This is a genomic window from Undibacterium sp. WLX3042 (assembly GCF_049544825.1).
Classification (GTDB): domain Bacteria; phylum Pseudomonadota; class Gammaproteobacteria; order Burkholderiales; family Burkholderiaceae_D; genus Undibacterium.
Genome location: NZ_CP186698.1, coordinates 865,072 through 980,414 on the forward strand (window position 1 = coordinate 865,072; position 115,343 = coordinate 980,414).

Below are 115,343 nucleotides of genomic sequence, written 5' to 3' on the forward strand. Positions count from 1 at the left end.
GGTATCGATGCAGACACGCACCTGCACGTCAGCTTTGATATGGATTGTCTCGACCCAGGCATCGCTCCTGGCGTCGGTACTGCAGTGCTGGGAGGCCCGACTTACCGTGAAGCACAACTGTGTATGGAAATGATTGCCGATACCGGTTTGTTGGCTTCACTTGATCTGGTGGAATTAAATCCAGCACTGGATATCCGTAACCAGACAGCCATTCTGGCAGTCGATCTGATCGAGAGTTTGTTTGGTAAGTCTACATTGGTGAGAATGTAGACCCGAATTGGCTCCCTAAACGGATGTTGTAATCAAGATAGTGTGCACAACATCCGTTTATTTTACCGAGGCTTAGACCCAATTTTATCAATCAGTTTTTCTCTTGTTATTCCCGAGTTACCATCCTGATCTTTTTCTCGAATTTCCTTCTCCCGCAATACCTTTTCATTATTTGAAATAACGTAACTTTCCGTCAGCTTCTTCCACGACGCCTGTTTTTCTAAAATAGTATCTGTTACTTTTTTTGCTTCGGTAGAAATATGAGCGTAGGTTTTATCCATCAAATGAACGGCTTTTGTCATTTCCTCGTCCGTCATGATTTCCTCAATATCTTTGGGAATCGCTTTACCCGCAGGTAAAACCAGATTGACGTTGTCAACGAAACGGTTATAACACTCCAGCCATGACTTAACCTCGTTCGTAACTCTCTTAATATCATCGTTTGTTTTAGATACATCCGGTATCGAAGGCTGAACGCAGTTAAAGCGTTCAAACTTAACGTCACCGCCGTCAAACTGGTCTGTGAAATACTGAATTTGTGATTTTTTCAGGTTCCGTTTAGCAATCAGATTTACAAAACCCCGTGCTTTCTGATTACCTTGTGCTGCCGACTTTTTAAACCACTGCTCCGCTTTATTGGTATCGATTGCCATACCATCGCCGTACCAGTAAAGCTCCCCCATCATTTCCTGTGCTTCAGCATTACCATTATCAGCCAGTTTGGAAAACAAGGCGGCCGATGCTTTGTACTCTTTATTTTTATAGAGCTTATACGCATCAGAAAGCTCATCTGCGTAGCTGTTGGCGACAAATGACAGAGCAAAAGCAACAAAAACTAATTTAATCATTTGAGATCCTTTCATCCATGTTCATTGATTTTTTTAATCAGAAAACTATTTTTCTGCTCAGTGGAACTCTCTGGATTTTTTTCAAAAAAAGAGATGGTTTCTGAATAACATTATTAATATTGCATGTCTACAAATTCTTCACTATTTCTGAAAATAAAAAGTAAAAAGATAAAAAAAACCTCTCGTTGTCTCACGAGAGGTTTTAGAAAAAATTAAGAATGACGCTTAATCAACCGCTTTCACCATATCTTCTATAACTTTCTTCGCATCACCAAACACCATCATGGTTTTATCCATGTAGAACAATTCATTATCGAGACCAGCGTAACCGGAAGCCATAGAACGCTTGTTCACGATGATGGTTTTGGCTTTGTAAGCCTCCAGAATTGGCATCCCTGCGATCGGTGATTTAGGATCTTTTGCTGCAGGATTGACGACGTCGTTAGCACCGAGTACCAGCACAACGTCTGCCTGACCAAATTCGCTATTGATATCTTCCATCTCAAACACCTGGTCGTACGGTACTTCCGCTTCTGCCAGCAGCACATTCATGTGTCCAGGCATACGCCCCGCCACAGGATGAATCGCATATTTGACGGTAATGCCTTTGTGTGTCAGTTTTTCCGTCAGCTCTTTCAGCGCATGCTGCGCGCGAGCCACAGCCAGACCATAGCCGGGAACGATAATGACTGTTTCCGCATTACCGAGCAAAAATGCAACGTCATCTGCCGAACCGGACTTCACATTTCGCTGTGCCTGTCCACCGGCGGCTGCTTCAGCGGGCGCGCCACCAAAACCACCAAGAATCACATTGAAGAACGAGCGATTCATTGCCTTACACATAATGTAAGAAAGAATCGCGCCGGACGAGCCAACTAATGAGCCTGCAATAATCAGCATCGAGTTATTGAGTGAAAAACCAATTCCTGCGGCTGCCCAACCTGAGTAACTATTGAGCATGGAAACCACGACCGGCATGTCGGCACCACCGATAGGAATGATGATCAGCACGCCCAATACAAATGCGATCAGTGCCATCAGGACAAACGGTATCCATGCTGGTTCTGTACCAGGCGCAAAGCAGAAGATCAGTCCGAGCCCGACCATCGTGATCGCCAGAATCAGATTCAGAAAGTGTTGCCCTGCAAAACTGACCGGTGCGCCCTGAAACAAGCGGAACTTGTATTTACCTGATAATTTTCCAAATGCAATCACGGAACCTGAGAACGTAATCGCACCAACAAACGTACCGATAAATAACTCAAGTCGATTACCGAAAGGAATCGCAACATTACGTGTCGTGATGTTGAAAATCCATGGTTCTGCAACGACGGCCACAGCAATACATACTGCCGCTAAACCAATCAGTGAGTGCATCGCAGCAACCAGTTCCGGCATCTTGGTCATTTCAACCCGTTTTGCCAATGTTGCACCAATACCACCACCGACAATCACACCCAGCGCGACCAGGCCATAACCAAGTCCACCGCCAGCCGCTTCAGTCTTGAGTTTAAAGATCAGGGCGATGGTCGTCGCAACAGCTACGACCATCCCTATCATGCCGAAAGCGTTACCACGGCGCGCCGTCGATGGATGCGACAAGCCTTTTAACGCCTGAATAAAACAAACAGATGCAATCAGATAGAGCATCGTGACCAGATTCATGCTCATTATTTGCTCTCCTTGCTCGCGTTGGTCGGCGTTGCCTTAGGTTCTTTTTTCTTAAACATTTCCAGCATTCTCTGTGTCACCAGAAATCCGCCGAACACATTCACTGCCGCCAGCGCCACCGCCACAGTTCCCATCACCTGGGCCAGCAAACCTTCAGTCAGTCCTGCCGCCAGCATGGCACCAACGATGATGATGGCAGAAATCGCATTAGTCACGGCCATTAATGGTGTGTGCAATGCGGGAGTAACCGTCCACACCACGTGATAACCGACATAAATTGCCAGTACAAAAATGATGAGGTTGGTTAGGGTATGACTTACTTCCATGATGTCCTCTCTTTAGTATGGATTAAGACATGCAAAAGCAGACGATACTGTCGCGAGGAACAACCAGTCTGAAAATTTTTAAAGATTCAGTCCAGATGCTGCCTCGCCAATATTGCCTCAATACTCTTTCAAACTGGTGATCTGATTTTTTGTATTCACAAACACCACATTCGGTTTGTGATTTCGCGCTTCCTCGTCTGTCATCGGCGCGTATGTACAGATAATCATCAGATCACCCAGTTGCACCTTGCGGGCTGCAGCGCCATTCAGGGAGATTTCGCCACTTCCACGTTTGCCTTTGATGGCATACGTCGAAAAACGCTCACCGTTATTGACGTTATACAGCTCAATCTGTTCGTTCTCGATGATATTCGCAGCGTCGAGCAGATCTTCATCTATCCCACATGAACCTTCGTAGTGGAGATCGCACTGGGTCACAGTTGCGCGATGAATTTTGGCGCGGAGCATATTTCTTTGCATGGTATTTCTACTTTCTATTGCTTGTTACAAAAAACTTAAAATCTGTTTTATTTTCTGAGTACCTCACCGCCAGCACAAACCAGAGTTGCAGCTACGATTTCGTCTTCACGATTAATCGCCAGTCCGGCCTCTTTATCAATAATTAATTTCAGAAAATCGAGTACGTTACGTGCATATAAAGCGGACGCATCGGCTGCAACCAGGGTCGCCAGATTCGGTTCGCCGATAATGTGTACACCATATTTAGTAACTGTTTTGTTCAATTCAGACAAAGGACAATTACCACCTTGCTCCACCGCCATATCCACAATGACCGAACCAGGCTTCATCGCTTTGACTGTTTCCTCCGAAATTAAAACCGGGGCTTTCCGTCCCGGGATCAGCGCTGTCGTGATGATGATGTCAGCTTGTTTCGCTCTTTCGTGAACTAGCGCAGCCTGACGTGCCATCCAGGCAGCAGGCATAGGTCGCGCGTAGCCACCAACGCCCTGAGCGATTTCACGCTCTTCGTCTGTCTCGTAAGGTACATCAATGAATTTTGCACCGAGCGATTCAACCTGCTCTTTCACTGGCGGTCTGACGTCGGATGCCTCAATGACAGCACCAAGGCGTTTGGCCGTCGCAATTGCCTGTAAACCGGCCACACCGACGCCCATGATTAAAACGCGAGCCGCTTTCACCGTTCCGGCCGCGGTCATCAGCATAGGCATAAAACGCGGATAAGTATTTGCAGCCAGCATCACTGCTTTATAACCAGCAATGTTTGCCTGAGAAGACAGCACGTCGAGTGACTGCGCACGGGTAATGCGCGGCGCAGCTTCCAGAGCGAATGCATTCAGACCGTGTGCGGCCATTACTGCAATATTTTCAGTATCGAAAGGATTCAGCATGCCCACTAACGTTGTACCGGACTTGATCAAAGCCCGTTCGTCAGCGTCCGGGGCACGCACTTTCAGCACCAGTTCGGTACCAAATGCGTCTGCAGCAGAACCTATTTGAGCTCCTGCTGCTTGATAAGCTTCATCAGTGATACTCGAGGCCACACCAGCACCAGACTGCACAATCACCTGATGTTTTGCAGCTACGTACTTCTTAATGGTTTCCGGAGTTGCCGCAACACGCGTTTCTCCGGGCCGAGTCTCGGCGGGGATGCCGATTTTCATAGATTTGCTCCCTGACTAAGTAAATGAAATCTTTTTTATGCACATCGCAGAAAAACAAGTGCAAACCTGCTCTCCTGATCTGGCATCGGTCAGTTCAGGAAATCAATAAGGAACTGATCCGGCCAGCTGAATCCGGTAACGGCAGACACCGGGGTCAATCTGAAAAAAGCCATGACTATCTGATGTAAAAAATAACAATGCTTACCAGATACTTACATTTAACAATAGGAAACGATATTACACGTAAAATGTTTTTTAGAACAACCGTTCGTTTTTGTGGTTTTCTACTATTTTCTGTTTGATACAAAGTATGTTATGCACAATGATGCCGTCAATTCCAGACTATTTCAGCTCTCAGCACTGCAGCTTTTAGAAAAAAACCATTGTTCTCCGCCGGACTTCAGTGCACTCCCCACCTGCATGTGCTTAACTCAGTAGCCATAGAACATTTACAACATCCGTACTTCGAGCCTGTAACAGAATGCTGACTGACGACACAAAAGCCCGTGGCAAAGTAAAATGTCGGACTTACTGAGAAAAGCTATGTCAACTATCTGGAAACCATCTGTCACAGTCGCAGCCATCGTCGAGCGTAACAAACGCTTTCTAATGGTGGAAGAAGAAACAAACGAAGGCATTCGCATTAACCAGCCTGCCGGCCACCTGGACCCGCGGGAATCGCTTGAACAGGCGGTAATACGTGAAACGCTGGAAGAAACAGCTCACGACTTCACGCCGACGGCGCTGATCGGAACTTATCTGTCACGCTACGCATCTCCCAAAACCGGGGACGATGTAACTTATCTGCGTTTTGCATTTACCGGTGAAGTCGGGCTGCAACATGATCGCCCACTGGATACCGGCATTCTGCGAACGATGTGGATGAGTTACAACGAAATACTGAATGCAGAACATATTCACCGCAGCCCGCTGGTGTTGCAATGTATTGATGATTATTTGCGAGGGAAGCGTGCGCCGCTGTCCCTCATGTTCACACACCCGAGCGTATTATGAGTAAAAAACGAGTAGTGATAGGTATGTCTGGCGGCGTTGATTCATCTGTATCTGCATGGCTATTAAAAGAACAAGGTTATGAAGTCATCGGCCTTTTTATGAAAAACTGGGAAGATGACGATGACTCAGAATATTGCTCCACCCGTGAAGACTGGATAGATGCGGTCAGCGTTGCTGATGTCGTTGGCGTCGATATTGAGGCAGTCAATTTCGCCAGCGAGTATAAAGATCGCGTGTTTGCTGAATTTTTACGGGAATATCAGGCTGGACGTACACCTAACCCGGATGTGCTGTGTAACGCAGAAATCAAATTCAAAGCATTTCTGGACCATGCCATGAAACTGGGTGCCGACTACATCGCAACGGGTCACTACGCACGTGTGCGGGAGGTCAATGGTGAATTTCAGTTATTAAAAGCGATGGACGCCAGCAAAGATCAAAGTTATTTTTTGCACAGGCTAAATCAAAAGCAACTCGCCAATACTTTATTTCCTTTAGGTGAAATTCATAAAACCGAAGTACGGAAAATTGCCGAGCAATTACAATTACCAAACGCAAAAAAGAAAGACTCGACCGGGATTTGCTTTATCGGCGAACGTCCTTTCCGCGAGTTTCTGAACCGCTATCTATCCTATAAACCGGGTCCAATTAAAACCCCTGAGGAAGAAATAATAGGGCAGCACGTTGGTCTGAGTTTTTATACCTTAGGACAACGTAAAGGCATAGGCATAGGGGGCATCAAATCTCACCAGAATGCTGACGGCAGCAGCGATGCCTGGTATGTCGCAAGAAAAGATGTGGCACAAAATACCTTGTACGCAGTTCAAGGGCACGACCATCCCTGGCTCTTGTCTTCTGACCTCGAAGCAACACAAGTCAGCTGGGTCTCGGGACGCGCTCCTGAGACCGCGGCCTTATCCGCAAAGACGCGCTATCGTCAGCCCGACGTCCGTTGCCGTTTTGACGGGGATCTTGAGCAATTTCATCTACATTTCAATCAGGCACAATGGGCCGTGACACCGGGGCAATCTGCCGTTTTATATGATGGTGATATCTGTCTCGGCGGAGGGATTATTCATTCCGCCAGCGCTGAAAAATGAATTTTTGAGCACAACGGATCAGTGTGAAAAATATGGAAAAGCTGGTTACGACGGAATTAATCTAAATTTTATTTAAAATATTCTTTCCTGAATTAAATAATCGCAATTTTTTGATACGTTTTGTCGCTTTACAATTCAGTTTAATGAAATTACATTTACATTTTTCTTACACTGGAAACGCCAGCAAATCATGAATCATCCTGATACGCAAGTCCTGGGCGGTACCGTCAATGCGCGGATAGGCAAGGTGTATATGAACTTGTCCAAAGCACATAAAAAAGCCGCGGATTATGTACTGTCGAATGTGTTCCGGTCAGCGACGATGTCAATCGACGAGCTTGCGAATGCGGTTGGCATTTCCGTTGCTACTGCCAACCGGTTTGCGCGTGCGCTGGGGTTTGACGGATATCCCCAATTTCGTGCTGAACTTGTATGTGGTTTTGAGGCCATGCTCGCACCGATCGACAATCTGCGTAGCGAAGTTCAACGCCCTGCAACCAGCACGGAAATTATTGCTGGCTCTCTTAACGAAGATCTGGCGAATCTGGAAGCCACACGTCGCGGCCTTGATCCTGCATTGTGTAATCAGGCAGTCAAAATGATTCTCAACGCCGAACGCATTTACATTATTGGTTACGGTGCGAGTGCCTTTCTCGCAGGACTGATGGCGCACAGTCTTGACCCATTTTGCAATACCGTACAATCGACTATCGGTACAGGCGGCCCTTCCACAGTAGCCCGGCAATTGTTCAAATACACTTCGCGTGACCTGGTGATTGGTATTTCTTTTCCACGCTATGCAGAAGATGCTGTGACCATTTTGCGGCAACTGAATGAGAAAAAAGTGCCGGTACTGGCACTCACTGATGCACCCAGCTCACCATTAGCAGCGCTGGCAAATATCACTTTGTATGCACAGACACGGCGTCATTTCTCACCTAACTCTGAAGGCGCAGCACTCTGCCTGATCGAAGCTATCTGCAGCGCCGTAGCCCATCAGGCAAAAGCGCCGGTACATGCCGCATCGGAAATGACAAAGTTTGTGATGCCATGGCTGTATCAGGAATCAAATACAGGTGGTCGCAAATCATCACCGGAACTGAGAGTGATCGACGCTGACCGGCCTGCGTAAAACAGGTTTCAGCAATTCCAGCTTACGCATAAAAAAACCTCAAGGCGATTGTTGCCTTGAGGTTTTTTTATGTTACGTCAAATTAAAACTGAAGTCAGGAACGGATAATGTAATCAAACGCTGCCAGTGAAGCCTTAGCACCTTCACCGACCGCGATCACAATTTGTTTATATGGAACAGTGGTCACGTCACCAGCAGCAAACACGCCGGGCAAGGAAGTTTGTCCACGCGAGTCGATTTCAATTTCGCCATGACGTGATAATGACAAACTGTCTTTCAGCCATTCTGTATTCGGTACCAGTCCTATCTGAACGAAAATACCTTCGAGTTCAACATTTTTTAGCTCACCACTGGTAAGATCTTTGTAGCTCAGCGCATTTACTTTCTGACCATCGCCATGCACTTCTGTCGTTTGTGCCTGGGTAATCACCGTCACGTTTGGCAGGCTACGCAGTTTGCGCTGTAACACTTCATCGGCACGTAAGGTGACACCAAATTCCAGCAATGTAACGTGGCTGACGATACCTGCCAGATCAATAGCAGCCTCAACACCGGAATTACCGCCACCAATCACTGCGACCCGTTTACCTTTAAATAATGGCCCATCGCAGTGAGGGCAATAAGCGACGCCGTGGTTACGGTATTCGCGCTCACCGGGAACATTGATTTCGCGCCAGCGCGCGCCCGTCGCCAGAATCACCGCTTTGGCTTTCAGCGTTGCGCCACTGGCTAACTGAATTTGATTGATGCCATCTTTTTGCGTCAACTTTTCAGCCCGCTGCAAATTCATAATATCGACATCGTAAGTCTTCACGTGCTGTTCCAGTGCTGCCGCAAACTTTGGCCCTTCTGTCTCGGTAACGGAGATGAAATTCTCAATCGACATCGTATCAAGAACCTGTCCGCCAAAGCGTTCAGCCACCACACCAGTACGAATTCCTTTACGGGCCGCATAAATCGCCGCAGCCGCGCCGGCAGGACCACCACCGACGATCAGCACGTCATAAGGTGCTTTGGCGTCCAATTTTTCAGCAGCACGTTGCACAGACCCGGTATCGAGTTTCGCCAGAATCTCTTCAATCGACATACGTCCCTGACCGAATACCTGACCATTCAGATATACGGTGGGCACAGCCATAATCTGACGTTGTTCAACTTCAGCCTGAAACAAAGCGCCATCGATCGTGACCGATTTCACGCGCGGATTTAATACCGCCATCAGATTCAGGGACTGCACAACTTCGGGACAATTCTGGCAAGTCAGAGAAATATAGGTTTCGAAGTGAAAATCGCCATCGAGATTTTTGATCTGCTCAATCACATCGGCATCAACTTTCGGTGGATGTCCACCAGCCTGCAATAAAGCGAGCACAAGAGAAGTAAACTCGTGCCCCATCGGAATACCAGCGAAACGCAGGTTAATGTCGTGCCCTGGTGAAGTAATCGCGAACGATGGTTTGCGCTCAAGATCATCGGTATTTTCAGACAGACTGATTTTGTCAGACAACTCTGCAATTTCACGCAACAAGGTCTGCATTTCCTTCGCCTTCTCGCTGTCATCGAGCGAGGCCTCCAAACGAATCGGGCGCGTCAGTTTTTCAAGATATGCTTTTAATTGCGTTTTGAGAGTCGTGTCTAACATGATGCCTTCTTTCTGATACTGTTGAATTCATCTTCCCGGTAAAAATCACCGGGAAGATGCGAAATACTACTTAGATCTTGCCAACCAGATCCAGGGATGGAGTCAGAGTTTCTGCGCCTGGTGTCCATTTCGCTGGGCAAACTTCACCTGGGTGATTTGCAACGTATTGTGCGGCCTGAACTTTACGCAGCAATTCTTTCGCGTCGCGGCCAATACCGTTGTCGTGTACTTCCATAACTTTGATTTCGCCCGCTGGGTTCACAACGAATGTACCGCGCAGTGCCAGACCTTCTTCTTCGATCAGCACTTCAAAATTGCGGGAAATCGCCAGTGTTGGATCACCCAGCATTGGGTAAGTGATTTTGCCGATAGTGTCAGAAGTGTCGTGCCACGCTTTGTGGGTGAAATGTGTATCTGTAGAAACGCTGTAGATTTCAACGCCCAGTTTTTTGAATTCTTCGTAGTGATCAGCCAGATCGCCTAACTCAGTTGGGCAAACAAAAGTAAAGTCTGCTGGATAAAATACAAAAACAGACCATTTGCCAGCCAGATCTTCGCTGGAAACCGGAACAAATTTGCCATTGTGGTAAGCGGTAGTTTTAAATGGCTTTACAGTAGTATTAATCAGTGACATGGTAATTTCCTTTGTTGTTGAAACAGGTGTTAAGTGATGAGTTCAAATGATAAAACGTTTTTCCATATTTAAATAGCTAATTAATTTTATTGAACTCATTAAGTTTAGCTATTGATTCTAGTATACCGCAATATTCTTAAACAAGTATGTCATGTACCGACATGAGAAAGTCCAAAAATCAAGGCGGCTGATTTTTATCATATACCCGTCCGGGCGAAGAAGGACGTCTCACCCGGGTTGTTGCAATCATCGTGCTTCGCAATCCCGATGGATGTCAGATAAATAACTTCCTGACAAAAGAATAATTGCGATACGAAATCGATAAAGCATTCGATTTCTTATTGTGCAACGTTATAATTCCCGACCACCTCATCACAAGGAATCTCTATCGTGTCAGACCGACTTGCTGTTCTTCCTCAATACCTTTTACCTAAACGGGCTCTGACTGTATTTGCCGGAAAAATTGCGAATGCCAAAGCAGGTAAGCTGACCACCCACCTGATCGAATGGTTTGTGGAGAAATATCAGGTCGATATGAGTGAGGCCGCCAATCCGGATACCGCCAGTTACAACAGCTTTAACGAATTCTTTACGCGCCCATTAAAGAACGGCATCAGACCTTTGGCTGACAGCGATTTGGTTTGTCCTGTCGACGGTGCAATCAGCCAGTTCGGCCCGATAGCCAAAGGACAGATTTTTCAGGCGAAAGGGCACGATTATTCAGCGACTGCCTTGCTTGGCGGCGATAGCAAGGCTGCCGCTCAGTTTCACGATGGCAGTTTCGCGACCATCTATCTGAGCCCACGCGATTATCATCGTATCCACATGCCTTGCGATGGAAAGCTGACCCGCATGATTTATGTGCCGGGTGATTTATTTTCCGTTAATCCAACAACTGCCCGCGGCGTTCCGGGATTGTTTGCGCGAAATGAACGCGTTGTCTGCTTTTTTGAATCTGCTGCAGGTCCATTTGTATTAACCCTCGTCGGGGCGACGATCGTTGGCAGCATGGCCACCGTCTGGCACGGCACTGTGAATCCGCCGCGTAATAAAAATATCGTTGAATGGGACTATAGCAAAGACAACATTGTTCTCAAAAAAGGGGAAGAAATGGGGCGCTTTATGCTGGGGTCAACAGTTGTACTACTTTTCCCTCATAACACGCTGGCATTTAATTCTTCGTGGACTGCAGCAAAGCCTGTACGCATGGGAGAAGCCATGGGAAGTCGTTCGTAAGGCTGATGCTCCTCCACTCACCAGACAAAGCCTGCAATTCGATATTGCAGGCTTTTTTTATTGCGCGAACGCAAGCAATTACATTCAGAGACATCTGCATACTAAAAAAATCTTGCCAATCTCATTTATTTGCATAATAATCTAAATAAGAATTGTTCTCACTTAGATTTATAGGAAAGCAAAATGGCTGAATTTAATACGCAACAGATGTTCGTCTCAGGTACGTCGGCAAAGGCGCAACTTCAGCCTGTCGCTCGCAAAGCAGTCCCTCGCTTAAGCAGCAGGGAGCTGATGCAGTCTTCCCGAGAACTCGAAATTGATCACGAAGGGCGTATTTATCGCCTGCGGATCACACAGTTAAATAAATTGATTCTGACAGCCTAAGCCGTCACTGATTTCACAGGTAGCCAGCCAGTCAGGGTTCAGCCAATCCGATCCGGTTCTCACTGAGGAAAATACCATGTCGATTCACTATGAAATGCATTCTGAGTTATCAACGCCACCAGCAAAAGCATCGACGCCGGAAATATTGGTTTCCGCAGTTCTGCATCTAATGTCGCATTACACCGTGAACTCAGCCAATGCCGAAGGTGAAGCTGCCTGCGTCAAGTTGGCATCCGTGATTGAAAAGCATCTGCAAGCCTTGGCTGAATTACCTGAATTAGCACCGGTGTTGCGAGCAACCTGTCAGCAATTATCGGAACAATGGGCAACATTAGTTGATCGCAATTTATGTCAGCCAAGGAAGTCAAAACGCTTTTCCTGGCTGATGTGAAATGCGTGTAGTTATTAAAGTAAAGAAAAAAGCGAGGGAGCTATGATTGTTTGTGTTTGCAACAATATTTCTGAAAAAAAGATTCATCACGCGGTCGATGCCGGGATGAGCACTATGTCCGATTTGCGTACTCATCTGAATGTAGGTACTTGCTGCGGTAAATGTGCTGGCTGTGCACGACAAGTGCTGCGTGAGTACATCGTCAAAAAAGAATCAAGAGAACATGAAGTACAGTTATTTTTACATAAACTGGGCTTTCAGAATAACGAGATACCAGCATGAATAGACACTTCAACCCGACGTATGGCAACGAAGAAAAAACACTGAGCCGCTCACGCATTTTGTCATTTTCGGCCATCGTCCTTGCGCATCTGGGTCTGGCCTACGCGCTACAACATGGCCTGATTTCTAAAGTAACTCAATTGCTGCCACGTGAAGTGGTCATGGCCCTGATACAGCCGGAAACGCCAGTACCGGAACAAACCAAACCGCAAATTATTCAGAGCAAAAAAACGCTCACTCCGGTCACAACAGAAGTAATTCCGCCTAAAACGCCTATCGTCACTCCGAATAACGTCCCGAGTGAACAGGCGATCGTTGCAGCGGCAACAGAAACCCCGGTTGCCAGTGCAAAAACAGAAGCAGCAAAGCAGGCACCGACCGGGACGCCTTCCCCGACAGCAATCAAGACTGTCAGCGCTGTTGAATATATACGCGCCCCAAAAGCCGAGTATCCGCGCGTATCCAGACGCATGGGTGAAGAAGGCAAAGTAACCTTACGCGTATTGGTCAATGAAAAAGGATATGCTGAAAAGGTCGACATTCAGAAATCATCCGGTTTCCAGCGTCTGGACGAAGCGGCGCGTCATGCATTGATGCAAGCCATCTTCAAGCCCTATCTCGAAGATGGAAAAGCTCTGGCGATGATTGCAACTGCGACTATTAATTTTTCTCTGGACGTATAACCAGATTGCACATTCGTTTTTTATTTCGATAGCGCAGTAACTTGCTATGATAGGAGCACTTCACTCTTCACCACTGTCGAAAGGGTTCATGATGAAAGGCGATGCGAAAGTCATTAAGCTGCTCAATGCGCAACTGACCAATGAATTAAGCGCGATCAACCAGTATTTTTTACATGCACGCATGTACAAACACTGGGGGCTAGAAAAAATTGCGAAAAAAGAGTATGAAGAGTCTATCGGCGAAATGAAACATGCTGACAAGCTGATCGACCGCATACTGATGCTTGGCGGCTTGCCGAATCTTCAGGCGCTGCATAAGCTGATGATAGGTGAAGACACACCTGAGATGCTGGCGTGCGACCTGAAGCTGGAGCAGGCTGCGCAAAAGACCGTGAAAGAAGGCATTGCAATGTCAGAAAGTTGCGCTGACTATGTTTCCCGTGACTTATTTCAAATGATCCTGGAAGACACTGAAGAACATATAGACTGGCTCGAAACGCAGATAGAATTGATCGAAAAAATTGGCGTTCAAAATTATTTGCAGTCGCAACTCTGCAGCGAAGAATAAAAAAAAGGATGATGCTAACTACATCATCCTTTTTTGACTATCGGCTTTAACTTATTGCGGAACTGTATCTTTAAAAGACTGGCGCTCGGATAATTTATCAAACAATTTTGCGAGGTTAGGATATTCATCGCGCCAGGTGATTTCAGGAAAGCGGAAACTGAGCCAGCCCAGTGTGCAGGCAACGCTGATATCAGCCAAAGTTAAGCGATTGCCAGAACAAAAAGGCATCTCTCCCAAGCCGGAAGAAATAGCTTGTAATCCGGCATTCACCTTCCCCATCTGACGATTAATCCAGTCTTCACTTTGCTGTTCTTTAGGGCGCAATGTTTTTTCCAGTCGCACCAGAATCGCAGCATCCAGAATACCGTCTGCGAGGGCTTCCCAGCATTTCACTTCAGCGCGCTCGCGTCCCAGCGAAGGAATCAAGCGCCCAACCGGCGTCAATGTATCCAGATATTCGACGATAACGCGTGAATCAAACATCGCCCCACCATCTTCCATTAACAGGCACGGGACCTTGCCTAAAGGATTAGACTCCTGAATCGTCGTATCTTCAGCCCACACATTTTCTAATAAAAAGGCGTAATCCAATTTTTTTTCCGCCATCACAACGCGGACTTTTCTGACATAAGGACTGGTAGTGGAGCCAATAAGTTTCATAGTTTTTGCATGGTTAATTAAGTCGGGATTATAACGGTTAAGCACATTATTTCCATCCGCCCCGACAAGCGATCTGACTTTACTCAAAGAAGCAATACACGGTTACAAGCAGCTTCACAATGGTAAAATCTCGTAATCAGTGCAAAAATCTTCGATAGTCTGCAATTTATCCCGGGTTTCATTACTCGCCGGCAAATTTCACATAATTTGTAAAATCGTTGTTTTTTGCGTAAGCATTTTCTCTTGACTTCCAAATATACCCTCACCATGTCCCTCTCTTCTCTCTCAGCCCTCTCTCCTCTTGATGGCCGCTATGCAGCCAAAGTCGATGCTCTTCGCGCAACCCTGTCAGAAGCAGGTTTCATGCACCACCGTGTCAAAGTTGAAGTGTCATGGCTGCAGGCTTTATCCGAAGCAGGCTTCGATGAAATTAAACCTTTCTCCGGCGAGGCCAATGCATTGTTGAACAAGCTGGTCGCTGAATTTTCAGAAACCGATGCACAACGCATCAAAGAGATTGAAGCAGTAACGAATCACGACGTCAAAGCAGTTGAATACTGGTTGAAAGAAAAAGTAGCGGGTTCGGCAGAACTGGTAGCTGCAAGCGAATTCATACACTTTGCCTGTACTTCGGAAGACATCAACAATACCTCCCACGGCATGATGCTGAAAACCGCCCGTGACAGCGTGATGGTGCCTGCACTGCAAAAAGTGATTGCCCGCCTGACAGAACTGGCGCACACGAATGCGGACGTGCCTATGTTGTCACGCACACATGGTCAACCTGCCAGCCCGACCACACTCGGCAAAGAAATGGCGAATGTCGTGGCGCGTTTGCAGCGTGCGATCAAACGTATTGAACAAGTTGAAATTCTCGGAAAAATGAATGGCGCAGTCGGTAACTACAATGCACATTTATCTGCGTACCCAGCATACAACTGGGAAAGTTTTTCTAAAAACGTGATCGAACAACGTCTGGGTCTGACTTATAACCCATACACGATACAAATTGAGCCGCATGATTACATGGCTGAAATGTTTGATGCTTTCGCACGTACAAACACCATTTTGCTGGACCTGAACCGTGATATCTGGGGTTACATTTCCGTCGGTTATTTCAAACAAAAAACCAAAGCGGGTGAAATTGGTTCTTCTACGATGCCGCACAAAGTGAACCCTATCGATTTTGAAAATTCCGAAGGCAATCTGGGTCTGGCAAATGCACTGCTGCGTCATCTGTCTGAAAAATTGCCGGTGTCCCGCTGGCAGCGTGATCTGACTGACTCCACTGTATTGCGCAATATCGGTGTCGCTTTCGGTTACACCCTGCTGGCTTACGACAGTTGCCTGCGCGGTCTGAATAAGCTCGAAACCAATCCGGAACGCCTGGCTGCCGATCTGGACGCGACATGGGAAGTGCTGGCAGAACCTGTGCAAACCGTGATGCGCCGTTACGGCATTGAAAACCCATACGAACAGCTCAAAGAACTGACACGCGGCAAAGGAATTTCCAAAGAAGCGTTGCGTGAATTCGTGTTGACACTGGCGATTCCTCAGGACGCCAAAGACTTATTGCTGGCGATGACACCGGCGAACTATATTGGTATCGCGGCTAAATTAGCAAAAGCAATCTAAGCAGCTATCTCCTGCATTAAAAACGGCGCATCAGCTTTCTGATGCGCCGTTTTTTTTCACCGGTACCACCTGCCGGAATTTGGATGATCAGGATTTAGTAGATAGCTTCCTAGATGCCAAACCAACCCCGAAAAGATTCACGTCCGAGTAAGATAAACATCCTGTGACTGCGACAGCCTTATTTTTAAGGTGACTCTGCACACTTTCATTTTTTTTGCTATATTAGTCCTAATGCGAACTAATTTTCAATTTTAAAAGGAATATTCCGATGGCAAACACTGAGCGCTACTCGACAGTTTCAGTGGCACTGCACTGGCTGATCGCTTTGCTGATTATTGCTGCCTTTTCATTGGGCTGGGTAATGACGGATATGAAAATCAGTCCGACAAAACTGCAATACTACTCTTACCATAAATGGATAGGTGTGACGGTACTGGCCTTGGTCGCGTTGCGCCTCCTGAACCGCTTGCTGAGTAAAGCACCCGCCTATCCGGCCCACATGAGCGTCTGGCAACAGAAAGCCGCCAGCTTTACGCATCTGCTGTTGTATGTATTGATGTTTGCAGTGCCGTTGTCGGGTTATTTTTACACTTGTGCTGCTGGTTACCCTGTCGTGTATCTGGGCTTGTTTGAATTACCGAGTGTTATCGCACCGAATCCGGAAATCAAACACAGCCTGAAAGAGTTGCATGAAATACTCACCTACGGCATGGCGGGTCTGGTGTTCATGCACATCGCTGCTGCATTAAAGCACCAATTCATTGATAAAGACGGTCTGCTGCGTCGCATGATGCCAGGCAAATAATTTCTTACAGAAAGTATTTTATGAAACTCTCAACCTTATCCAATAAATTCACCGCTTCCGCACTTGCACTGGCAGTTGCCATTCCTGCGCTGGCTGCCGTAGCGAAGCTCGACAACACCAAAAGTACCGTGGCTATCGTTTTCAAACAAATGAATGTGCCAGTCGATGCAAAATTTAAAAAATTCAGCGCGAACATCGATTACAACGCTGCTAAACCGGAAACGTCGAAAGCGAGTGTCGAAATTGAACTCACCAGCTTTGATCTTGGTGATCCCGAATACAACAAAGAAGTCTTGAAAAAAGAATGGTTTAACGCAGCACAATTTCCGAAAGCCAGCTTCGTTGCCACCACGATGAAAGCCAGTGGCCCCGGCAAGCTCGACGTCAACGGTACGCTCACCATCAAAGGAAAAAGCAGCAACGTCAGTTTTCCACTCAACGTCAAGCAGGATGGAAAGAATCAGATTTTTGACGGCAGCCTGCCGATCAAACGTCTGACATTTAACATCGGCGAAGGGGAGTGGAAAGATACAGGCATGATCGCTGACGAAGTTGTCATCAAGTTTCATGTAGTCACCACGCAGTAAAACAGCAACGCAATTTGTAGTTTGTCAGATAAGACAATCAGCAGTCACACACGTAGTCTATTTTTAATCAGGAGTTATTATGAAATTCAGCAAATTCATCATCGCCGCTTTGGCTGTCAGTGCAGCACCAGCATTCGCGCAAACCTACAACATCGAGCCAAATCACACTTACCCGAGTTTCGAAGCCGATCACATGGGCATCTCAGTATGGCGCGGTAAATTCAACAAAACCAGCGGTAAAGTGGTTCTTGACCGTGCGGCAAAAACAGGAACTGTCGATATCACTATCGATACTTCCTCTGTCGATTTCGGTCACGAAAAAATGAACGAACACGCAAAATCAAAAGACATTTTCAACGTTGCTCAATTCCCGACTGCCACCTACAAAGGCACATCGATCAAATTTGAAGGCGACACACCAGTGGCAGTTGAAGGTAACTTTACATTGCTTGGCGTAACAAAACCGCTGACATTAAAAATCAATAAATTCAAATGTATCCAGCATCCGATGTTCAAGAAAGAAGCATGCGGTGCCGACGCTTCTGCTGAATTCAAACGTACCGACTTTGGTCTGAATTACGGTATGGCCTACGGCTTCGCACCAGAAGTCAAACTGGCAATTCAGGTTGAAGCCATCAAAGCTGACTAAAAAAACCGCACACTGTTTTTTTAAACATTGTGCTGAGCAGCTGAAGAACCAGGCCGATCCTATGATCGGCCTTCTATTTTGAGTGTTGATTTGTGAGTGTTAAATATGGGTAAGCGATTCCTACGCAGCATACGTTTGCTGGCCGAATGTATGCAATTATTTGAGCAGATCTCCACTGCCAAAGTCCGGCAATTCGGTTTGACGCACTCCCAGTTTGACATCATCGCCACGCTGGGAAACACGCAGGGTATGACATGTAAAGAACTCGGCGAAAAAACCCTGATTACCAAAGGCACGCTGACCGGAGTGCTCGACAGGCTGGAGCAGAAAAAACTGATTTCCCGCGAACGGGGCAGCAACGACCGCCGGCAGTTTTTTGTGAAGTTGACCCCGCTTGGGGAAACCGCCTTTGCAGAGGTTTTCCCACATGTCGTCGCGGAAGGCGACAAACATTTTGCCGACTATTCAGAAGCCGATTATCAGGCGTTGGAAGAAGCTCTCGGCAAACTCAAGCATCATTTCAGCGCACAGGGATAAATATATACTCCCCCCAGTATATAAAAAGGCCTAATGTTTCTGGAGACATCAGGCCTTTTTTGTAAAAATGAAGGGGGAGTATCTGTATTTTCTGGTTTTACAGATGATCTCCGACGATAGGGCCCTTACCACTGAAGCGATCCAGCGCCAGATAAATCACAGGCGTAATGAACAGCGTAATCGCCTGTGAAAAAATCAAACCCCCGACCACTGCGAGCCCCAAAGGCTGACGCAGTTCGGCACCAGCCCCCAAGCCCAGCGCGATTGGTAAAGCACCGACCAGCGCTGCCAGCGTCGTCATCATAATCGGACGGAAACGCTGAATACAGGCTTCGCGTATTGCCTCTGCCGGCGTCATGTTCTGATGCCTTTGTGCATCCAGCGCGAAATCGATCATCATGATCGCATTCTTTTTCACGATACCGATCAGTAGCAAAATACCGATAGTCGCAATCAGGGTCAGGTCTTCGCCGAACCATTTCAGTGTCAGCAAAGCGCCCACCGCAGCCGATGGCAAGCCAGCGAGAATCGTAATCGGATGAATGAAGCTTTCATACAGTACGCCGAGCAAAACATAAATCACCAGCAGCGCTGCAACGATCAACACAACTTGTCCGGATTGCGAATTTTTAAACACCGCGGCATCACCGCCATAACTCGTGATGATGGAGGTCGGCAATTTAATCTCTTCCCGGTATTTTTCAATACGGTTGGTTGCCTCACCCAATGCGGTATCGGGTGCCAGATTAAACGAGACCGTCACCGCCTGTAACTGCCCCACGTGATTGATCGAGGTCGGGCCGACCGTACGTTTGACGGTTGCCACACTCGACAACGGTACCAACGCGCCGGTATTACTGCGGACATAAATGCCGTTGATCGCGCTTTCATCTTTTTTGGCATCCGGAGCAACCTCCATAATGACCTGATAGCTATCCACATTCGTGTACATCGTCGATACCTGGCGCTCACCAAAAGCACTGTACAAAGCAGACCGTATGCTATCCATACCGACGCCCAGCGTGTTTGCGCGGTCACGGTCAATTTCCAGTGCTGCCTGCAGACCTTTCAGCTGGGAATCCGTGGTCACATCTTTAAAGCCTGGGTCGTTCCGCAGTTTTTCCTGCAACTTGTTAGCCCAACCATTGAGTTCACCGGCTTCCACACTTTGCAAAATATACTGATACTGACTTTTACTCGGGCGTCCACCGAGCTGCAAGTTTTGTGTTGGCCGCAGGAAGACATTAATACCAGGAACCGCTGCCAGCTTTTTACGCAAACCATCAACCACTTCTTTCATTGGCTTCCGTTGATCGCGTGGTTTAAGATTGATGAACATACGACCGGTATTCTGCGAACCGCTGCCGCCGTTAAACGAGGTTGCCGTCAGCACGTTCGGATCATCACGGATAATCTTCGCGACTTTGTCCTGCAAGGCCACCATCGCCGGGAAGGAAGTGTCTTCCGCAGCTTCGGTGGAAACGTTGATCTGGCCGATATCCTCCTGCGGGAAAAAGCCTTTGGGAATCACATTAAACAGATACGCCGTTGCTGCGAAAGTAGCGAAGGCAATCAGCAGCACGGCCACGCGATGCCGCAAAGCGAGATCAAGGCCGCTGGTATAAGCCCGCAGCGAAGCATTAAAACCACGCTCAAAAGTATTCAGCATTGCGGCGACCAGCGGCGAAGGTGCTTTCAGTTCATGTTCACTTTTCAGGAAACGACTGGCCAGCATCGGCACCAGTGTCAGAGAAACAAAGGCAGAGGCCAGAATCGCCAGGCTGACAATCACCGCGAATTCATGGAACAACTGACCGATGACGCCCGGCATGAAGAAGATAGGAATGAAGACCGCCACCAGCGAAGTCGAGATAGAAATAATCGTAAAGCCGACTTCGCGCGAACCTTTTAATGCAGCCTTGAAAGGCTCCTCGCCGTTTTCAACGTGGCGCATGATGTTTTCCAGCATCACGATCGCGTCATCCACCACCAGACCCACCGCCAGTGTCAGTCCCAGCAAAGACACGTTATCCAGCGTATAGCCAAAACCCCATAACAGGCTGATCGCACCGACTAAAGAAACCGGCAACGACAAAGTAGGAATAATGGTAGCGACCAAGCGGCGCAAGAAGAGGAAAATGACAACGACCACTAAGAAGATCGTCAGCAGCAAAGTCAGGTTCACATCGTGCAAAGCATCGCGGATAGAAATGGAGCGGTCATTCACCAGATTCATTTTGACTGAAGCAGGTAATTGCGCCTGAAAACCGGGCAAGGCAGCTTTGATCGAATCAACCACTTTCACTGTGTTCGCATCCGACTGACGCTGGATCGCTAAAGTGATGGAGCTTTCACCATTGAAATTCGCGGAAGTTTTCACCTGTTCATAGCTGTCTTCAACGACCGCGACATCACGCAGACGAACCACCTGCCCGCCTTTATTGCTGACCACCAGATTGGCAAATTCTGCCGCGCTCTGCAATTGTTTATTAGCCAGCAAAGTCAGAGTTTGCTTATCACCGTCCAGCGTACCGACTGGCGTATTGGCATTCGAAGTTCTGATACTGCTTGCCAGCTCGTCCAGCGTGAGGTTACGTGCGGACAAGGCATCCGGCATCACCCGTATGCGCACGGCATAACGTTTGATACCAAAAATATTCACTTGCGCGACGCCTTCCAGCGTGGACAAACTAGGTGAAATCAGATGCTCAGCGTAACTGGTCAGCTCGGCCAGACTCAGCGAAGGCGAAGTCAGGGCAATAAACAATACCGGCGCATCGGCAGGATTGACCTTGCGATACGACGGAGGTGACGTCATATCAACGGGTAAGGAACGCTGTGCACGTAATAAAGCGGCCTGCACATCGACTGCGGCCGCATCAATATTACGATTCTGATCGAACTCCAGCGTCAGCGATGTATTTCCTATCGTATTGCTGGAACTGATAATCGACAAACCCGGGATGGTGGCGAACTGCTTTTCAAGTGGCAGCGCAACCGAAGTCGCCATCGTTTCCGGGCTGGCGCCGGGAAGATTCGCGTTGACGCTGATCACCGGCGTGTCGTAACTCGGTAAAGCGGCAATCGGAATATAGCGGTAGGCCAGAATACCGGCGATAACGATAGACAGATTCAGCAACACCGTCATCACAGGACGGCGTATAAACAACTCGGATAAATTCATGATGCACTCGCTGCAGAAGCCGATGAGGATGCTGCCGGTTGCTCAGAAGCTTTCGCAGCTGCCGCTGGTTTTTCGCGCTTACCGGATTTGTCGCCTTCTTTCGCATCGTCAGCGCGCTCTTTGACGACCGCTCCGGGACGTAAATTCTGCTTACCTTCCAGCACCACTTTAGCGCCGGCCTCAATACCGGTCACCACCGCATCCGTACCGAAACTTTGTGTCACGACAACAGGTTTCAACTCGGCTTTCGATTCCGCATTCACGACATACACAGACTTGCCACGCGCACCGACAACGACTGCATCCTGCGGCACAACCACCGCATCTTTCAGCGTCTGCACACTCATTTCCAGATTCACATACGCGCCCGGCCACAGTTTCATTTCCTTGTTATCAAACACGGCTTTCACTTTGACGGTACCGGAAGCAGCATCCACGACGTTATCGACGAACTGCAACTTGCCTTTAAATTTGCTGACGCCATCCGGCAAACTCGCCGTGACGTAACTGTCCTGACCTTGCATACTTTGTAGCGCATCAGTCAAATTACGTTGCGGCAGCGGGAAGGTCACTGCAATCGGATTCATCTGCGTAATCGTCACCATTGCTGTCGCTGTTGCGCTGGGCTGAACCAATGACCCCGGGAAAACGCTGATGATACCGGTGCGTCCTGCCGATGGAGCAACAATACGGTTATAGCTCAGCGCGACGCGGGCAGCAGCAACAGCAGCCTTATCAGAAGCAACGACGGCCTGTTGCGCATCAACCAGGGTCTGACTCGAATCGAGCGCACTCTGTGCCACGAATTTTTTCGCCAGTAATTCTTTACTACGAGCCAGTTGCCGCTGATAGTCAGCCAGCGTTGCCAGATCTTTGTCCAGCTGCGCCTGCGCCTTCGCCAAATTGACTTCGTCGGTACGGCTGTCGAGTGTGAAAAGCAGATCACCGGCACGCACAAACTGACCTTCTTTGATATGGACTTTCGTCACGGTACTGGTGATCTGAGGCCGGATATCCACTGTGTTCAAAGCGGAAACGACGCCATTCGCAGCGATACGCACAGGGTAATCGCGCTTTTGTGCGACGATGGTTGAAACGCTGACCGGACGACTCTGCGCATCACTTTTAGGTCCACCGGTTTTCACAACAGCTAAGGGATCAGTTTTAGGGTCAACTTTATTTTTTTGTGACGGAGCGACGAAATAATAGGTTCCGCCCGCGACCGCGGCAACCACCGCAACGATAGTCAAGATTTTCAATTTGCTCATGTTATTTTTATCCTTTTGCAGACGCAGTAAGACTGGCATCTGATCAGAAAGTTCTACGGAATTATTCAAACAGGTTGAGCTGGCTTGGGATTATTTAGCCTGGCAGCAAATAAAAAGATGCCGCATCCACACCCTGTGCTGCTGTTTTGCAGCAACGGCAATACAGAAAAGTTTTTTTCAAAAAAAAATCTGTCTGAGGCAAATCGTAACAAAAAAAAAGCCAGCTAGAGTGCTGGCTTTGATTTTAGATACCTATCGTTACATCATAACGACGAATATCAGCGTTTTTTAAACTACGGCGCCGTCGGTATCGTCTTTTTCCTTGACTGGTTTCACCAGATCTTCGCGTTTGACACCCAACCACATCGCAATGGCAGCAGCAACGAAGACAGAAGAATAAATACCGAAGCAGATACCGATCGTCAGCGCCACGGCAAAATAATGCAAAGTCGGGCCACCAATGAGTAACATGGACAACACCATCATTTGCGTGCATCCATGAGTGATGATGGTACGCGAGATGGTGCTGGTGATCGCATGATTGATCACCTCTGTCACTGACATTTTTCGCTGAGTACGGAAATTTTCACGGATACGATCAAAAATAATCACGGATTCATTCACCGAGTAACCCAGCACTGCCAATACCGCCGCCAGCACGGAGAGGTTAAATTCCCACTGAAAGAACGCAAAGAAGCCGAGAATAATCACCACGTCATGCAAGTTAGCGAGAATCGCTGCGACCGCGAATTTCCATTCAAAGCGTATCGCCAGATAAGCAACCACCCCCAGCACCACGAATAACAACGCCATCAGACCATCATGCGCCAGTTCGTCACCAACCTGCGCACCGACCTGTTCTACGCGTTGTTGTTTCACTTCAGGGTCTTTTGCCTGCAGTGCTTTCATGACCTTATCAGCCTGATCTGCTGCTGTCACGCCTTTTGCCAACGGCAAACGGATCACGACATCCTGCGCCTTACCAAAGGTCTGCACCGGCGCATCAACATAACCGAGGCTTTCAACGGTACGGCGTATGCTGTCAACGTCAGCCGCTTTTGGATAGGTGACTTCCATCACCGTACCGCCGGTAAATTCGACAGAGAAATGCAAGCCTTTGTGCAGCAGGAAAAATACGGCGGCGACAAAAGTCAGTGCAGAGATGACATTGAAAATCAGCGCATGGCGCATGAAAGGAATGTCTTTTTTAATGCGGAATAATTCCATAATGAATTCCTGAATTCTTATCTGGGCAATCGGTTATTTGGCTGCATCATCGGTTGGCTTCCAGATCTGACCGATAGAAAGCGAAGTCAGTTTTTTCTGACGACCGTACCAGAGATTCACCACGCCACGCGACACAAAGACTGACGAGAAAATCGAGGTCAGAATACCGAGGCAGTGAACCACAGCAAACCCGCGGATCGCACCTGAACCGAAAATCAACAAGGCCAGACCCACAATCAGCGTCGTCACGTTGGAATCCAGAATTGTTGCCCAGGCGTGGCCGAAGCCTTCTTCAATCGCCTTTTGCGGTGATCTGCCAGCACGCAACTCTTCGCGGATACGTTCGTTAATCAGCACGTTCGAGTCAATCGCCATACCCAGTGCCAGCGCAATCGCGGCGATACCAGGCAAAGTCAGTGTCGCTTGCAGCAAGGACAACAGCGCGACCAGTAACAACAGATTGACGGACAATGCCAGCACGCTGAAGAAACCGAACAACATGTAGTAGATGACCATAAAGATCGAGATCGCAGCAAAACCGTATAAGGTTGAATTGCGGCCCTGCTTAATGTTTTCCACACCCAGTTGCGGGCCTATCGTACGCTCTTCGATAATTTCCATCGGTGCAGCGAGCGAACCGGCACGCAGCAACAAAGCCAGATCGGCAGAGGCCGCAGCTGTACCCATACCGGTAATCTGGAAGCGTGAACCCAGTTCATCGTTAATGGTCGGAGCAATCAGGACTTCGCCTTTGCCTTTTTCAAACAAGACAATCGCCATACGCTTACCTATACGGCTGCGGGTTGCCTCGCGCATCTTACGGCCACCATCGCCGTTCAGATCGACTCCGACAGCTGGCTGCTGGTTGTGATCAAAACTGGCAGTCGCACCAGTAATGTAATCACCAGTCACCACTGGGTCTTTGGTCAGGATCAGCAACTCGCCACCACGATTGCCTTTGAACATTTCCGAGCCATACGGCACTGGCGTATTCGCATCGACCGGGCCAATCACACTGTCATCTAGCAAGCGCACTTCCAGCGTTGCGGTACGTCCGATAATTTCTTTTGCACGCGCCACATCCTGCACGCCTGGCAACTGTACAACGATGCGATCAGGGCCTTGTTGTTGAATAATCGGCTCTGCGACACCGAGCTCATTCACACGCTTAGACAAAGCGGTAATGTTTTGCTTCACACCTTCGGTCACTACGGCTTGTAAAGCTTCTGGCTTAAGGCTGACAGTGAGATTGAATTCGGTATTATCGGCAATGACAACATCTGTCAGATTCACATCCGTCATTTGCGATGCTAATACGGTCTTCGCTGCAGAGCGGGTTTCAGCATCACGGAACTTCACCGAAATATTATCGCCATCGCGGCTGATGCCAGCATGACGGATATCTTTTTCACGCAATGCGGAACGTACGCTCGATTGCAGCCCCTGCACCCGCTTGGCCAGAACCGCCTTGGTATCGACCTGCATCAGGAAATGCACACCACCGCGCAAATCCAGACCAAGGTACATCGGCAATGCATTCAGACTTTGCAGCCACTTCGGCGTATTCGGTAACAGATTGAAAGCCACTGTATAAGTTGGATCCGTTGCGTCAGGATTCAGTGTTTTTTCGAGTATGTCTTTCGCTTTAAATTGCGTATCGGTATCAGCGAAGCGTGCACGCACAGAGCCCTGCATACCGTTAAAGTCATAGAACACGCCACTGTCTTTCAGACCCGATTGCTGCAAGGCTTGTTCGACACGCGCCTTCATGCTTTCGTCAATTTTGACAGTCGATTTCGCACTGCTGATCTGGACCGCCGGCGACTCACCAAAAAAATTGGGCGCGGTGTACAACACACCGAATACCAGCGCAATCACAATCAACAGATACTTCCAGAGTGGGTAGCGATTCATAATTAAAAAAGAAATGGAAGCTGAAAAGCACAACGCAGCCCGGATATCGATCGGACTGCGTTGCAGGTATTTACTGATTAAATCGCTTTAATGGTGCCTTTAGGCAACAACATCGTGACGGCAACTTTTTGCACAACGATCTCTGTGCCTTCTGCGACTTCTATCGTCACATAGCTTTCACTGACCTTGGTCACTTTGCCGAGTATGCCACCGGAAGTCACTACTTCATCATTCTTTGCCAGCGCATCCATCATTGCTTTTTGTTCTTTCTGGCGCTTCATTTGTGGTCGTATCATCAGGAAATACAAGACGACAAACATTAATACCAGAGGCAGGAAACTCATCAGGCCACCATCAGCACCAGCACCCGCAGATTGCGCATAAGCGTTAGAAATAAACACGTTCAGACTCCGTTAATTGTATAAATATTATCCAGCCAGTGTTGGGCAAGATAATGATAAATAGTGACGATCAACTACTTTTCAAGCAGTAAAGCGCCACATTCTAGCACTGCTCTACATCAAAACTGGCGAAAAAAGCCAGAGACGGACTCAGATACAGACTAAGGCGCAGACTAGATGCCGCGCGCGCGGTCAGCATGAAACTGCTGTACGAACTCAGGAAAACGTTCCTCATCCAGCGCCTGACGGATGTTTTTCATCAGATCGAGATAGTAATGCAGGTTATGTATCGTATTCAGACGTGCGCCCAGAATCTCGCCAGTGCGATGCAGGTGATGCAAATACGCACGAGAGAAGTTTTTGCAGGTATAACATTCACACGTTGCGTCCAGAGGTTCTTTGTCTTCCTTGTAACGCGCGTTTTTGATTTTCACATCGCCGAAGCGGGTGAATATCCAGCCATTGCGCGCATTCCGTGTGGGCATCACGCAGTCAAACATGTCGATACCGTTCGCCACGCCTGCCACCAGATCTTCCGGCGTACCGACGCCCATCAGATAATGCGGCTTGTTTTCCGGCAGTTTGGGGCCGGTGTGCGCAAGGATGCGCATCATGTCTTCTTTTGGTTCACCGACCGACAAGCCACCTATCGCAATACCATCAAAACCCAGCTCATTCAGCCCCGCCAGTGATTCGTCGCGCAAGTGTTCAAACATTCCGCCCTGAACGATGCCAAACAGCGCGTTCGGATTTTCACCCTGTCTGAATTCGTCAATAGAGCGCTTGGCCCAACGCAACGACATGCGCATCGATTTACCGGCTTCTTCAGTCGTCGCCGGTCTGCCGTCAATTTCGTAAGGTGTACATTCGTCAAACTGCATCACGATATCGGAATTCAGCGAGCGCTGAATCTGCATGGAAATTTCCGGCGACAGGAACAAGCGTTCCCCACTGATCGGCGACGAAAATTTCACCCCCTCTTCCGTGATCTTGCGCATCGCTCCGAGCGAAAACACCTGAAAACCGCCGGAATCGGTCAGGATAGGTTTAGTCCATCCCATGAAGTCATGCAAACCACCGAATTTATCCAGCACACTCAAGCCAGGGCGCAGCCACAGATGAAAAGTGTTACCCAGAATAATCTGCGCGTCGATTTCTTTGAGTTCCAGCGGTGACATCGCTTTCACAGAACCGTAAGTACCGACTGGCATGAAAATCGGCGTTTCGATTTCGCCGTGATTCACCTTCACACGTCCACGGCGGGCAGCGGTCGTTTTGTCTTTTTTTATCAGAGTAAATTCAAGCATGATTCTTCCTTGTGCGCTCCGCAAAGCGCACGGTAATGAGTCGTCCTACGTCTTTCTTATCCAGCCTGTTTCCGCTTGGTTTCAGCAATTTTCAGGCCTTCCCGGAGGCATTAGTCAGCAACATCGCGTCGCCGTAACTAAAGAAACGATAACGCTGCGCAATCGCATGGGCGTAAGCGGATTTGATTCTATCGTAACCGGCAAACGCCGATACCAGCATCATCAGCGTCGATTTTGGCAAATGGAAATTCGTGATCAGGCGATCAACCGTTTTAAATACATAACCCGGCGTTATGAATAATTGCGTATCGTCACTGCCAGCTTCGAGCTGACCACTTTGCGATGCAGATTCCAGCGCGCGCATACTGGTAGTGCCGACGGCGATGACTTTGCCCCCCGCCGCTTTCGTCTTGCGTACCGCATCGACAGTCTCTTGCGGTACGGTGTACCACTCGCTGTGCATTACATGTTCATTCAGATTCTCAACCCGCACCGGCTGAAATGTGCCCGCACCGACGTGCAGAGTCACGTACGCCAGCCCTATGCCTTTTTGCTGGCAGCGCTCTAATAAAGCCTGATCAAAATGCAAGCCCGCCGTTGGAGCAGCGACAGCACCGGGCACACGGTTATACACAGTCTGATAGCGCTGCTCATCAAAATCATCAGCATCATGTTCGATATACGGTGGTAAAGGCAGGCGACCGTAAGTTTCGAGCAAAGTAAATATGTCGTCAGGAAAAAACAAAGTGAAAAACTCACCCTGACGTTCACCCACGACGACATCGAATGCATCTGCGAGCCTGATTTTACTGCCCGGTAGCGGCGATTTCGATGCGCGCATCTGCACCAGCACGCTGCGGTTGTCATCCGTATTCGATAACACGCGCTCAACCAGCAATTGCACTTTGCCACCAGTTTCCTTGACGCCAAAAAAACGCGCTTTGAGCACGCGGGTATCATTGAACACCAGTAAATCGCCTGCAGACAGCTGATCGATCACGTCAGAGAAATGGCGATCCACCAGTTGTTCACCATCGACATGCAATAAGCGCGAAGCGGTTCTGTCCGGCAGCGGCATTTGCGCGATTAAAGCATCGGGCAGATCAAAATCAAAATCACTCAAAGAATATTTCATGCGCGGGAAACGAATAGAGATGGAACAAAATGCTGCATACTGTATAAAAACTCAGTAAAATAAGCTAAAGAAGGACATTCCTGCACAACTAAGCCAACAGCAAAACCCACCATTTTACACCCATGGCAGCTGAAGACCCAAACGCAAGTACAGAGACACACGCGCCACCGATCAAAGCAGCCCGTCAATCCGGTAAAAAGCCGTCCTCTAAAGCGGCGGGCAGCACCAGCAAAGCCAGTGAAAAACTCGCCCGGCTGGGCTTGCGCAGAGACATGGACTTCGTCCTGCATCTGCCTATGCGCTATGAGGATGAGACCGCCATTATCCCCATGCATGATGCGGCTTTACGCGGTGGCAACACCGTACAGGTGGAAGGCGTCGTGACCGCATCGGATGTGCAATATCGCCCGCGCCGCCAACTGGTTGTCACCATCAGCGACGATAGCGGGCAAATCGTTTTACGCTTTCTGAATTTTTACGGCAGCCAGCTCAAACAATTAGCAATGGGTGTGCGCGTCAGGGCACGCGGCGAATTGCGGCATGGTTTTTTTGGCGCGGAAATGGTGCACCCCGGCTACAAAATCGTCAATGAAGGCGCGCCCTTACCAACCTCCCTGACCCCGGTTTACCATTCCGGAGAAGGCGTACCGCAGGTACTGTTACGCAAAGCGATTGCGAACGCCATGACCAGAGTCAACTGGCGCGACACCTTATCGCCAGCACGTTTAGCGGCCTTAGGTTTACAGGGATTCGAGGCAAGCGTACGCACATTGCACAATCCGCCGCCGGATATCGATCAGTACAGTTTGATGGAACGGGAACATCCGGCATGGGAACGTATGAAATTCGATGAGCTGCTGGCACAGCAACTCTCGTTAAAACGGGCGCAGATCACACGCCGCAGCAAAGGCGCGAACGCGCTGCCTGTCACAGGCGAACTGAGTAATGCATTTTTACTGAATCTGCCTTTTTCGCTGACCAATGCGCAAGAAAAAGTGCTGGCGGAAATCCGCGCCGATTTACGCGAAACCTTTCCCATGCAGCGTCTGTTACAAGGCGACGTCGGCAGCGGCAAAACCATCGTCGCTGCGTTGGCTGCAACACAAGCGATCGACAATGGCTTTCAGGCGGCCTTAATGGCGCCAACAGAAATTCTGGCAGAACAGCATTTCAGAAAAATCGCTGCATGGCTGGAGCCGCTGGGCGTGAAAACGGCCTGGCTGACCGGCAGCCTCAGGAAAAAAGAAAAAGAAGCGGCCAATGTGCTGATTGCCTCCGGCGAGGCGCAACTGGTGATAGGAACTCACGCACTGATACAAGATAACGTGCAGTTCAAAAAGCTGGGATTAGTGATCGTTGATGAACAGCATCGTTTCGGCGTCAGTCAACGTCTGAATCTGGCGAATAAGGCTGAAGCAGGAAAAATTCCGCATCAGCTGATGATGTCAGCAACACCGATCCCGCGCACACTGGCGATGACCTATTTCGCCGATCTGGAAGTGTCCGTGATTGACGAATTACCACCGGGACGCACGCCCATCGTTACCCGCGTGATAGACCAGAATCGCCGCGATGAAGTGATCGCGCGGGTGCACGCGGCAGCGCTGGAAGGCAAACAGGTGTACTGGGTCTGTCCACTGATCGAAGAATCCGAAACCCTGCAACTGCAAACCGCGACTGACACTCACCTGATGCTCGCGGCTGCGTTGCCGGGAGTGCAGGTCGGACTGGTACATGGCCGACTCAAGCCTGCGGAAAAACAGGCTGTGATGGATGATTTCATCCACAACCGTACGCAGGTGCTGGTGGCGACTACCGTGATTGAAGTCGGGGTCGATGTACCGAATGCGAGCCTGATGGTGATTGAACACGCTGAGCGCTTCGGACTCTCACAACTGCACCAGCTGCGCGGCCGCGTTGGTCGTGGCGCGGCCGCCAGCGTCTGCCTGTTGCTGTATCAGGGGCCGTTGGGTGGCACCGCGAAACAAAGGCTGGCGACCATGCGGGAAAGCAATGATGGTTTTGAAATCGCCCGTAAAGATTTAGAGTTACGCGGTCCCGGCGAATTTCTCGGTGCAAGGCAATCCGGCGAAGCCATGCTACGCTTTGCGAACCTGGAGACAGATCAATGGCTGGTTGAAAAAGCCAGAAATCTGGCTGCTGATTTATTAAAAAATGACCCCGTCACCGTCGCTGCGCACTTAGAGCGCTGGCTGGGGAATAAAGAAGAATTCCTGCGCGTGTAATGAACTCGCAGGTCCCGTCAAACCTTACTCCGCTAATCCCTTTTATGCTTACAATCATCAATGCAGATCTGCACAACGAACAACACGCTCATGATGTGCTGGCCATGCTTAACAGTTACGCGCAAGACCCCATGGGCGGCGGTGAGGCCCTGTCTGACTATTGCCAGAAAAATCTGATCAATGAATTGAAAAACCGCAACGCCGTGCGGGTGGTACTGGCGTATGCCGGTGATCAGGCTGCCGGACTGGCGATTTGCATCGAAGGCTTTTCAACCTTTGCCTGCAAGCCGCTGCTGAACATTCACGATTTTGCTGTCCATCCGGATTTTCGCAGTCAGCATATCGGCGTCAGGATGATGGAACACATCACGCGGCTTGCTGTTGAGCTTGGTTATTGCAAAATCACGCTGGAAGTTCTGGAAGGTAACCTCCCTGCGCGTCAGTTATACCTGAAGCAGGGATTTGCCACTTACGAGCTGGACCCGGCGATGGGTGGCGCCATCATGATGCAGAAAAAACTGAACTGATATCTGCAGCACAGGTACTGATTGCATACAAAAAGACGATGGAAAAGTACCAACCGCAGATCAATCGGATTACTCTGAGGGAATCAGGCAAGTTAAAATCACTACCGGGCAATTTGTCTGTCAGCAACTACGACTATCTGATTAACTAATAAATTAATGGGACAACAAATATGAGTATCGATTTTAAAGGTCGCGTGGCAATCGTCACCGGCGCGGGCGGCGGACTCGGGCGCGAACACGCGCTGGCATTGGCTGCGCGTGGTGCCAAAGTGGTCGTCAACGATCTGGGCAGCGCACGTGATGGCTCCGGAGGTTCATCTGCCGCAGCGTTAGCGGTCGTCGAGGAAATCCGAGCAGCAGGTGGCGAAGCGATTGCAAACGGTGCTTCCGTTACTGATTTTGCCGCGGTACAGGCAATGGTCGATGACACGATGAAACAATGGGGCCGCATTGATATTCTGATTAACAATGCCGGTATTTTGCGTGATAAAAGCTTCGCCAAGATGGAACTCGATGATTTCCGGCTCGTGATGGACGTGCATCTGATGGGTGCCGTTCATTGCTGCAAAGCGGTGTGGCCTATCATGACAGAACAAAAATATGGTCGTATCGTCATGACGACGTCCTCCTCAGGGCTGTATGGCAATTTCGGTCAATCCAATTACGGCGCCGCCAAAATGGCCTTGGTCGGCCTGATGCAGACGCTGGCACTGGAAGGTGCAAAACACAATATCCATGTCAACAGCCTGGCACCGACCGCCGCCACACGCATGACAGAAAGCCTGTTCCCAGCGGAATTCTTAGCGGCACTCAAACCTTCCGATGTCGTTCCTGCAATGCTGGTACTCGCGGCTGAGAGCGCGCCAACCAGAACCATACTGTGTGCCGGCGCTGGCAGCTTTGAAGCGGCGAATATCACGATGACACAAGGTATCTGGGTCGGTCGTGAAGGCGATGCTCCGGAGCAACTGGCTGCCCGTCTGAACGAGGTGCGTCAACGAGACGGTGAAATCGTTCCTGACAGTGGTGCAGCGCAGGGTCATCTGGAACTGACCAAAGCGATGAGTCACGCGCAGAAAAAATAAACACCTGACCGTAAAATCACATAACTGTCTTCATCCCGAGACTCGTATTATCACTGGATGAAGATGATACTCTGGGGGAGTATAAGTAATTTTCGCGCCAGCCTCCAATAGATACAAGGGCATTAAAATATACTCCCCCTCATATATTTATTTTTAGGTTTTCTTCAGAAAATAAATAAACCGGATTGCTGACGCCAACCGGACTCTGTGCCAAACTTAGCTCATGACACTCACAGAATTAAAATACATCGTCGCGGTCGCACGCGAAAAACATTTCGGCCATGCAGCAGAAGCTTGTTTTGTTGCGCAACCGACGCTATCGGTTGCGATCAAAAAACTGGAAGACGAGCTGGGAGTCACCATATTTGAACGGGGCGGAACAGAAGTATCGACGACACCGCTGGGCGCACAGATCGTGGCGCAGGCAGAACGTGTGCTCGAACAGACCGCCGCCATCAAAGAAATCGCCAAACAAAACAAAGACCCGCTTGCTGGTCCTTTCCGTCTCGGCGTGATTTACACCATCGGCCCTTACCTGCTGCCCACCCTGGTGAAAACCATGATCAGACAAGTGCCGCAAATGCCGCTGGTATTGCAGGAAAACTTCACAGTCAAACTCATGGAACTGCTGCGTCAGGGCGAACTGGATGCAGCCATTATGGCCTTGCCGCTGCCGGATCAGGGTCTGATGACACAAGCTCTGTATGATGAACCTTTCGTCGTCGCGATGCCGCGCGAGCACGCGTGGGCTGAGCGCAAGACAATCTCCGCCGAAGAATTAAAATCGGAAACCATGCTGCTGTTGGGGAATGGTCATTGTTTCCGAGATCAGGTCTTGGAAGTGTGTCCTGAAATGGCAAGATTCTCGACGACTGGTGACGGCATTGCCCGCACCTTTGAAGGCTCCTCTCTCGAAACGATACGTCACATGGTCGCCTCCGGCATAGGCCTGACTGTACTGCCCGTTGCGTCAGTGCCGGACATGAACGCCAAAGATGGCATGCTGCGCTACGTGCCTTTTGCAGCCCCGGTACCAGATCGCCGTGTAGTGATCGCCTGGCGTAAAAGTTTTACTCGCCTGGCAGCCATTGAAGCGATCCACAAGGCCGTGCTTGCTTGTGATTTACCCGGTGTGACGATGCTCGATTTACCGCCTGCGGCACAATAGCGAAATCAGCGCACCTGCGCAAGCAACGCTTGTCGGTCTGAGCCGGTCACCCGGCTTATTTCTTGGTTGCGATATGATGTGTAATGCCCGTCATAACAGGTCTGGCCTCTGGACGGCGTAAAGCGGTGAAAGCAGAAAACTCCCATGAACGAAAACCGACCAGCAAAGTAAAACCATCGATTTCTTCTGGCCGCAGCTTCCTGTCTTCCTGATGCAGACGCGCCAGTTCTGCCACCAATTGCTGAATTTTTTGTACGACTTCCTGCGCACTCCGACTGGAAACCCGCGCTGGCACACAGAGCAGAGTTTCGCCCACATGATCAAAGCGGCCATTGAAATAATCGCTGACGACGTAGTCCCGGAAAAACTGCTGAACCGGGCCATCCGGCAGCCAGTGAAATGCCGGCGAGACATTCAGCCGGTAGCGATTATTTGGCCGCAATTCGATCAGTTCCAGCTTATCCAGCGCAATCAGATGTAAGATGACTTCTGCCTGACTGATCTCATAGGTATCGACGATCTGCTCCAGGCTCCAGTGACCGAGACAACAAATCGCAACCAGCAATAATTTAGGCTCGGCAATCAGGGATTTCTCCTGCGCCAGCGTCAGATTATCCGAGTGCGGCGCGACATCTGCGGCCTGGCGCAAAACATCTTCCATCGCGATACCCGATGCCTTACATATCTGCGCCAGACGAGACAGGCTCATGTCTTTTTGTCCGAACATACGCTTGACGCTGGACTCGCTCATGCCTATCCGTTCGGCGAGAATTTTATAAGTCACGCCCGCCGCACGCAGCTCTGTACGCAAGACATTTAACAACAACTCCGGTGAACTCATTTATTCCCCCATCGAATACGCGGCTCGCGAATGGTAGCGTTTTTTAATACCAATCATCCTGAAAATTTATTCTTTGAACATTTTATTAGTACGAAGTTCACAGTATTGAGAAACTCTTTTTACTTATCGTCGGCCCTGAACCCGACTCCGATTATCCAATTCCATCAGGACCACTTTTCATCTGACATTGAAAGTAAGAAATGAAATCAATCCTCCGATATCTTGCTTGTATCTGCGTCACCCTGGCCGTGTTCACGTCCGGCTACGTGATAGGAAAAACCAGCAATATGCCGGCCAGACCCGCTTGTTCCGGGGCTTCCGAAGCTGAATGTCCGGTGAATTACCGCTCAGACTCCGATCAGCGTGTGACCAGACCTCAGGCATCATTGCTCACCTGAAAAGCGCTCAATGCGGCAAGCTGCCGAGACAGCATTCTGGCAACAGGATAAATCGCACTTATAATGGCGGGGCTGACATCACTCCGTTTTTATGACATGAATGCTTTACTCTCGCGAATGCAATGGTATTTAAAACTGTTACGGCTCGATAAGCCTATCGGCATCGTATTGCTGCTGTGGCCGACTCTGATTGCGCTGTGGCTGGCAACCGATGGAGCGCCCGATGGCAAACTGGTAGCAATCTTTTGTCTTGGTACGGCACTGATGCGGTCAGCAGGCTGTGCGGTGAATGACTATGCTGACAGAGAGTTCGACCGCCACGTCAAACGTACCGCAGATCGGCCGCTGACCAGCGGTAAAGTATCCGGGAAAGAGGCCTTGCTGATTGCGCTGATGTTGTCGCTGATTGCCTTTGCCCTGATCCTGCCGCTCAATACACTGACAAAACAATTATCCGTTCTGGCGGTGATCATTGCTGCGACCTATCCGTATTTCAAGCGCTTCTTCGGCATTCCACAAGCCTATCTCGGGATTGCTTACGGTTTCGGTATTCCTATGGCGTTTGCGGCGGTACAAAACACGGTTCCATGGACGGCGTGGATGCTGCTGATCGCCAATGTGTTCTGGACAGTCGCCTATGACACTGAATATGCGATGGTGGACAGAGATGATGATCTCAAAATAGGAATCAAAACTTCCGCGATTACCTTTGGCCAATTTGATGTCAAGGCGATCATGCTCTGCTACCTCATCAGCCTCGTCATGATCACGTTCATCGGTTGGTATTACGGCTTGCACAGCTGGTTTTTCGCTGGCATCACTGTCGCTGCAGGCTGCGCGATTTATCATTACACCCTGATTAAAGATCGTGACCGTATGCGCTGCTTCGCTGCTTTCCGGCACAATAACTGGCTGGGCGCCGCAATCTTTGCTGGCGTTGCTATTGACTATGTATTACATTAAATGCGACGATTAAAACGATCAGCGTCAGCGCAATCCGCCTGCGTCGCAATGAAGTTCGACTCTGTTTGATCTGTCGCAAATACTGTTAAGTTGTACTACCTAGACTGTCAACAGATACTCTTTATCAACACTTTTAAAGGAAATACGATGAGCTCAATAGAACAGCACAAAGATCAATTGATGCACGATCTGAATCAGGTCATACGCGATGCCGAAGAAATGTTGAAGAATACAGAACAACAGACAGGTGAAGGCTTCAAATCGGCAAAAGCACGTTTTGAACAGACACTGAAAAATGCGAAAGCAGAAGTACAGCGCGTTGAAGATCTGGTCATCACCAGAACCAAAGATGCGGCAAAAGCGACCGACGTCTACGTCAAAGAAAATCCATGGCAATCTGCCGGTATCGCTGCCGGTGTTGGCTTGCTGCTCGGTTTGCTGATCGGACGCAGTAAGTAACTCATGGCTATTCTCGACTCTGTGGGGAAACTCATCGCGACCTTTTCAGGCATAGTACACACACGTCTGGAACTGGCGGCGGTCGAAGTTGAGGAAGAGCTCAGCCGCTTTTCCTCTATTCTTCTGTGGTCATTGACCGCACTGTTTTGCGCTTGCTGCGCCGTTGTCCTGATTGTGGTTCTGTTGATTGCCGTATTTTGGGATACCCACAGAATTGAGCTGATTTCCATCCTGATTGCCTTGTTCGCAATTGCAGCGGGGGGTATTACCTGGCGGATACGCCAACAACTGGAAGCAAAACCAAGACTGTTATCGCTGACACTGTCAGAGTTGGAAAAAGACGGGCAGGCGCTGCGTGATAATTTCCCTCACTCCTCTTCGAACTGAGACACACAATGTCGTCTGCCTACAAAGATAAACTCGCTCTCCGCCGTGAAGCATTGCTGCTGAAAGTGCATGCGCAACGACAATTATTCTCTCTGCAGACACAAGAACTTCAGCAGTCCATAGAATTCGCTGAATTCAGTCTGAATTTCGCGGCAAAAGTCTTCGTCACTATCAAAAATAAACCGATACTGGGAGCCGTGCTGGCAGCAGCAGTTTATGTGGTGAAGCCTGCCCGCGCCTTGTCTCTCATCGTAACCTCGTTACGGGCTCTGCAAACATGGCGCAAACTTGCGCCATTGCTTAAACAAACTCAAAATCAATAAGCGGACTTATTCCTGCTGACCAAATTCGTCACCCAGCTCTGCACCTCGGGCGGCAGCTGCCTGAATAGCGCGGATGATCGCTTGTTTGACTTCGCTATTTTCCATGCTGGTCAAAGCGGCATAAGTGGTCCCGCCCTTAGAAGTCACCCGCTCCCGTAATACCGCAACAGGTTCATTCGAGTGCATCGCCAGTTGTGCTGCACCTTCGAAAGTCTCAATGGCAAATTGCGTTCCTTGTTCGGCACTCAGCCCCAGCGTCATGGCGGCTTCCTGCATCGCTTCAATAAAATAAAAGACATAAGCCGGGCCGCTGCCGGAAACAGCGGTCACTGCGTCAATCAGGTCTTCTTTGTCTAACCAGGAGGTCAGCCCGACCGAGCGCAGAATGTCATCGGCGACTTTTTTCTGTTGTTCGCTGACGCCCGGCATCGCATACAGACCGGTAATCCCTTTACCAATCAGTGCAGGCGTGTTCGGCATTGCACGGACAATAGTCGAATATGAGTTGAGCCAGCGGGAAATATCCGTGGTACGGATACCTGCTGCGATCGTCAACAATAACTGCTGTTGAATGAATGGCGCGAGTGCGCCGATGACATCGCGCAATTGCTGCGGCTTTACGGCCAGTACGATCACATCAGCGGCTTGTATGCGTTCATCAATACACAGTGCAGTAGTCACACCAAATTCCGTCTCCAGCCGGTTTAAAGACGCTTGATTCACATCGACGATATGAATATGGTCGGGCGCAGTGAAATCCGGCAGCAAACCACCGATCAATGCAGATGCCATATTACCGCCACCGATAAAAGCAATCTTTAATTTATTTTGCATAATTTCTACTCCCAAAAATTGCGGTTCCTATTCTGACCATCGTGCTTCCTTCGGCAATAGCAGCATGCAAGTCGCTGCTCATACCCATCGATAAGGTATCCAAAAGAACCCCGTGCGCCGATATTTTTTCGCTTAACTCTTTTAAATGATGAAATGCCTTACGCTGCTGCGTGACATCCGGTGTCGGTTCGGGCACCGTCATCAATCCCCGTAACCGAATACGTGGTAAGGCAGCAATTTTCAGCGCCAACGCCACAACCTCTTCCGGAGCAACGCCACTTTTACTCTCTTCACCGCTGATATTGACCTGCAGGCAAATATTTAAATCCCGCATAGCCGCTGGTCGCTGCTCAGACAAACGGACGGCAATTTTTTCTCTGTCCACCGAATGCACCCAGTCAAAATGCTCGGCAATCGGTTTTGTTTTATTACTCTGTATCGGGCCAATGAAATGCCATTCGAGCTGCAGCTCAGGTGCGGTGTTGTGTATCAGCGAAATTTTTTCTAATGCCTCCTGAAGATAGTTTTCTCCGAAAGCAGTCTGTCCATGTCGCGCAGCATCCAGAATAACGTCAGCACCGAATGTTTTGGAGACGGCTAACAACCGGACTGACTGTGGAGGGCGATTAAACCTGAGTTCTGTTGCCCGGATGTCATCAAGTACGGCTTGCAAGTTGTCAGAAATTAAGGACATAATCAGATAATGTTGTAGGGAACTTCATCAATTTTTTGTCTGCTCTTTTTTATCAGGGCAAAATACACTACGCTTGGTCGCCGCTTGGTCGCGATTTTCATCCAGGACACCTACCAATTACCGGAATTATAAATGGACATTTCTGAACTGCTTGCGTTCTCCGTCAAGAATAACGCCTCCGATCTTCACCTGTCATCAGGTCTGCCACCAATGATACGGGTTCATGGCGACGTACGCCGCATTAATTTGCCGCCACTCGAGCATAAAGATGTACATGAGTTGATCTATGACATCATGAACGACTCCCAGCGCAAAATTTACGAAGAAACTCTGGAGTGTGATTTCTCTTTTGCGATTCCGGGACTGGCACGTTTCCGTGTGAATGCATTTAATCAGGAACGCGGCCCGGCGGCTGTTATGCGTACGATTCCGTCAAAAATTCTGACGCTGGAACAATTGAACGCACCACGTATTTTTGCTGACCTCGCACTAAAACCGCGCGGTCTGGTTCTGGTCACAGGGCCAACCGGCTCAGGCAAATCAACCACGCTGGCAGGAATGGTGAACCATCTGAATGAAAATGAATATGGACATATCCTGACCGTAGAAGATCCTATCGAGTTTGTGCATGAGTCGAAAAAATGTCTGATCAACCAACGTGAAGTCGGTCCGCACACCATGTCATTTAATAACGCTTTACGTTCTGCTTTGCGTGAAGATCCGGATGCGATTCTGGTTGGTGAGTTGCGTGATCTTGAAACTATTCGCCTGGCATTGACGGCAGCTGAAACAGGTCACTTGGTCTTCGGTACCTTGCATACATCCTCCGCTGCAAAAACGATAGACCGTATTGTTGACGTATTCCCGGCAGAAGAAAAAGAAATGGTACGGTCGATGCTGTCGGAGTCCCTACAGGCTGTCATTTCGCAGACGCTGCTGAAAGTCAAAGATGGCTCGGGACGTGTAGCGGCACATGAAATCATGATCGGTACCCCGGCGATTCGTAATCTGATCCGTGAAGCGAAAGTTGCGCAGATGTATTCCGCGATACAAACTGGTAACAACATGGGTATGCAGACACTGGATCAGAATCTGACCGATCTGGTGAAGCGTAACGTGATTTCAGTGGGTACCGCGCGTGCAGCAGCGAAAATTCCAGAGAATTTTCCTGGTTAATTGATCTGATAGAAAGAGACGAACATGGAACGCGATCAGGCAACCAAATTCATGCATGACCTGCTCAGACTGATGCTGAGTAAAAACGGGTCGGACTTATTCATCACTGCTGACTTCCCACCTGCTTTCAAAATCGATGGCAGAGTCACGCCAGTGTCAAACCAGCCGCTGACACCTGCTCATACAGTTGATCTGGCACGTGCCATCATGAATGATAAGCAGGCAGCTGAATTCGAATCGACCAAAGAATGTAACTTCGCGATCAATCCGGCAGGCATGGGCCGCTTCCGTGTCTCTGCCTTCATGCAGCAAGGTCGTGTCGGGCTCGTGTTGCGGACGATCACGACCGCGATTCCGAAATTAGAAGACCTGGGCTTACCGGAAAATCTTAAAGATATTGTGATGGCCAAGCGTGGTCTGGTGATCATGGTCGGGGCAACAGGGTCGGGTAAATCAACAACGCTCGCTGCGATGGTAGGGCACCGCAATCAATCAAGTTACGGGCATATTATCACCATTGAAGACCCGATCGAATATGTGCATCCGCATGCGAACTGTATCGTCACGCAACGGGAAGTCGGCATTGATACGGAAGACTGGGGTGCCGCACTGAAAAATTCATTGCGTCAGGCGCCTGACGTGATCCAGATCGGTGAGATCCGCGATCGTGAAACCATGGACTTTGCTATCGCATTTGCAGAAACCGGTCACCTGTGTCTCGCAACGCTGCATGCAAATAGTTCCAATCAGGCGCTGGACCGTATCATCAACTTTTTCCCTGAAGAGCGCCGGGCACAATTATTAATGGACTTATCACTGAATCTGAAAGCCGTTGTATCACAGCGTCTGATACCGTTAAAAGGCCGTAAGGGACGGGTTGCAGCAGTCGAGATCATGCTGAACTCGCCGCTGATTTCAGATCTGATCTTCAAAGGTCAGGTACATGAAATCAAAGAAGTCATGAAAAAATCACGTGAACTCGGCATGCGTACATTTGACCAGGATTTATTTGATTTGCACGAAGCCGGCAAAATCACCTACGAAGATGCGCTGCGTAACGCGGATTCTGTCAATGAATTACGCCTCGCGATCATGTTACAGGGCAAAGAGGCGAAAGAGCGTGATCTCACCGCCGGTACCCACCATTTAGGCATCGTCTGACAATGAGTGCTCTCGACTACTCCGTCACAAATTTGCAGGGACAGACAGTTGACCTGAAACAGTATCAGGGCAAAGTGGTTCTGATCGTCAACACCGCGAGCAAATGTGGTTTTACGCCTCAGTATAAGGGGCTGGAAGCGCTTTATCAGCAATTCAGAGACAAGGGTGTGGTGGTGCTTGGATTTCCGTGTAATCAATTCGGCCACCAGGAACCCGGCACCGCCGATGACATCGGCAGTTTCTGCGAAAAAAACTACGGCGTTACTTTTCCGCTGTTTGAGAAAATTGATGTCAATGGCAAAAACGCACATCCGCTGTTTCAGTACCTGAAATCTGCGGCTCCCGGCCTGCTTGGCATAGAGGCGATTAAATGGAATTTCACAAAATTTCTGATTAAACCGGATGGCTCCGTGTACAAGCGCTATGCGCCGCAGACAACACCAGCCGAGATTATTCAGGACGTGGAGAAACTGCTTGCAGCCAGCTAAGCCGCCTTTTTAAGTTGTACGCTTATGGTTGGGAGAATCAGATCACTCCCAGCCAATGTAATACCAGCGGCAAGCATATTGCAGTCAGCAACCCCGACAATCCCATTGCCAGGCCCGCAAACGCCCCCATTTCCTCGCTTAACTGAAAAGCTCTGGCTGTACCAATGCCATGCGCACTGACACCTAAGGCAAAACCGCGCACGCTGTCTTCTTTAATATGCAGAAAATTCAGGATACTTGTTGCCATCATCGCCCCCAAGATGCCGGTCAGCATCACCAGTGCCGCAGTCAGGGAGGGTAAGCCACCGACTTTTTCGGTAATCCCCATCGCAATGGCCATCGTGACCGATTTTGACGCCAGAGACAAAACAGTCACATGTGACGCACCGAACCATTGCGCAAGCAACATCGCTGTGCCAATCGCAGACGCACTGCCTAACACTGCGGCAAGCAGAAATGCCCGCCACTGCGAGCGCAGTTTATTCATCTGCTGATACAGCGGCACAGCCAACGCTACCGTTGCCGGCCCTAGCAGAAAATGGACAAACTGCGCGCCTGAAAAATAAGTCTGATATGACGTTCCGGTTCCGCTTAGAACCAGCACAAGCATTGCGACGGCAATTGCGACTGGATTTGCAAGCGGGCTGAACTTACAACGGGCGTAGATCACATAGGCAAGCTGATAGGCCAGCAGCGTTGCAGTCAGTCCCAGCAGGGGCGATGCCGCCAGATAAACCCAGACGTCCGCTAATCTTGCGTTCATCGTGACATCCATTTCACGCACAATGCCGTCACGACAATCGATACTGCTGTACTCAGCACCAGTGCAATGGCCAGCGGCATCCATTCATCCAGGACAGTTTTGCCATGTACCATGATGCCGACCCCCGCCGGAATAAACAGTAGCGATAAATGTCTGAGCAACTCCTGTACGCCGGCGACCAGTCCGGAAGCTGCTTCTTTTTTCAGCAACAGAAAAACAAACAGCAACAACATCCCTATGACCGGCCCCGGAACGGGGAGTTTCGACAGAAAGACAATACCCTCTCCCAGACACTGAAAAATCAGTAGTATTGAAAAGGTTCGGATCATGATGCCAGCTCAGGACGATGCCAACGCGTGATCGATTAATTCGACCCAGTGTTTTACCGGTGTCTCAGTTCCTGATTGTAAATGGGTCAGGCAGCCAATGTTCGCCGATAAAATCATGTCTGGCTTCATTGCCAGCAGATTGTGCAATTTTTTATCCCGCAACTGATATGACAACTCCGGCTGCAAAACAGAGTAGGTTCCTGCCGAGCCACAACATAAATGGCTGTCTGCACACATCTGCACATCAATCCCGATGGCTTTCAGTAAGCCTTCGACTTTGCCGCGGATTTGCTGACCATGTTGCAAGGTGCACGGTGGATGCCAGACGATGCGCTGACTGAGTTTGCCCTGTAATCTGCCGACCAGTTCAGTTTCAAACGCCGGCAACACTTCACTAAGGTCGCGTGTCAGCGCTGAAATGCGCTGCGCCTTTTCTGCATACACCATATCGTGTGCAAGCAGATGCCCATATTCTTTCACTGTCACGCCACAGCCGGATGCAGTCATGATGATGGCTTCTGCACCAGACTCCACATATGGCCACCAAGCATCAATGTTATTGCGCATATCATTCAGTGCCGCTTCCTGCTCATTCAGGTGATGGCGGATAGCGCCGCAACATCCGGCTTTCGGAGCACGGATCAGCTCGATACCCAAGGTATCCAGCACCCTGGCTGTCGCGAAATTAATGTTCGGTGACATCGATGGCTGCACACAACCATCCAGCAACAACATTTTTCGGGAATGCGGTTGCTGTGGCCATAATCCGCCAGATTGTCGAGCAGGAACCTTATTCTTTAAGGCTTTGGGCAATAATGGGCGAACGGATTGGCCGAGACTCATTGCCGGTTTGAATATCCAGGGCGTAGGCAACATCGTTTTCAGTGTGCTCCGGATGAGCCTTTGTTTCAGCGAACGCGGCACTTGCTCTTCCACAACCTTACGGCCAATGTCGAGCAGACGCCCGTACTGAACACCGGAAGGACAGGTCGATTCGCAATTGCGGCAAGTCAGGCAGCGGTCAAGATGCTGCTGCGTTTTTTCGGTAGCAACTTTTCCTTCCAGCACCTGTTTGATCAGGTAAATGCGGCCACGCGGGCCGTCGAGTTCGTCCCCCAGCAACTGATAGGTAGGGCAAGTCGCTGTACAAAAACCGCAATGCACACATTTACGCAAAATGTCATCGGCCTCTTTGCCCTCACGGGTATTCTTTATAAAGTCTGCGAGATTAGTTTGCATAGCGAATTAAAAATCCTTGTACAGGCGGCCAGGGTTAAAAATACCTGATGGATCGAAAGCGACTTTCAGACGCTGATGTATCTTCGCCAGCGGCGTCGATAAAGGCGTGAAAACACCAATGTTTTTTTCACCGCCACGGAACAAGGTCGCATGACCGCCAGCTGCTTGTGCCGCGGTACGAATAGCGTCCGGACTCTCGTCGCTGAATAACCAGCGCTGCGCACCACCCCACTCTATCAGCGACTTACCGGTCAGTTTTAAAGGTGCTGTCGTGGATGGAACAGATAAACGCCACAAACCATGGGCATCATCCTGAGAAAAGAAATCATGCGTCTGTTCGCGTAATTCATTCCATGCAGAAGCAGCGTCCTGCATCTCTTCCCCCCCCAGTTTCTGCTTGGCTGCACGCACAGCAGCTTCGGCGCCGGAGAGTCGCAACATCAGCCGCCCTACATGCCAACAGCTACCGGACAACGGTAATGCCTGTCCGGCCCACTCATTCATCTTTTGAATCGCATCAGCTTCGGATAAAGCAAATACCAATGTCGTTTCCGCAAATGGTCGCGGTAATACTTTGACCGATATATTCAATACCAGACCAAGGGTTCCCATCGCGCCGGCGAGCAAACGTGAAACATCATAGCCGGCGACATTTTTCATAACCTGGCCACCAAATTCCAGCACTTGTCCGCGACCGTCCATCAATGTCGCACCAAGAATAAAATCACGGGCAGCACCGACATACGGACGGCGCGGACCTGAGAGGCCCGTAGCAAGCATACCCCCTATAGTTGCTGTTGCCCCGAATCTCGGCGGCTCGAATGCCAGCATCTGGTTGTTTTCTGCGAGTATCGCTTCAATCTCTGCCAGTGGCGTGCCACAGCGTGCTGTCAATACCAGTTCGGTCGGCTCATACGCCAGAATGCCTGAATACGCCCGGGTATCAAGCACATCACCGTGCGGAGCCTGTCCATACCAACGCTTACTGCCACCGCCTTCGATTTGCAGTGGAAGGTGGTTCTGTGAGGCATTCAATATCCGTTCCCGGAAGCCTTCTATCAAATTGTTCATCACTGTGTCCATCTGTATGGTTTTTTATTTTTTTAGAAACGAGGTAAATCCGGAAACTTCAGATTTCCCCGTTTCACATGCATACGTCCATATTCAGCGCAGCGATGCAAAGTTGGTATCGCCTTATCCGGATTCAGCAAAAAATGCGGGTCAAATGCGCGCTTCACCGCAAAAAATGCATCCAGTTCCTCACGCGAAAATTGCACGCACATGGAGTTAATTTTTTCTATACCAACACCGTGTTCACCGGTAATCGTGCCGCCGACCGTCACACATAATTCCAGTATCTCGGCACCGAATGCTTCAGCACGTAAAAACTCCCCTTCCTGATTCGCATCAAACAAAATCAGCGGGTGTAAGTTACCGTCGCCGGCATGAAACACGTTGGCGCAGCGCAAGCCGTATTTTTCTTCCATGTGAGTGATGCCTATCAATACTTCTGATAAGCGCTTACGAGGAATCGTTCCGTCCATGCAGTAGTAATCCGGCGAGATACGTCCCGCAGCGGGAAACGCATTTTTCCGACCGGACCAGAAGCGCAAACGTTCTGCTTCACTCTGGGAAACAGCGATTGCCGTCGCACCGGCCTGCTCCAGCACGGCGGACATACGTGCAATTTCTTCCTCAACCTCTTCCGTTGTGCCATCAGATTCGCACAGCAGGATTGCTTCCGCATTAATGTCGTATCCAGCTTTAACAAAAGGCTCCACCATACGCGATGAGGTTTTATCCATCATCTCCAGACCTGCCGGAATAATGCCTGCAGCAATCACGTTTGCGACTGCATTTCCGCCTTTCACGACATCATCAAATGAGGCCATAATCACGCGCGCAACCTGCGGTTTAGGTACCAGCTTGACCGTTACTTCGGTGACGATACCGAGCATACCTTCTGAGCCGATAAAGACCGCAAGCAAATCCAGACCCGGGGCATCCAGCGCTTCACCGCCAAGCTCAATCACTTCCCCATCAATCGTGACGACACGTGCACGCAATACATTGTGCACAGTCAGGCCATATTTCAGACAGTGAACACCACCAGAGTTTTCGGCGACATTACCCCCTATCGTGCAGGCGATCTGCGATGAGGGATCGGGTGCGTAATACAAACCTAAAGGGGAGACTGCTTCCGAGATTGCCAGATTGCGTACACCTGGCTGAACCACGGCTGTTCGCGAGTAAGCATCTACTTTCAGAATTTTGTTGAATTTGGCAGTGGACAACACGACACCATCAGCGATCGGCATTGCGCCGCCAGACAATCCTGTCCCGGCACCACGTGGCACAACTGGAACGCTCAGGCGCCGGCAGACTTCCATCACAGCGATGATCTGTGATTCACTCTCCGGCAGACACACAATCATTGGCAACTGACGATAGGCCGCCAGACCATCGCACTCATACGGACGGACATCTTCCTCATGATGCAGGATACAATGTCCGGGCAATACCTGACGCAGAGCCTTGACGACCTCCTGCTGCCGGTCGCGATACGAATCAATTGAACTGTTCTGCTCCATCGTCTTACCCTATCTGTTTTTTTGTCAGTGTAATCAGCTTTGATACATCTGGGATGAATACTTTAAGCAAGACTGACTGAATTTTTTTTCAGGACATAAAAAAAGGACGCCGTAGCGTCCTATTTTAAGTGATTACCTGCTTAAACTGAGAAAGACGAACCACATCCGCAAGTTGTCGTCGCGTTCGGATTTTTAATCACAAACTGAGCACCTTCCAGATCATCTTTATAATCGATCTCAGCGCCTACCAAGTACTGATAGCTCATGGAGTCGATTAACAGCTGCACACCATTTTTAGTCATGGTTGTGTCGTCTTCATTGGTAATTTCATCAAAAGTAAAACCATATTGGAAACCTGAGCATCCGCCGCCTTGTACAAAAACGCGTAATTTCAGATCCGGATTACCCTCTTCTTCAATCAGCTGAGCAACTTTTGCAGCTGCGCTTTCTGTGAAATTGATTGGTGTTGGCATCTCGGCTACAGCATTCATTTTTTGCTCCTTCAATCTAAGATATGCTCATTATAGTCCCGACTCCGGAACTATGCATTGGACGCTGCCAGTTTCAGCGTGGCTGGCTCTTGCGCAAGATCATGGGTCAGCTTGCCTGACACCAGGGCACCACTCAGCATTTCCAGTGTCTTGTAATGGACGTCGCCAGAAATTTTCGCTTTAGGCTGCAGCTCCAGCAGTTCTGTTGAAAATACCGGCCCGTTAATCACGCCGTTCACTACCAGATGTGCCGCTCTGACTTCGCCATCGATGACTGCCTGTTCGGAAATGACCAGCATACTCAGCGACTCCGTATCTGCAATAACATTCCCGCGAATATGACCATCGATGCGCAAACCACCCTTAAAATGCAGATCACCTTCGATTCTTGTCGTTGATCCGATAAGGCTGTCGATAGTACTTTTGGTTTTACGACTGAACATGAAAGAATTCCTTTTCAGGACATGGATCAAAAATATTAACGAGCGCAACCCCACTCATTAATAATTGATGCTGGTTTATAAATTAACCGTTTGTTGAGCGCGGATTTGTCCCCGGTCTAAGACTTTCACCTGGACATTTTTGGCAACCGCGCCGTCTGGAAGAGTAATGACGCCCTCCAGTCGCTGGTAATGTCTGAACGATAATTTCAATTTACCAGCCTCACCCGACTTAGGATCAGGGAAGGACATCGTAGCAGGTTTACCTGCCTGAACCAAGCCTAATAAAAGTTGCAATTCACCGTTAAAATCCCTGCCATTTTTGACACCCTGCATCACCAGAGCTCGATAACGTAACTGACCAGGAGCAAGCATTTCTATCTTCAGATTTTGAACAGTAATACCATCATTACCCGTCGCCGACGGCATCACGCCCTCAAAAAAAGCCAGGTCATCTTTGAGTTTCTGATTTTCTGCGGTCAGCGTTTTGATCTGATCCGTCAGTTCTTTCTGCATGGAACGATCAATATTCTGCTTACTTTCTATCGTGTTTGCCTCCAGCAAGAGCTTGTCGCGCTCAGCTGTCAACTCTCTAACCTGTGTTTCAAGTGCCTGCACCTGATTCAGATTCACCTTTGTTCCGAAGGCAAAACTCTTTCCAAGATCGTAGGTCCACCAGGCAACAGCGGACGTCAATGCGATAACCATCACCATCATAGCCAGCCTGAGCGGCCATGGCTGCTGATGCGTAATCGTCATTTTCGACGCCAGATGGCGTCGTTGCCAGAGTCGCTTTTTTACCATGAGTGAATTAAGGCAAAACCGGCATATGTTGCAATCCGGTGACCTCATCCAGGCCAAACATCAGATTCATACATTGGACCGCCTGCCCTGATGCACCTTTTACAAGGTTATCCTGCACCACGAGAACGATCACTGTCTTGCCATTGTTCGGCCGGTGCACAGCGATACGCAGCATATTGGATGCCCGGGTAGAACGTGTTTCCGGATGGGAGCCAAATGGCATCACATCAACAAAAGGCTCATCCTTGTACGCATTTTCAAACAATGCCTGCAATTCATCGTTGCTGATTTCTGCGGTCAGACGTGCATACAAGGTCGAGTGCATGCCACGTATCATCGGAACAAGATGAGGAGTGAATAATAAACCGACCTTTTGCGTGCTCATACGCTGCAACTGTTCTATGGTCTCAGGGGTATGGCGATGACCGGAGACTCCGTAGGCCTTGAATGTATCGCTGGACTCGGAAAACAGGATGCCGATCTCAGCCTTACGTCCTGCACCTGATACGCCTGATTTGCAATCAGCTATCAGATCAGTCGCATCGACGATTCCCGCTTTCAGTAACGGATAGAAACCCAGTTGCATCGTCGTTGGATAGCAGCCAGGATTACCAATGACACGGGCTGCTTTAATCGCGTCACGATTCAGCTCGGGCAAACCATACACCGCTTCCTTCAGAACGTCCGGACATGCGTGTGGAACACCGTACCATTTTTCAAACTGAGCAACATCCTTCATCCTGAAATCTGCCGCCAGATCAATGACTTTCACGCCCGCTGCCAGCAGCTCAGGCGTTTGAGCCATAGCAACACCGTGAGGTGTCGCAAAAAAGACGACATCACACTCTGTCAGCTTCGCTTTATCAGGTGAGGAAAATGCCAGGTTGACACGTCCGCGCAACGAAGGATACATGTCAGCCACTGGCAAACCGTCCTCTTTCCGCGACGTAATTGCTGTTAATTCCACCGCAGGATGCATTGCCAGCAAACGCAACAACTCAACCCCGGTGTAGCCGGTTCCACCTACTATTCCTACTTTAATCATCGACGTTCCTTGCAAGAAATTTTCCGCTATTTTAACAGTAGTCGCTCATATCAAGACGACTTCACGGAACTCAGTCATGACATAGTCTCATGAGTACATAAAAACAAAAAAGCCGCCCAGCTGAGGCGGCTTTTTCGGCAATTCGTGCCAGCGATAAGAAATTAACGCTTGGAGAACTGTTTTGCGCGACGTGCTTTGCGCAGACCAACTTTTTTACGTTCAACTTCGCGAGCATCACGAGTAACGAAGCCTGCTTTGGACAATTCAGATTTCAAAGCTGCATCGTAGTCGATCAGAGCGCGAGTGATACCGTGACGAACAGCACCGGATTGACCAGATTCGCCGCCGCCGTGAACGTTGACCATAATATCGAATGTTTCGAGATTATTAGTCAGTTCCAGAGGTTGACGGATCACCATCAGGCCAGTTTCGCGAGAGAAATACTCGTTAGCTGGTTTGCCGTTGACAACGATCTTGCCGCTGCCGGATTTCAGGAATACGCGAGCAACTGCGCTCTTGCGACGGCCAGTTCCGTAGTTGTAATTACCGATCATGGCTAATCCTTAGATGTCGAGTACTTGTGGTTGCTGAGCTGCGTGCGGATGCGTTGCATCTGCATATACTTTCAGCTTCTTGATCATTGCATAGCCGAGTGGGCCTTTAGGCAACATGCCTTTCACTGCTTTCTCGAGTGCACGACCTGGAAAACGCTGTTGCATTTTCGTGAAATTTGTTTCATAGATACCGCCTGGATAACCAGTGTGACGGTAGTATGTTTTGTTCAGAGCTTTAGTGCCAGTCACGCGCAGTTTGCCTGCATTAACAACAACGATAAAATCGCCTGTGTCTACGTGTGGAGTAAATTCTGGTTTATGTTTGCCGCGTAAACGGAGTGCCACTTCGCTGGCAACACGTCCGAGTACTTTATCTGTCGCGTCAATCACGAACCAGTCGCGCTGAACCTCATGGCCCTTAGCGGAAAAGGTTTTCATGTTGAATCCTAAAAAGTTAAATACGCCCTTTTTTGGTGGTTCTGCCTATGATCTGACAGACTCTCCCTTGTTAAACTCTCAGTCGGGCAAATTGAGAATCGGAAATTATAGGGTTTTCAAAGACTTAGTGCAAGAACTGTTTAAATTTTAAGCAAAATAGTTAGAAATTTCCCGCATAACACTGAAAGTGTATTTTCAAACGAATAAAGATGTGATGCAGCCCGACCAATGCGCAATGGTCAGATGCAGTAAAATCAGGAGCGATACACATCACATCTAACGAGGAATAAATGGAAGCGACCGTACGCTGGACAGGCTTATCTGGCATGTCATTTTTGGCAGAAACAGGCTCAGGCCACGCAGTTTTAATGGATGGAGCACCGGAAGGTGGTGGTCATAATCTGGCACCACGTCCTATGGAAATGGTGTTATTGGGGACAGGGGGATGCACAGCCTACGACGTCGTATTGATTTTACGGAAAAGCAAACAGGACGTACGTGGCTGCGACGTAAAGCTGAGCGCGGAAAGGGCAGAGACAGAACCGAAAGTTTTCACCAAAATTAATTTTCACTTCACGATCCGCGGACGTCAGCTGAAACCTAATCTGGTGGAACGCGCAATCAAGCTATCTCATGAGAAATACTGTTCTGCATCTATCATGCTCGAAAAAACGGCTCAGATGACCCACAGCTACGAAATTATTGAGGACATGGATATCCCCTCTGAGCACGATACTCAGGATTGAAGCGTCTCTTCACGCTGCTCAAAAATATCCTGATACGTCGGATAAAATGTGCAGTATCTGACCGTTGTCAGTAAAGCCAGAACAGGCATCATCAGTAACACGACGAAAACGGTGTTGCCTGTCGCCAGCGCTAAAATCTCCACAAAAATAGCTGGCAATAATCCTGAAATCAGGAACCACGACAGGGCATAAATCAAAAATGCCTTCGCTGCCCGTTTTACCGAAAAAAAACTGTAAAACAAAGCTTTTGGAACAGACATCCCGCGCCACATAATCAATGGTCCTGCAAACCAGAAAGCCATCAACGCAGGTAAAAACGCAAGTACTGCTACGATCATCCCTAAGAATAAGCGCCCTTGAGGCAAGTCCTTGGGATCGACTGGTTTTTCACTCGAAATAAACACGAATAAGGCACCATCATCAAAAAGTTGCGATATCAATGCTGCGCCGGAAATGGCCAGCAGGTACAGGCAACCCAAAGCGAATAAACGTAAAAAGAACTCAGAACGAAAACCCACCAATAACACAGTCGGTTTCACCCGCGCACCATCCTCAATCAGACGGCAAGCCTGCATAAAACTCATGGCAAAGACGGGAATTAAGACTAAAGGCAAAAAGCGACCGATCAATGGCACCAGACTGATGCCCATGTTAAAAAACATATATGCAAAAAAGAGCGTCAGCATTTCTGCAGGTTGCTGACGGAACAGGGCAAAACCACGTTTAACCCATACCCACCCCGTTGAAGCTGGTACTGAATTCATAAATCACTTGTTAAAGGGGGGACAGGCAAAGACTCGCGCAAACGTAAAATCCGTTCAAAGTGTGCGGGATCATGCGGCGTCAGCATTTCTGCATCTCGTGGTTGGTAGTAGTCATACAAGCGGGACAACCAAAAACGCAGAGCGGCTGCCCGCAACATCGGCTTCCAGGCAACCGACTCTTCAGGAGTAAACGGCCGCACCAGATGATAAGCATTCAACAAAGCCCTTACCCGCACAACATCCAACTCGCCAGTTGCAGTATCAATACACCAGTCATTGACGGTTACGGCAACATCAAAAATCCAGGCGTCACAGCCAGCAAAATAAAAATCAAAAAAACCTGTCAGTTTCTCGCCATCAAACATCACATTATTACGGAATAAATCCGCATGGACCAGACCTCTCGGTAAAGCGCGATATACCGGCGTGCTGTCGAAAGCGTCCTGATAGTGAACTTCTGCACACAACATGTGGCGCAACTCTTCAGAGAGGAAAGGAAGAACTTTCGGCGTGGTCTCATGCCACCAGTTCAAAGATCGTAAATTTTCCTGATATAAGGGAAAATCTTTTCCCGCGAGATGCATGAGAGCAAGCATCGCACCGACTTCGGCACAATGTACCGGTCCGGGAGACATCTGCGACTCGCCCTCAAGCTTACTGACAATGGCGGCAGGTTTTCCGTGCAAAGCGGTCACCAGATCACCAGCATTATTGGCAACGGGGGCTGGTACCAGCACCCCGCGATCCGCGAGATGGCGCATTAACTTCAGATAAAACGGTAATTGTTCGAAAGTCAGATTTTCGAAAATCGTCAGAACATACTCACCGGTCTCTGTCGTGATAAAAAAATTGCTGTTCTCAATTCCAGAGGCTATTCCTTTAATTGCCAGCGCTTTTCCCAGCGGAAATTGATTAATCCACGAACTGAGGTCATTGAGTGTGACTGAAGTAAAAACTGCCATTGTAATATCGCAAAAATAGAATAAGAAACTTACTTACCGGTAGAACTGGCCGGTGCGGACTGAACCGGAGCTGGCGGCAATACAGGTGGCTGCTCGACTTCTTTGCTCTCTTTTTTTCCGCCAAACTCAAGAATAGTCCACTGTGGTGCCCGGTTTGCATTTCCCTGAACGGTCCCTTTGGGGGCATTACCAATCTCAGGATCTGCTTTTAACGTGTAATTGCTTTTACCTGATTTCACCTGTACTTCAGTGACTTTGCCAGCGTTATTACGCTTCTCTGTAATCTTATTTTTCGGCTCTGGTTTACCGACGGATAATGAAGGATCTGTCGCTCCCTCTTCCAGTTTATCCAGCTTAGGTGGTGCCTGATCAGGCTTTTTAGTCTGCGCAAATGCAGCGCCAGTAAAACCCAAAAAGAAGATACCAGACAGGACTACTGACAGGATTTTCGACATTTTTTTCATGGTTAATATCCAATTGGCTTAATCTGGCAGACATTGTAACAAAGCAGTGCTCTCACTGACAGGGATAAACAAGGCCTTACACCAGAAAACAAAAAAGGGAGGCGTCCTGATGACGACTCCCTTCTGATGTTCTGACTTAACCGGGAATAACCCCGAATTCAATTAGAACTTGTGACGGATACCAACGTTGATCAGCTTATCTGTCTGACCACCAGCAGCCATAGTGTATTTAGTAGGGCCAGCGTTGTTATCGACAGTTGTGCGGGAGAACGATGTATAAATGTCTGTACGTTTGGACAAATCGTATGTGTAACCGATAGCGAATTGCTTGGCATCTGCGTTATCAACTGCTTTGTTTTTAGATTGTGTGTAGTCAGCTACAAATGCACCTGGACCAAACGGTACTGTTGCACCGATCATCCAAACGCGATCGTCGTTAGTGCCGCCTTTGATTGTTTCGTATGCAGCGTGAGCTTTTACAACTGTGAAGTCATAAGTGCCACCAACGAATGTTTTCTTACCAGCATTCGCATCATTACCAGCTGCATCGTTCAGTTTTTCGTAAGCGATTGCTGCGTACACTGGGCCTTCAGAGTAAACACCGGAAACGCCAACTTTACGGTTGCCAGAATTATTACCAGCAACTTCACCGAAACCGTATTGCAGAGAACCTACAAAGCCACCCAGACTATTTGTAGAGTATGTGATTGCATTGTCAGTACGTGTCGATGTTTTGAACAAACGGTTAATATCACCTGCCAGACCGATATGGAATGGATCAACGTTATCGCCGATATCGTAAGTTACAGATTTTTGTTTACCCAGATTTACAGAACCGAAATCACCGGACAAACCAACATAAGCTTGACGACCGAAAGCCAGACCGTTTTGATCAGACGCGCCAGTATCAGTTTTCAAACCCATTTCCAAAACGAAGTTTGCTTTCAGACCGCTACCCAGATCTTCAACGCCTTTGAAACCCAGACGTGAACCGTTTTGGATACCGCTATCCAAAGATGTTTTTGCGCCAGCGCCGTTGTCGTCACGAACGAGACCCATGTCAACGATACCGTAGATCGTTACGGAAGATTGCGCGAAAGCTGCACCGGAGAATGCACCCATCAGAGCGAGTGCGAGGAATGATTTTTTCATTGTCTAGTATCCAAAAATGAATGTTAAATTTTTGCTGCACCACAAACAAAACGCGGCAAAAAACTGAATTGCAGGTCAATTTACAGCCTTGAACCAAGAATTGATTCAATGACAAATGTCACGATACCTGCGAAAAATGACATTTTGATGAAATCAGACTACTTAATAAACAAGGACTTACAGAGCGTTGCAATTTAAAGACATTGCTAATTTTGAAAAATTTAATCAGGTATTTAACAAAGCCAGCGATGTCCAGGCTCGCATTATAGGCATTTTTTACCTTTGCTGCACAGCACCAGTAAGATGAGGGATATCACTTATTTTTCAAGAGATATAAAAAAAACATATTATCCTACGGTTTCCCATGCATTTTGCTTCTGTGCCGTTTTCGACCGCCAGTAGGCACGGCCGCTGTACCAGAGCACTGCCGCTATCAGTGCACAAATCAGCTGGCCGAGAGCTAGCGCGAGCACAGAATGATCCAAAGCAGGTGCTGCAACGCCGGCAATTACCGCCCCCAGCAAAGTCAGCAACGCAGACTGACAGGACGCAACGATTCCTCTGATTGTAGGAAATAAGTCCAGAACCAGCAAGGTCGCTCCCGGTGCAACCAGCGACATCCCGAACGTGTAAAAAAACAACGGCATGACCGACCACAGCAATACAGGGGCTGATAGAACATGAAATGCCACGTTAAATACCGAGGCACCGATCAGGAACAGAAAACCGATACTGACCTGCTTCCATACCGAGAGTTTGCCAGCCAGTCTGTTTGCTGCAAGAGCACCTAAAAAAATACCGGCGACAGACGGAACGAATTGCCAGCCAAACTGATCGGCCGATAGTTTCAGATGCTGAGTAATAAAGACGGGAGCAGCGGAAACATATAAAAACATACCGGCAAAATTAAATGCAACGGTGCCCGCTTTTAGATGGAATATAGGAGACTTAAATACTTTTAGATAACTAAGCCAGAGAAATTCCATGCTGAATTCCTGCCGTTTATCTTTCGGCAACGATTCGGGCAAGAGCTTAAAGCAAGCAAACCAAAGCAAAATCGTGTACAAAAAAAGCAATAAAAAAATTGCCCGCCAGCTCATAAAACCAATGATCCAGCCGCCAAGTATGGGCGCGATGGCAGGTGCAATGGAAAAAATCATCGTCACCATCGACAACAAACGTTCCGCCGGTGCCCCCGCATATAAATCGCGTATCATCGCTCGTCCGACCACCATCCCCGCACCTGCAGACACGCCTTGCAGGATACGGAATCCCCACAGGTAATGAATGCTGTGCACCGACGCACAACCAAAACTGGCGACGGCAAAAATCGCTAAGGCGACCAGAATGACATTGCGTCGCCCGAACGCGTCCGACAGCGCACCATGCCACAAAGTCATAAACGCAAACGACAACATATAAGCAGTCAGTGTCTGCTGGACTTCCAGCGAGGTGGCGGACAGGCTGCTCTGTATATGAGGGAAAGCAGGTAAATAAGTATCAATGGAAAATGGTCCCAGCATCGCCAGCGCAGCTAATAAAGTGGCAAGTCCGGCATTACTGAGCTGTCGGCGGGAGTGCATTTGTTGATCAATCATTCAAAAAAACAGATAAAAGCTGTTACAAAAAAAAGCAGAAAGGCGAAAATATTTCGCCTTTCTGTTGCTCATGCGATACAGTAAAGAGTTAAATTCCACCCATGCACAGGTATTTCATCTCCAGATATTCATCCATCCCGTATTTGGAACCTTCGCGTCCCAGCCCGGATTGTTTGACACCGCCGAACGGTGCAACCTCATTGGAAATTAAGCCAGTATTAATCCCCACCATGCCATATTCCAGTTTTTCGGCAACGCGCCAGACGCGGCCGATATCACGCGAATAGAAATACGATGCCAGTCCGAAGTCGGTGTTATTTGCAGCGGCAATGACTTCTTCTTCCGATGTGAATTTCACAACGGCGGCAACCGGTCCGAAGGTTTCCTCGTTCATCACCAGCATGGATGCTGTGACATCAGCCAGAACGGTCGGTTCATAGAATAATTCTCCTGCACTGTGCGGTTTGCCGCCGGTCAGCAAACGGGCGCCCTGCGCAACCGCGTCAGCAACATGTTCTTCTACTTTCGCCACCGCTTGCGCGTCGATCATGGGTCCCTGATTCACTCCGGTCTCAAAACCGTCGCCCACTCTGATTTTTTTTGCTCCAGCCGCTAATTTACTGACGAATTCATCATAGACCGATGCATGTGCATAAAAACGGTTGGTACAAACGCAGGTCTGACCTGAATTGCGGAACTTGGATAACAAGGCGCCTTCGACAGCAGCATCAATGTCAGCATCATCGAAAACAATAAATGGCGCGTGACCGCCCAGCTCCAGCGCCAGCTTCTTGACCGTTGGCGCTGATTGCCGCATCAGAATACGGCCTACCGGCGTCGAACCGGTAAACGATAAATGACGAACAACCGGGCTATCGCATAAAACTTTACCGACAGTAATAGATTGCTCCGCATCGGCAGTAATAATATTAATGATCCCTGCAGGAATTCCCGCGCGGTGTGCCAGTTCGGCAATTGCCAGTGCCGATAACGGCGTCTGCTCTGCAGGTTTAATTACGATCGAACAGCCCGCAGCCACAGCCGGAGCGACCTTACGGGTAATCATCGCAATCGGGAAATTCCAGGGCGTGATTGCGGCACACACACCTATCGGTTGCCGCAACACGACCATACGCTTATCGCTCCAGGTTGAGGCCATCACATCACCGGCAACACGTTTTGCTTCTTCGGCAAACCATTCGACAAAACTGGCTCCGTAGGCGACTTCGCCCTTTGCCTCGGCAAGCGGCTTCCCCTGCTCCGCGGTCATGATCGCCGCCAGATCGTCGGCATGACTAATGATCAGATCAAACCAGCGACGCATAATATTGGCACGCTCTTTACCCGTTCTCGCCGCCCACAGCGGGAAAGCAGCTTGCGCGGCAGCAATAGCGGCAAGCGCATCAGATTCGGCTAAATTAGGTACAGTCGCCAGCACAGTATTGTTTGATGGATTAAACACATCAAACCTGTTCTGTGCCTGCACCCAGGTGCCATTGATATACGCCGCGTCACGCAACAACGACGCGTCTTTTAATCCTAATGCTTTTGCAGTTTGTTCTGATGACATCACTCCGTCTCCATTCTGTTTTTGACTGATTAATGAACCGCACATACCGGACTTACGCCATACCACACACAACAAGATGATCGCTTGTTGACAGGCAGATCTGTCAGTTCTGACAAACACGCCTCGCGTTGAATTGCCGCAAGTGCGCAAATAAAAAGAAAGCCTAAAGCAAAACAGCCAGGTCTGCTTGACCCGGCTGTTTTATTCAGATGAATTATTTTGATTTCATCTCTGCTCTTTTGGTTTGGCTTCCTCGCGTCGGTTGAAACCGGCAACCATATCAAAGCGGAATAAGCGACATTCCAGCGCACCGTTAAAGAAAGGCGTTTTACGTGATTCTTTTAAACGCAGCATCTTGGGTACAGTCAGATCGGCGGTAAACAAAAAGACGCTCCAGCCGGCAAAACGTTGTTTCAAAGTGGTGCTGAAGGCGCTGAAAAACTCTTTTGCCAGCTCATCGCTTTCCAGCGAGCTGTCACCGCGCACGCCGATACGTTCACCATACGGCGGATTGGTCAGCAATATGCCTGGCTGCGTCGTCGGTGCTTTGATTTCCTGCGCTTCAATCTGTTTCAGCGGCACTTCAAAACGGATACCTGCCTTATTCAGATTATTGCGCGTCATGACGACCATATCGCCGGAAATATCGCTGCCGAAAATTGTCGGTTCAGCAGGCAAAGGATTTGGTTTCGCGGCGGCTTTAATAGCAGCCCACGCATCCGCATCAAACTGATGAAATTTTTCAAAACCGAATTCGCGTTTTAATCCCGGCGGAATCCCTGCCAGAATTTGTGCTGCCTCAATCAATATCGTGCCGGAACCGCACATAGGGTCAAACAAAGGCACCCCCGGTTTCCAGCCCGCAGTACGCAACAAACCTGCGGCCAGATTTTCGCGCAAAGGTGCGTCACCGGTTTCCATACGCCAGCCGCGCTTGAACAAAGGTTCGCCGGAAGTATCGAGATAAATCGTGAAATTATGCGCATCGAGAAAACCGACGATACGCATATCCGGTGTTTTCGTATCAACCGAAGGACGTTGCGTGAACTGATCACGGAAACGATCGCAAATCGCATCTTTGATTTTCAGCGTGACAAATTCCAGACTTTTGACTGGTGACTTCACTGCCGTGACATCGACGCGTATCGTGTGGTGATAACCGAACCAGTCTTCCCACGCCTGCGCTAACACCAGATCGTAAATATCGTTTTCATTCGAGTAACTCGCATGCGCCATACGCATCAGCACGCGTGAGGCGATACGGGAATGCAAATTGATGCGCCAGCCGTCTTGCAGACTGCCGGAACAATGGACGCCGCCCGGCACTTGATTGTGGACTGCCATGGTTTTATCCATCGCAGCAATTTCGTTCAACTCTTCAGCGAGAGCGATTTCCATGCCGCGCGGGCATGGACAAAAATAAGAATGACGTGTCATGGGGAACCTTTTATCCGTTGTAATTCAAAAAATACAGGGTGAGCATGGCTCACCCCTCACTGCACTTACACGCAGCCGCTGTACATCAGCAACGTGCACTGTTTTCGGTCACCAATCAGAAAGGCTTGACGACAACTAATATCACGACGATCAGCAACAAAATCACCGGTACTTCGTTAAACCAGCGGAACCAGACGTGGCTGCGCTTATTCTGGCCTTTTTCAAATTTTTTCAGCAAACTGCCGCAGGTATGGTGATAACCGATCAGCAAAATCACACACAATAATTTCGCATGCATCCAGCCATTGCCGGGGCCTTTACCGATGCCGTAACCCAGCCACAAATACAAGCCCAGCAATATCGCTGGCACCATCAGCATCGTGGAAAAGCGATACAGCTTACGTGCCATCAGCAACAAACGTCCGGTACTGGTGGCATCGGTTTCCATCGCCAGATTCACCAGTATGCGCGGAAGATAAAACAAACCGGCAAACCAGGAGGTGACAAACAGAATGTGCAGCGCTTTAATCCAGAGCATAATTGACTTTCAAAATTTCAAAGTGGCATACAAAAATTTACTGGCGAACTTCGCCGTGACCAAACACGACGTATTTTAACGACGTTAAACCTTCCAGGCCGACCGGGCCACGCGCATGCAATTTGTCATTCGAAATACCGATTTCCGCACCCAGCCCGTATTCAAAACCATCCGCAAAACGGGTGGATGCATTCACCATCACCGAAGCCGAATCCACTTCACGTAAGAAGCGTAGCGCTCGGCTGTAATCTTCGGTGATGATCGCTTCGGTATGCTTCGAAGAATAATCATTGATGTGCGTCATCGCCGCATCGATATCCGCCACCACTTTGACTGCCAGCACTGGTGCCAGATATTCTGTGCTCCAGTCTTCTTCGGTGGCTTGCGCAAGATAAGGATAGTCAGCCAGAATCACCGCTGCTGCTGGGTCGCAACGCAATTCGACTTGTTTGGCCTCATACAGTTTTGCCAGTGGCGGCAAGACCTGCGCGGCAATTCCTTCAGCGACCAGTAAAGTTTCCATGGTGTTGCAAGTGCCGTAACGATGGCATTTGGCGTTGAATGCAACGTCCAGCGCTTTTTGCAGATCGGCTTTATCGTCGATGTACACATGGCAGATACCGTCGAGATGCTTGATCATCGGCACGGTTGCTTCCTGCATCAGTCGCGCGATCAGACCTTTGCCACCGCGCGGCACGATTACATCAACATACTGCGGCATGGTGATCAGTTCACCGACCGCAGCACGGTCGGTGGTTTCCACGATCTGCACCGCGTCGGCCGGCAAGCCAGCGCCAGCCAGACCTTCTTTGACCAGTTTTGCCAATGCCTGATTGCAGTGAATCGCTTCCGAGCCGCCGCGCAGTATCGTCGCATTGCCGCTCTTGATGCACAGACCTGCCGCATCAACGGTCACATTCGGGCGCGCTTCGTAAATGATGCCGATCACACCGAGCGGCACACGCATCTGCCCGACCTGAATGCCGGTCGGACGATACTTCATATTCGAAATTTCACCGATAGGGTCGGCCAGACTGACGATCTGCTCCAGACCTTCGGCCATCGTTGCAATCGCTTTATCTGACAACGTCAGGCGATCTAGCATCGCGGCTTCCATGCCTGATGCTTTGGCGGCGGCGAGATCGAGTTCATTCGCGGCGCGTAATGCTGCTGCGTCGCGCCGGATCGCGGCAGCAATCAGACTCAAGGCGCGGTTTTTCGCCGCCGTATCGGCCTTCGCCATCGCCCGCGATGCCGCACGGGCGCGGGCGCCAAGGTCGTTCATGTAGTGTTTAATGTCCGTCATGTCATTTTGGGAGCTTTATATACTCCCCCTAGTATTTTTTTAAAGCCCTTTATTTACAAGGACATTAGGCGTTTTTTTAAGGATACTCCCCTAATTTCGGGGATTTTTGGCATTTCCGGCAGTGCTGCGGCGGCAGTTCAGGCGGCGCTTGCGACTTTTAATCCCAACTGCAGCAGCGCATCCCAGGCGTCACCGGCGAATGCTTTGGCACGTAAACCTTTGACCATCTTATCGACTTGCGAGGCTTCTTGCAGCGCTGTTTGCAAGGTCTGCAAACTGACTCTGCGTAATGCCGGGTCCATGAGTTTTTCTCTGGGTCCCCAAATTCTGTACTCTTTCAGCAGGGCGGATAATGGCCGCCCTTGTTGCATGCCGGATTTCAGTTTCAGCAAAGTGCGGATTTCTTCCGCCATCGCCCACAACACCAGTGGCAATGCTTCGCCCTCGCCTTTGAGTCCGTTCAGCATCCGCGATAAGCGGGCGACGTCACCCGCCAACATCGCTTCATTGAGTTTGAACACATCATAACGGGCGACATTCAGCACCGCGTCGTGGATTTGTTCAAAGCTCAGCTTGCCGGCCGGATGCAGCAAAGCGAGTTTCTGTATTTCCTGATGCGCAGCAAGCAGATTGCCTTCGACGCGATCGGCGATGAAATCCAGACTTTGCCGGTCCGCGCTTTGTTGCTGCAAAGCGAGACGCTGACTGATCCAGTTCGGCAACTGATTTCGCTCCACCAGTGGAATATCGATATACACCGCCGCTTGTTGCAGACTGCTGACCCAGGCCGCTTTTTGCGTTGCCCAATCGAGCTTAGGCAAGGTAATCAGCGTCAGATTATCCGGCGATAAATGCGCGACATAATCCTGCAGCGCCTGTCCGCCGTCCTTGCCGGGCTTACCGGTCGGAATCCGCAGATCGATCAGTTTTTTATCGCCAAACAGCGACTGCGACTGATTCGCGGCCAGCAGCGCGCCCCATTTAAAACTGCGCTCGACCGTTAAAATTTCACGCTCATAAAAGCCCTGCGCTTTGGCCGCACGACGGACTTTGTCCGCAGCTTCGAGCGCGAGTAAATGCTCGTCGCTGGTAATCACATACAGTGGTGCCAGCGTTTTTGCCAGATGGCCATCAAGGGCATCAAAGCGCAATTGCATTTATTGATCCATCTTCACGACCGACAGGCGGCGCATAATCTGCTGCACCAGATCGCTTTGCATATCGCGATAGAGCAAAGCTTCTTCGGATTCTTTCGCCAACACCTGCGCTTCATTAAACGTGATCGTGCGCTTCAGTTGCACCGTCACTGGTTCCAGATATTCTTTACCAACCGCATTACGCAAACGGAAACGGAAGTTATACAGCAGATTGTATTCACGTACCCTGCCCTGACTGTTCAAGGACAGAATCTGCTTTTCGCGGGTTTCGCTCAGCACATCGAGTATCACTTCCGCGTCTTTCGCGTCAGCGGTGATTTGCGTCTGTCCGTTCGCGCGTATCTGACGTTTTAACTCGCCCCCCAGCGACGATGCTTCCGGCAATCCTATGTAAATGCTTTTGAAAGGAAAGCTGACCGGTCCGCGCAAGGCAAAACCGCATGCAGACAAGCTCATCAGCATGACGACTGCGAGCAGCCATGTCAGTTGACGTGAAAAAACAGAACGCATGCGGATCACTCCTGTAACAAAAATTAAGCGACGATGTTGACCAGTTTACCCGGTACAACAATGATTTTCTTTGGCGCACCTTCGATGAAACGCTGCACGCTTTCACTGGCCAGCGCGGTCGCTTCTATCGTGGCTTTATCTGCATCTTTACTGACCTTGATGCTGCCGCGCAGTTTGCCGTTCACCTGCACCATCAGTTCGATTTCATCCTGCACCAGTGCTGCTTCATCGACTTGCGGCCATGGTGCATCGATCAGCTCGCCGAGTTCGGCTGCGAAACCGAGTTCCTGCCACAACGCATGCGTGATGTGTGGGCAGACCGGATACAGGCCACGCAGCAGTACGCTGAACGCTTCTCGCAATGCGGCTGCCGAGCCTTCGGCATCCGATTTGAAAGACTCTATCGTATTGAGCAATTTCATCGCACCGGATACCACGGTGTTGTATTGCAGACGATCGTAATCGGCATCGATCTGTTTCAGGGTCAGATGTACTTCACGGCGCAATACTTTGACATCCGCGGCATAGCTGGCTGGTGCAACAGCGCCGGCAGCAATCGTTTCTGACAATTTCAGTGCCGATGCCCACAGGCGACGCAGGTAACGCGAGGCACCCTCAACACCGCTACTGCTCCATGCCGCACTTTGATCCGGTGGGCCAGCAAACATCGTGAACAGACGCGCCGTATCTGCGCCAAACTGGGTGATGATGTCTTTCGGTTCGACCACGTTGTTTTTGGATTTCGACATTTTTTCTATGCCGCCCATTTGCACTGGCTGACCGTCAGATTTCAGGCTCGCCGATACCGGACGGCCTTTGTCATCGTGCTGAACTTCGATTTCATTCGGATAGAACCAGGTTTTCTTGCCGCTCTCGTCTTCGCGGTAGAACGATTCATTCAGCAACATGCCTTGCGTGAACAGATTTTTGAATGGCTCATCGATTTTCACCAAACCAAGGTCGCGCATGGCTTTGGTCCAGAAACGGGCGTACAGCAAATGCAAGACCGCATGCTCGACGCCGCCGATATACTGATCCATCGCCATCCAGTAGTCGTTGCGTTCATCGACCATCGTCTTCGCATCCGGGCAGGTATAGCGCATGAAATACCAGCTGGAATCAACGAAGGTATCCATCGTGTCAGTTTCGCGCTGCGCTGGCTTACCGCATTTCGGACAAGGCACATTCAAAAATTCTGCATGCGTTTTCAGCGGATTACCGGAACCGTCAGGAATACATTCGGTTGGCAATACCACAGGCAAATCTTCGTAAGGTACAGGCACATCACCACAGCATTCGCAGTGAATGATAGGAATCGGCGTGCCCCAGTAGCGTTGACGCGAAATACCCCAGTCACGCAGACGCCAGGTGGTTTTTTTCTCGCCGACGCCTTTGGCAGCGAGATCAGCGGCGACAGCGTCCACCGCTGCCTTATAGTTCAGACCATCGTATTTGCCGGAATTAACGGTCACACATTTCTGTTTGTCACCATACCAGTCAGCCCATGCTTCAGTGGTAAAGCTTTCACCTTCAACAGTCACCACTTGTTTGATCGCAATACCGTATTTTTTGGCAAAAGCAAAATCACGTTCGTCATGCGCAGGTACGCCCATCACAGCGCCGTCACCGTAAGTCATCAGCACATAATTACCGACCCAGACTTCGACCTGTTCACCGGTCAGCGGATGCGTGACGAATAAGCCTGTTGGCAGACCTTCTTTTTCCTTGGTCGCCATTTCAGCTTCGGAAGTACCGCCGGCTTTACATTCTTCGATAAACGCTGCCAGTTTCGCATTATTTTTTGCAGCGACAGTCGCCAGCGGATGTTCCGCCGCCACGGCGCAGAACGTCACGCCCATGATGGTGTCAGGACGAGTCGTGAAGACATACATTTTGCCGTCTTGTACCAATGCGCCGGTGTCGTCTTTGATCTCGTGACTGAATGCAAAGCGCACGCCTTCGCTCTTGCCTATCCAGTTGCGCTGCATAGTGCGCACTTGTTCCGGCCAGCCATCAAGCGTATCAATACTGCTCAGCAATTCCTCGGCGTATTGGGTGATACCAAAGTAGTAACCGGGAATTTCACGCTTTTCCACCAAAGCGCCAGAGCGCCAGCCGCGACCATCAATCACCTGCTCATTCGCCAGCACGGTCTGATCAATCGGGTCCCAATTCACGACCTGCGTTTTTTTATAAGCAATGCCTTTTTCCAGCATCTTCAGAAACAGCCACTGGTTCCAGCGGTAGTAATCCGGATCGCAGGTCGCCACTTCACGCGACCAGTCGAACGCCAGACCCAGCGGTTCCATCTGCGACTTCATGTCTTCGATATTCGCGTAAGTCCATTCTGCAGGTGATTTTTTATACGCAATCGCCGCATTTTCAGCTGGCAGACCAAATGCATCCCAGCCCATAGGCATCAACACGTTGTACCCCTTCATACGCAGCTGGCGGGCCAGCATATCGTTGATGGTGTAATTACGCACATGGCCCATGTGCAGCTTACCGGAAGGGTAAGGCAGCATAGAGCAGGCGTAATATTTACCTTTAGGGAAACGTGGATTATTTTCTACGGCTTTATAGGCGTCGATTTTTTTCCAATGGGATTGCGCCGATTGCTCGACGTCGGAGGGCGTGTATTTTTCTTGCATGACGTGACCAGAAGTAGATGCGGGAATGACTCAGAACCTTAGATTATAACTGGTTCAGGGATGATATTGAGCAATGCTTGCGAGCATCAGGGTTTGGCGGCGTCAGCTTCCGTCACGGGTTGCATCACAAACGCAATTTTGTTCAACCCCTGCGCCTGCGCCGCCGCCATCAGTTGCGCAATCACATCGTAACGGGTGGATTTGTCGGCGCGTAATTGCAAATCAGGTTGCGGCTGTTGCAAAGCTGCCTGCCGGAAGCGGGGCTCCAGCGCTGCCAGATCTGTGGCAGCACCCTGCAAATAAATGATGCCTGCAGCATCAATGGCAATTTGCAGCGATTCCGGCTGTTGCTGACTGACCTTCGCCGCAGCCTGTGGCAAATCCAGTTTGATCGCTGGTGTCATCAATGGTGCGGCAATGATGAAAATCACCAGCAACACCAGCATCACATCCACCATAGGAGTGACATTGATATCGGCCATGTTGTGCATCTGCGATCGTCCGGCTTTGTCATTAAACGAACCAAACGCCATGCTTACACCTGCTTGTCAGAATGTTGCGGATCGCTGCTGCGGCTGCAATGCGCATGCAGATCATGTGCAAAGCCATCCAGCTCTGCAAAGGTCATGCGATTGAAACGGTTGAAAACATTGTAAGCAAGCACTGCAGGAATGGCGACGATCAAACCAAAAGCGGTCATGATGAGCGCTTCACCGACGGGTCCCGCAAGCTGATCTATCTGTATCGTGCCTGCGGACGATATCGTCGTCAGCGCATGATAAATCCCCCATACTGTCCCCAACAAACCAACAAACGGAGCAGTGGACCCAACGGATGCCAGCACCGTCAGGCCATTTTCGAGACGACTTGTGGTTGCCTGCAACTGCTGACGCAAAGCGCGTGTCAGCGCATCATTCAGACTGCTGTCAGCAGTCAATGTTGATGCACGCTGAGCGGCATCCATTGCCGACATCGCCGCTACCGCCAGCGACAGATACACATGCTCTTTATCGCGTTGTTGTAACAATCTCTGCGCATCGGCCATGGTCGGCGCGAGCCAGAATGTCGGCAAGACCGGCGCTGCCTGACGCACCCGCCAGAAAGACCAGGCTTTAGCAAAAATCAGCGCCCAGCTCAACAATGACATCAGCAGTAAAAGATAGGCAATAGCATGCCCGAACTGATCTGCCTGCTCCCAGTAATGCGCGATTGCAGCGTTCATTGCGATGGATGAGTTAGTGATTATTCAGCCCGAGCACGTCGTACATATCGAACAGACCGGTTGCCTTGTCGTTCAGGAAACGAGCCGCCCGCAAACTGCCGTGCGCATAGGTGACGCGACTGGAAGATTTGTGTGAAATCTCAACACGTTCCCCGATACCGGCGAACAGCACAGTGTGATCACCGACAATATCACCGCCACGTATCGTCGCAAAACCAATCGAAGACGGATCGCGTTCACCGGTCACACCTTCGCGTGCAAAAACACCAACCTCTTTCAGATCGCGACCGAGCGCGTCAGCAATCACCTCGCCCATTTTGAGCGCGGTACCGGAAGGTGCATCGACTTTATGCCGGTGATGCGCTTCAATGATTTCGATGTCGTAGCCTTCGGCGAAACTCCTGGCTGCCATTTCCAGCAGCTTCAGCGTCACATTGACACCAACACTCATATTCGGCGCAAAGACAATCGCGGTTCGTTTGCCCGCTGCTGCAATGGCTGCTTTACCCGCATCGTCAAAACCGGTCGTGCCGATAATCATTTTGATGCCGTGCGCGGCACAATACTCAAGGTGTTTCAGTGTCCCTTCGGGGCGGGTGAAATCAATCAGAAAGTCCGCGTCCGCCAAAGCCTTGGCCAGATCGGATTCAATCAGCACGCCGGCCGGTTTCCCCAGGAAGGATCCGGCATCAGTCCCTATTGCCGGCGAACCAGCCACATCCAGTGCGCCAGCCAGCACCATATCATCTGAGTTGCTGATCGCTTCAATCAGCATCTTTCCCATGCGGCCGGAAGCACCCGCCACTGCTACTTTTAATGCGGTCATACTAGCTTTCTTTATTTTTTATCTTTTTTCTTCGGCGTGCCGTCGAGATCATTCAGCGACTCAACTTTGTCTAAGCCCAACGCCGACTCGGTGATCCTTGCCAGATATTCTTTTTCCGTTGGCAAACTACCGCCCTCAAATTTAGAGACAGTATTGTTTTTAAAATAAATCGTCACCTGGCTGACAACCTGCTCACCATTCGGCTTGGTCAGGCGGAAAGGATAGTCCCAGCGGTCTTCGTGAAACATATCGGTCAGTAAAGCGGTACCGAGCACAAAACGGACTTGCTCACGTGTCATACCTTCTTTGATCTGCGCCATCATTTCCTGAGAAACGAAGTTACCTTGCTGGACAGTAATACGATACGGAGAAATATAGCCCAGGAATTTGTTCACCCCGGTCGGAGCGTATACTTGCGTACCAGCTGTCGCTGGCACTGTTTTATCCGCCACCGGTGCTTTCGATGCACAGGCAGACAAACCCAGCACCAACGTCATACCTGCAAGCCGTATGGCTTTATCCTGAACAGATTTTGAAAACAACAATCGCATAGGTACCCTCAGTAATTGAGCAACATGCCCTGAAACCCGATATCATAAAGCAGATAGCCCTCTTTTGACCGAAAACATGACAAACAGCACCCCAAATCTGAAAGCCAGCGGACTGAAAGCAACCTTGCCTCGCCTGAAAATCCTTGAAATTTTCCAAAACAGTAAGGTCCGCCATCTGACTGCAGAAGATGTCTACAAGATACTGTTGAACGACAATATGGATGTCGGCCTGGCTACCGTCTACCGGGTATTGACGCAATTTGAACAGGCTGGCCTGTTGCACCGGAATCATTTTGAAACCGGCAAAGCGATCTTTGAATTAAACGAAGGCTCGCACCATGATCATCTGGTCTGCCTCGATTGTGGACGCGTGGAGGAGTTTTTTGACGCTGAAATCGAAGAGCGTCAACACACCATTGCTCTGGAGCGCGGCTTTAAAATTGCCGAACACTCACTCGCGATCTATGGCAGTTGCACGAAAGAGAATTGCGAACACAAACACAATTAAGCCTCCATGACCTCATGTGATCATGTGAATAAGTCGGCGGTAACGGATTACTTTTTTATTTTTGCAGCGACACCGGCGACGGTATCAATGATTTTCTGCGCATTAAATGGCTTCAGGATAATGCCGTGTATGCCTGATTTCACGGCTTCCGACAGAACATCTTTATCGTGACTCGCTGTCACCAGCAATATCCTGGAATCCGGCAGCATGTCCTTGATTTTCGGCAACACATCGAGCCCGCTGACTTTGGGCATCACAACATCCAGCATAATCACATCCGGTCTCAGTTTGAGCGCCAGATCAAGTCCGGAGCCGCCATCCGTCGCCTCCCCTGCAACCGTGTATCCCTCGTTGCGCAACACGACACGTAACACCTCGCGGGTAATGTCGTTGTCATCAATAAGCAAAATTGAAATATTTTTATTTAACATCAGATGTCTCTTTTACTGACTCAAGGCGTTAGAAAGTAATTTCGCCGTGATATCGACTATCGGAATCACTCGCTCATATGCCATCCGCGTCGGACCGATCACCCCCAGAGTACCGACAATCTTGCCATTGACCTCATACGGTGCCGTAACAACGCTCATTTCATCCATGGGCAGTAATTGCGATTCGCCACCGATAAAAATCTGTACTCCGGTTGCCTTGCATGACACGTCCAGCAATTGCATCAGGCTGCTCTTTTGCTCAAACATATCAAACAGCTTACGCAGCGATGTCATGTTGGACGACAGATCCTGCACATTCAGCAAATTAGTCTTTCCTGAGATAACCATGTCATCGCTCTGTTCGGACAAGGCATCACTGCCCGCTTCCACGGCGGCCTGCATCAGCCTGGTCATATCTGTTTGCAACTGGCGCAATTCACTGTTAATGCCCAGTCGTGCATCTTCAAAAGCATGTCCGCTGAAGTTCTGATTCAGGTAACTCGCCGCCTGCGATAACTGCGCCGGAGTGTAATCCGTGTCCGTCAGAAGCAGGCGGTTATGCACTTCTCCGGTGGGAGCAACAACGACCAGCAAAATACGTTTTTCCGACAAACGCAGAAACTCGACCTGTTGAAAAATCGATTCAGTTTTCGGCGTCATGACGACACCGGCAAACTGCGACAACGACGACAATATCTGCGCGGCATTCGCAATGATTTTTTGCGGGGGTTGAGATAACAAACCCGATTGCAGACGCGACTCCAGCCCCAGTTCGCTGATTTCCTGCACCGTCAGTAATTTATCAACAAATACCCGGTAACCTTTAGGCGTAGGGACACGGCCTGCAGAGGTGTGCGGGCTGGCAACCAAGCCCATTTCTTCCAGATCTGCCATCACATTCCGGATCGTCGCCGGTGAAAGATCAAGGCCGGAAATTTTTGAAAGAGCACGCGAACCGACCGGCTGACCGTCAGCAATGTAGCGTTCTACGAGGGCTTTTAAAAGAGTTTGAGCGCGAGTATCTAGTAGCATCTGTTCATTTTATGCGTTTGAAGCAAACCTGAACATAGAAAACTTCATAACCATTTTGTCAAATCATGTAAATTTTTAAATTCTGCGTCGGGCTCAATATGCTGATGGCGCTCATCCGTCTTCTCCTGACCATGCCGGTTCATCCATGCACCGCGCAATCCGGCTTGTTGCGCACCCTGCACGTCCAGCAACAGGTCGTCGCCGACATACAAGGTTTCATGAGGCGCCGCACCCAGCGCGTCACAGGCAGCGAGAAAGATACGCGGGTCAGGTTTGGCGCAGCCAAACTCACGTGCCGCAATCGATGTACGGAAATGTGAAGCAAGACCAATTTCACGCAGATCAGCAAAGCCATTTGAGACCGAACCCAACAGAACCCGCTGCGACAATACCTTTAGCGCTGGAACAACATCATCATACAAACTGACCTGATTGCGGGCATCGGCAAATACCGCCATGGCCTGATCGGCCTTCGTGACAGGCACATCATGTTCTGCGAATATCTGACTCAGTAAGGTGTGTCGCAAAGCCCACAAGTCATATTGAAAACGGGGATCAGTCGGCACCAGTTTATTGCGCCGTTGCCGCATCGATTCGACGGAATAATTCCCTGCCACCGCAGGCACATGCTGCTGCATCCACTCATATAAACGCGTTTCCGCATGTTGAATCACCGGCGCAACCGGCCACAAGGTATCGTCCAGATCCAGTAATACAGCTTTAATTGTCATAAATAGCAGTCAGTTGATTCATTTCTACGCTAATTATGGTCTAATCTGACGAATCACGTCACCACTCTTTTTTTATGACTGTCATACCAAAAACGATTGCACTTGTTGGTAAATACAATGCGCCCGGCATCGCAGAATCCATGAGTGAACTCGCCAGCTTTCTTGACCGCGCCGGACATACGGTCGTGGTGGAAGCGGAAACAGCGCAATACATAGAATTGCCCGGTTTTCATGCGATGTCAGTTGCAGAGATAGGCAAACACGCGACTGCCGCCATCGTCGTCGGCGGTGACGGCACGATGCTGGGTATTGCACGCCAGCTTGCTGAATATAACGTTCCCTTAATAGGGATCAATCAGGGCAGGCTGGGTTTCATTACCGATATTCCGCTGGACCGCATGATTCCTGTGATTGCCGAAATGCTGAAAGGAAAATACGTCACCGAGCGCCGCAGCCTGTTGCAGGCCATAGTCGTGCGGGAAGATCATCAGATCTTCAGTGGACTTGCATTCAACGATATCGTGGTATCCCGCGGTACGGGTTCCGGCATGGTGGAACTCAGCGTCGAAGTCGATTCTCACTTTATGTATAACCAGCGCTCAGACGGGCTGATCGTGTCCACTCCGACCGGCTCAACCGCCTACTCGCTCTCCGCAGGCGGACCGCTGCTGCATCCCAGCCTGAGCGGTATCGTCATGGTGCCAATCGCACCGCATGCTTTATCGAACCGCCCTATCGTGCTGCCGGAAAGCAGCGAAATCGTGATCGAAATCGTTGCCGGTCGTGATATCAGCGTCAACTTTGACATGCAAACCTTTGCCAGCCTGTTGCGCCAGGATCGCATCATCGTCAAACGCTCCAACCACACGGTCACTTTCCTGCATCCGCACGACTGGAATTATTACCATACGCTGCGGGAAAAACTGCACTGGAATGAATACCCTACCGTCGAAGGTGCTCTGAATTAACGACAGACGCGGCCTGCCGGCAGTAGCACGTTTTTACCGTAGTTATTGCTAAAATATCTCAGTCTGCTCTTTCCATTTTATTTACTACTTCTGCTCTTATGCTGCGTACGCTTGCCATTCGCGATTTTGTCATTGTTGATACTCTTGAGCTGGAATTTTCCTCTGGCTTCAGTGTCCTGACGGGTGAAACCGGCGCTGGAAAATCGATATTAATCGATGCTCTGACACTGGCACTGGGTGGCCGTGGTGACGCCAGTATGGTGCGCGAATCCGCCGCCAGGGCAGATATCAGCGCCGAATTTTCTATCACGGAACACATCCAGCAATGGCTGCTGGAAAACGAATTCAGCGATCCTGAGCAACAGTTGATTCTGCGCCGCACGATCGACAACGCAGGGCGCTCGAAAGCCTGGATCAACGGCATCACCGCCACCGCAACGCAATTACGTGAACTGGGGGATCTGCTGGTCGATATTCATGGTCAACACGCGCATCAGTCTTTACTCAAAGCGGAAGCACAACGCTCACTACTGGACATGCAGGGCGGCTTACAAGAGCGCGCCGCAGAAGTCGCCGCTCGTTATAAAGCTTGGCGTAATCTGAGCCGGCAACGCGAAGAATTTGAAACCAATGCCAAGAATGTTTTACAAGAACGTGAGCGCCTCGAATGGCAGGTCGGTGAACTCGACAAATTGCAAATCAAGGCGGGCGAATGGGAAAACATCAGTCAGGAACACAGCCGCCTCGCACATGCGGCAAGCCTGCTCGATGGTGCGCAGGAAGCCGCTGCCCTGATTTCGGATTCTGAGCATCCAGTGCTGTCGCAACTGACTGCAGTACAACAGAAATTACTCAAGCTGCTGGATTACGATGCAGCGCTGAAACCGGTTACCGAAGCGCTGGAATCTGCCTGCATCAATTTGCAGGAAACCACTTATGCGCTGAACGATTATCTGAATCGCACCGAGCTCGATCCGGCACGCTTACGTGAAGTCGAACAACGCGTCGAAAGCATACATACAACGGCGCGCCGCTTTCATGTCGCTCCTGAATATTTACATCAGGAATTTGCAACTTTATCTGAGCAATTAAAACAGTTGTCCGATGCCAGTGATATGGATGCGCTTCGCTTGCAGGAAGAAAAAGCGTATCAGCATTATCTGCAAGCGGCGCAACGACTGAGCAAAGCGCGCGAAAAAACCGCAAAAACACTGAGTGTTGCGGTAACGGCGGCAATGCAGGAATTGAGCATGGCCGGTGGCAGTTTTGCCGTCAGTCTGAATGCTTGTGAGCCTGCTGCATACGGTATCGAACAGGTTGAATTTTTAGTCGCCGGTCATGCCGGGGTGCAAGCCCGTCCGCTGGCAAAAGTAGCGTCCGGAGGAGAACTGGCGCGGATCTCCTTGGCTATTTCTGTCATTACTTCAGGCGCGACAGCTACGCCAACTTTGATTTTCGATGAAGTTGACAGCGGTATTGGTGGCGGCGTTGCAGAAGTAGTCGGACGCTTACTGAAACGACTGGGGCAAGACCGTCAGGTATTGTGCGTCACCCATTTGCCGCAGGTCGCAAGTCAGGCGAATCAGCATTTTCAGGTCAGCAAAACAAATCACAACGGCAAAACCATTTCTCATATCGACGTACTCGATAACAAACAACGCGTCGAAGAAATCGCCCGTATGCTGGGTGGCATAGAAATCACCGCAACCACTCGTAAACACGCCAGAGAATTACTGGCCTCTTAAAAAAAATAAATACCATGCGCTTTCTGAAAGAACCTGATTACTCCCACGGAAAAATCGGAAAAACGGCGGTCGTACTGATTAATCTCGGTACGCCGGATGCACCGACCAGACCGGCAGTACGCCGCTATCTGAAACAGTTTTTATGGGACAGACGTATCGTCGAAGTACCCCGCGCAATCTGGTGGCTGATCCTGCATGGGATTATCCTGCCCTTCCGCTCCGGTCAGTCAGCAAAGAAATATGCATCCATCTGGACCAATGACGGTTCGCCGTTAAAAGTACATACGGAAAAACAGGCGGTGCTGTTGAAGGGCTATCTTGGTGAACGTGGCCATGAGGTACACGTCACTTATGCGATGCGCTATGGCACGCCATCCATCCCCGACGTGCTACAAAAGCTGAAAGCAGATGGTTATGATCGCTTATTGATTTTGTCGGCTTATCCGCAATATTCGGCAACAACGACCGGATCGAATTTCGATGCGGTGTTCAGCCATTATCAACAGGTCAGAAATATTCCAGAACTGCGTCTGGTCAAAAATTATCATGACCATGAGGCTTACATAGAAGCGTTGCGACAATCTGTGATAACAAGCTGGCAAAGCAACGGCAGGCCGGAGAAACTGGTGATGAGCTTTCACGGTTTACCAAAAGCATTTCTGTTACGCGGTGACGTCTATCATTGTGAATGCTACAAAACGGCGCGCCTGCTTGCTGAAAAGCTCGGCCTGTCGAAAGATCAGTACGTCGTCACATTTCAGTCGCGTTTAGGAAGAGCCGAATGGCTGCAACCTTACACGGCGCCAACGGTAACCCAGCTTGCAAAAGACGGGGTTCGGCGGATTGATGTGATTTGCCCCGGCTTCATCGCTGATTGTCTGGAAACGCTGGAAGAAATTGCGATGGAAGTACGGGCCGATTTTCTGCAGGCCGGCGGTAAGGAATTTAATTACATTCCTTGTCTGAATGAATCACCTTCGTGGTTACGCGCTCTGGCCGAAATTGCTGAACAACATCTGATTGGCTGGCCAACCATGCTGACTGTCAGCATGCGCGAAGAACAGAAGCAACAGGCATTGCTCAGCCGCGCCGAAGCCAAACGTATGGGTGCAAATCAATAAGCGCCATAGACATGACGACAGCCACATATTTTATCGGCGACATTCAAGGTTGCGACGATCAACTGGGTGAACTGCTGCATCGCATAGAACAGCGCTCACCTTCCGCCCGCTATCTGTTTGCCGGTGACCTGGTGAATCGCGGGCCTAAATCCTTGCAGACTCTGCGTCGCGTACGTGCTTTGCAGCAGGCCGGGCAAGCAGAGAGTGTGCTTGGGAATCACGATCTGCATCTGCTGGCGGTGGCTCATGGCATCCGTCCCGCACATCGCAGCGATACGCTTACAGAAATATTAGATGCGCCGGATTGCGCTGAATTGCTGGAATGGTTGCGCCGGCGGCCGCTTGCAATCACAGAGCAGCAGCACTTACTGATTCATGCCGGACTTTTTCCGGCGTGGTCGGCCGAAAAAGCAATGGCACTCGCGGGTGAAGTGGAAAGCATGTTACGCAGTCCGGACTGGCTGGACTTTTTACGGCAAATGTATGGTAATACTCCGGCTTACTGGGATGACGGTTTACAGGGTGCAGATCGCTTGCGCTGCATCGTCAATGCCCTGACACGGATGCGTTTTTGCAGCATTGAAGGACAAATGGATTTTGCCAGCAAGGATGGCGTCGGTACTGCTCCGCAAGGATATGCGCCTTGGTTCGATCTGCCACGCGCCTCAGACAACAGCACGGTGGTGTTTGGTCACTGGTCCACCTTAGGACTGGTATTGCGTCCCAATCTGATCAGCCTTGATACCGGTTGCGTCTGGGGCGGTAAGCTGACCGCAGTTGCTCTTCACGACAGAACGCTGGTACAGATAGACTGCCCGCAACAGCAAAAACCAGGCTGATATAAGCAACATTTTTCCCATTAAAAACAATCTGGCGGCAAGTGTGCTCTTCGCTCACTTGCCGTTGTTGTCTGCGCGATGAAGATAGGACAAAACAGTTGTGAACAATGTTTAAAACATTATATTTAAATAACAATTTAGCAATCTTCTGATTTATACTCAAAAATGACAATGCCGTTACATTTATTACGTTTTTAAACTTTTTGACATATAGCGGTCTGCTGTATCTGAGGAAAACATGGATCCGAATGAATTTCTGCCCGCAACACGAAAGGAGTTTCACCGGACTTTTCTGATTGCGATAGAGGCAGCGTTACCGCACACGCTGGACGCCTTATTTAAACGAGCCGAAGCAGCACACAGCTCTCAGGAACAAAGAGATTATTTGCATGCCAGCATGCGCTTAAGGCAGGACAGAAAAATGTCCGATGCCATGAGTGAGGCGATGGATGAGCTGCTGAACCGGAGCTTTCAGACCACCTACAGTACATTTCGTCCGGCATCCGTATTGAAATTGCAAAGTGAAAGCCTGTCGCTGGTCGATTCCGACATACTCGAAAACGAGCTGCTGCTCAAGGACATGACGGCGAGCTTCCGGGCCGAAGCAGAAGAGCAGATACGTGACCTGAATATCCGCATCGCGCTGATATTCAGTCAGGAAAAAATCAGCGAACGGGAAAATCCGTTCCGGCCTTATATCATCGCCCGCTGCATTACCAACGGGGTAGAAAAATTTGAACTGGGTAGCAAAATTTCTACGGTTGTCAGCGCACAGCTTGCAGAAGATCTGATACCTCATATAGCCAAAATTTATGATGCAGTGAATAGCTACTTTGCCGCTCAGGGTATCGCAGCAGAGCTGCAGTTAAAAATCAAAAAAACACCGCCTGCCACTGCAACTGCGAATCCGGCAGCCCATACCGCAGACGCTGCTCAGCATGTCGACGACAACGCAGTTGCCGTCGATACGCATGACGAAGCACTGAGAGCTGCAGCCATGCATCAATCCGCATTCTCAGCGACCGAGGAATTTGCAACGCCTGCGTACGCCACACAACCACAGACAGCTCCGCAGACGCCGATAGCCGCAGTCAGCAAAGTCGAACAATTATTTAACAGCGTGCGCGATATCGCAGCCGGTTTCAGTGTCAGTAAATTCGGTTCAGCGACGCAGCAGTTTTCCCGGCAACTGTTGCAACAGACAGCCTCTGCTTTCTCATCTCAACCAAGGGCAGTCGCTCCGCATCCGGGTTTTGATGAATACACCGCGCCGATGACCTCTGCTGGACGAATGCACTCGCAAGGATTTCAATGGTTAGAAAAAAATCAGTCCGTTGGAACAACCTTGCGGCAACTGTTCGGTGGTGGCAGCGGCATGACCGGTGCCACCGGCAGCGCAGCAAATCATGCCACCGGCAATGCACGCAATGATTTTGTTGGCAGTGATAGCTCAGGCAATCATGCGACAGACATCCCTGTTTCCGCACCCGGCGGAAGCCATAGCGATCAGCGCATGCACCAGGTACAAAGCAAGATACCGCCGGACAATGCATCAGTGGCACCATCCACTCAACACGGTGTCCAGAGCGAAAATACAAGTCAGAGATACCATTCAGATCCTGGTTACAGCTCTGCGGAAAGCTCATCGGCCGGTGCCGGTAGTGGCATCGTACAGTCAGTGCATGAACTACAAAAAAATAACATCATCTCCGGCGAACAGATGTTCAATCATCTGGGTGGCATCCGTAATCTGATTCTGGAGCAAAGAACCACGCTCAACGACATGACGGAGAATGTCGATGAGCAGATGACGATAGACGTCGTCGCAATGCTGTTTGAATTTATCTTAAGCGATCCGCAGGTACCAGCTGAAATACGCGCACAACTGGGACGTCTGCAATTTCTGGTGTTGAAAATTGCTCTGCGTGATCAGACTTTGCTCACGCAAAAAGGGCATCCGGCACGCATGCTGATCAACCGTGTCGGTTCCATTTCACTGGGACTGAAACAGATAGATCCAACGGGTGCGCACATCACACAGGAAATTTGCCGTATCGTCGAAACGCTGCTGGAAGACGACAGCGAAAATTCGCAATTATTCGTCCGTATGCTCGACGAATTTGATGCGTTCATTGCACGTGAACTGCGCTCCAGTGAACAGATGGTTGCTCATACCATCGAAGCCATCGAAGCTGCGCAGAACCGTACTTTGCGGCTGGTGCATATCTCTGCGCAGTTACGCGAGGTGTTACAGAAACTGCAGATCGACCCCTATCTGCGCGATTTTTTAGAAAACACCTGGGTGCTTGCAATCGAATATGCAGAACGTGAAGATGCCAAACGCGGTATCCGCTATCGTCTGCTGATTCCCGATCTGCTGTGGAGCATCGTCCCCAAACTGAATGAGGACGACCGTACACAACTGTTCGCGCTGCTTCCCATCATTCTGAACACATTGCGCGAAGCACTGACTGCCATTCAGTGGAGTAACACTGAACAAAAACGTTTGCTCGACTGGCTGGTCGACGCTCATACGAACGCCTTACGCACCGTGCAGCAGGCGCTTCACCCGCAATCACATTCGCTGACTCTGCCGGCAATTCATGAACATTTTGCAGACTTCGTTTATCACAACGAAGCCTCACAGGAAGTCTTGCAAGAACAGTTACGGGCACCGGAAACGCAGCAAAGACTCGATAAAGCAATACGTGAACTCGATATTCAGGTACAGATGCTCGATGAGTTTTTCGACAGCGAGCTGCCAGCAGAACGTACTGTCAGCGAGCAGCCCGCAGATACCGTCGAATTTACTCAGGAAGTGATACAGGAACGCCTGCGCAGCGGTATCAGCCTCGAAGTCAAACTCGGCATTAAACCCAGTATCGCCAGACTGAACTGGGTCGATCCTTCGCACAACAATCTGGTGCTGACGCTGGCAGGCAATGAAAAGCCGTCACTTGTCAGCGTACGCATGTTCCGCCGCATGATCGCTCACGGTCGCGTGCGTTTTCTCGAAAATGAGCCGCTGTTTGAACGTGCGGTACAGGCATTGCTGACGTCCGCAGACGCTGTCGATCGGCCGGCGCTGGCTTGAATATCCGGAACTGGCAAGGACGTCTGAACTTGTAACGATGCAGAGAGTCTGAGACGATACCGTCATCAACAAAGCGTCTGTCATGAATGTGATTTCTGATCACCGCGCATGGAATGCGCCTCATACCGCAGCGCGGCTATGTTCCGCGCTGCTGGCTGCAGCAGTCACGCTGTTGCTGATCCTCTTGCTATCACAACCGCTTCATCTCAAAACACATGATGCCGTACGTTATCCGGTACCAGCCATGCTGCTGCAATTTCCGCTGAATATCCGTGACGTCGTTGATGCGGCAAAAGACGCACCGGTAATGACGGCACCTGCAGCAGAGACGGTGCGTCAGGTACGCAAGAAATCAGACACAAGAGCAGACACCAGCTCGGACACCAGCACCACAACGCTCAGCTCCGCCGCCGTTCCCGCCGGCGAGACCAGTGTCGCCATTGACAGCATCACGGTAACACCGGGTCCGGCAACGCTGGATATCAGCCGGCAAAGTATCGCCAGAGCCTATCAGGCAAGTAAGAGTGAATTGCAGCAAAGGGCAGAAGCCAGCGGCAGAACGCTGAACAATACCGGTCCGGATAAATATGAACGTCTGCAGAAAGATTTGCAACAAGCGACGATTCCGGGATGCACGGATGAGGATGCCTTAAAACATCGTCCGGCAAAAATCGGTGGTGTCGCCTTTATTGGATTACTCGCAGCGCCATTCTGGGCACAGGCAGCGATGTCGGGTAAATGTCGCTGATGCGCTTCGACAGGAGACGATCTGAGCCATACTATGGCTGCTGTAAGCCTGAAAATACTCCCGGGAGTATATTTAAAGTTCGTTGATTGACGCTGAGAATAGGTGTTTTTTGGCACATACTCCCCAAAAATTCATTTTTTTAATATCGTTACAGGCCTGCAGCACGAAAAGCAGACGTTGAGATGAACGAAGAAACTGCGACAGCATGAGCGTGGTCAATACAGCTTCTGACCTCTATGTTTATCCGGCAGTTTTCGAGGATGCGTCAGGCAGATCCTGCGCCAAGCCTAATTCACGCAGTACCAGTTCGCGTGCCTGCAAAGCGATGTCGCGACGATGTGCGCCTTCGGTTGCAATTGCTGGCAGACGGATCACTTCAGCAATCATGCGCGGCGCTTTGAGGATAGTGCTCATACTTTCGGCAAACGTCATATCGCCAATGAAATCTGCCGCCGGATGAAATTTGCCTTGCGTATCGACATAACGCAGTACAAATGGCTGCACCGGCACTTTGGCTTCTATCGCTGCTTCAAATAAATTGGCGTGAAATGGCAGCACCGTGCCCTGCGCTGCGGTCGTGCCCTCAGGGAAAAAGGCAATGCGTTTACCATCATGAATCTGATGCACCAGACCTTCGTAAATCCGCCGCACTTCACGTTGCTTACCACGTGCCAAGAAAATGGTTCCGGCTTTTTCACATAACCAGCCCAGCACGGGCCAGGAACGGATATCAGCTTTCGCAACGAAATGACATGGATGCACCGTATTAATAACAAAAATATCGAGCCAGGAAACGTGGTTAGAAACAATCAGTGCCCGTTCCGCAAAGCGCCCCTGACTGGCATCTTTAAACACTACATCCACGGTACAAATCGCCATCAGCTGGCGCGACCAGCGTTGCACCAGCGCCTCTCTTCTGGCAGCCCCCACGATGGGAAAGAGCAAAGCACTGGTCAGCAAGCCTGCAAGCAGATGGAGGAAAACGCGGAAAAAATGCCAGAAAATCATACGGACTCGCCAGATACTCCAATGGAGCATTCATTAAAATTTTTGTTCTTCGGTACAAAGCCAAACGAGGCGTCGCAGATGGCATTCATACGCCCTGTTTGCTTTATATATAGCGGTTATTGCCAGCAGTCACCGCATCGCCCAGCGATAGCGGGCGATGCGGGTAACGGTATTGAATGCAGATTACAGATTGTCAAAGGCAATATGGCCATCGACCATCGTCAGCTTAACGACACCCGGCAATTCGTAGCCAAGAAACGGCGTATGCTTGCCCTGACTCGCTAAGGCCGCCGCTTCCACTTTCCAATGTGCGGCAGGATCAAACACGCACAGATCAGCGGCGCTGCCGGCCGTCAGCTTACCCGCAGCAATTCCGGCTACCTGCGCCGCACTGCTGCTGATTTTCGACAGCGCTTGCGACAAGGTCACGGCGCCACGGCTGTCTTCCGCCCATTTCAGCGCGAGCGACAATAACAATTCCAGACCAGTTGCCCCCGGTGACGCTTCGGCAAATGGCAGCAGTTTTTCATCATCATCAACCGGTGTGTGATCCGAGCAGATCGCATCGATGGTGCCATCGCTCAGTGCTGTCTTGATCGCATCACGGTCGCGCTGACTACGCAATGGCGGCGTCATGCGCGCATTCGAATCGAAGTAAGCAATATCGTTGTCGGTCAGATGGACATGATGGGCACCGACATCACACGTCAGCGGCAAGCCTTCCGCTTTCGCCTGACGTACCAGTTCCAGACCGGCAGCAGAGGAAATACGGCACAGATGCACTTTAGCACCCGTGGCCCGCATCAGCTCAAACAAGGTATGCAGCGCAATCGTTTCTGCCATGACAGGCACACCGGATAAGCCCAGACGCGATGCCAGCGGGCCACTATGCGCGACGCCACCTTTACCGATATAGGCGTCTTGCGGACGTAACCAGACCGTGTATCCGAACGTGCTCGCATATTGCAACGCGCGTTGTAAAGTATTGGTATCAGAGATCGTCACCTCAGCCTGCGAAAAACCGATACAGCCAGCCTCAGTCAGCGCCGACATTTCGGTCAGAGACTCACCTTTGAGCCCTACCGTCAGCGCACCCAATGGATATACATGGGCTTTATTTTGTGTGCGCGCACGTTGTCGCAGCATTTCGACCAGACCCGATTCATCCAGCACCGGATCGGTATCCGGCGGACACACCAGACTGGTGACGCCACCGCGCATCGCGGCCTGCAATTCCGATTCCAGTGTGGCTTTATATTCAAAGCCCGGTTCACGCAAACGCGCACTTAAATCCACCAGCCCCGGCGCCACAACCAGCCCGCTGGCATCCACAACTTTATTGGCGACAAAATCAGCCGGTGCCGCACCGACAGCAAGAATTTTTCCGGCAGCGATAAACACATCCTGTACCGCATCAACGCCGCTCGCCGGATCAATTACGCGGCCATTTTTAATTTGAATTTTCATGTTGCTTCCCTGTACGTCTCACGTAACGGATAACGCACGATCAGTTATCGCCGGGCCTGCGCCTGGCCGAATCTCACAGATATCAAGCGTCACTGCCGCTGTTGCCGGCGACAATACTCATCACAGCCATGCGCACGGCAATACCGAAAGTCACCTGCGACAAAATCACTGCCTGCGGGCCGTCCGCCACAGCAGAATCAATTTCCACGCCACGGTTCATCGGTCCCGGATGCATGACAATCGCATCAGGATGCGCCAGCGCCAGCCGCTCCGGCGTCAGTCCGTAGCTCTTGAAATATTCCTGTGCAGATGGCAGCAAGGCACCGCTCATACGCTCATTTTGCAGGCGCAACATGATGATGACGTCCACACCTTTCAGACCTTCGTTCATGTCGGTGAACACACGTACCCCCATCTGCTCCAAGCCCCCCGGCAGCAGCGTATGAGGGCCAATCACGCGGACTTCAGGAACACCCAGTGTGGTCAGTGCATGAATGTCTGAGCGTGCAACGCGGCTGTGCAGGACGTCACCGACTATCGCGACGGTCAGATTCGTAAAATCTTTTTTGTAGTGGCGAATGGTGTACATGTCGAGCAAACCCTGGGTCGGATGTGCGTGACGACCATCACCTGCATTCACCACATGCACATGATGCTGCTTCGTGTCATTCAGATGTTTGGCGATCAGAAAAGGGGCGCCGGAAGTCGCATGACGTACCACGAACATATCGGCGTGCATCGCGGCCAGATTATCGATGGTGTCAAGCAGGGATTCGCCCTTGCTGGTACTGGATGCCGCGATATTGAGATTGATCACATCGGCTGACAGACGTTTCGAGGCAATCTCAAATGTGGTGCGGGTGCGGGTAGAGTTTTCAAAAAACAGATTGAACACACTTTTACCGCGCATCAGCGGTACTTTTTTAACTTCGCGGTCGCTGACACTGACAAATGACGAGGCGGTATCGAGGATATGATTGACGATGGATTTAGGCAGACCGTCTATCGTCAGCAGATGCTGAAGTTCGCCGTGTTTATTGAGCTGAGGATTATGCATGATCGATAGAAAAACTAAGTGTGCCATCGTCTGCGCGTTGCAGATTCACAGAGACAGCGGGTTCAAATGAGGCGACATGCGCCACAAAATCGGCAGCGATCGGCAATTCACGCCCACCGCGATCCAGCAGTGCTGCCAGCATGACACGGGCAGGTCTGCCGTAGTCGAACAACTCATTGATCGCTGCACGCGTCGTTCGCCCTGTATACAAAACATCGTCAACCAGTATGATGTGCGCACCATCCACTTCGAACGGGATATGCGTCGGTTTGACATCGGCATGCAAACCCTTAGCCGCATAATCATCGCGATAAAACGACACATCAATCAGACCGGGTTTATTTTTCAGACCAAGATCATTCACCAGACGTTCAGCAATCCAGGCGCCACCTGAATAAATACCGATGATCGCCAGATTATCATTCGCCACCGCTTGTGGTTTGATCTGCTTCAGAAGCTGCTGATACAGCGCTTCCGCATTCAGTGTGGGGGAAACATTGCTCATGGGTTCTCGTCAAAATATTGTTGCAGAATCAGGGCTGCGGCATCGTCATCAATATGTGCACCGCGCTTGCCGTTCAGAACGGCGGAGGAATAACGCTCATCGACCAGTATCGTCGGAAGCCTGAAGCGGCCTTGCAACTGGTTCGCAAAGCGGCGGCAACGTTGCGTCATTTCGTGAGATTCACCATCCGGATGCAGCGGCAAACCAACTATGCATAACACAGGCTGCCAGTTACTGATCAGCGCAGCGATTTCGGCAAATTTGCCATCGTTGGTCGGTGCATGAATGATGTTGAGTGGTTCGGCCTGACGCAGGAAGGTATTGCCGACCGCCACACCAATACGTTTCAGCCCGAAGTCAAAGGCGAGTACAGTGCCATCAGCTCTGACTTCCTGCGTCGCCATCAGGCATGCCCCGCTTCAGACGACAACATGGCAGGATCAATACCGAGTAATTTGATGGCCGCATTGAACCGCTCTTCGACCGGCAGCGAAAAAATAATCTGCGGATCGGCAGCGACAGTCAGCCAGCCGTTCGCGAGGATTTCTTTTTCAAGTTGTCCTGCGCCCCAACCGGCATAACCGACACTGATCACGATACGCTCTGGCCCCTCACCAGCCGCAATCGCTTCGAGCACGTCGCGCGAGGTTGTGAAAGCAATATCATCAGTCACTTTGAGCGAAGATGTATAGTCTCCCACCGGTGAGTGCAGCACGAAACCACGGTCATCCTGCACCGGGCCACCAAACATCACCGGGCGTTTGCCCATAGGATGTGAATCGGGAATGACTTCCAGGCGCAGGTCGATACGGTCAAACAATTCAGCCACAGTCATATCGGTCGGACGATTAATCACCATACCCATCGCACCGCGGGGATTGTGTTCACACAGATACACCACGCTGCCGCCAAATACGGGATCGTGCATAGAAGGCATTGCAATCAGGAAATGATTTGTTAAATTTAAATCAAATTCCGGAACGTTATCGCCGCTCGCTGTTGCAACAATGTCAGAAATCTTGCCAGTCGGTGCAGGGACACCGTCGGACAGTTCAGAGTGTGGGGATTTTGTTTGCTTCGCCATGCCGCCATTTTAGCATTTTTAACGTGTATTTTCGATGTGTGCTAAGGTTCCGCACCATGATTCCGACTTTCCTCTTCTGATACTTATGCAAGAAAAATCTGTTTCTTTTCAGCGCGCTCTGGTCTGGTTCCGGCGCGATTTACGCTGCTTTGATCATGCCGCGTTATATCAGGCTTTACGACATAGCAAAGAAGTCATCTGTGTTTTTATTTTTGATCAGACCATATTGAAACATCTGCCGGCGAATGACAGGCGCGTGCGTTTCATTCACGACAGCATCGTCGAGCTGCAACAGGAAATCGGCAAGCTTGGCGGTAGTCTGCTGGTGATGTACGGCGATCCGGTCGAGGAAATTCCGCGTATCGCAGAGCAGTTCCAAGTCAACGCAGTTTTCGTCAACCATGATTACGAACCCGCTGCAATACAAAGAGATACAGCGGTGAAAGCAGCGCTCAGCCAACGGCAACGTACATTTTTAAGTTTTAAAGATCAGGTGATCTTTGAGAAAGACGAAGTTTTATCGCTGGCCGGTACGCCATTTTCCATCTTCACTCCATACAAAAATGCGTGGCTGAAAAAATTCTATGCGGAAGCTACTGACTTTTACGCAAAATCGTATCCGGTAGAAAAGTATGCTGTGCATTTTTGTCGTATCGACGTGCCCGGCATACCCGCATTATCAGAGATGGGGTTCAGCGACGTACAGACTCAGGTACTTCCGATACGGGCAGGCATGTCTGGCGGAACACAGCTGATCCAGGATTTTCTGACCAGAATGAAGCACTATGATGTTGCCCGCGATTTCCCAGCACTCAAAGGACCGTCGTATTTGTCAGTGCATCTGCGCTTCGGCACGGTATCTGTGCGGCATCTGGTACGCGAGGCAATGCAGCAAATCAGAACTGGCAGCAATCACGGCGCAGAAATCTGGCTGGCTGAACTGATCTGGCGCGATTTCTATTTCATGATTCTGCATCATCATCCGCATGTGACTGAGCGTGCGTTCAAACCCGATTACGACGCGATTCAATGGGAAACTGGAGAACAAGCGGATGCGCATTTCGCGGCGTGGTGTGAAGGTAATACCGGCTATCCGCTGGTTGATGCAGCGATGCGCCAACTGAATCAGACCGGTTATATGCATAACCGCCTGCGCATGGTGACCGCCTGCTTTCTGATTAAGGATCTGGGCATAGACTGGCGCCGCGGTGAAGCTTATTTTGCCGAAAAACTGAATGACTTTGATTTATCGGCAAACAACGGCGGGTGGCAATGGGCGTCGTCGTCTGGCTGCGACGCGCAACCATATTTCAGAATTTTTAATCCGATAACACAATCCGAAAAATTTGATGCCGAAGGTAAATTCATTGCGCGCTATTTACCGCAATTAGCAAAACTGGATAAGCGCACAATTCACGCCCCATGGAAAGCGGCACCACTTCTGTTACAGCAAGCTGGCATCAGTCTGGGAAAAGATTATCCTTATCCCATCGTCGAACATGAGGTCGCGCGAAAGAAAACCCTGGAGCGTTATGCCGTAGTCAAAAAGCCAGGGATGCTATCTGCGGAGTAAAGTGCCTCAGGCAGGGACAAATAATCGATGAAAGCGGTGCAGAACATAAACAGCGCGAAATTAACATAAAAAAAGCAGAGACGAATCTCTGCTTTTTTTATTTGCCCAATCAGGAATTACTTACACTACAACCGCCTGCTCTTTACCAACAAAGCCGACAATCGCTTCAAGTAAATCGTCTTCTCGGTAAGGCTTACCGAAATACTCATTCACGCCAAGTTCACGTGCGTAATTGCGATGTTTATCGGCGGTACGCGAGGTAATCATGATAATAGGAATATGTGCCGTACGCGCATCGCTGCGTACGTTACGCGTCAAATCGAAACCATCCATGCGCGGCATTTCAATATCGACCAACATCACGTCAGGCGTCACTGATTGCAATTGTTCAAGCGCATCAATACCGTCTTTCGCCAACACGACCTGATAGCCTTCACGCGTCAACAAACGCTGGGTGACACGACGCACTGTCAGCGAATCATCGACAACCATGACGATATGCTGTGTCCGCAATCCCTGCACAGGCTCGGCATTTACCTGAGCAGCGCTGCTTTCCTGATGCAAATCAGCAACGGCCCCTAAATCAGAAACGGCTTCTGCTCCAGACTGCATACCGGACTGCGGCAGACGGACATGCTCATGCTCTACACGCTGCGCCAAAGGCACAGGGTTCAGAATCAGAACGACATCACCGGAACCAAGTACTGTTGCGCCGGCAATACCCACCATACGCGCCAGTTGCGGGCCGATGTTTTTAACAACCACCTCACGATTCCCGACGATATCGTCGACGTGTATCGCCACACGATCAGTACCGCTTTTCATGATCAACAAGGGCGTGTATTGCTGCGTCACGGGAACGGCGTCACGCTGACCTAACAGCGCCGACAGATAATGCATCGCAACACGTTGTCCCTGCCACATCAAAGCGCCGTCATTATATGCATTGGCCAATGCATTCGACTTCAGATGCTGCACCTGTTCCACCAACACCGACGGCACCGCGTAAGTACGTCCGCCAGCGCTCAGCAATACGACCTGTGTCACGGCAAGCGTGAGCGGCAGGCGAATAGTGAATTCAGCACCCTTACCTTCTACCGTAGAAACTTCAACACGACCACCCAGCGACGCTGCCTCAGAACGAACGACGTCCATACCGACACCGCGTCCGGCCAGCTCAGTTACTTCATTCGCAGTTGAGAATCCGGGTTCAAAAATCAGGCTGGCAGTTTCAGCATCACCCGGCGTTTCATCTGTACCGATCAGACCAACGCTGAGTGCTTTCTGACGGATATTCTGCAAATCCAGTCCGCGGCCATCATCATTGAAGCGGATAACAACTTCATTACCTTCCTGACGAACCTCGATCAGCAACTCACCGGTTTCTTGCTTACCGTTCAGACGCCGAACGTCGCGTGATTCAATACCATGCACAATCGCATTACGCAGCAGATGCTCAAAAGGCCCGACCATTTTTTCCAGAACGCCGCGATCCATTTCGACGCCTGAACCACGGATATCCAGATTGACGCGCTTATCAACTTCTTTCGAAGTCTGACGCGTCACGCGATACAGACGTTCGGAAACACTCGCAAACGGAATCATACGTACACGCATCAGATCCTGTTGCAATTCACGGGTCAGACGCGCCTGCACATGCAAATTACTCGAAGCGCCATCTATCGTCCGCGTCAGATTTGTCTGTACGGTTGCCACGTCGCTGACGCTTTCCGCCATCATACGCGTGAGTTCCTGCAAACGAGTGAACCGGTCAAACTCCAGTGGATCAAATTCGCGATCACCAGATAGAGCCATACGCGATGTAATCTGCGTTTCAGCCTGAATTTCCACTTCACGTAACTGATCGCGCAGACGGCTGACGTTGGCGGTCAATTCACCTAATGAGGAACGCAACGTGCTGACTTCATTCTCTAAGCGCGAACGTGAAATAGACACTTCACCGGCCTGGTTGACCAGACGATCAAGCACGTCAGCACGCACACGCACCAGAGGTACAGGCGCTCCCGCTATTGCCGGTGCGCTGGCCGGAGTGTGTGGCGCCGGTACCGCTCTGATGGCAGACTGACTGTCAGACACTGGCATCAACGGTGTCAGGTTGACCATTTCACGCAGAGCCTCCGCCGCTTCCGGCGCTGCGAGACCGGCAGCCTCGTTCGCGACCAATGCTTCCTGGAACTGATCAAGTTCCTGCGCCGCGGTTAATGGTTCCGGTGCCAACGGCTCAATGTTCGCTTCAGGATTTTGCAGGCGATCAAACAGCTGCATGCTGTAATCATGGCGAGCAAGTAAATCATCCATCAACGGCGCACGCACTGCGCCACTGGTGTGCATCAGACTTTCAATACGCGTTTCCATGTCATGGATGTGCTGACCCAAGCCCATCGCACCAGCCATACGTGCACTGCCTTTAATCGTGTGCATCAGACGTGCAATGGACTGGGGTATTGCCGTGTCATCCGGCTGTGCCTGCCAGCTGCGTAACAACTGACCGACCATTGGTAACAAGTCATTTCCTTCTTCAAGGAAAACCGGCAACAAATCCAGATCGAGATCATCTTTGAGCGGACTTGTCTGATGCGAACTACTTTCAGGCAATGCGACACTGACCTGCTGCACTACAGCATCATCTGCCAGATTCAGTGTCGCAGACTCGTCAGCAGAAGTTTCCGTAGTTCCGCCGGACAAGGCTTCAGCAAGCACAGATCCGGACAAATCTTCCGGATTCAGTTTTTCATTCGTCGAGGTAATGAACTCCTCATCCGCCCCCGAACTTGAACGCTCTATCACCTCTTGCAATAACTGATCTAACTGTCTGACATCATCCGGCGCAAATTCCGCCATTTCAGACAGCGCAAATTTCTGCAGCATCCGTTTTGCAGATTCCAGCGCATGATCCAGAATGTCGAAGTCTGCTGGAGTCAAGGTCACAGGGTGACGCTCCAGACGCTGTAAAACCGACTCCAGACTATGCGCCAGTTCTTTCAAAGGAATAAGACCGACGGTCGCTGAACTGCCAGCAAGAGAATGCGTGGCATGAATCGCCTGGGTGGAGACATGACGCTCAGATTCGTGCCGCCATTCAGACAAATCCTGTGTCAGGAAACGGACAATTTCATCTGTCTCTGCCATATAGATCGAATACAGCGGCACGCTGATTTCCAGATCGCCAATACGCTTGATATTGTCATCCAGCGTCACGGCCGGTTTATTCAGATCCGGAAACTCAATGATTTTCGCGCCGCCAGATTCCGACACCGGCACTTCGGCGAAGGCCTGTTCCTCAACGATTGCTGGAATGGATGCATTACTGTCTGCAACCACAGGAACGTCCTCAACGGCATCTTCTGCAGTCAGTAACGTTGCCTCGATCTGTTCTTCCACAGGGCTCAGCAAGTCAATCTCGTTTTCAGACAAGGTTTCCGGAACATGCGCTTCCTCACTGACTAGGTCCGGAGTGATAACACTGATTGTCTCTGTCTCGCCTTCGGCAACTGCCTCTGCTGAAATAACGATATCGTCAAGATCGGGGAAAGGCGACGCTGTCGTTACGTCATCAAGCGTCGCAGCTGTTTCTGCCAGTACATTGGCGGCACTTGGCAGATCATCGAATGCACTGAGTTCGAATTCAGGAACCAGCTGTTCTGGAGTGGCGTTGACAGCAGCATCTTCGACTGTATCTTCAGCAACATCTGGCAGCGGCAAGGCTTCGATTGTTTCAGAAGCATCATCCATAGTGGCAAGTGCTTCAATATCAACAGGAACAGTCGCCTCAATTTCAGGTTCGACAGCTACGTCAATAACAGGCGCCGGCACCTCAGAAACATCGAGCGTTTCAAGCACCGGCTCCGTTTGCGGTTGCAGTGCTGACGTCAGAGACTCTTCCGGAGTTTCCGGATGTACGACAGGTAATTCTTCGGGCTCCTGATAATCGAGGCCGGCTTTAACTCTCTCCGCAGCTGCAATAATTGCAGCACCCGTTCTTGCTGAATGTCCGGATTGTTTGAGTTCGTCAACCCATGCATACATTTCACCCGCAGTACGTTCGAGCAGGGCATACAGATTGTCATCGCCACGACGCGATTCCGACAACCATAAATTCATTACCTGTTCAATACTCCATGCAGTCTCACCGAATACATTCAGGCCGACCATACGGCTGCTACCCTTCAAGGTGTGGAAGGAACGACGCAGGCTGGTCAGATATTCCTGGTTATCCACATCGGCGCGTGAACGCGGCAAGGTATCCTGAACAAATTGTAAAACCTCATCTGCCTCGGTCAGGAAAATTTCCAGCAATTCGGCATCAATTGCTTCCTCACTTTGCGGCAGGACAGCAGCAGCCGTAACAGCCTTCACTTGATCAGCAGCTACCGGCGCAGTGACGGCAACGATATCCTGCAAACTCTCTGTTGAATGAGATGCATCTCCAGATCCAAGTAACTCAATTGCTGCTTTTGCGCGACCGCTGGCGGCGGAATCATCCAATAAGGTTGCGACAGACCTTTCGGACTCCAGTGAGTCTTTCAGTTGCGCCTTCAGCGCTTTGTCATCAGGATTTTCTGCTAAAGATGCCGCGAGACGAGCCGACTCCTGCTGTTGGTTAAGCAGTTCTTTTTCAGTAGTTAATACAGAAGCCGGCTCTTCCGCAGCAGCTTGTGACGAATCCGTCGGGAAAATGATGTCTTCACTGACAGGCAATAATTCCTTCTGTGCCGGAGCATCAAGCAGGTTAGAACGGAAAATACCCGCATCAGCATCAAACACGAATTTCTTTTTCGCCGTTTCTGGCTGAGTCTGCAAAGTTTCAATGAAAAAACTAAGCGCACCGATATTCTGCGCCAGTTTCTGATGCTCAGCATCCCGCTCAGATTCGCCTAAATCTTTGGCATCGGCCAAAGTAGCGACCGTCTTTCTGGTAGCTTCCAGCGCCTGCATCGCCGCATCCTGATCCAGGATCGCCATTGCGCCGCTGACCTGATGCAACATGTTATCAATCGAGTGCAGGGATGCACTTTGCGCCGGATCGCGGAAATATTCATCCAGCGTTTTTTCAACCTGACGTAAGCTCGTCTGAATTTCAGAAACCAGCACTGACATCGTCTGACGCTGTTGAGCTTCGCGTGAAATTTCCCCCATCCAGGCCGCCTGGGACTGCGGCTCATCACCGGATACAACAGATAGCAAGCGCGCAGTAATTTCATCTGCACGTTCTGAAAAATGCGCCGGTAACCGGGTAATCTGGTCGAGCGCATTTTCAACGAATAACAAACTGGTCGCTAATTCCAGTGCCAGCTTACTGCCATCTGCCGAGTGCGAGACATGTCTGGCAATACCGCTTAATTCACGCAACAGCTTAGACAACGATGGGACATTTAAGCCTGCACCGGTATCTGCCAGCTCCTTCATCTTTTGCGAAAATTTATCGCCCAGATTTCCATCACCGTTCGCAATCCGGCCCCATAAATTTTTAACTGCAGTAAGCTGCTCCTTGGCTGTGCTTAATACACCGGCGGCGATCTGACCGTAATTTTTCTCGTTATAGTCAGTCGGCACTTTATTATCAAGCTGATATGCGCGACGAATGCTTGAAACAAAAGCCGATGGATTTTCTACCTGTGCCAAAAAGAACAGGGCATCTCTGAGCAGACGTTCAGGGATGGTATTGACACCTTCGACCAACCGGCGGATCTGTAAATTAATACGGCCGAAAATTTGTTTCACATATTGCTGATCGTCGATTCCACCATCGGCAACAGCCTCGACAAATGCACGCATAACAACCCAAAAAGCTTTGGCCTGAGAATTGGTCTGCATCTGATCGATTTCATGAATCAATCCGTGCATACTCTCAGCGGCTTCGCGTCGCTTCTGCTGATCTTTACTGGTCAGAACCGTCAGCAATAACTTTTCAAAACGCTGACGTAAACCACTGTAATTCGCTGGTTTGCCGTTTGCTGTAACTGCGAGTTCAGGAACTTTTTCTGTCGCAGATAAAGAAGGAAAAAATAAATCTGCTGGATGTATCCGTTCCGCTCCCTTTAGCTCCAGTAACGCGCGATAGTATGGAAATAGTCTGACCGGCTGATGCGGCGCTCCTGAAAGCAGATCCTCAAGGTACCGCAAGACTGCATGAAACGCATCAAGAATGACATCAACGTTTGTCTGCGTCATTTCTAAATGACCGCTTTGCAGACGTTCTATCAACTCTTCTATGGTTTCGGTGACGATAGAAACACCGTCGATATCGACAATTTGTAAAGCACCGTGCGCCTGATGCAAATAACTTTTTGCATGCAGTAAAGTAGTGGATCGTGCTTCAACGTCTTGCGTCAGTGCCTCACTGAGCACTTTGCCAGCGTTGGTCATCGCTTCCCGCACCTCGGGCATAACCCAGGAGAGAGGTCCAGTATCAAACTGTTCCTGAGGCAGATGTGACGAATTTGAAAAATCGGATGTCATGCGCGCTCCGCAAACTCAAGCGACGATGAACCCTGGTTCATCGTCTGCAAATATGATAGGGCCATTTATACAGCCCATAGACTGGAAAATCAGGCAGTTACACGGAAACGGGATACGGAGTTCTTCAGTTCCTCGGCCAAAAGAGACAATTGCTTAATCGACTCTGCAGTTTGCTGTGTGCCGCTCTGGGTCTGTTCAGTAATAGTCAGAATGTGCTGAATATTTTGCGCAACGCCGTTAGCTGATGTCGCCTGCTGCTCGGTCGCCAGAGAAATCCCCTGAATCAGTTCCGCCAGACGGTTCGAAACGCTACGGATTTCAGACAACGCTGTACCCGCCGCATCGGACAGTTTCGCTCCCTCAACCACACCCTGCGTGGATTTTTCCATCGCCGCAACGGCGTCGTGGGTATCCGTCTGAATCGTACGCACCAGCGCACCAATCTGCTTGGTAGCCTCTGCTGAACGTTCCGCCAGACGCTGCACCTCTTCCGCAACCACCGAGAAGCCGCGCCCCGCTTCACCCGCAGACGCTGCCTGAATCGCAGCATTCAGCGCCAGCACGTTCGTCTGTTCGGTAATGTCAGAAATCAGCTCGGTGATCTCACCAATTTCCTGAGAAGATTCACCCAGACGTTTAATACGTTTAGAGGTTTCCTGAATTTGTTCGCGAATCTCGTTCATACCTTTGATCGCGTCTTCCACCGCGTGCGCGCCTTGTTCCGCCGCCGCAACCGACTGACGTGCAACCTCTGCAGATTCATTCGCAGAACGCGAGACGTCGGTAATATCCTGCGCCATCGTCAGAACGACCTGACCAGCATCAGAAATTTCGCGCGATTGTTGTTCTGACGCTTCCAGCAGGTTAGTCGAAATGTCCTGCGCCTGATTCGATGCAGAAGTAACCTGTTCAGCTGTTGTGGTAACCCGGCCGACCAGTCCACGCAACTCTTCCACCGTATAGTTAACCGAGTCAGCGATCGCACCGGTAATGTCTTCAGAAACCGTCGCCTGAATAGTCAAGTCACCGTCCGCAACCTCCTGCAACTCATTCATCAGTCGCAAAATCGCGGCCTGGTTCTGATCATTTGCAGCTTTCGCTTCTTCCTCTTGTTTTTTCGCCAGCAACATTTGCTCCGCAGCTTCCTGACGGCGTTCATTCGCTTCTTTAGCGCGATTACGGCTATCCTGCAACAGAACCAAGGCAATACCAACCGCAGACGCTAACGCAACGGCTGCAGAGATCAACATCAGCCAGAAAGAAAAACTGGTGGAATCCTGCTGATCCGTATAAGTCTTTTGTAACTTGGTCAGTTTGGCTTTCAGATCCTCATTTTCATTAAACAATAACTGTTCGGATTGTTTAGCAGCAATGAAGTTTTGCAGGTTACCCAGAATAGTGGATACCGAAGCCTGATATTCAGCAAAAGCTTTTTTCAATTCTTCGAGTTTTTCGCGTGTATCAGCATCTTTCGTCGGCGTCAGACGAAGAACCTCACTACCATTGAGAAAGCCGTCAACCAGGTCCCGGAAAGTATTCGTATCTTTACCCAACAGGAAAGCGGTCTCAGGATTAACACCCTCGGACGTCAAAAATTCATTCGCACTACGACCCAGACGCTGAGTCAGCATGACCAGCTGACCTGATGCAGAAATCTCCCGCGCAGATCCGCCACCTTGTACCTTCAGTGTGGAAATCTGTTCGGTCAGTTCCAACAGGACCGGGGACAAGGAGTTCAGCTTTTGCAGAGTCTGACCAAAACCGGTCAGCTCCTGGCGACGAGCCAGAATTGTTTCCGCTGCTTTATTGGAATTTTGCCAGGCTTTGATCGTCTCTTTTAACACTGGCTCCAGAGTGGAGTCTGCAGACTTAACGTCGCGCCCCTGATAAGTACCACCATCCAACAGGATTTTCAGATCATTATTAATTTCTTTGCGACTGTCTTCCAGCTGTTTAAAAGCCTGGACATTACCCTGAATCGAGTTTGGTGCTGCTTTACCAATACGTTGAGAATGCATCAGTACGTCACCGGAAATCTGCACCTGTGTGGAGATCAGAGCTGAGTGGTTCGCATTGAGCCAAACAAAAAACGCACCCGCCACCAACGCACCAACCATGGTTGTGGACAAAATGCGCATTTGCCTTTGCAGAGACATTTTGCCGATAATCGGCAAATGAATATCGCCACCTTTTTCGAGGGCGTCACCGATAAATGTCGCATCGGCGCGATTATGAGTCGTATCGAAGTCAGTTGTCGTTTGTTTCTGCTCGCCTTCCTGAGCTGATTCTGGCGTTAACATTTTCACGTTACTGGCCTCCTCAACTTCAACCGAACCAGCATTACCGAATGACCTTGCCGCAACTTCTGCTCCGTCAATTTCCGGATTTTCTTTTCCTTTGGACAAGAACGGTAGTTTCAATGCCATTACTGAATCTCCTAAACGATTGAATATCTGTCAGCGGTACTTCAAATGAAGTTCTGACTATAAACCTATATGCAGAAAATCCTGATTCTGCACTAACGCAGCCAGGCTAAGTTCATGCCACACATTACCATCACGGTCACGAAACCGTCTTTGCAACCATTCCCGGCCATTGCCATCAGTCTCACTCGATGAAATCTCTTCCATCTCAGCAAGGTTACGCAAACCCAGAACCTGCGATACCAGCAAACCACTATTAAATCCCAGGGCAGGAGCGAAAGCCACAATACGGCAGGAATTATCAAGCTTCGTCAGTTCGAGCCCCTGAAAACGCGATAAATCAACGACACTGGTCAGGTTACCGCGAATATTTGACAAACCGACATACCAATCCTTGGTCAAAGGAACATCGGTCAGTGACGTGGCACTGACGATTTCGCCGGCCTCCCGCAAATCAAGCAAATAACGCTGCTGCCCAATAACAATCCCCAGTTGACTAAGCTTGGAAAAACCACCGCGCTGCGCGGCCTGCATACGCTCAACCAACTGCGCCTGAAACTCACGCAAGCGCGTGCGTCGCACGCCGCCGTCTGACTTGGTAATGTCCAGCTTGGCAGCGGCGGGGTCACTCAAAGTAGTAGTCATGAGGCAATCCGGGTATTTCTTAAAAATAGAGACAAGCAGCGTATATGCAGATCATTAACCAAGAGCGGCAATTTTAGCCAGCAACTCTTGCGGATCAATCGGCTTTACCAGGTAATCTTTAGCGCCCTGACGCAATCCCCAGATACGGTCTGTTTCCTGATTTTTGCTGGTGCAGATGATAATCGGCACATCCTGTGTTTCAGGATCTTTGGCAATGGCGCGCGTAATCTGGAAACCATTTTGCCCAGGCATTACCACGTCCATCAGAATCAACTGAGGCTTATCTGCTTTAATTTTTGTCAGGGCTTCCTCGCCGTTTTCAGCGGTAGATACAGAGAAACCATTTCTGACCAGAACCTCTGTTAAAAAATAACGCTCTGTTGGAGAGTCATCTACTATTAGTATTTTTTGAATAGCCATTCGCTAATTCCTCACATGAAACTGAATCATTTTTCCTGCGCACCAGAGGTGTAATTCCGCACAGTTCTCAAAAGACTATCTTTTGTAAAGGGCTTGGTCAGATACTCATCCGAACCAACCATGGCACCACGCGCTCTGTCAAACAAACCATCCTTGGATGACAACATGATGACCGGTGTATCCCTGAATTTGACGCTCTTCTTTATCAAAGCACAAGTTTGATAACCATCCAGCCTTGGCATCAGAATGTCGCAAAAAATCAGGTCAGGATGAGAGTCGTTGATTTTTGCTAGTGCGTCAAAGCCATCCTCAGCCAGGACAATGGTATAACCCGCTTGTCCAAGGAATATCTCTGCCGACCGACGTATCGTGCTGCTATCGTCAATAACCATGATTTTCAAGTTTTCATTGCTTGCCAACGCTGACATAAAATCATCTTCCCGACAGAAAAATAGCAAGCTTGCACTTTAACAAAAAAATTTTCGATCTGGCGTTTATTTCCTTGGAATAAACATTCTTTATAGCCAAAAAGACACACTTTAATAGCCAAAAAGTCACATTTTCGATTAAATCGCCGTCATTTCAAAATCTTCTTTACGCGCACCACACTCAGGACAAGTCCAGTTCATGGGCACATCATCCCATAAAGTGCCGGCAGGAATACCATCTTCGGGGGAACCTTGTTCTTCATCATAAACCCAGCCACAAATCAGACACATCCATGTTTTATACTGTGGCTTTCCACCTGCACTATCACTCACGACTAAAATCCTTCTATCAAGTAAAATATTGTGTACCCTGCATGAAATTGCAAAAAAAGCTGCGTCCCTGTGTAATTTCAATTGATGAATCATCCCTGATTCTGCAAGGCCGCCTATATTAATCTACCAAACGTGCAAAACCAAATTTCTCCCATTATTCTTAGTTTCGGTGCCTCTGACCCGGTCGGAGCAACCGGACTTTCTGCAGATCTGGCCTCCTTTGCCGCGATGGGCTGCCACGGACTGCCGGTTGTAACTGCCGTACTCACTGGTGATACTTCGCAGGTCGACAGCATCCTTCCTCTGGATGCAGATCTAATTGATGAACAGGCCAGAACCGTTCTGGAAGATATGCCGGTGCTCACAATCAAAGTCGGCCAGGTCGGCAGTGTGGATAACGTCACGACCATTGCGGAAATTGTTTCTGATTATCCGGAAATGCCGTTAATTCTGGATCCATTTAATACTGCCATCACGGATCACATCAGCGATGCAGAAGATCTGACTTTATCCATACGGGAATTATTAATCCCGCAAGCAACCCTTTTACTGATTTCTGCAGTGGAACTGTCGCGTCTGGCAGAGACTTGGAAGGAAAATGCAGAACCTGAAGACTTAACGGCCGACGTGATGACCTTGATAGACTCAGGCTGTGAATATGTTTTTGTAACGGGAACGCCTTGTGGCAGCGGAGAGGTCGCTAATACGCTGTACAGCGAATCCGGGATTGTCAGAAGAGATGTCTGGCAACGCGTGCCGGGCTCACATGCCGGAGCAGGAACAACGCTTTCAGCAGCAATTACCGCGTTGCTGGCAACCGGTCTTGACATTCCTGAGGCAGTAATGGAAGCGCAGGAATTTACCATGGCCGCTGTAAGCCATGCGCAGCAATTGGGGATGGGAAAACTGATTCCTGACCGCTACTTCTGGGCGAGAGAGCCACAACATTGAATCCACCCTTTATGAATGAATGTTTCATTCAACGCTAACTCCACCCGAATTAATCACCCTTTCTATCATGACGAATAAAAACGAAACCCTATTTGCCCGTGCGCAAAAAACCACCCCAGGTGGCGTCAATTCTCCGGTCAGAGCTTTTCGCTCCGTCGGAGGCACGCCACGCTTTATCACTCGTGCTGAAGGACCCTACTTCTGGGACGCAGAAGATCAGCGTTACATCGACTATATCGGTTCCTGGGGACCTGCCATTGTCGGCCATGCGCACCCTGATGTGGTAAAGGCAGTGCAGGAAGCCGCTGCCCGTGGACTGAGTTTTGGCGCGCCGACCGAAGGCGAAGTGCTGATGGCAGAAGAAATCTGCAACATCGTTCCAGGGGTAGAACAAATCCGCCTGGTATCGAGTGGAACAGAAGCGACGATGAGCGCTTTGCGCCTCGCCCGCGGCGCGACTAAACGCGACAAAATTATTAAATTCGAGGGTTGCTACCACGGCCACGCCGATTCGTTGTTAGTGAAGGCTGGCAGCGGCTTACTGACTTTCGGCAACCCGACATCCGCTGGCGTTCCGGAAGATTTCAGCAAACATACGCTGGTGCTCGACTATAACAACAGCCAGCAATTGGAAGACGTATTCCAATCAATCGGTGATCAGATCGCCTGCATTATCGTTGAGCCAGTTGCGGGCAATATGAATCTGATCCGTGCCACCCCAGAATTCCTGCAAACCATGCGCCGCCTTTGTACTGCGTATGGCAGTGTGCTGATTTTTGACGAGGTGATGTGCGGCTTCCGCGTCGGATTACAGGGTGCGCAAGCCTTGTTCGGAATACAGGCCGATCTGGTCTGTATGGGCAAGGTCATCGGTGGCGGCTTACCGGTCGCGGCATTTGGCGGGCGCGCCGATCTCATGGCGCACATGGCACCACTCGGCGGCGTCTATCAGGCGGGGACTTTGTCAGGCAACCCGGTCGCCGTCGCGGCGGGCATGACAACATTGAAGATCATCCAACAACCTGGCTTTTACGAGCAATTAACCGCACAAACACGCAAACTCGCGGATGGTCTGACTGCGGCAGGGAAGCAAGCAGGATTTGACTTCTGTGCCGATGCGGTCGGCGGCATGTTTGGCCTTTATTTCGCCGCGCAGATTCCCGACTCCTATGCAGCCATGATGGCGACGGACAAAGATAAATTTAACCGCTTCTTCCATCTGATGCTGGATGCTGGCGTGTATCTCGCACCATCGGCTTTTGAAGCCGGCTTCGTTTCGATCGCGCATGACGACGCGATTATTGAGACGACGATAGCAGCAGCAAAACAGGCATTTTCAAAACTGTAACTCCTAATATTTACGCGGCTGACAGAGCAAAAATAGCCTGGCAGCCGCGTGAATATTCAGAGTCCAGTTTTTCCCTTCCTTTTTTACGCGCCTTTTCCATCCCCTTGCCTTCTGAAACTCACCCGCGTTTCTTTGCCGGATAAATGCAGCAGCGCTTCCTGTTTTGGTGTTTCACTGATGATCTGGCCGCGTTTAATCACGTAGCGTCGCACCGGGCGCAAACGTAACGCCTCGATACTGCTGGCAGCATCAAGAATAACGAAATCAGCAAAGCAACCCGGCTGCAAACCATAGCCTTCCAGTCCCATGATTTTGGCGGGCGTTTTAGTCACAGCATCAAAACACTGCCGCATCGCCTGCTGGCCGGTCATCTGTGCAACATGCAAGCCCATGCTCGCCACTTCCAGCATGTCACCAGACCCCAGGCTATACCAGGGATCCATCACGCAATCATGTCCGAAAGCCACATCGATTCCCGCCGCCAGCATTTCCGGCACCCGCGTCATGCCGCGACGTTTCGGGTAAGTATCGTGACGGCCTTGCAAAGTAATATTAATCAAGGGATTGGCAATGGCAGCGACACCTGCTTCGCGCATCAGAGGCAACAACTTACTGACATAGTAGTTATCCATCGAATGCATTGATGTCAGATGCGATCCCGTCACCCGATGATGCAAACCGAGGCGCTGCGTATGAAATGCCAGGGTTTCTATATGACGAGACAAGGGATCATCGGATTCGTCGCAATGCATATCGACACGCAGACCTTTTTCTGCGGCGAACTCACATAACAGGCGTACCGATTCAGCACCTTCTGCCATCGTCCGCTCAAAATGTGGAATGCCTCCGACCACATCCACACCCATCGCAATCGCGCGTTTCAGATTGTCGAATGCAGTCGGGCTACGTAACAAGCCATCCTGCGGAAATGCCACCAACTGCAAATCGATATACGGTGCCACCTGCCGCTTTACCTCTAGTAAAGCCTCAGCCGCCAGCAAGCGATCATCGCAGATATCAACATGGGAACGTATCGCCAGCAAACCTTTGGCGATAGCCCAGTCGCAATACTCCATTGCTCTGGCAATCAAGGTATCCTGCGTCAGCGCCGGCTTAAGTTCGCCCCACAAGGCGATCCCTTCTAACAGGGTGCCAGACTGGCTCACTCGTGGCAAACCATACGACAGTACAGCATCCATATGGAAATGCGCATCAACAAACGGTGGGCTGAGTAAATCTCCTTCTGCATCAATTTCAGGAACAGCAGTCACCGGTAAGTGCTGCTCCATTGCTTCTATCCTGCCCTGCCGTACCAGAATATCGATACCACAGCGCCCATCGGGCAAATTCGCGTTCCGGATCATAAGATCATGCATAGGAATCCCTTTCTGGAAGTTTGCAAAAATTTTAAACGCTGCCGCTATCCTGCGTCATAATCTCATCATCGAAAAGCAGGAATTTTTATGGCAACAATGAAGCAGGTCGCGGAAAAAGCGCGCGTATCAACGACTACCGTTTCGCATGTAATCAATAATACCCGTGTTGTCAGCGATGACGCCCGAGAACGCGTCCTCTCTGTCATCAAAGAATTGCGCTACATTCCCAGCGCGGTCGCGCGCAGTTTAAAAAATGACCGGACGCATACCCTCGGTATGATGATTCCGAATAATTCCAATCCGTATTTTGCCGAAGTGATTCAGGGTATAGAAGATGCGTCGTTCAAACTCGGCTACAACATTATTCTGTGTAATTCCGATGATGACCCGAAAAAGCAGGCCGCTTATATCCGCGTACTGATGGAGAAGCGTATTGACGGTCTGATTCTGGTGCCATCAGGTTCAGACGAAGAATTAACAAAATTACTGGCCGATGAAGGCATACCGAAAGTACTGGTTGACCGCGAAGTAGCAGGCGTTGCGGCCGATTTAATTGAAGCCGATCACGCACAGGGTGGCTATGATGCGACCCGCTACCTGATCGGATTAGGACATCGCCGGATTGCCTGCGTTGCCGGACCGGACACGCTGCTGCCGAGCGGTGGGCGGGTCACAGGTTATTTACGCGCATTAGCCGAAGCAAAGTTGGAATTTCGCACTGAATATCTGATCCATAGCGACTTTACCAGCCAGGGAGGATTTCATGCATTTAAACAGTTATTGGCTTTACCAGAAAGACCGACTGCGATTTTTGTTAGCAATGATCTGATGGCTATCGGCGGTATCTGTGCAGCGAATGAAGCTGGTGTAAAAATACCGCAACAACTCTCTGTCATCGGCTACGACGATATTGCGTTGGCCTCGTTCAGCACCCCGCCATTGACAACCATCGCTCAGCCCAAACACGATATAGGGCAACTCACTGCGCAGGTTCTGGTCGCCAGAATTACCAATCCTGCCCTGCCACTGCGACGCGAAATGCTGAGATCACAACTGGTCATCCGCCAATCGACCGCCTGCCCGGAAAAGTAAGTCAATAGCGTTACAGCATCAACAGGCGCGGCATCACTTCATTAAGTACCCTGCTCAGTATCTGCAATAAAATCAACACCAGCAAAGGAGAGAAATCCAGGCTACCCGACGAAGGCAATACCTTACGGAAAGGGGATAACAAAGGTTCATTCAACGCTCGGACGAAGGGGGCCAGCGGTGCATGAGGATTCACCCAGCTGAAAATTGCTTCAAGTACCAGTAAGGCCATCAGACCGTACAGTATCCACTGCAACACGCGAAACACCATGAGTAACACAATCGTGGTGATTGAAACCTCAGATAACAACCAGAAGTCCAGCACCATTGATAACAGCGCAGTCAGAAAAACACCAACCATCGTTGCCCAGTCATAGCCACGATATCCCGGTATGACACGACGTATTGGATGCACCAGCCAGTCTGTCATCTGAAAAATAGCCTGCGCCAGACCTGCAGGCGGGCGGACCCGCTGCACTTGCATCCAGAAACGCAACAGCAAAAATCCGGCAAATAAGCCAGTCACGATATCGATGACGAGAGTAAAAATTCCATGCAACACGAGTTATCCTCAAAAAAAAACCCACCAAGTGAATCATCACATAGTGGGTATTGTGCCTGAATAAAATCAGGCGACCAAGCAGTACCGGATTACGCCGGACGATTGCCAGTTGGGAAAGGCCACGCAGCATTAGGGCTGACGACTGTTTTTGCATCAGGAGTCGCTGGCTTAGCTGGAGCTGCCTTTTTCACTGCAACTTTTTTCGCGGCTGGTTTCGCCGCTGCTTTCGCCGCTGGCTTCGCTGCTACTTTTTTCGCTGCTGGTTTTGCTGCTACTTTAGCGACAGCTTTCTTCGCTGCTGGTTTCGCCGCTGCTTTTGCTGCTGGCTTTGCCGCTACTTTTTTCGCTGCTGGTTTTGCTGCTACTTTAGCGACGGCTTTCTTCGCTGCTGGTTTCGCTGCTACTTTTTTCGCTGCTGGTTTTGCTGCTACTTTAGCGACAGCTTTCTTCGCTGCTGGTTTCGCCGCTGCTTTTGCCGCTGGCTTCGCTGCTACTTTTTTCGCTGCTGGTTTTGCTGCTACTTTAGCAACAGCTTTCTTCGCTGCTGGTTTCGCCGCTGCTTTTGCCGCTGGCTTCGCTGCTACTTTTTTCGCTGCTGGTTTTGCTGCTACTTTAGCGACAGCTTTCTTCGCTGCTGGTTTCGCCGCTGCTTTTGCTGCTGGCTTCGCCGCTACTTTTTTCGCTGCTGGTTTTGCTGCAACTTTAGCGACAGCTTTCTTCGCTGCTGGTTTAGCTGCTGGTTTCGCCGCTGCTTTTGCTGCTGGCTTCGCTGCTACTTTTTTAACAACAGCTTTTTTTGCTGTTGTCTTTTTCGCAGAGGCGGAATCGGCCGCTGCCGCTTTTGGTGCTGTTGCCATTTTGTTTCTCCTTCGATAGAGATGGAAAAAATCGGATAAAAATTAAATCCGCTCTATCCTTTCAAGCGGATTATTCATGGGCACAAACATAAACGATGTTTGCGCTAATGAATTCGGCACCGGCTGAACTGCTGCATGCCCTCAATGTGATGCAGCACTTCAGCCATAATTTTTTACTCTGCGATCACCGTCTGATGCGGTCAATCTGAAACACCCGCACATTGCGTATGTCAATAATATTCAAGAACTCAAGATACAAAGCCAAAAACCGCAATACCCGACATGGCCAGGTATTGCGGCACTAACAGTACAAGTAATTTAATCTGTGACTGTCCATTCAGTTTGGTGAGGCCTCTCGAGTTTTACATCTCGTGCAAACCGTGAGTATTCCTTTTTCAGGAAGCCGGGGCGCTATATTCAGCAGCTACTCCCAATTGAGGGCTCCCCCGGTTTGATACTCAATCACGCGCGTCTCAAAAAAATTGCGCTCTTTTTTCAGGTCTATCATTTCGCTCATCCATGGGAAAGGATTTTCTTCCTGAGGGAACAAAACATCAAGACCAATTTGCTGTGCTCTGCGATTTGCAATGAAGCGCAAATATCCTTTGAACATCGGCGCATTTAATCCAAGCACTCCACGCGGCATTGTATCCTCTGCGTAGCGATATTCCAACTCCACCGCGCGCAAAAACAACGATTTAATTTCGTCTCTGAATTCTGCGGTCCACAAATGCGGGTTTTCCATTTTAATTGTGTTGATCAGATCGATACCGAAGTTGCAGTGCATCGATTCATCACGCAAAATGTATTGATACTGTTCTGCCGCGCCCATCATTTTATTCTGACGCCCTAACGCCAGAATCTGTGTGAAACCGACGTAGAAGAACAAGCCTTCCATCAGACAAGCAAATACAATCAGTGAACGCAGCAAAGTCTGATCCGCTTCAGTGGTGCCTGTTTTAAATTCAGGATTCGTCAACACATCGATGAATGGAATCAGAAACTGATCTTTGTCACGGATCGATTCGATTTCGTTATAAGCATTAAAAATTTCGCCTTCATCCAAGCCCAGTGATTCAACGATGTACTGGTACGCATGTGTGTGAATCGCTTCTTCAAATGCCTGACGCAACAGGTACTGACGGCATTCCGGCGCGGTGATGTGACGATAAGTACCCAGCACAATATTGTTTGCAGCCAGAGAATCTGCAGTCACGAAAAACCCGAGATTACGTGTCACCAGGCGACGTTCGTCATCCGTCAGTCCGTTCGGATTTTTCCACAATTCAATATCGCGTTGCATATTGATTTCCTGCGGCATCCAGTGATTCGCGCAGCCAGCCAGATATTTATCCCACGCCCACTTATACTTGAACGGCACCAGCTGGTTCACGTCAGTCTGGCCATTGATAATCCGTTTGTCTGCAGCATTGACGCGACGCGCCATATCTTCTGCACTCGCAGCTCCGGCTTTTTTTACCAGTGCCGGGTTCAGCGCAACTTCCTGCAATTGCAAACCTGCCTGTGCATCATTGCCTGCCGGGCGCACGGCTGATGGCGTTGCTGCAGCTGGCGAGGGTTCATCATCCCAAGATAACATTTTTATTCCTTACAAAGTAACACTGCTTTTTATGCCTCGACACACATGTGCAGCATAGGGCGAACGATGGACGTCTCACACCGTTCGCTTGCAGCTCAGTTGGTTAATACTTCCGCTCCCATCGGAACGCCGACATCATTACTGACAAGCTTCGCACTCTTCAAAACCGGGGTCACCTGGACGAAGGTAGCAAGCTGCACCGTCTGCTTCAGGAGCGACTGCCGGCACTGCCGCAACCGGTGCTGCGCTGAACGCACCCGCACCACCATCCACCGCAACCGCATTCAACGCACCGGTTTTCGATGTCGATTTTTCTGTATGCGTCGCACCTATCGTACGCAGGTAATAAGTCGTTTTCAGACCACGCAACCAGGCCAGCTTGTAGGTCTCGTCGAGTTTTTTACCGGATGCGCCTGCCATGTAGATATTCAGGGATTGCGCCTGATCTATCCATTTCTGACGACGCGCAGCAGCCTCAACCAACCATGATGGGCTGATCTCAAATGCAGTCGCATACAATTCACGCAAATCCTGAGGAATGCGATCAATGCGAGCCAGACTACCATCGAAATATTTGAGGTCGGCGATCATCACCTCATCCCACAAGCCGCGCAATTTCAGGTCGCGCACCAGATGCTCATTAATCTCTGTGAACTCACCGGACAAATTCGACTTCACATACAGATTCTGATAGGTCGGCTCAATACACGCTGAGACACCGATGATGTTAGAAATTGTTGCCGTCGGCGCGATCGCGACGCAGTTGGAATTGCGCATACCGAATTGCTTAATGCGGTTGCGAACGATGGTCCAATCCATGGTTTCGCTAAAATCTGCTTCCAGATAACCGCCACGCTCTTCTGCCAGCAGCTTCAATGAGTCCTGAGGCAGAATGCCACGATCCCACAGCGAGCCTTTGTATGAACTATAGGCACCGCGCTCCTCCGCCAGTTCTGTCGACGCCAGGTAAGCGTAATAGCAAACGGCTTCCATAGAGGTATCGGCAAACTGCACCGCTTCATTCGATGCATAAGGAACACGCATCATGTGCAGGCAATCCTGGAAGCCCATAATACCCATGCCGACCGGACGGTGACGCAGATTAGAGTCGCGCGCTTTCTGTACAGCGTAGTAGTTAATATCAATCACGTTATCCAGCATACGCATCGCAGTACGGATAGTCTTTTGCAGTTTGACGTGATCCAGTTTGCCGTTCTTCATGTGTGCTGGCAGATTGACGGAACCCAGATTACATACGGCGATCTCACTCTCATTGGTATTAAGTGTGATCTCAGTACACAGATTCGATGAGTGCACTACACCTACATGTTGCTGCGGGCTACGGATATTGCAAGGATCTTTGAATGTGATCCACGGGTGACCTGTTTCAAACAGCATGGACAGCATCTTGCGCCATAAGTCGAGCGCAGGCACTTTTTTAGATAATTCAATCTCTCCGGAAGCCGCTTTCGCTTCGTAAGCAAGATAAGCGCTTTCAAATGCTTTACCAAATTTATCGTGCAGATCCGGTACGTCCGATGGTGAGAACAGGGTCCATTCGCCTTTTTCCATCACGCGCTTCATGAACAGATCCGGAATCCAGTTGGCTGTATTCATGTCATGCGTGCGACGACGATCATCACCAGTGTTCTTACGCAGATCGAGGAACTCCTCAATATCCATATGCCAGGTTTCGAGGTAAGCACAGACAGCACCTTTACGCTTACCACCCTGATTGACCGCAACCGCAGTATCGTTAACCACTTTCAGGAACGGCACCACGCCCTGAGATTTGCCATTCGTGCCTTTGATATGCGCGCCGAGCGAACGTACCGGAGTCCAGTCATTCCCAAGACCACCTGCATATTTCGCCAGCAAGGCGTTTTCTTTGAGTGCATCATAAATACCGGCCAGATCATCAGAAACAGTCGTCAGATAGCACGACGATAACTGCGAACGCTGTGTACCTGAATTAAACAGCGTCGGTGTCGAACTCATGAAATCAAAACTCGACAACAGATGGTAGAACTCGATCGCACGGGCGTTACGGTCTTTTTCTTGCAGCGCCAGCCCCATTGCCACACGCATGTAGAAAGCCTGCGGCATTTCGATACGGGTGCCCCGGACGTGCAGGAAATAGCGGTCATACAAAGTTTGCAAACCGATATAACTGAATTGCAAATCACGTTCAGCAACCAAGGCTTTAGCCAGGCGCTCCAGATCAAATTCCCCTAATTTGGTATCCAGCAATTCCGCCGCGATACCTTTCTGGATAAATTGCGGAAAATAAGTAATATATTCAGCTGCCGCATCCTGCTGAGCGACCTCCTTACCGAATACTTCTTTACGTACTGTATGCAACAACAAACGGGAAGTTACCTGACTGTAAGCAGGTTCTTTTTCCATCAACGCCCGCGCTGCCAGAATTGCTGATTTATGTAATTCCTCGACAGGCACACCGTCGTACAGGTTCTTCAGTGTTTCGGTCAGAATTGCTTCAGCATCCACCAGTTTGTCCAGACCGACACAGGCAGCAGTAATCAGGGTGCGGACTTTTTCAATATCAAGGATCACTTTTTCGCCATCAATGACCACATGAATTTTCGGCAGTTTTGCCTGAGAAGCTTGCTGTGCTTCACGCTGCAGGCGGCGCTCTTCCTGATGCTTCGCGCGATACAGCACATAGGCACGGGCAACATCATGCTCACCGGAGCGCATCAGTGCCAGCTCAACCTGATCCTGAATATCTTCAATGTGAAACGTGCCACCGGTTGGCTGTCTGCGCAGTAATGCCGCAACAACAGTCGCCGTCAGTTGTTCAACGAGTTCGCGGATACGGGCAGATGCGGCCCCCTGACCACCGTTGACGGCAAGAAAAGCCTTTGTCATCGCAATCGCAATTTTTTGCGGCTCAAAACCAACTACTGCACCATTCCGGCGAATGACCCTGTGCTCGCTGTATCCGGTGCTGGCTCCTGTCTGAACGGCGTTAGCGCCTACAGAGCTTAGGTCGGAATGAGATGGCGTTGATGTTTCCATTGAAGAGTGCATTGAACCTCCAGAGTCGGTGATATCGTGAGTCGCTTCATGATCTCAGTCAGATCATGACCACGCTCGGGTTAACTGAATGTTGCGCCTTATTACAAACTAGCTTTTACACGGAAAAAGGCCGTGTTATTTCTTCATTTTCAAATCAATTGCTGCTAAATCGGGGAAGGTGAAGCAAGAAAGGCAAAACAAGAAAAACTACTATATATAGTGCACAAATAATTTATAGCCCTAATTCTAGTGCCCGATGCTAAGGTGCGCAACCGCTTTATCTGTTCATTTTTCAGTAAATTTTTTTGTGCAGGCGATTGACTTTCGCAGATGATCAGAAAACTGCAGCAAACTGGGTGAGTGAGTACTAACGGAAAATAGCCACACTGAGAACAGGATATTTATTTGTCTGTTTTTCATCGGCAGGATCAGACAAAAGAAGCAGGATCCGATTAAAAGGCAGAAGCAAAATCCGGGGGAAACGCATGCGCGACTTCCCCCCACGAAACAACAATCCAGCGCAGAATCAGTATGCGGAAAATTAATCCTGGATTTTCAGTTTCTGTATCTGGTAACGTAGCTGCCTGAAGCTGACGCCGAGCAACTCGGCAGCCTGCGTCCGGTTGTGCCTGGTCAGCTCCAGCGCCCTTATTATCATTTCACGTTCAATTCTTTCCAGATATTCTGGCAAAGAACAAGGAAGTAACGGCGGTGAAAAAACATTGTCGTCTTGCGCCGAAACGATGTCGCTAATCACGCGTTCAGAATGGCCGGTCTCACCAGTAACCGGTTCAGTTACTGATTTTTTATGATGACGTAAAGCGAGGTCGGCCACCTGAATACAGCCATCATTGGCAAAAGCAAGAGCACGCTCCAGAATGTTTTCCAGTTCGCGGACATTGCCGGGGAAGTCATACGTACACAAGGCTTGCAATGCGGCCGGCGATAACGTGACCTGACCACCAGCGAGCTTACCCAATATCGCCAGAGATAAATCAGCAATGTCTTCAAGCCGCTCACGCAACGGCGGCAAGTGCAGCTCAATGACGTTTAAGCGGTAATACAAATCCTGCCGGAATCGTCCTTCATTAACGCAGTTACTCAGATTCTGATGAGTTGCGCTGATAATTCTGACGTCCACGGACTCCTCCAGCGTCGCGCCGACTTTACGGATACGGCGCTCCTGTATTGCCCTCAACAACTTCACCTGCATCGCCAGCGGTAAATCGGCGACTTCGTCAAGCATCAGCGTGCCGCCATTCGCCGCCTGAAAAAATCCTTCACGATCATCGGCCGCGCCGGTAAAAGCCCCCTTGCGGTAGCCAAAAAATTCCGCTTCCATCAGCGTTTCGGGAATCGCACCGCAATTGACTGCGATGAATGGCTTACCGGCTCGTGAACTCGATGTGTGGATCTCACGCGCTGCCAGCTCTTTACCGCTGCCGGATTCTCCGGTAATGATAACCGGTGCCATGCTACGTGCCAGACGGGCAATTTGCGCACGCACCTCCTGCATACCGGATGAAGAGCCAATCAGAAAAGAGACCGGCCCCTGCTCTGATACATGCGACATCACCTCTGGTTCCGCATTGCTCAGATTCACCTCCAGTGCCGAGCGCACCAGCTTGCGTAAATGATCCAGCGCCACAGGCTTGGAGACATAATCAAATGCTCCCGCCTTCAAGGCTATCACCGCATTATCGGTACTGCCGAAAGCAGTGATGACGGCAATCGGGGTGTTTTTATAATGAAGATTGACTTCTTCAACCAGTTCCATACCCGAACCGTCAGGTAAACGCATATCCGTCAGCACCAGCGAGTAACTGTTTTTTTGCAGCAGACTTCTGGCGATATGCAGATTTTCAGCGCTATCAACATCCAGCCCCATTTTAATCAGGGTAATCTCTAACAATTCCCGCAAATGCGCTTCATCATCAACAACCAGAATGCGTGGACAAGTGGTGCCGGTAATGTTGCTCATGTGTTTAATCCAGAGAAATTAATCACGAAACGGCCGCTGGGCTCGCTGTCTTCAGTAGCACTGTGATCGACACGATATTCATAATCGAGCAAGGCTTTGTTATTCAGGCAGAGCTCACGCGCCATATACAATCCCAGCCCGGTTCCCATACGGGAAGTCGTGTAAAACGGTTCAAATAAATGTGCGCGAACTTCAAAACTGATTGCCGGGCCATCATCCTGAATATGTAATTCCTGACGACCACCAGGATTCATCATCGCGTAAAGACGAATACTGCCGGGAATGCCACTGGCGTACCGGACCGCATTCGATAATAAGTTAGAAATAATTTCTGTCAGATGACCAGGATCAAAACTGACTTTAAAATCAACAGCCTGATCTACGGTAATCAGATCTGGAGCTACTTTTTTTATTTCAATGAAATCCTGCACGCAGCGACTCACCAGCGGCATCAGAAAGTACGGTTCGACATCATTGCGTGCCTTACGTGAGAGCTTCAGAATATCCTCGATCAACTGATTTAAGCGACCAACGTTATCATCCACAATTTTCAGCAGCCGTTTAGCCTGCTCTTTATTATCTTCTATGTGAGCAATATCCTCATTCAGCAAAGAAGCCGCATACGAAATCGATGACAAGGGATTTCTGACTTCATGCGCAATGCTGGCGGTCAGACGTCCCATCGACGCCAGTTTCAATTGTTGTGCGTGATTTTCAATATCCGATACATCCTGCATAAAAATCACGGTGTAATCATTCGCTGACGCTTGTAACCCCGTTTCATTTGCTTCTTTGACGATAATCATCCGCAATTTCAGATGCGTGACAAAATGAGGCCGTTCCGATCTGACGCCAAAACTACTGTGCTCAAAACCTGCGCGCGGCACTGCTGTGCCAGACGTACCCACTTTGCTTTCATCGAGGTGACACGGAATAGAAACAAACGAAATTTCATCTTCCAGCTCTCTGTGTGTCTTACCGGCGTTTCTGCTCTGAATATCCGCGAGTGTTTCCACCAAAGGGCGCAAAGCGATAACGTCGGCCAGTCGGACTCCTGTCATGTCCTTGCGCAGATTTCCTCCGAGCATACGTTCAGCGGCCGGATTCATTTCAAACATACGCCCGGAATGATCCAGTACCAGAATACCGTCATCCATATCGGCGATTACCAGGCGATTAATCGCCTGCTGCATGATCAACTCATTGCCTCTCAATGCGGCCAGTTGTTCCTGGCGGATAAGATTACTCGCCAGGCGATTCACCACATACACAACAGCAAAATAAGAGGCCCCGAACAAACCCGCCTGAGAAACCTGGCTGCCGTCACTGAACTCGAGTGAACGGTAGACCCCCTCCGTCAACAGTAACAAGCTGACGATTGAGCAAAAAAAGAATGCCCACAATAAAGGCGCCAGAATTGAAACGCCTGCAAGAGGAAACAAAAACAAGATATTGAAACCACCGCGACCACCACCGGAACCGAGATAAAGCAAAGAAATGATGATGATGTCCAGCGTAATCTGCGACAGCAGTTGCAGGATGAAATGCCGCGTATGCACAACCTTGAGTATCGTAAAACCTATGCTGGAAAGCAGATAGGCGATACATATATCAACGGCAAACACATGGGAAAATACCCAGATATCTTTAGTGCTGCGTAAATTGAGCAACAACAAAAGACTAATGGCAATAATCACCCTGGAAATATTCAGGGTTTGCAGAGACCGCCAGAAGGAAGGGGTCGGTTCAGGAAAAACAGAAAAAGTCGCTGTCATGAATTCAGCTGATTTTCTGATTTAATGTAAATCAGCGTGCGCTGATGAACAATAAATTTGCTGTCCTCGGATCACGGCTTCAGAGGCAGGTAAATAAATCTGGCAATGCGCACAGCAAACCATGGTTTCTGTTGCCTGCGCTGATGTTGCCGACCGGTCGAATGCAGCGCCGGATGTCGTCTCCGCATCCCGGCTGCGTATGCTGTCCTGCATCAAAGGTCTGGCTTTTTTACGGATTGCCAGAATCACCAACACTGCCAACACCAGCCACATCAGCAATTTCATACCAGACTCCTGTGCAACACCACTTCCAGCACGAAACGACTGCCGACATATGCCAGCAGCAAAGTCAGGAAACCGGACAAAGTGAAATTCAACACCGTTTTTCCACGCCAGCCGCGCCACCGGCGCCCCACCAGCAAGATGGCAAACAGCAACCATGACAACAGAGAAAGGATGGTTTTATGATCCCATTTGAATGCCACACCAAGCACTTGCTCAGAAAATACAATGCCGGACAATACGGTCAGACTCAGCAATACAAATCCCACGGAAATCAACCGGAACAACACCTTTTCCATCGTCAGCAAGGCCGGCAGCTTATCAATTGCCGCACTCAGCCATGGCCGCAAAGCCTGCGAACGCAATTTATGTAAATGCTGATCCTGCAGGCTCATGATCGCGGCATGAAACGCCGCAATCGTCATTGTGCTGTAGGCCAGTAAGGCAATGCTGACATGCCACGGGAACATGGCCGTTTTGCCTGCCAATGCAATCATCGCCCCGGGGAAGAAGGCGGGTAAGACAGAAAATCCTGCAGCAGGCGGAAATAATAAAAATTTCAAGCCATCGAGTGAAAAATTACGATTTTCTATCAGGTACACAGAAACAGTCACCCAGAGCGCCGCTGATAACATCGTCGCAAAACCGATACGCAAAGCATCATCCGCGAACACGGCCAGCCATAATGAGACGGCATGCAGCAACCAGGCAAGGACGCTGATCCCCGCACCCAGAATGCGTTGCCGGAAGGGAATGAACGCAGCGGCCAGATAGAGAGCGACCACCAGAAAAGATAAATAAATATGCATCGGCTAAGTTTACACCATGTCGCCCTAAAAATTGACGTTCGCTGCCACCACGGTTGCAATTGAGATCCAAGGAAACTGACAGGGCTGAAAAATCCCGCAACTCTTGAGTACATCAGAATTAATGACAAAAATGCGCTTTTTTTGAACTTTTCAGATTTTTTTGCAACTAAACTCTCTGCGTCCAGTATTTCTATACTGAGCCAAGGGATAGACTCACTTCGTTTTCTCACCTTTCGATAATAAAACCATGAAAAAGACACTCATTACGCTGGCTGTTCTGAGCACCGCCTCAGTCGCCTATGCTGACGAAGGCATGTGGATGCCACAGCAGTTGCCACAAGTAGCCAAAGAGCTGAAAGCCGCCGGTTTAAAACTGGATCCGGCAAGCTTAACCAAACTGACAGAATTCCCTATGGGCGCCATCGTCAGCCTTGGTGGTTGTTCAGCTTCTTTCGTTTCGCCGCAAGGTCTGGTGGCGACCAACCATCATTGCGTCTACGGCAGCGTGGCTTACAACTCCAAACCTGAACGGAATCTTCTCGCAAACGGCTTCCTTGCCAATACGCTGGAAGAAGAATTGCCGGCAGCACCAGGTTCACGTATTTTTGTCACCAAAGAAGTGACCAACGTTTCTGACAAAATCATCAGCAAAGATGTTGCGAAACTGGAAGGCAAAAAGCGCGTTGACGCGATAGAAAAAAACTCCAAAGCGCTGGTAGCCGAATGTGAGAAAGATGCCGGTCATCGTTGCAACGTCTATCCTTACTATGGCGGTCTTGAGTTTTACATGATCAAACAGATGGAAATCCGCGACGTCCGTCTGGTACACGCACCTGCCGAAGGCGTGGGCAAATTCGGTGGCGACACCGATAACTGGATGTGGCCACGTCACACCGGCGACTACGGCTTCTACCGCGCATATGTCAGCAAGGATGGTAAAGCCGCTGACTACAGCAAGGATAACGTTCCTTACGTTCCTAAACATTATCTGAAACTGGCAAAAGACGGCTTGTCTGAAGGCGATTTCGTCATGGTACTGGGCTACCCTGGCCGCACCAACCGTCACCGTCTGCCATCTGAAGTCGCGTATACATTCGACTGGAGCTACCCTGCATTCGTCAAAGCATCCGGTGAGTCCCTCGCGATCATCGCTAAAGAAACTGCCGATGATCCTGACGCAAAGCTGAAATATGCGAGCCAGGTTGCCGGTATCAACAACTACTACAAAAACCGTCAGGGCATGCTCGACAGTTATGCTGGCAGCGATTTCCTTGCCCGCAAAACCAAAGAACATGAAGAGCTGAAGGCATGGGTCAACAGCAATCCCGCCCGCGCAAAAGAATTTGCCAGCGATATTGCGAATGTTGAAAAACTGATCGCTCAGCGCGACGCGCAAGGCAAACGTGAGTTTTTCCTCGAGCGTTCGTATCCGCGTCTGCTGAGCACTGCCCGCAGTCTGTATCGCCTGGCAAATGAAACGACGAAACCGGATGCTGAGCGTAAAGCCGGCTATCAGGTCCGCGACCTGCCACGCTTTAAAGCAGGTGTGGAAGCAGTTGAGCGCAACTATGTCGAGAAGGTCGATAAAGCGCTGGTACTGAACAGTCTGAGCCAATATGCTGCACTGCCAAAAGATCAGCGCAGCGCCAACTTCGATGCGGCGATTGGCATCAAAGACGGCATGAGCGAAGCTGACCTGAAAGCCTTGCTGGATAACTTGTATGCCGGCAGCAAACTGGGCGATAAAGCGACACGTGCAGCATGGCTGAGCGCCAAGCCTGAAGACTTCAAAGCCAGCAACGACAGCTTCATCAAAGCAGCGGTAGCAATGTATGAAGGCGGTCTGAAACGCGAAGCGGAAGACGAAGAACTGGCAGGTAAAATCCAGCAAGCCTATGCCAACTACATGAAAGCAAAAATTGCCTTTATGAAGAGCAAAGGACAAGCGGTTTATCCTGATGCGAACAGCACATTGCGTGTCACGTTCGGTAAAGTGGCTGGACGCGATCACGGCACAGCCGATGGTCTGGCATGGTCTGCATTCACGACCGTCAACGGCATCCCGCCAAAAGCCACAGGCAAAGGCGAGTTCAATGCCCCTGCGGCACAACTGGCGGCAATCAAAGCCAAAGACTTTGGAAAATATGTTGATCCTAAGCTGAAAGCAGTACCGCTCGCGTATCTGGCAACGCTCGATATCACTGGCGGTAACTCCGGTTCTGCTGCGCTGAATGCGAAAGGTGAATTCATCGGTCTGGCCTTTGACGGCACACTCGACTCCATCATCTCTGACTGGGATTACAACAAAGCCAATACCCGTTCTATCCAGGTCGATCTGCGCTACATGCTGTGGCAAATGAAGCATGTCGATAAAGCCGACAAACTGATTAAGGAAATGGGCGCAGAATAATTCGCCTTGCTTCTTATCAAAAGCCACGCTGATCGCGTGGCTTTTTTTATTGTTATGCAGGATTACCGGCGATGACCCGCGAAGACCGGTCCTTCATGCAGCATCGCCTGTCGTTTCCTTGACTTTCTCTGCTTATTTCATACATTGATATCAATTCTGTGCAACAAGCTCCCCTTAGCAAACGCCCGCTGCACGAGTTAACTGATTGGTGAGCAGCCAGACTGACACCGACATCCATCAAAGCAAAATAAAGATAAGGACGAGACATTATGAATCTGCTGAATCTGGGAAAAATGCCATTTTCATTTCATGGCGGCTGGGATACGGTGAAGAAAATTCACCCTTCTGTTGTCAGCAGTTTTTTGTTGCTGGTACTGCCGTGTTCACTGATCCCTCCGCTGGCACTGCTGTACGCAGGCAGTCATCATGCTGCCCTGTACTGGGTCAATGCACCTTATCTGCGCTGGCTGGATGTAGCTGTCGTGTTCTTTGCCATGGAATTACTGACCGTACCGCTGATGGGCTGGCTGATCCGTAAGCTGGCGGAAGATCATCAGGTGACGATCGACTTTCAGGATGGATTTCTGCTGGCC

Annotated in this window: 110 protein-coding genes (2 of these 110 only partly in view); 41 read left to right on the forward strand and 69 right to left on the reverse strand. The window is 50.0% G+C overall.

What is annotated here, in order from left to right:
• Positions 1-270 carry the 3' end of an arginase gene (gene rocF / locus ACPAOP_RS03900; protein ID WP_423709410.1) on the forward strand. The gene continues 642 nt to the left of window position 1, outside the view, so 270 of the gene's 912 nt are visible here — the last part of the coding sequence; its start codon lies beyond the left edge, outside the window; it ends in the stop codon at positions 268-270.
• Positions 271-332: 62 nt separating this feature from the next.
• Here rocF and ACPAOP_RS03905 read toward each other — a convergent pair whose 3' ends face one another.
• The 5 genes from ACPAOP_RS03905 to ACPAOP_RS03925 all read right to left on the reverse strand — a co-directional run bounded on the left by ACPAOP_RS03905 (position 333) and on the right by ACPAOP_RS03925 (position 4,758).
• Entirely contained in the window at positions 333-1,118 is a 786-nt protein-coding gene (locus tag ACPAOP_RS03905) for a tetratricopeptide repeat protein (RefSeq protein WP_423709411.1), read from the reverse strand.
• A 225-nt stretch (positions 1,119-1,343) separates the two neighbouring features.
• Complete coding sequence (locus tag ACPAOP_RS03910; protein ID WP_423709412.1) at positions 1,344-2,789, reverse strand: NAD(P)(+) transhydrogenase (Re/Si-specific) subunit beta; 1,446 nt, start codon at positions 2,787-2,789, stop codon at positions 1,344-1,346.
• Positions 2,789-3,115: an NAD(P) transhydrogenase subunit alpha gene (locus ACPAOP_RS03915; protein ID WP_186882920.1), complete on the reverse strand. Its 327-nt coding sequence runs from the start codon at positions 3,113-3,115 to the stop codon at positions 2,789-2,791. The genes ACPAOP_RS03910 and ACPAOP_RS03915 overlap by 1 nt, the downstream gene beginning before the upstream one ends.
• 117 nt (positions 3,116-3,232) lie before the next feature.
• On the reverse strand, positions 3,233-3,595 hold the full coding sequence (gene panD / locus ACPAOP_RS03920) for an aspartate 1-decarboxylase (RefSeq protein WP_423681312.1): 363 nt from the start codon (positions 3,593-3,595) through the stop codon (positions 3,233-3,235).
• Positions 3,596-3,642: 47 nt separating this feature from the next.
• Positions 3,643-4,758: a Re/Si-specific NAD(P)(+) transhydrogenase subunit alpha gene (locus ACPAOP_RS03925; RefSeq protein ID WP_423709413.1), complete on the reverse strand. Its 1,116-nt coding sequence runs from the start codon at positions 4,756-4,758 to the stop codon at positions 3,643-3,645.
• A gap of 543 nt (positions 4,759-5,301) precedes the next feature.
• Between ACPAOP_RS03925 and ACPAOP_RS03930 the strand changes: the two genes are divergently transcribed.
• From ACPAOP_RS03930 to ACPAOP_RS03940, 3 genes are all read left to right on the forward strand, one after another.
• Positions 5,302-5,772: an NUDIX hydrolase gene (locus tag ACPAOP_RS03930; protein ID WP_423709414.1), complete on the forward strand. Its 471-nt coding sequence runs from the start codon at positions 5,302-5,304 to the stop codon at positions 5,770-5,772.
• Complete coding sequence (mnmA, locus tag ACPAOP_RS03935) at positions 5,769-6,872, forward strand: tRNA 2-thiouridine(34) synthase MnmA (protein ID WP_423709415.1); 1,104 nt, start codon at positions 5,769-5,771, stop codon at positions 6,870-6,872. The genes ACPAOP_RS03930 and mnmA overlap by 4 nt, the downstream gene beginning before the upstream one ends.
• Before the next feature lie 190 nt (positions 6,873-7,062).
• A complete protein-coding gene (locus ACPAOP_RS03940) occupies positions 7,063-8,004 on the forward strand; it encodes a MurR/RpiR family transcriptional regulator (protein ID WP_423681316.1) in 942 nt (313 codons plus the stop codon).
• 94 nt (positions 8,005-8,098) lie between these two features.
• Here the strand turns inward: ACPAOP_RS03940 and ahpF are convergent, their stop codons facing one another.
• Entirely contained in the window at positions 8,099-9,646 is a 1,548-nt protein-coding gene (gene ahpF, locus ACPAOP_RS03945; protein WP_423681317.1) for an alkyl hydroperoxide reductase subunit F, read from the reverse strand.
• Positions 9,647-9,716: 70 nt separating this feature from the next.
• Positions 9,717-10,280 carry an alkyl hydroperoxide reductase subunit C gene (gene ahpC / locus ACPAOP_RS03950; protein ID WP_186882913.1) on the reverse strand — a complete coding sequence of 188 codons (564 nt, stop codon included), beginning with the start codon at positions 10,278-10,280 and terminating at the stop codon, positions 9,717-9,719.
• Between the two features lie 390 nt (positions 10,281-10,670).
• Between ahpC and asd the strand changes: the two genes are divergently transcribed.
• The 6 genes from asd (at position 10,671) to bfr (ending at position 13,824) form a co-directional block, all read left to right on the forward strand.
• Positions 10,671-11,516 (forward strand): archaetidylserine decarboxylase, encoded by an 846-nt coding sequence (gene asd / locus ACPAOP_RS03955; RefSeq protein ID WP_423709416.1) that lies wholly within the window; start codon positions 10,671-10,673, stop codon positions 11,514-11,516.
• A 183-nt stretch (positions 11,517-11,699) separates the two neighbouring features.
• A complete protein-coding gene (hemP, locus tag ACPAOP_RS03960) occupies positions 11,700-11,900 on the forward strand; it encodes a hemin uptake protein HemP (RefSeq protein WP_423681319.1) in 201 nt (66 codons plus the stop codon).
• Between the two features lie 76 nt (positions 11,901-11,976).
• Positions 11,977-12,291 carry a hypothetical protein gene (locus ACPAOP_RS03965; protein WP_423681320.1) on the forward strand — a complete coding sequence of 105 codons (315 nt, stop codon included), beginning with the start codon at positions 11,977-11,979 and terminating at the stop codon, positions 12,289-12,291.
• A gap of 42 nt (positions 12,292-12,333) precedes the next feature.
• Positions 12,334-12,573, forward strand: coding sequence for a (2Fe-2S)-binding protein (locus tag ACPAOP_RS03970; RefSeq protein ID WP_423709417.1), 240 nt, complete (start codon positions 12,334-12,336; stop codon positions 12,571-12,573).
• The gene (locus ACPAOP_RS03975; RefSeq protein WP_423709418.1) at positions 12,570-13,256 is read left to right on the forward strand and encodes a TonB family protein; all 687 of its coding nucleotides are present in this window, start codon (positions 12,570-12,572) and stop codon (positions 13,254-13,256) included. Before ACPAOP_RS03970 ends, ACPAOP_RS03975 begins: the two co-directional genes overlap by 4 nt.
• A gap of 91 nt (positions 13,257-13,347) precedes the next feature.
• Positions 13,348-13,824 (forward strand): bacterioferritin, encoded by a 477-nt coding sequence (bfr, locus tag ACPAOP_RS03980; protein WP_423681324.1) that lies wholly within the window; start codon positions 13,348-13,350, stop codon positions 13,822-13,824.
• A 51-nt stretch (positions 13,825-13,875) separates the two neighbouring features.
• On the opposite strand, the gene ACPAOP_RS03985 is transcribed toward bfr, so the two are convergent.
• Positions 13,876-14,484: a glutathione S-transferase N-terminal domain-containing protein gene (locus ACPAOP_RS03985; RefSeq protein WP_423709419.1), complete on the reverse strand. Its 609-nt coding sequence runs from the start codon at positions 14,482-14,484 to the stop codon at positions 13,876-13,878.
• A gap of 267 nt (positions 14,485-14,751) precedes the next feature.
• Between ACPAOP_RS03985 and purB the strand changes: the two genes are divergently transcribed.
• From purB to ACPAOP_RS04010, 5 genes are all read left to right on the forward strand, one after another.
• On the forward strand, positions 14,752-16,119 hold the full coding sequence (purB, locus tag ACPAOP_RS03990; protein WP_423709420.1) for an adenylosuccinate lyase: 1,368 nt from the start codon (positions 14,752-14,754) through the stop codon (positions 16,117-16,119).
• 268 nt (positions 16,120-16,387) lie between these two features.
• Positions 16,388-16,924 (forward strand): cytochrome b, encoded by a 537-nt coding sequence (locus ACPAOP_RS03995; RefSeq protein WP_423709421.1) that lies wholly within the window; start codon positions 16,388-16,390, stop codon positions 16,922-16,924.
• Between the two features lie 20 nt (positions 16,925-16,944).
• Positions 16,945-17,511 carry a YceI family protein gene (locus tag ACPAOP_RS04000; protein WP_423709422.1) on the forward strand — a complete coding sequence of 189 codons (567 nt, stop codon included), beginning with the start codon at positions 16,945-16,947 and terminating at the stop codon, positions 17,509-17,511.
• 79 nt (positions 17,512-17,590) lie between these two features.
• Positions 17,591-18,160, forward strand: a complete 570-nt coding sequence (locus ACPAOP_RS04005) for a YceI family protein (protein ID WP_423681329.1) — start codon at positions 17,591-17,593, stop codon at positions 18,158-18,160.
• Between the two features lie 105 nt (positions 18,161-18,265).
• Entirely contained in the window at positions 18,266-18,697 is a 432-nt protein-coding gene (locus ACPAOP_RS04010; RefSeq protein ID WP_423709423.1) for a MarR family winged helix-turn-helix transcriptional regulator, read from the forward strand.
• Between the two features lie 97 nt (positions 18,698-18,794).
• On the opposite strand, the gene ACPAOP_RS04015 is transcribed toward ACPAOP_RS04010, so the two are convergent.
• From ACPAOP_RS04015 to queA, 7 genes are all read right to left on the reverse strand, one after another.
• Positions 18,795-21,881, reverse strand: a complete 3,087-nt coding sequence (locus tag ACPAOP_RS04015; RefSeq protein WP_423709424.1) for an efflux RND transporter permease subunit — start codon at positions 21,879-21,881, stop codon at positions 18,795-18,797.
• Positions 21,878-23,149 carry an efflux RND transporter periplasmic adaptor subunit gene (locus ACPAOP_RS04020; RefSeq protein ID WP_423709425.1) on the reverse strand — a complete coding sequence of 424 codons (1,272 nt, stop codon included), beginning with the start codon at positions 23,147-23,149 and terminating at the stop codon, positions 21,878-21,880. The genes ACPAOP_RS04015 and ACPAOP_RS04020 overlap by 4 nt, the downstream gene beginning before the upstream one ends.
• A 288-nt stretch (positions 23,150-23,437) precedes the next feature.
• Positions 23,438-24,376, reverse strand: a complete 939-nt coding sequence (gene secF / locus ACPAOP_RS04025; protein WP_423681333.1) for a protein translocase subunit SecF — start codon at positions 24,374-24,376, stop codon at positions 23,438-23,440.
• A gap of 33 nt (positions 24,377-24,409) precedes the next feature.
• Positions 24,410-26,290, reverse strand: coding sequence for a protein translocase subunit SecD (gene secD, locus ACPAOP_RS04030; RefSeq protein ID WP_423709426.1), 1,881 nt, complete (start codon positions 26,288-26,290; stop codon positions 24,410-24,412).
• A 77-nt stretch (positions 26,291-26,367) separates the two neighbouring features.
• Positions 26,368-26,634 (reverse strand): preprotein translocase subunit YajC, encoded by a 267-nt coding sequence (gene yajC, locus ACPAOP_RS04035; RefSeq protein ID WP_423682259.1) that lies wholly within the window; start codon positions 26,632-26,634, stop codon positions 26,368-26,370.
• A gap of 230 nt (positions 26,635-26,864) precedes the next feature.
• Positions 26,865-27,998, reverse strand: a complete 1,134-nt coding sequence (gene tgt / locus ACPAOP_RS04040) for a tRNA guanosine(34) transglycosylase Tgt (RefSeq protein ID WP_423709427.1) — start codon at positions 27,996-27,998, stop codon at positions 26,865-26,867.
• A 91-nt stretch (positions 27,999-28,089) separates the two neighbouring features.
• On the reverse strand, positions 28,090-29,133 hold the full coding sequence (gene queA / locus ACPAOP_RS04045; protein WP_423681336.1) for a tRNA preQ1(34) S-adenosylmethionine ribosyltransferase-isomerase QueA: 1,044 nt from the start codon (positions 29,131-29,133) through the stop codon (positions 28,090-28,092).
• A gap of 122 nt (positions 29,134-29,255) precedes the next feature.
• Here queA and recG point away from each other — a divergent pair, with 122 nt between their 5' ends.
• From recG to ACPAOP_RS04065, 4 genes are all read left to right on the forward strand, one after another.
• Positions 29,256-31,379, forward strand: coding sequence for an ATP-dependent DNA helicase RecG (recG, locus tag ACPAOP_RS04050; protein WP_423709428.1), 2,124 nt, complete (start codon positions 29,256-29,258; stop codon positions 31,377-31,379).
• A 44-nt stretch (positions 31,380-31,423) separates the two neighbouring features.
• Positions 31,424-31,906: a GNAT family N-acetyltransferase gene (locus ACPAOP_RS04055; RefSeq protein WP_423709429.1), complete on the forward strand. Its 483-nt coding sequence runs from the start codon at positions 31,424-31,426 to the stop codon at positions 31,904-31,906.
• 170 nt (positions 31,907-32,076) lie between these two features.
• Positions 32,077-32,991 (forward strand): SDR family NAD(P)-dependent oxidoreductase, encoded by a 915-nt coding sequence (locus tag ACPAOP_RS04060; protein WP_423681339.1) that lies wholly within the window; start codon positions 32,077-32,079, stop codon positions 32,989-32,991.
• A gap of 223 nt (positions 32,992-33,214) precedes the next feature.
• Entirely contained in the window at positions 33,215-34,159 is a 945-nt protein-coding gene (locus tag ACPAOP_RS04065) for a hydrogen peroxide-inducible genes activator (protein ID WP_423681341.1), read from the forward strand.
• Between the two features lie 55 nt (positions 34,160-34,214).
• Here ACPAOP_RS04065 and ACPAOP_RS04070 read toward each other — a convergent pair whose 3' ends face one another.
• Positions 34,215-35,000, reverse strand: a complete 786-nt coding sequence (locus ACPAOP_RS04070) for a helix-turn-helix domain-containing protein (protein ID WP_423681343.1) — start codon at positions 34,998-35,000, stop codon at positions 34,215-34,217.
• Positions 35,001-35,200: 200 nt separating this feature from the next.
• Here ACPAOP_RS04070 and ACPAOP_RS04075 point away from each other — a divergent pair, with 200 nt between their 5' ends.
• From ACPAOP_RS04075 to ACPAOP_RS04095, 5 genes are all read left to right on the forward strand, one after another.
• The gene (locus ACPAOP_RS04075) at positions 35,201-35,398 is read left to right on the forward strand and encodes a hypothetical protein (protein ID WP_423709430.1); all 198 of its coding nucleotides are present in this window, start codon (positions 35,201-35,203) and stop codon (positions 35,396-35,398) included.
• A gap of 117 nt (positions 35,399-35,515) precedes the next feature.
• Entirely contained in the window at positions 35,516-36,361 is an 846-nt protein-coding gene (gene ubiA / locus ACPAOP_RS04080; protein ID WP_423709431.1) for a 4-hydroxybenzoate octaprenyltransferase, read from the forward strand.
• Positions 36,362-36,508: 147 nt separating this feature from the next.
• Positions 36,509-36,820 carry a DUF883 family protein gene (locus ACPAOP_RS04085; RefSeq protein ID WP_186882892.1) on the forward strand — a complete coding sequence of 104 codons (312 nt, stop codon included), beginning with the start codon at positions 36,509-36,511 and terminating at the stop codon, positions 36,818-36,820.
• A gap of 3 nt (positions 36,821-36,823) precedes the next feature.
• Positions 36,824-37,207 (forward strand): phage holin family protein, encoded by a 384-nt coding sequence (locus ACPAOP_RS04090; RefSeq protein ID WP_423681347.1) that lies wholly within the window; start codon positions 36,824-36,826, stop codon positions 37,205-37,207.
• An 8-nt stretch (positions 37,208-37,215) separates the two neighbouring features.
• Entirely contained in the window at positions 37,216-37,530 is a 315-nt protein-coding gene (locus tag ACPAOP_RS04095; RefSeq protein ID WP_423681348.1) for a YqjK family protein, read from the forward strand.
• Between the two features lie 6 nt (positions 37,531-37,536).
• Here ACPAOP_RS04095 and proC read toward each other — a convergent pair whose 3' ends face one another.
• Together proC and ACPAOP_RS04105 are read right to left on the reverse strand one after the other, a co-directional pair.
• On the reverse strand, positions 37,537-38,364 hold the full coding sequence (gene proC / locus ACPAOP_RS04100) for a pyrroline-5-carboxylate reductase (RefSeq protein ID WP_423709432.1): 828 nt from the start codon (positions 38,362-38,364) through the stop codon (positions 37,537-37,539).
• Positions 38,354-39,058: a YggS family pyridoxal phosphate-dependent enzyme gene (locus tag ACPAOP_RS04105; protein WP_423681350.1), complete on the reverse strand. Its 705-nt coding sequence runs from the start codon at positions 39,056-39,058 to the stop codon at positions 38,354-38,356. Before ACPAOP_RS04105 ends, proC begins: the two co-directional genes overlap by 11 nt.
• Positions 39,059-39,190: 132 nt before the next feature.
• On the opposite strand from ACPAOP_RS04105, the gene ACPAOP_RS04110 reads away from it, so the two are divergent.
• From ACPAOP_RS04110 to ACPAOP_RS04120, 3 genes are read left to right on the forward strand one after another with little or no spacing between them, the layout of a single operon-like run.
• Entirely contained in the window at positions 39,191-40,234 is a 1,044-nt protein-coding gene (locus ACPAOP_RS04110) for a type IV pilus twitching motility protein PilT (protein WP_423681351.1), read from the forward strand.
• Positions 40,235-40,258: 24 nt separating this feature from the next.
• Positions 40,259-41,395, forward strand: a complete 1,137-nt coding sequence (locus tag ACPAOP_RS04115; protein WP_423681352.1) for a PilT/PilU family type 4a pilus ATPase — start codon at positions 40,259-40,261, stop codon at positions 41,393-41,395.
• Between the two features lie 2 nt (positions 41,396-41,397).
• Entirely contained in the window at positions 41,398-41,883 is a 486-nt protein-coding gene (locus tag ACPAOP_RS04120; RefSeq protein ID WP_423681353.1) for a glutathione peroxidase, read from the forward strand.
• A 37-nt stretch (positions 41,884-41,920) separates the two neighbouring features.
• On the opposite strand, the gene ACPAOP_RS04125 is transcribed toward ACPAOP_RS04120, so the two are convergent.
• The 11 genes from ACPAOP_RS04125 to rplM form a co-directional block, all read right to left on the reverse strand.
• Entirely contained in the window at positions 41,921-42,646 is a 726-nt protein-coding gene (locus ACPAOP_RS04125) for an LrgB family protein (RefSeq protein WP_423681355.1), read from the reverse strand.
• Positions 42,643-42,975 (reverse strand): CidA/LrgA family protein, encoded by a 333-nt coding sequence (locus ACPAOP_RS04130; protein WP_423681356.1) that lies wholly within the window; start codon positions 42,973-42,975, stop codon positions 42,643-42,645. The genes ACPAOP_RS04125 and ACPAOP_RS04130 overlap by 4 nt, the downstream gene beginning before the upstream one ends.
• Before the next feature lie 9 nt (positions 42,976-42,984).
• On the reverse strand, positions 42,985-44,214 hold the full coding sequence (gene glcF / locus ACPAOP_RS04135; RefSeq protein WP_423709434.1) for a glycolate oxidase subunit GlcF: 1,230 nt from the start codon (positions 44,212-44,214) through the stop codon (positions 42,985-42,987).
• A 6-nt stretch (positions 44,215-44,220) separates the two neighbouring features.
• Positions 44,221-45,285 carry a glycolate oxidase subunit GlcE gene (gene glcE, locus ACPAOP_RS04140; protein WP_423709435.1) on the reverse strand — a complete coding sequence of 355 codons (1,065 nt, stop codon included), beginning with the start codon at positions 45,283-45,285 and terminating at the stop codon, positions 44,221-44,223.
• Between the two features lie 32 nt (positions 45,286-45,317).
• Entirely contained in the window at positions 45,318-46,805 is a 1,488-nt protein-coding gene (locus tag ACPAOP_RS04145; RefSeq protein WP_423709436.1) for an FAD-linked oxidase C-terminal domain-containing protein, read from the reverse strand.
• Positions 46,806-46,945: 140 nt separating this feature from the next.
• The gene (gene erpA / locus ACPAOP_RS04150) at positions 46,946-47,296 is read right to left on the reverse strand and encodes an iron-sulfur cluster insertion protein ErpA (RefSeq protein WP_423681360.1); all 351 of its coding nucleotides are present in this window, start codon (positions 47,294-47,296) and stop codon (positions 46,946-46,948) included.
• A gap of 50 nt (positions 47,297-47,346) precedes the next feature.
• Positions 47,347-47,739 (reverse strand): bactofilin family protein, encoded by a 393-nt coding sequence (locus ACPAOP_RS04155; protein ID WP_423681361.1) that lies wholly within the window; start codon positions 47,737-47,739, stop codon positions 47,347-47,349.
• A gap of 75 nt (positions 47,740-47,814) precedes the next feature.
• Positions 47,815-48,540: a DUF6776 family protein gene (locus ACPAOP_RS04160; RefSeq protein WP_423681363.1), complete on the reverse strand. Its 726-nt coding sequence runs from the start codon at positions 48,538-48,540 to the stop codon at positions 47,815-47,817.
• A 7-nt stretch (positions 48,541-48,547) separates the two neighbouring features.
• Positions 48,548-49,585, reverse strand: coding sequence for an N-acetyl-gamma-glutamyl-phosphate reductase (gene argC / locus ACPAOP_RS04165; protein ID WP_423681364.1), 1,038 nt, complete (start codon positions 49,583-49,585; stop codon positions 48,548-48,550).
• 161 nt (positions 49,586-49,746) lie between these two features.
• Positions 49,747-50,139, reverse strand: coding sequence for a 30S ribosomal protein S9 (gene rpsI / locus ACPAOP_RS04170; RefSeq protein WP_423014725.1), 393 nt, complete (start codon positions 50,137-50,139; stop codon positions 49,747-49,749).
• A gap of 9 nt (positions 50,140-50,148) precedes the next feature.
• A complete protein-coding gene (gene rplM / locus ACPAOP_RS04175; RefSeq protein ID WP_186882875.1) occupies positions 50,149-50,577 on the reverse strand; it encodes a 50S ribosomal protein L13 in 429 nt (142 codons plus the stop codon).
• Between the two features lie 290 nt (positions 50,578-50,867).
• Here rplM and ACPAOP_RS04180 point away from each other — a divergent pair, with 290 nt between their 5' ends.
• Positions 50,868-51,323 carry an OsmC family protein gene (locus ACPAOP_RS04180; RefSeq protein WP_423681365.1) on the forward strand — a complete coding sequence of 152 codons (456 nt, stop codon included), beginning with the start codon at positions 50,868-50,870 and terminating at the stop codon, positions 51,321-51,323.
• On the opposite strand, the gene ACPAOP_RS04185 is transcribed toward ACPAOP_RS04180, so the two are convergent.
• The 16 genes from ACPAOP_RS04185 to ACPAOP_RS04260 all read right to left on the reverse strand — a co-directional run bounded on the left by ACPAOP_RS04185 (position 51,314) and on the right by ACPAOP_RS04260 (position 68,031).
• Positions 51,314-52,087, reverse strand: coding sequence for a BPSS1780 family membrane protein (locus ACPAOP_RS04185; protein WP_423709437.1), 774 nt, complete (start codon positions 52,085-52,087; stop codon positions 51,314-51,316). The two genes, ACPAOP_RS04180 and ACPAOP_RS04185, sit on opposite strands and share 10 nt — an antisense overlap.
• Complete coding sequence (locus ACPAOP_RS04190) at positions 52,084-53,049, reverse strand: homoserine kinase (RefSeq protein WP_423709438.1); 966 nt, start codon at positions 53,047-53,049, stop codon at positions 52,084-52,086. Before ACPAOP_RS04190 ends, ACPAOP_RS04185 begins: the two co-directional genes overlap by 4 nt.
• A 29-nt stretch (positions 53,050-53,078) precedes the next feature.
• Positions 53,079-53,513: a hypothetical protein gene (locus ACPAOP_RS04195; protein WP_423681368.1), complete on the reverse strand. Its 435-nt coding sequence runs from the start codon at positions 53,511-53,513 to the stop codon at positions 53,079-53,081.
• A 162-nt stretch (positions 53,514-53,675) separates the two neighbouring features.
• Positions 53,676-54,665: a porin gene (locus tag ACPAOP_RS04200; protein ID WP_423709439.1), complete on the reverse strand. Its 990-nt coding sequence runs from the start codon at positions 54,663-54,665 to the stop codon at positions 53,676-53,678.
• 347 nt (positions 54,666-55,012) lie between these two features.
• Positions 55,013-56,248: a multidrug effflux MFS transporter gene (locus ACPAOP_RS04205; protein WP_423709440.1), complete on the reverse strand. Its 1,236-nt coding sequence runs from the start codon at positions 56,246-56,248 to the stop codon at positions 55,013-55,015.
• A 103-nt stretch (positions 56,249-56,351) separates the two neighbouring features.
• Positions 56,352-57,833 (reverse strand): NAD-dependent succinate-semialdehyde dehydrogenase, encoded by a 1,482-nt coding sequence (locus tag ACPAOP_RS04210; protein ID WP_423709441.1) that lies wholly within the window; start codon positions 57,831-57,833, stop codon positions 56,352-56,354.
• A gap of 225 nt (positions 57,834-58,058) precedes the next feature.
• Positions 58,059-59,270 (reverse strand): THUMP domain-containing class I SAM-dependent RNA methyltransferase, encoded by a 1,212-nt coding sequence (locus ACPAOP_RS04215; RefSeq protein WP_423709442.1) that lies wholly within the window; start codon positions 59,268-59,270, stop codon positions 58,059-58,061.
• Between the two features lie 115 nt (positions 59,271-59,385).
• Complete coding sequence (locus ACPAOP_RS04220) at positions 59,386-59,808, reverse strand: CopD family protein (RefSeq protein WP_423709443.1); 423 nt, start codon at positions 59,806-59,808, stop codon at positions 59,386-59,388.
• Between the two features lie 37 nt (positions 59,809-59,845).
• Positions 59,846-61,114, reverse strand: coding sequence for a glutamate-5-semialdehyde dehydrogenase (locus ACPAOP_RS04225; protein WP_423709444.1), 1,269 nt, complete (start codon positions 61,112-61,114; stop codon positions 59,846-59,848).
• Positions 61,115-61,251: 137 nt separating this feature from the next.
• Positions 61,252-62,271, reverse strand: a complete 1,020-nt coding sequence (holA, locus tag ACPAOP_RS04230) for a DNA polymerase III subunit delta (protein ID WP_423681374.1) — start codon at positions 62,269-62,271, stop codon at positions 61,252-61,254.
• Positions 62,272-62,781: an LPS assembly lipoprotein LptE gene (lptE, locus tag ACPAOP_RS04235; RefSeq protein WP_423681375.1), complete on the reverse strand. Its 510-nt coding sequence runs from the start codon at positions 62,779-62,781 to the stop codon at positions 62,272-62,274.
• 23 nt (positions 62,782-62,804) lie between these two features.
• Positions 62,805-65,432 carry a leucine--tRNA ligase gene (gene leuS / locus ACPAOP_RS04240; RefSeq protein WP_423709445.1) on the reverse strand — a complete coding sequence of 876 codons (2,628 nt, stop codon included), beginning with the start codon at positions 65,430-65,432 and terminating at the stop codon, positions 62,805-62,807.
• An 86-nt stretch (positions 65,433-65,518) separates the two neighbouring features.
• Positions 65,519-65,965, reverse strand: a complete 447-nt coding sequence (locus tag ACPAOP_RS04245) for an ExbD/TolR family protein (protein ID WP_423709446.1) — start codon at positions 65,963-65,965, stop codon at positions 65,519-65,521.
• Between the two features lie 2 nt (positions 65,966-65,967).
• Positions 65,968-66,654 carry a MotA/TolQ/ExbB proton channel family protein gene (locus ACPAOP_RS04250; RefSeq protein ID WP_423709447.1) on the reverse strand — a complete coding sequence of 229 codons (687 nt, stop codon included), beginning with the start codon at positions 66,652-66,654 and terminating at the stop codon, positions 65,968-65,970.
• Positions 66,655-66,667: 13 nt separating this feature from the next.
• Entirely contained in the window at positions 66,668-67,480 is an 813-nt protein-coding gene (dapB, locus tag ACPAOP_RS04255; protein WP_423709448.1) for a 4-hydroxy-tetrahydrodipicolinate reductase, read from the reverse strand.
• A gap of 11 nt (positions 67,481-67,491) precedes the next feature.
• Positions 67,492-68,031: an outer membrane protein assembly factor BamE gene (locus ACPAOP_RS04260; RefSeq protein WP_423681380.1), complete on the reverse strand. Its 540-nt coding sequence runs from the start codon at positions 68,029-68,031 to the stop codon at positions 67,492-67,494.
• Between the two features lie 76 nt (positions 68,032-68,107).
• Here ACPAOP_RS04260 and fur point away from each other — a divergent pair, with 76 nt between their 5' ends.
• Positions 68,108-68,539, forward strand: coding sequence for a ferric iron uptake transcriptional regulator (gene fur / locus ACPAOP_RS04265; RefSeq protein WP_423681381.1), 432 nt, complete (start codon positions 68,108-68,110; stop codon positions 68,537-68,539).
• Between the two features lie 47 nt (positions 68,540-68,586).
• On the opposite strand, the gene ACPAOP_RS04270 is transcribed toward fur, so the two are convergent.
• From ACPAOP_RS04270 to ACPAOP_RS04280, 3 genes are read right to left on the reverse strand one after another with little or no spacing between them, the layout of a single operon-like run.
• Complete coding sequence (locus ACPAOP_RS04270) at positions 68,587-68,970, reverse strand: response regulator (RefSeq protein WP_423681382.1); 384 nt, start codon at positions 68,968-68,970, stop codon at positions 68,587-68,589.
• Positions 68,971-68,982: 12 nt separating this feature from the next.
• Positions 68,983-70,002: a heat-inducible transcriptional repressor HrcA gene (hrcA, locus tag ACPAOP_RS04275; protein ID WP_423681383.1), complete on the reverse strand. Its 1,020-nt coding sequence runs from the start codon at positions 70,000-70,002 to the stop codon at positions 68,983-68,985.
• A 44-nt stretch (positions 70,003-70,046) separates the two neighbouring features.
• The gene (locus ACPAOP_RS04280) at positions 70,047-70,733 is read right to left on the reverse strand and encodes an HAD family hydrolase (RefSeq protein WP_423709449.1); all 687 of its coding nucleotides are present in this window, start codon (positions 70,731-70,733) and stop codon (positions 70,047-70,049) included.
• A gap of 74 nt (positions 70,734-70,807) precedes the next feature.
• Here ACPAOP_RS04280 and ACPAOP_RS04285 point away from each other — a divergent pair, with 74 nt between their 5' ends.
• The 6 genes from ACPAOP_RS04285 to ACPAOP_RS04310 all read left to right on the forward strand — a co-directional run bounded on the left by ACPAOP_RS04285 (position 70,808) and on the right by ACPAOP_RS04310 (position 79,248).
• A complete protein-coding gene (locus ACPAOP_RS04285; RefSeq protein ID WP_423681385.1) occupies positions 70,808-71,701 on the forward strand; it encodes an NAD kinase in 894 nt (297 codons plus the stop codon).
• Positions 71,702-71,799: 98 nt separating this feature from the next.
• The gene (gene recN, locus ACPAOP_RS04290; protein ID WP_423709450.1) at positions 71,800-73,446 is read left to right on the forward strand and encodes a DNA repair protein RecN; all 1,647 of its coding nucleotides are present in this window, start codon (positions 71,800-71,802) and stop codon (positions 73,444-73,446) included.
• A 14-nt stretch (positions 73,447-73,460) separates the two neighbouring features.
• Positions 73,461-74,567, forward strand: coding sequence for a ferrochelatase (gene hemH / locus ACPAOP_RS04295; RefSeq protein WP_423681387.1), 1,107 nt, complete (start codon positions 73,461-73,463; stop codon positions 74,565-74,567).
• Positions 74,568-74,578: 11 nt separating this feature from the next.
• On the forward strand, positions 74,579-75,406 hold the full coding sequence (locus ACPAOP_RS04300; RefSeq protein ID WP_423709451.1) for a symmetrical bis(5'-nucleosyl)-tetraphosphatase: 828 nt from the start codon (positions 74,579-74,581) through the stop codon (positions 75,404-75,406).
• 238 nt (positions 75,407-75,644) lie between these two features.
• The gene (locus tag ACPAOP_RS04305; protein WP_423709452.1) at positions 75,645-78,500 is read left to right on the forward strand and encodes a DUF1631 family protein; all 2,856 of its coding nucleotides are present in this window, start codon (positions 75,645-75,647) and stop codon (positions 78,498-78,500) included.
• Positions 78,501-78,582: 82 nt separating this feature from the next.
• A complete protein-coding gene (locus ACPAOP_RS04310; RefSeq protein ID WP_423681391.1) occupies positions 78,583-79,248 on the forward strand; it encodes a hypothetical protein in 666 nt (221 codons plus the stop codon).
• A gap of 240 nt (positions 79,249-79,488) precedes the next feature.
• Here the strand turns inward: ACPAOP_RS04310 and ACPAOP_RS04315 are convergent, their stop codons facing one another.
• The 6 genes from ACPAOP_RS04315 to ACPAOP_RS04340 form a co-directional block, all read right to left on the reverse strand.
• Positions 79,489-80,256, reverse strand: coding sequence for a lysophospholipid acyltransferase family protein (locus tag ACPAOP_RS04315; protein ID WP_423681392.1), 768 nt, complete (start codon positions 80,254-80,256; stop codon positions 79,489-79,491).
• Between the two features lie 183 nt (positions 80,257-80,439).
• Positions 80,440-81,723 carry a dihydroorotase gene (locus tag ACPAOP_RS04320; RefSeq protein ID WP_423681393.1) on the reverse strand — a complete coding sequence of 428 codons (1,284 nt, stop codon included), beginning with the start codon at positions 81,721-81,723 and terminating at the stop codon, positions 80,440-80,442.
• An 82-nt stretch (positions 81,724-81,805) separates the two neighbouring features.
• The gene (locus ACPAOP_RS04325) at positions 81,806-82,780 is read right to left on the reverse strand and encodes an aspartate carbamoyltransferase catalytic subunit (protein WP_423682260.1); all 975 of its coding nucleotides are present in this window, start codon (positions 82,778-82,780) and stop codon (positions 81,806-81,808) included.
• Positions 82,773-83,285: a bifunctional pyr operon transcriptional regulator/uracil phosphoribosyltransferase PyrR gene (gene pyrR, locus ACPAOP_RS04330; protein ID WP_423709453.1), complete on the reverse strand. Its 513-nt coding sequence runs from the start codon at positions 83,283-83,285 to the stop codon at positions 82,773-82,775. The genes ACPAOP_RS04325 and pyrR overlap by 8 nt, the downstream gene beginning before the upstream one ends.
• Entirely contained in the window at positions 83,282-83,689 is a 408-nt protein-coding gene (gene ruvX, locus ACPAOP_RS04335) for a Holliday junction resolvase RuvX (RefSeq protein ID WP_423681396.1), read from the reverse strand. The genes pyrR and ruvX overlap by 4 nt, the downstream gene beginning before the upstream one ends.
• Positions 83,689-84,369, reverse strand: a complete 681-nt coding sequence (locus tag ACPAOP_RS04340) for a YqgE/AlgH family protein (RefSeq protein WP_423681397.1) — start codon at positions 84,367-84,369, stop codon at positions 83,689-83,691. Before ACPAOP_RS04340 ends, ruvX begins: the two co-directional genes overlap by 1 nt.
• A gap of 85 nt (positions 84,370-84,454) precedes the next feature.
• On the opposite strand from ACPAOP_RS04340, the gene ACPAOP_RS04345 reads away from it, so the two are divergent.
• A complete protein-coding gene (locus ACPAOP_RS04345; RefSeq protein ID WP_423709454.1) occupies positions 84,455-85,942 on the forward strand; it encodes a cryptochrome/photolyase family protein in 1,488 nt (495 codons plus the stop codon).
• Positions 85,943-86,062: 120 nt separating this feature from the next.
• Here ACPAOP_RS04345 and ACPAOP_RS04350 read toward each other — a convergent pair whose 3' ends face one another.
• The 6 genes from ACPAOP_RS04350 to ACPAOP_RS04375 form a co-directional block, all read right to left on the reverse strand.
• Entirely contained in the window at positions 86,063-92,422 is a 6,360-nt protein-coding gene (locus tag ACPAOP_RS04350; RefSeq protein WP_423709455.1) for an Hpt domain-containing protein, read from the reverse strand.
• 89 nt (positions 92,423-92,511) lie between these two features.
• Positions 92,512-94,848, reverse strand: coding sequence for a methyl-accepting chemotaxis protein (locus tag ACPAOP_RS04355; RefSeq protein ID WP_423681402.1), 2,337 nt, complete (start codon positions 94,846-94,848; stop codon positions 92,512-92,514).
• Between the two features lie 57 nt (positions 94,849-94,905).
• Complete coding sequence (locus ACPAOP_RS04360) at positions 94,906-95,490, reverse strand: chemotaxis protein CheW (RefSeq protein WP_423709456.1); 585 nt, start codon at positions 95,488-95,490, stop codon at positions 94,906-94,908.
• 54 nt (positions 95,491-95,544) lie between these two features.
• Positions 95,545-95,910, reverse strand: coding sequence for a response regulator transcription factor (locus ACPAOP_RS04365; RefSeq protein WP_423681405.1), 366 nt, complete (start codon positions 95,908-95,910; stop codon positions 95,545-95,547).
• Between the two features lie 26 nt (positions 95,911-95,936).
• Entirely contained in the window at positions 95,937-96,338 is a 402-nt protein-coding gene (locus tag ACPAOP_RS04370; protein ID WP_423681406.1) for a response regulator, read from the reverse strand.
• A gap of 138 nt (positions 96,339-96,476) precedes the next feature.
• Positions 96,477-96,629 carry a rubredoxin gene (locus ACPAOP_RS04375; protein WP_186883314.1) on the reverse strand — a complete coding sequence of 51 codons (153 nt, stop codon included), beginning with the start codon at positions 96,627-96,629 and terminating at the stop codon, positions 96,477-96,479.
• 174 nt (positions 96,630-96,803) lie between these two features.
• On the opposite strand from ACPAOP_RS04375, the gene thiD reads away from it, so the two are divergent.
• A complete protein-coding gene (gene thiD, locus ACPAOP_RS04380; protein ID WP_423709457.1) occupies positions 96,804-97,622 on the forward strand; it encodes a bifunctional hydroxymethylpyrimidine kinase/phosphomethylpyrimidine kinase in 819 nt (272 codons plus the stop codon).
• A gap of 67 nt (positions 97,623-97,689) precedes the next feature.
• Positions 97,690-98,970 (forward strand): glutamate-1-semialdehyde 2,1-aminomutase, encoded by a 1,281-nt coding sequence (gene hemL / locus ACPAOP_RS04385; RefSeq protein WP_423709458.1) that lies wholly within the window; start codon positions 97,690-97,692, stop codon positions 98,968-98,970.
• Positions 98,971-99,053: 83 nt separating this feature from the next.
• On the opposite strand, the gene ACPAOP_RS04390 is transcribed toward hemL, so the two are convergent.
• Positions 99,054-100,346: an amidohydrolase family protein gene (locus tag ACPAOP_RS04390; RefSeq protein ID WP_423681411.1), complete on the reverse strand. Its 1,293-nt coding sequence runs from the start codon at positions 100,344-100,346 to the stop codon at positions 99,054-99,056.
• A gap of 87 nt (positions 100,347-100,433) precedes the next feature.
• Here ACPAOP_RS04390 and ACPAOP_RS04395 point away from each other — a divergent pair, with 87 nt between their 5' ends.
• Positions 100,434-101,438, forward strand: coding sequence for a LacI family DNA-binding transcriptional regulator (locus ACPAOP_RS04395; RefSeq protein WP_423681413.1), 1,005 nt, complete (start codon positions 100,434-100,436; stop codon positions 101,436-101,438).
• 10 nt (positions 101,439-101,448) lie between these two features.
• On the opposite strand, the gene ACPAOP_RS04400 is transcribed toward ACPAOP_RS04395, so the two are convergent.
• The 8 genes from ACPAOP_RS04400 to ACPAOP_RS04435 all read right to left on the reverse strand — a co-directional run bounded on the left by ACPAOP_RS04400 (position 101,449) and on the right by ACPAOP_RS04435 (position 112,340).
• Complete coding sequence (locus ACPAOP_RS04400) at positions 101,449-101,997, reverse strand: YggT family protein (protein WP_423681415.1); 549 nt, start codon at positions 101,995-101,997, stop codon at positions 101,449-101,451.
• 89 nt (positions 101,998-102,086) lie between these two features.
• Positions 102,087-102,854 carry a histone gene (locus ACPAOP_RS04405; protein ID WP_423681417.1) on the reverse strand — a complete coding sequence of 256 codons (768 nt, stop codon included), beginning with the start codon at positions 102,852-102,854 and terminating at the stop codon, positions 102,087-102,089.
• Between the two features lie 424 nt (positions 102,855-103,278).
• Complete coding sequence (locus ACPAOP_RS04410; protein ID WP_423709459.1) at positions 103,279-104,454, reverse strand: ribonucleotide-diphosphate reductase subunit beta; 1,176 nt, start codon at positions 104,452-104,454, stop codon at positions 103,279-103,281.
• A 138-nt stretch (positions 104,455-104,592) separates the two neighbouring features.
• Positions 104,593-107,505: a ribonucleoside-diphosphate reductase subunit alpha gene (locus tag ACPAOP_RS04415; protein ID WP_423681421.1), complete on the reverse strand. Its 2,913-nt coding sequence runs from the start codon at positions 107,503-107,505 to the stop codon at positions 104,593-104,595.
• A gap of 529 nt (positions 107,506-108,034) precedes the next feature.
• The gene (locus tag ACPAOP_RS04420; protein ID WP_423709460.1) at positions 108,035-109,474 is read right to left on the reverse strand and encodes a sigma-54-dependent transcriptional regulator; all 1,440 of its coding nucleotides are present in this window, start codon (positions 109,472-109,474) and stop codon (positions 108,035-108,037) included.
• Complete coding sequence (locus tag ACPAOP_RS04425; RefSeq protein ID WP_423709461.1) at positions 109,471-111,249, reverse strand: sensor histidine kinase; 1,779 nt, start codon at positions 111,247-111,249, stop codon at positions 109,471-109,473. The genes ACPAOP_RS04420 and ACPAOP_RS04425 overlap by 4 nt, the downstream gene beginning before the upstream one ends.
• A gap of 21 nt (positions 111,250-111,270) precedes the next feature.
• A complete protein-coding gene (locus ACPAOP_RS04430; RefSeq protein ID WP_423681427.1) occupies positions 111,271-111,534 on the reverse strand; it encodes a PP0621 family protein in 264 nt (87 codons plus the stop codon).
• Positions 111,531-112,340, reverse strand: coding sequence for a cytochrome C assembly family protein (locus tag ACPAOP_RS04435; protein ID WP_423681428.1), 810 nt, complete (start codon positions 112,338-112,340; stop codon positions 111,531-111,533). Before ACPAOP_RS04435 ends, ACPAOP_RS04430 begins: the two co-directional genes overlap by 4 nt.
• 247 nt (positions 112,341-112,587) lie before the next feature.
• On the opposite strand from ACPAOP_RS04435, the gene ACPAOP_RS04440 reads away from it, so the two are divergent.
• Together ACPAOP_RS04440 and ACPAOP_RS04445 are read left to right on the forward strand one after the other, a co-directional pair.
• Positions 112,588-114,750 (forward strand): S46 family peptidase, encoded by a 2,163-nt coding sequence (locus tag ACPAOP_RS04440; protein WP_423709462.1) that lies wholly within the window; start codon positions 112,588-112,590, stop codon positions 114,748-114,750.
• Positions 114,751-115,019: 269 nt separating this feature from the next.
• Positions 115,020-115,343: the 5' portion of a YIP1 family protein gene (locus ACPAOP_RS04445; RefSeq protein ID WP_423681432.1), read on the forward strand. The gene runs 246 nt beyond the window's last position; 324 of the gene's 570 nt are visible here — the first part of the coding sequence; it begins with the start codon at positions 115,020-115,022; the stop codon falls past the right edge of the window.

Bases quoted from the DNA above. Each gene is read 5' to 3' on its own strand.
- ACPAOP_RS04160 (WP_423681363.1), bottom strand. From the start codon at position 48,540: ATGGTAAAAAAGCGACTCTGGCAACGACGCCATCTGGCGTCGAAAATG.
- ACPAOP_RS04350 (WP_423709455.1), bottom strand. From the start codon at position 92,422: ATGACATCCGATTTTTCAAATTCGTCACATCTGCCTCAGGAACAGTTT.
- ACPAOP_RS04070 (WP_423681343.1), bottom strand. From the start codon at position 35,000: ATGAGTTCACCGGAGTTGTTGTTAAATGTCTTGCGTACAGAGCTGCGT.
- ACPAOP_RS03995 (WP_423709421.1), top strand. From the start codon at position 16,388: ATGGCAAACACTGAGCGCTACTCGACAGTTTCAGTGGCACTGCACTGG.
- ACPAOP_RS04315 (WP_423681392.1), bottom strand. From the start codon at position 80,256: ATGATTTTCTGGCATTTTTTCCGCGTTTTCCTCCATCTGCTTGCAGGC.
- ACPAOP_RS04105 (WP_423681350.1), bottom strand. From the start codon at position 39,058: ATGTCCTTAATTTCTGACAACTTGCAAGCCGTACTTGATGACATCCGG.
- ubiA (WP_423709431.1), top strand. From the start codon at position 35,516: ATGCAATGGTATTTAAAACTGTTACGGCTCGATAAGCCTATCGGCATC.
- ACPAOP_RS04410 (WP_423709459.1), bottom strand. From the start codon at position 104,454: ATGTTATCTTGGGATGATGAACCCTCGCCAGCTGCAGCAACGCCATCA.
- proC (WP_423709432.1), bottom strand. From the start codon at position 38,364: ATGCAAAATAAATTAAAGATTGCTTTTATCGGTGGCGGTAATATGGCA.
- ACPAOP_RS03965 (WP_423681320.1), top strand. From the start codon at position 11,977: ATGTCGATTCACTATGAAATGCATTCTGAGTTATCAACGCCACCAGCA.
- ACPAOP_RS04200 (WP_423709439.1), bottom strand. From the start codon at position 54,665: ATGAAAAAATCATTCCTCGCACTCGCTCTGATGGGTGCATTCTCCGGT.
- ACPAOP_RS04130 (WP_423681356.1), bottom strand. From the start codon at position 42,975: ATGATCCGAACCTTTTCAATACTACTGATTTTTCAGTGTCTGGGAGAG.
- lptE (WP_423681375.1), bottom strand. From the start codon at position 62,781: ATGCGTTCTGTTTTTTCACGTCAACTGACATGGCTGCTCGCAGTCGTC.
- ACPAOP_RS03970 (WP_423709417.1), top strand. From the start codon at position 12,334: ATGATTGTTTGTGTTTGCAACAATATTTCTGAAAAAAAGATTCATCAC.
- ACPAOP_RS04285 (WP_423681385.1), top strand. From the start codon at position 70,808: ATGACTGTCATACCAAAAACGATTGCACTTGTTGGTAAATACAATGCG.
- ACPAOP_RS04250 (WP_423709447.1), bottom strand. From the start codon at position 66,654: ATGAACGCTGCAATCGCGCATTACTGGGAGCAGGCAGATCAGTTCGGG.
- ACPAOP_RS04185 (WP_423709437.1), bottom strand. From the start codon at position 52,087: ATGAATTCAGTACCAGCTTCAACGGGGTGGGTATGGGTTAAACGTGGT.
- ACPAOP_RS04390 (WP_423681411.1), bottom strand. From the start codon at position 100,346: ATGCATGATCTTATGATCCGGAACGCGAATTTGCCCGATGGGCGCTGT.
- ACPAOP_RS04115 (WP_423681352.1), top strand. From the start codon at position 40,259: ATGGAACGCGATCAGGCAACCAAATTCATGCATGACCTGCTCAGACTG.
- ACPAOP_RS03940 (WP_423681316.1), top strand. From the start codon at position 7,063: ATGAATCATCCTGATACGCAAGTCCTGGGCGGTACCGTCAATGCGCGG.
- ACPAOP_RS03985 (WP_423709419.1), bottom strand. From the start codon at position 14,484: ATGAAACTTATTGGCTCCACTACCAGTCCTTATGTCAGAAAAGTCCGC.
- ACPAOP_RS04340 (WP_423681397.1), bottom strand. From the start codon at position 84,369: ATGGCGAAGCAAACAAAATCCCCACACTCTGAACTGTCCGACGGTGTC.
- ACPAOP_RS04435 (WP_423681428.1), bottom strand. From the start codon at position 112,340: ATGCATATTTATTTATCTTTTCTGGTGGTCGCTCTCTATCTGGCCGCT.
- ACPAOP_RS03930 (WP_423709414.1), top strand. From the start codon at position 5,302: ATGTCAACTATCTGGAAACCATCTGTCACAGTCGCAGCCATCGTCGAG.
- glcF (WP_423709434.1), bottom strand. From the start codon at position 44,214: ATGCAAACTAATCTCGCAGACTTTATAAAGAATACCCGTGAGGGCAAA.
- ACPAOP_RS04365 (WP_423681405.1), bottom strand. From the start codon at position 95,910: ATGGCTATTCAAAAAATACTAATAGTAGATGACTCTCCAACAGAGCGT.
- hemL (WP_423709458.1), top strand. From the start codon at position 97,690: ATGACGAATAAAAACGAAACCCTATTTGCCCGTGCGCAAAAAACCACC.
- pyrR (WP_423709453.1), bottom strand. From the start codon at position 83,285: ATGAGCAATGTTTCCCCCACACTGAATGCGGAAGCGCTGTATCAGCAG.
- holA (WP_423681374.1), bottom strand. From the start codon at position 62,271: ATGCAATTGCGCTTTGATGCCCTTGATGGCCATCTGGCAAAAACGCTG.
- ACPAOP_RS04010 (WP_423709423.1), top strand. From the start codon at position 18,266: ATGGGTAAGCGATTCCTACGCAGCATACGTTTGCTGGCCGAATGTATG.
- ACPAOP_RS04300 (WP_423709451.1), top strand. From the start codon at position 74,579: ATGACGACAGCCACATATTTTATCGGCGACATTCAAGGTTGCGACGAT.
- ACPAOP_RS04440 (WP_423709462.1), top strand. From the start codon at position 112,588: ATGAAAAAGACACTCATTACGCTGGCTGTTCTGAGCACCGCCTCAGTC.
- ACPAOP_RS04320 (WP_423681393.1), bottom strand. From the start codon at position 81,723: ATGAAAATTCAAATTAAAAATGGCCGCGTAATTGATCCGGCGAGCGGC.
- ACPAOP_RS04430 (WP_423681427.1), bottom strand. From the start codon at position 111,534: ATGAAATTGCTGATGTGGCTGGTGTTGGCAGTGTTGGTGATTCTGGCA.
- ACPAOP_RS04355 (WP_423681402.1), bottom strand. From the start codon at position 94,848: ATGGCATTGAAACTACCGTTCTTGTCCAAAGGAAAAGAAAATCCGGAA.
- argC (WP_423681364.1), bottom strand. From the start codon at position 49,585: ATGATTAAAGTAGGAATAGTAGGTGGAACCGGCTACACCGGGGTTGAG.
- ACPAOP_RS04260 (WP_423681380.1), bottom strand. From the start codon at position 68,031: ATGCGATTGTTGTTTTCAAAATCTGTTCAGGATAAAGCCATACGGCTT.
- ACPAOP_RS04085 (WP_186882892.1), top strand. From the start codon at position 36,509: ATGAGCTCAATAGAACAGCACAAAGATCAATTGATGCACGATCTGAAT.
- ACPAOP_RS04305 (WP_423709452.1), top strand. From the start codon at position 75,645: ATGGATCCGAATGAATTTCTGCCCGCAACACGAAAGGAGTTTCACCGG.
- ACPAOP_RS03905 (WP_423709411.1), bottom strand. From the start codon at position 1,118: ATGATTAAATTAGTTTTTGTTGCTTTTGCTCTGTCATTTGTCGCCAAC.
- purB (WP_423709420.1), top strand. From the start codon at position 14,752: ATGTCCCTCTCTTCTCTCTCAGCCCTCTCTCCTCTTGATGGCCGCTAT.
- hrcA (WP_423681383.1), bottom strand. From the start codon at position 70,002: ATGCTACTAGATACTCGCGCTCAAACTCTTTTAAAAGCCCTCGTAGAA.
- yajC (WP_423682259.1), bottom strand. From the start codon at position 26,634: ATGAGTTTCCTGCCTCTGGTATTAATGTTTGTCGTCTTGTATTTCCTG.
- ACPAOP_RS04120 (WP_423681353.1), top strand. From the start codon at position 41,398: ATGAGTGCTCTCGACTACTCCGTCACAAATTTGCAGGGACAGACAGTT.
- ACPAOP_RS04210 (WP_423709441.1), bottom strand. From the start codon at position 57,833: ATGTCATCAGAACAAACTGCAAAAGCATTAGGATTAAAAGACGCGTCG.
- leuS (WP_423709445.1), bottom strand. From the start codon at position 65,432: ATGCAAGAAAAATACACGCCCTCCGACGTCGAGCAATCGGCGCAATCC.
- ACPAOP_RS04345 (WP_423709454.1), top strand. From the start codon at position 84,455: ATGCAAGAAAAATCTGTTTCTTTTCAGCGCGCTCTGGTCTGGTTCCGG.
- ACPAOP_RS03915 (WP_186882920.1), bottom strand. From the start codon at position 3,115: ATGGAAGTAAGTCATACCCTAACCAACCTCATCATTTTTGTACTGGCA.
- ACPAOP_RS03925 (WP_423709413.1), bottom strand. From the start codon at position 4,758: ATGAAAATCGGCATCCCCGCCGAGACTCGGCCCGGAGAAACGCGTGTT.
- ACPAOP_RS03975 (WP_423709418.1), top strand. From the start codon at position 12,570: ATGAATAGACACTTCAACCCGACGTATGGCAACGAAGAAAAAACACTG.
- ACPAOP_RS04205 (WP_423709440.1), bottom strand. From the start codon at position 56,248: ATGCACTCCCGCCGACAGCTCAGTAATGCCGGACTTGCCACTTTATTA.
- ACPAOP_RS04405 (WP_423681417.1), bottom strand. From the start codon at position 102,854: ATGGCAACAGCACCAAAAGCGGCAGCGGCCGATTCCGCCTCTGCGAAA.
- ACPAOP_RS03910 (WP_423709412.1), bottom strand. From the start codon at position 2,789: ATGAGCATGAATCTGGTCACGATGCTCTATCTGATTGCATCTGTTTGT.
- tgt (WP_423709427.1), bottom strand. From the start codon at position 27,998: ATGCTTGAATTTACTCTGATAAAAAAAGACAAAACGACCGCTGCCCGC.
- ACPAOP_RS04395 (WP_423681413.1), top strand. From the start codon at position 100,434: ATGGCAACAATGAAGCAGGTCGCGGAAAAAGCGCGCGTATCAACGACT.
- panD (WP_423681312.1), bottom strand. From the start codon at position 3,595: ATGCAAAGAAATATGCTCCGCGCCAAAATTCATCGCGCAACTGTGACC.
- ACPAOP_RS04425 (WP_423709461.1), bottom strand. From the start codon at position 111,249: ATGACAGCGACTTTTTCTGTTTTTCCTGAACCGACCCCTTCCTTCTGG.
- ACPAOP_RS04145 (WP_423709436.1), bottom strand. From the start codon at position 46,805: ATGGAGCAGAACAGTTCAATTGATTCGTATCGCGACCGGCAGCAGGAG.
- ACPAOP_RS04195 (WP_423681368.1), bottom strand. From the start codon at position 53,513: ATGAAAAAAATGTCGAAAATCCTGTCAGTAGTCCTGTCTGGTATCTTC.
- mnmA (WP_423709415.1), top strand. From the start codon at position 5,769: ATGAGTAAAAAACGAGTAGTGATAGGTATGTCTGGCGGCGTTGATTCA.
- ACPAOP_RS04060 (WP_423681339.1), top strand. From the start codon at position 32,077: ATGAGTATCGATTTTAAAGGTCGCGTGGCAATCGTCACCGGCGCGGGC.
- ACPAOP_RS04095 (WP_423681348.1), top strand. From the start codon at position 37,216: ATGTCGTCTGCCTACAAAGATAAACTCGCTCTCCGCCGTGAAGCATTG.
- ACPAOP_RS04190 (WP_423709438.1), bottom strand. From the start codon at position 53,049: ATGGCAGTTTTTACTTCAGTCACACTCAATGACCTCAGTTCGTGGATT.
- ACPAOP_RS04220 (WP_423709443.1), bottom strand. From the start codon at position 59,808: ATGCTCTGGATTAAAGCGCTGCACATTCTGTTTGTCACCTCCTGGTTT.
- glcE (WP_423709435.1), bottom strand. From the start codon at position 45,285: ATGAACAATTTGATAGAAGGCTTCCGGGAACGGATATTGAATGCCTCA.
- ACPAOP_RS04420 (WP_423709460.1), bottom strand. From the start codon at position 109,474: ATGAGCAACATTACCGGCACCACTTGTCCACGCATTCTGGTTGTTGAT.
- ACPAOP_RS04090 (WP_423681347.1), top strand. From the start codon at position 36,824: ATGGCTATTCTCGACTCTGTGGGGAAACTCATCGCGACCTTTTCAGGC.
- ACPAOP_RS04065 (WP_423681341.1), top strand. From the start codon at position 33,215: ATGACACTCACAGAATTAAAATACATCGTCGCGGTCGCACGCGAAAAA.
- secD (WP_423709426.1), bottom strand. From the start codon at position 26,290: ATGAATCGCTACCCACTCTGGAAGTATCTGTTGATTGTGATTGCGCTG.
- ACPAOP_RS04180 (WP_423681365.1), top strand. From the start codon at position 50,868: ATGGAAGCGACCGTACGCTGGACAGGCTTATCTGGCATGTCATTTTTG.
- ACPAOP_RS04270 (WP_423681382.1), bottom strand. From the start codon at position 68,970: ATGTTAAATAAAAATATTTCAATTTTGCTTATTGATGACAACGACATT.
- ACPAOP_RS04055 (WP_423709429.1), top strand. From the start codon at position 31,424: ATGCTTACAATCATCAATGCAGATCTGCACAACGAACAACACGCTCAT.
- ACPAOP_RS04280 (WP_423709449.1), bottom strand. From the start codon at position 70,733: ATGACAATTAAAGCTGTATTACTGGATCTGGACGATACCTTGTGGCCG.
- ACPAOP_RS04310 (WP_423681391.1), top strand. From the start codon at position 78,583: ATGAATGTGATTTCTGATCACCGCGCATGGAATGCGCCTCATACCGCA.
- fur (WP_423681381.1), top strand. From the start codon at position 68,108: ATGACAAACAGCACCCCAAATCTGAAAGCCAGCGGACTGAAAGCAACC.
- bfr (WP_423681324.1), top strand. From the start codon at position 13,348: ATGAAAGGCGATGCGAAAGTCATTAAGCTGCTCAATGCGCAACTGACC.
- queA (WP_423681336.1), bottom strand. From the start codon at position 29,133: ATGAAATATTCTTTGAGTGATTTTGATTTTGATCTGCCCGATGCTTTA.
- ACPAOP_RS04075 (WP_423709430.1), top strand. From the start codon at position 35,201: ATGAAATCAATCCTCCGATATCTTGCTTGTATCTGCGTCACCCTGGCC.
- hemP (WP_423681319.1), top strand. From the start codon at position 11,700: ATGGCTGAATTTAATACGCAACAGATGTTCGTCTCAGGTACGTCGGCA.
- ACPAOP_RS04360 (WP_423709456.1), bottom strand. From the start codon at position 95,490: ATGACTACTACTTTGAGTGACCCCGCCGCTGCCAAGCTGGACATTACC.
- ACPAOP_RS04415 (WP_423681421.1), bottom strand. From the start codon at position 107,505: ATGCACTCTTCAATGGAAACATCAACGCCATCTCATTCCGACCTAAGC.
- secF (WP_423681333.1), bottom strand. From the start codon at position 24,376: ATGGAATTATTCCGCATTAAAAAAGACATTCCTTTCATGCGCCATGCG.
- recN (WP_423709450.1), top strand. From the start codon at position 71,800: ATGCTGCGTACGCTTGCCATTCGCGATTTTGTCATTGTTGATACTCTT.
- ACPAOP_RS04155 (WP_423681361.1), bottom strand. From the start codon at position 47,739: ATGTTCAGTCGTAAAACCAAAAGTACTATCGACAGCCTTATCGGATCA.
- ACPAOP_RS04245 (WP_423709446.1), bottom strand. From the start codon at position 65,965: ATGGCGTTTGGTTCGTTTAATGACAAAGCCGGACGATCGCAGATGCAC.
- ACPAOP_RS04000 (WP_423709422.1), top strand. From the start codon at position 16,945: ATGAAACTCTCAACCTTATCCAATAAATTCACCGCTTCCGCACTTGCA.
- ACPAOP_RS04015 (WP_423709424.1), bottom strand. From the start codon at position 21,881: ATGAATTTATCCGAGTTGTTTATACGCCGTCCTGTGATGACGGTGTTG.
- ACPAOP_RS04020 (WP_423709425.1), bottom strand. From the start codon at position 23,149: ATGAGCAAATTGAAAATCTTGACTATCGTTGCGGTGGTTGCCGCGGTC.
- ACPAOP_RS04325 (WP_423682260.1), bottom strand. From the start codon at position 82,780: ATGCATAATCCTCAGCTCAATAAACACGGCGAACTTCAGCATCTGCTG.
- rplM (WP_186882875.1), bottom strand. From the start codon at position 50,577: ATGAAAACCTTTTCCGCTAAGGGCCATGAGGTTCAGCGCGACTGGTTC.
- ACPAOP_RS04110 (WP_423681351.1), top strand. From the start codon at position 39,191: ATGGACATTTCTGAACTGCTTGCGTTCTCCGTCAAGAATAACGCCTCC.
- ACPAOP_RS04005 (WP_423681329.1), top strand. From the start codon at position 17,591: ATGAAATTCAGCAAATTCATCATCGCCGCTTTGGCTGTCAGTGCAGCA.
- ACPAOP_RS04215 (WP_423709442.1), bottom strand. From the start codon at position 59,270: ATGACACGTCATTCTTATTTTTGTCCATGCCCGCGCGGCATGGAAATC.
- ACPAOP_RS04225 (WP_423709444.1), bottom strand. From the start codon at position 61,114: ATGACGGACATTAAACACTACATGAACGACCTTGGCGCCCGCGCCCGT.
- hemH (WP_423681387.1), top strand. From the start codon at position 73,461: ATGCGCTTTCTGAAAGAACCTGATTACTCCCACGGAAAAATCGGAAAA.
- ahpF (WP_423681317.1), bottom strand. From the start codon at position 9,646: ATGTTAGACACGACTCTCAAAACGCAATTAAAAGCATATCTTGAAAAA.
- ACPAOP_RS04375 (WP_186883314.1), bottom strand. From the start codon at position 96,629: ATGTGTCTGATTTGTGGCTGGGTTTATGATGAAGAACAAGGTTCCCCC.
- dapB (WP_423709448.1), bottom strand. From the start codon at position 67,480: ATGACCGCATTAAAAGTAGCAGTGGCGGGTGCTTCCGGCCGCATGGGA.
- rpsI (WP_423014725.1), bottom strand. From the start codon at position 50,139: ATGATCGGTAATTACAACTACGGAACTGGCCGTCGCAAGAGCGCAGTT.
- ACPAOP_RS04370 (WP_423681406.1), bottom strand. From the start codon at position 96,338: ATGTCAGCGTTGGCAAGCAATGAAAACTTGAAAATCATGGTTATTGAC.
- ahpC (WP_186882913.1), bottom strand. From the start codon at position 10,280: ATGTCACTGATTAATACTACTGTAAAGCCATTTAAAACTACCGCTTAC.
- recG (WP_423709428.1), top strand. From the start codon at position 29,256: ATGGCAGCTGAAGACCCAAACGCAAGTACAGAGACACACGCGCCACCG.
- ruvX (WP_423681396.1), bottom strand. From the start codon at position 83,689: ATGGCGACGCAGGAAGTCAGAGCTGATGGCACTGTACTCGCCTTTGAC.
- erpA (WP_423681360.1), bottom strand. From the start codon at position 47,296: ATGAATGCTGTAGCCGAGATGCCAACACCAATCAATTTCACAGAAAGC.
- ACPAOP_RS04125 (WP_423681355.1), bottom strand. From the start codon at position 42,646: ATGAACGCAAGATTAGCGGACGTCTGGGTTTATCTGGCGGCATCGCCC.